The sequence below is a fragment of the Methylothermus subterraneus genome (genome assembly GCF_054656915.1).
Genome location: NZ_BAAHXK010000003.1, coordinates 53670 through 163767 on the forward strand (window position 1 = coordinate 53670; position 110098 = coordinate 163767).

General features: G+C 59.7%; 111 protein-coding genes, 3 tRNA genes and 1 pseudogene (2 of these 115 only partly in view). 54 read left to right on the top strand and 61 right to left on the bottom strand.

The annotated features are described in order from the left end of the window. Positions 1 to 392, bottom strand: partial view of a 5-(carboxyamino)imidazole ribonucleotide synthase gene (locus ACYQ3M_RS03650; protein WP_460034698.1) — the beginning only. Its footprint begins 691 nt before the window's first position; 392 of the gene's 1083 nt are visible here — the first part of the coding sequence; the start codon lies at positions 390 to 392; the stop codon falls past the left edge of the window. Beyond that, positions 389 to 895 carry a 5-(carboxyamino)imidazole ribonucleotide mutase gene (gene purE / locus ACYQ3M_RS03655; RefSeq protein WP_460034699.1) on the bottom strand — a complete coding sequence of 169 codons (507 nt, stop codon included), beginning with the start codon at positions 893 to 895 and terminating at the stop codon, positions 389 to 391. The genes ACYQ3M_RS03650 and purE overlap by 4 nt, the downstream gene beginning before the upstream one ends. Before the next feature lie 191 nt (positions 896 to 1086). Here purE and ACYQ3M_RS03660 point away from each other — a divergent pair, with 191 nt between their 5' ends. From ACYQ3M_RS03660 to ACYQ3M_RS03725, 14 genes are all read left to right on the top strand, one after another. Next, positions 1087 to 2637 carry an OpgD/OpgG family glucan biosynthesis protein gene (locus ACYQ3M_RS03660; protein WP_460034700.1) on the top strand — a complete coding sequence of 517 codons (1551 nt, stop codon included), beginning with the start codon at positions 1087 to 1089 and terminating at the stop codon, positions 2635 to 2637. Then, positions 2637 to 3089 (top strand): hypothetical protein, encoded by a 453-nt coding sequence (locus tag ACYQ3M_RS03665; protein WP_460034701.1) that lies wholly within the window; start codon positions 2637 to 2639, stop codon positions 3087 to 3089. The genes ACYQ3M_RS03660 and ACYQ3M_RS03665 overlap by 1 nt, the downstream gene beginning before the upstream one ends. After that, on the top strand, positions 3086 to 5140 hold the full coding sequence (mdoH, locus tag ACYQ3M_RS03670; protein WP_460034702.1) for a glucans biosynthesis glucosyltransferase MdoH: 2055 nt from the start codon (positions 3086 to 3088) through the stop codon (positions 5138 to 5140). Before ACYQ3M_RS03665 ends, mdoH begins: the two co-directional genes overlap by 4 nt. 12 nt (positions 5141 to 5152) lie before the next feature. Beyond that, on the top strand, positions 5153 to 5785 hold the full coding sequence (locus tag ACYQ3M_RS03675) for a MotA/TolQ/ExbB proton channel family protein (protein WP_460034703.1): 633 nt from the start codon (positions 5153 to 5155) through the stop codon (positions 5783 to 5785). After that, positions 5782 to 6201 (top strand): ExbD/TolR family protein, encoded by a 420-nt coding sequence (locus ACYQ3M_RS03680; RefSeq protein ID WP_460034704.1) that lies wholly within the window; start codon positions 5782 to 5784, stop codon positions 6199 to 6201. Before ACYQ3M_RS03675 ends, ACYQ3M_RS03680 begins: the two co-directional genes overlap by 4 nt. 3 nt (positions 6202 to 6204) lie before the next feature. Next, positions 6205 to 6393 (top strand): Trm112 family protein, encoded by a 189-nt coding sequence (locus tag ACYQ3M_RS03685; protein WP_460034705.1) that lies wholly within the window; start codon positions 6205 to 6207, stop codon positions 6391 to 6393. Continuing rightward, positions 6390 to 7178: a 3-deoxy-manno-octulosonate cytidylyltransferase gene (gene kdsB, locus ACYQ3M_RS03690; RefSeq protein WP_460034706.1), complete on the top strand. Its 789-nt coding sequence runs from the start codon at positions 6390 to 6392 to the stop codon at positions 7176 to 7178. The genes ACYQ3M_RS03685 and kdsB overlap by 4 nt, the downstream gene beginning before the upstream one ends. Then, positions 7175 to 7663: a low molecular weight protein-tyrosine-phosphatase gene (locus tag ACYQ3M_RS03695; RefSeq protein ID WP_460034707.1), complete on the top strand. Its 489-nt coding sequence runs from the start codon at positions 7175 to 7177 to the stop codon at positions 7661 to 7663. The genes kdsB and ACYQ3M_RS03695 overlap by 4 nt, the downstream gene beginning before the upstream one ends. Then, positions 7660 to 8031, top strand: a complete 372-nt coding sequence (locus tag ACYQ3M_RS03700; RefSeq protein ID WP_460034708.1) for a Dabb family protein — start codon at positions 7660 to 7662, stop codon at positions 8029 to 8031. The genes ACYQ3M_RS03695 and ACYQ3M_RS03700 overlap by 4 nt, the downstream gene beginning before the upstream one ends. Before the next feature lie 11 nt (positions 8032 to 8042). After that, positions 8043 to 8762 (top strand): dienelactone hydrolase family protein, encoded by a 720-nt coding sequence (locus ACYQ3M_RS03705; protein WP_460034709.1) that lies wholly within the window; start codon positions 8043 to 8045, stop codon positions 8760 to 8762. Continuing rightward, complete coding sequence (accA, locus tag ACYQ3M_RS03710) at positions 8759 to 9724, top strand: acetyl-CoA carboxylase carboxyl transferase subunit alpha (RefSeq protein ID WP_460034710.1); 966 nt, start codon at positions 8759 to 8761, stop codon at positions 9722 to 9724. The genes ACYQ3M_RS03705 and accA overlap by 4 nt, the downstream gene beginning before the upstream one ends. Then, positions 9721 to 11049: a tRNA lysidine(34) synthetase TilS gene (gene tilS / locus ACYQ3M_RS03715; RefSeq protein WP_460034711.1), complete on the top strand. Its 1329-nt coding sequence runs from the start codon at positions 9721 to 9723 to the stop codon at positions 11047 to 11049. Before accA ends, tilS begins: the two co-directional genes overlap by 4 nt. Before the next feature lie 105 nt (positions 11050 to 11154). After that, entirely contained in the window at positions 11155 to 11532 is a 378-nt protein-coding gene (locus ACYQ3M_RS03720; protein ID WP_460034712.1) for a hypothetical protein, read from the top strand. Between the two features lie 160 nt (positions 11533 to 11692). Next, positions 11693 to 12730, top strand: coding sequence for a cytochrome-c peroxidase (locus ACYQ3M_RS03725; protein WP_460034713.1), 1038 nt, complete (start codon positions 11693 to 11695; stop codon positions 12728 to 12730). Between the two features lie 36 nt (positions 12731 to 12766). Here the strand turns inward: ACYQ3M_RS03725 and ACYQ3M_RS03730 are convergent, their stop codons facing one another. After that, positions 12767 to 13432 (bottom strand): class I SAM-dependent methyltransferase, encoded by a 666-nt coding sequence (locus tag ACYQ3M_RS03730; protein ID WP_460034714.1) that lies wholly within the window; start codon positions 13430 to 13432, stop codon positions 12767 to 12769. A gap of 81 nt (positions 13433 to 13513) precedes the next feature. Between ACYQ3M_RS03730 and miaB the strand changes: the two genes are divergently transcribed. From miaB to lnt, 5 genes are read left to right on the top strand one after another with little or no spacing between them, the layout of a single operon-like run. Beyond that, positions 13514 to 14836: a tRNA (N6-isopentenyl adenosine(37)-C2)-methylthiotransferase MiaB gene (miaB, locus tag ACYQ3M_RS03735; protein WP_460034715.1), complete on the top strand. Its 1323-nt coding sequence runs from the start codon at positions 13514 to 13516 to the stop codon at positions 14834 to 14836. 60 nt (positions 14837 to 14896) lie between these two features. Then, a complete protein-coding gene (locus ACYQ3M_RS03740; RefSeq protein WP_460034716.1) occupies positions 14897 to 15877 on the top strand; it encodes a PhoH family protein in 981 nt (326 codons plus the stop codon). Then, entirely contained in the window at positions 15849 to 16316 is a 468-nt protein-coding gene (gene ybeY, locus ACYQ3M_RS03745) for an rRNA maturation RNase YbeY (protein WP_460034717.1), read from the top strand. Before ACYQ3M_RS03740 ends, ybeY begins: the two co-directional genes overlap by 29 nt. A 2-nt stretch (positions 16317 to 16318) precedes the next feature. Then, positions 16319 to 17176 carry a CorC family transporter gene (locus ACYQ3M_RS03750; RefSeq protein WP_460034718.1) on the top strand — a complete coding sequence of 286 codons (858 nt, stop codon included), beginning with the start codon at positions 16319 to 16321 and terminating at the stop codon, positions 17174 to 17176. Beyond that, complete coding sequence (gene lnt / locus ACYQ3M_RS03755; protein ID WP_460034719.1) at positions 17166 to 18683, top strand: apolipoprotein N-acyltransferase; 1518 nt, start codon at positions 17166 to 17168, stop codon at positions 18681 to 18683. The genes ACYQ3M_RS03750 and lnt overlap by 11 nt, the downstream gene beginning before the upstream one ends. Here lnt and ACYQ3M_RS03760 read toward each other — a convergent pair. Further along, on the bottom strand, positions 18635 to 19540 hold the full coding sequence (locus ACYQ3M_RS03760; protein WP_460034720.1) for an NAD(P)-dependent methylenetetrahydromethanopterin dehydrogenase: 906 nt from the start codon (positions 19538 to 19540) through the stop codon (positions 18635 to 18637). The genes lnt and ACYQ3M_RS03760 overlap by 49 nt on opposite strands. Positions 19541 to 19551: 11 nt before the next feature. After that, positions 19552 to 20457, bottom strand: coding sequence for an NAD(P)-dependent methylenetetrahydromethanopterin dehydrogenase (locus ACYQ3M_RS03765; protein WP_460034721.1), 906 nt, complete (start codon positions 20455 to 20457; stop codon positions 19552 to 19554). 53 nt (positions 20458 to 20510) lie between these two features. Between ACYQ3M_RS03765 and ACYQ3M_RS03770 the strand changes: the two genes are divergently transcribed. Beyond that, positions 20511 to 21341 (top strand): RibD family protein, encoded by an 831-nt coding sequence (locus ACYQ3M_RS03770; protein ID WP_460034722.1) that lies wholly within the window; start codon positions 20511 to 20513, stop codon positions 21339 to 21341. Here ACYQ3M_RS03770 and ACYQ3M_RS03775 read toward each other — a convergent pair. Both ACYQ3M_RS03775 and ACYQ3M_RS03780 read right to left on the bottom strand, forming a co-directional pair. Next, entirely contained in the window at positions 21335 to 21874 is a 540-nt protein-coding gene (locus ACYQ3M_RS03775) for a tetratricopeptide repeat protein (protein ID WP_460034723.1), read from the bottom strand. The two genes, ACYQ3M_RS03770 and ACYQ3M_RS03775, sit on opposite strands and share 7 nt — an antisense overlap. Next, entirely contained in the window at positions 21871 to 22311 is a 441-nt protein-coding gene (locus ACYQ3M_RS03780; RefSeq protein ID WP_460034724.1) for a hypothetical protein, read from the bottom strand. The genes ACYQ3M_RS03775 and ACYQ3M_RS03780 overlap by 4 nt, the downstream gene beginning before the upstream one ends. 134 nt (positions 22312 to 22445) lie before the next feature. Between ACYQ3M_RS03780 and ACYQ3M_RS03785 the strand changes: the two genes are divergently transcribed. Beyond that, entirely contained in the window at positions 22446 to 23903 is a 1458-nt protein-coding gene (locus ACYQ3M_RS03785) for an NAD-dependent succinate-semialdehyde dehydrogenase (RefSeq protein ID WP_460034725.1), read from the top strand. A 21-nt stretch (positions 23904 to 23924) separates the two neighbouring features. On the opposite strand, the gene rdgB is transcribed toward ACYQ3M_RS03785, so the two are convergent. The 6 genes from rdgB to ACYQ3M_RS03815 are packed head-to-tail and all read right to left on the bottom strand — an operon-like array spanning position 23925 to position 31119. Beyond that, positions 23925 to 24512, bottom strand: a complete 588-nt coding sequence (gene rdgB, locus ACYQ3M_RS03790) for an RdgB/HAM1 family non-canonical purine NTP pyrophosphatase (RefSeq protein ID WP_460034726.1) — start codon at positions 24510 to 24512, stop codon at positions 23925 to 23927. Positions 24513 to 24516: 4 nt separating this feature from the next. Further along, entirely contained in the window at positions 24517 to 25242 is a 726-nt protein-coding gene (rph, locus tag ACYQ3M_RS03795; RefSeq protein ID WP_460034727.1) for a ribonuclease PH, read from the bottom strand. A gap of 25 nt (positions 25243 to 25267) precedes the next feature. Next, positions 25268 to 26011 carry an endonuclease/exonuclease/phosphatase family protein gene (locus ACYQ3M_RS03800; protein ID WP_460034728.1) on the bottom strand — a complete coding sequence of 248 codons (744 nt, stop codon included), beginning with the start codon at positions 26009 to 26011 and terminating at the stop codon, positions 25268 to 25270. Beyond that, positions 26004 to 27614 carry an alkaline phosphatase family protein gene (locus ACYQ3M_RS03805; RefSeq protein ID WP_460034729.1) on the bottom strand — a complete coding sequence of 537 codons (1611 nt, stop codon included), beginning with the start codon at positions 27612 to 27614 and terminating at the stop codon, positions 26004 to 26006. Before ACYQ3M_RS03805 ends, ACYQ3M_RS03800 begins: the two co-directional genes overlap by 8 nt. After that, entirely contained in the window at positions 27614 to 28906 is a 1293-nt protein-coding gene (locus ACYQ3M_RS03810; protein ID WP_460034730.1) for a glycosyltransferase, read from the bottom strand. The genes ACYQ3M_RS03805 and ACYQ3M_RS03810 overlap by 1 nt, the downstream gene beginning before the upstream one ends. Beyond that, positions 28894 to 31119: a hypothetical protein gene (locus ACYQ3M_RS03815; protein WP_460034731.1), complete on the bottom strand. Its 2226-nt coding sequence runs from the start codon at positions 31117 to 31119 to the stop codon at positions 28894 to 28896. Before ACYQ3M_RS03815 ends, ACYQ3M_RS03810 begins: the two co-directional genes overlap by 13 nt. Positions 31120 to 31208: 89 nt before the next feature. On the opposite strand from ACYQ3M_RS03815, the gene ACYQ3M_RS03820 reads away from it, so the two are divergent. Continuing rightward, positions 31209 to 31463: a hypothetical protein gene (locus ACYQ3M_RS03820; RefSeq protein ID WP_460034732.1), complete on the top strand. Its 255-nt coding sequence runs from the start codon at positions 31209 to 31211 to the stop codon at positions 31461 to 31463. On the opposite strand, the gene ACYQ3M_RS03825 is transcribed toward ACYQ3M_RS03820, so the two are convergent. Next, positions 31426 to 33357 carry a DCC1-like thiol-disulfide oxidoreductase family protein gene (locus ACYQ3M_RS03825; RefSeq protein ID WP_460034733.1) on the bottom strand — a complete coding sequence of 644 codons (1932 nt, stop codon included), beginning with the start codon at positions 33355 to 33357 and terminating at the stop codon, positions 31426 to 31428. The two genes, ACYQ3M_RS03820 and ACYQ3M_RS03825, sit on opposite strands and share 38 nt — an antisense overlap. Positions 33358 to 33521: 164 nt before the next feature. Between ACYQ3M_RS03825 and ACYQ3M_RS03830 the strand changes: the two genes are divergently transcribed. Next, positions 33522 to 33917: a bacteriohemerythrin gene (locus ACYQ3M_RS03830; protein ID WP_460034734.1), complete on the top strand. Its 396-nt coding sequence runs from the start codon at positions 33522 to 33524 to the stop codon at positions 33915 to 33917. A gap of 10 nt (positions 33918 to 33927) precedes the next feature. On the opposite strand, the gene ACYQ3M_RS03835 is transcribed toward ACYQ3M_RS03830, so the two are convergent. Next, positions 33928 to 34416 carry a GreA/GreB family elongation factor gene (locus ACYQ3M_RS03835; protein WP_460034735.1) on the bottom strand — a complete coding sequence of 163 codons (489 nt, stop codon included), beginning with the start codon at positions 34414 to 34416 and terminating at the stop codon, positions 33928 to 33930. A 70-nt stretch (positions 34417 to 34486) separates the two neighbouring features. On the opposite strand from ACYQ3M_RS03835, the gene ACYQ3M_RS03840 reads away from it, so the two are divergent. Beyond that, positions 34487 to 34939, top strand: a complete 453-nt coding sequence (locus ACYQ3M_RS03840) for an NfeD family protein (protein WP_460034736.1) — start codon at positions 34487 to 34489, stop codon at positions 34937 to 34939. On the opposite strand, the gene ACYQ3M_RS03845 is transcribed toward ACYQ3M_RS03840, so the two are convergent. The 7 genes from ACYQ3M_RS03845 to ACYQ3M_RS03875 all read right to left on the bottom strand — a co-directional run bounded on the left by ACYQ3M_RS03845 (position 34926) and on the right by ACYQ3M_RS03875 (position 41922). Beyond that, entirely contained in the window at positions 34926 to 35375 is a 450-nt protein-coding gene (locus ACYQ3M_RS03845) for an Hsp20/alpha crystallin family protein (protein ID WP_460034737.1), read from the bottom strand. The two genes, ACYQ3M_RS03840 and ACYQ3M_RS03845, sit on opposite strands and share 14 nt — an antisense overlap. Positions 35376 to 35443: 68 nt before the next feature. After that, positions 35444 to 35824 (bottom strand): lactoylglutathione lyase, encoded by a 381-nt coding sequence (gloA, locus tag ACYQ3M_RS03850; RefSeq protein WP_460034738.1) that lies wholly within the window; start codon positions 35822 to 35824, stop codon positions 35444 to 35446. A gap of 11 nt (positions 35825 to 35835) precedes the next feature. After that, positions 35836 to 36249 (bottom strand): hypothetical protein, encoded by a 414-nt coding sequence (locus ACYQ3M_RS03855; protein ID WP_460034739.1) that lies wholly within the window; start codon positions 36247 to 36249, stop codon positions 35836 to 35838. Between the two features lie 35 nt (positions 36250 to 36284). Next, positions 36285 to 37085, bottom strand: a complete 801-nt coding sequence (gene rsmA / locus ACYQ3M_RS03860; RefSeq protein WP_460034740.1) for a 16S rRNA (adenine(1518)-N(6)/adenine(1519)-N(6))-dimethyltransferase RsmA — start codon at positions 37083 to 37085, stop codon at positions 36285 to 36287. Then, the gene (pdxA, locus tag ACYQ3M_RS03865; RefSeq protein WP_460034741.1) at positions 37078 to 38085 is read right to left on the bottom strand and encodes a 4-hydroxythreonine-4-phosphate dehydrogenase PdxA; all 1008 of its coding nucleotides are present in this window, start codon (positions 38083 to 38085) and stop codon (positions 37078 to 37080) included. The genes rsmA and pdxA overlap by 8 nt, the downstream gene beginning before the upstream one ends. Beyond that, complete coding sequence (locus tag ACYQ3M_RS03870; protein WP_460034742.1) at positions 38060 to 39322, bottom strand: peptidylprolyl isomerase; 1263 nt, start codon at positions 39320 to 39322, stop codon at positions 38060 to 38062. The genes pdxA and ACYQ3M_RS03870 overlap by 26 nt, the downstream gene beginning before the upstream one ends. 20 nt (positions 39323 to 39342) lie before the next feature. Then, the gene (locus ACYQ3M_RS03875) at positions 39343 to 41922 is read right to left on the bottom strand and encodes an LPS-assembly protein LptD (protein WP_460034743.1); all 2580 of its coding nucleotides are present in this window, start codon (positions 41920 to 41922) and stop codon (positions 39343 to 39345) included. An 84-nt stretch (positions 41923 to 42006) separates the two neighbouring features. On the opposite strand from ACYQ3M_RS03875, the gene ACYQ3M_RS03880 reads away from it, so the two are divergent. The 3 genes from ACYQ3M_RS03880 to ACYQ3M_RS03890 are packed head-to-tail and all read left to right on the top strand — an operon-like array spanning position 42007 to position 44044. Further along, the gene (locus tag ACYQ3M_RS03880) at positions 42007 to 43017 is read left to right on the top strand and encodes an aminoglycoside phosphotransferase family protein (protein WP_460034744.1); all 1011 of its coding nucleotides are present in this window, start codon (positions 42007 to 42009) and stop codon (positions 43015 to 43017) included. Further along, a complete protein-coding gene (gene murU, locus ACYQ3M_RS03885; RefSeq protein ID WP_460034745.1) occupies positions 43014 to 43694 on the top strand; it encodes an N-acetylmuramate alpha-1-phosphate uridylyltransferase MurU in 681 nt (226 codons plus the stop codon). Before ACYQ3M_RS03880 ends, murU begins: the two co-directional genes overlap by 4 nt. Further along, a complete protein-coding gene (locus tag ACYQ3M_RS03890; protein WP_460034746.1) occupies positions 43679 to 44044 on the top strand; it encodes a DUF4870 family protein in 366 nt (121 codons plus the stop codon). The genes murU and ACYQ3M_RS03890 overlap by 16 nt, the downstream gene beginning before the upstream one ends. Positions 44045 to 44053: 9 nt before the next feature. On the opposite strand, the gene can is transcribed toward ACYQ3M_RS03890, so the two are convergent. From can to ACYQ3M_RS03920, 6 genes are all read right to left on the bottom strand, one after another. Continuing rightward, entirely contained in the window at positions 44054 to 44683 is a 630-nt protein-coding gene (can, locus tag ACYQ3M_RS03895) for a carbonate dehydratase (RefSeq protein WP_460034747.1), read from the bottom strand. Further along, entirely contained in the window at positions 44680 to 46311 is a 1632-nt protein-coding gene (locus tag ACYQ3M_RS03900) for a SulP family inorganic anion transporter (protein WP_460034748.1), read from the bottom strand. The genes can and ACYQ3M_RS03900 overlap by 4 nt, the downstream gene beginning before the upstream one ends. Before the next feature lie 56 nt (positions 46312 to 46367). Next, positions 46368 to 47009 carry a response regulator gene (locus ACYQ3M_RS03905; protein WP_460034749.1) on the bottom strand — a complete coding sequence of 214 codons (642 nt, stop codon included), beginning with the start codon at positions 47007 to 47009 and terminating at the stop codon, positions 46368 to 46370. Beyond that, positions 46984 to 48303 carry an ATP-binding protein gene (locus ACYQ3M_RS03910; protein WP_460034750.1) on the bottom strand — a complete coding sequence of 440 codons (1320 nt, stop codon included), beginning with the start codon at positions 48301 to 48303 and terminating at the stop codon, positions 46984 to 46986. The genes ACYQ3M_RS03905 and ACYQ3M_RS03910 overlap by 26 nt, the downstream gene beginning before the upstream one ends. Positions 48304 to 48411: 108 nt before the next feature. Continuing rightward, a complete protein-coding gene (gene oadA / locus ACYQ3M_RS03915; RefSeq protein ID WP_460034751.1) occupies positions 48412 to 50226 on the bottom strand; it encodes a sodium-extruding oxaloacetate decarboxylase subunit alpha in 1815 nt (604 codons plus the stop codon). A 9-nt stretch (positions 50227 to 50235) separates the two neighbouring features. Further along, positions 50236 to 51654 carry an acetyl-CoA carboxylase biotin carboxylase subunit gene (locus tag ACYQ3M_RS03920; protein ID WP_460034752.1) on the bottom strand — a complete coding sequence of 473 codons (1419 nt, stop codon included), beginning with the start codon at positions 51652 to 51654 and terminating at the stop codon, positions 50236 to 50238. Between the two features lie 108 nt (positions 51655 to 51762). Between ACYQ3M_RS03920 and ACYQ3M_RS03925 the strand changes: the two genes are divergently transcribed. After that, positions 51763 to 52575, top strand: coding sequence for an outer membrane protein assembly factor BamD (locus ACYQ3M_RS03925; protein ID WP_460034753.1), 813 nt, complete (start codon positions 51763 to 51765; stop codon positions 52573 to 52575). Positions 52576 to 52579: 4 nt separating this feature from the next. Beyond that, on the top strand, positions 52580 to 53476 hold the full coding sequence (locus tag ACYQ3M_RS03930; protein ID WP_460034754.1) for a carbohydrate kinase family protein: 897 nt from the start codon (positions 52580 to 52582) through the stop codon (positions 53474 to 53476). Here ACYQ3M_RS03930 and ACYQ3M_RS03935 read toward each other — a convergent pair. Then, the gene (locus ACYQ3M_RS03935) at positions 53468 to 55663 is read right to left on the bottom strand and encodes a primosomal protein N' (RefSeq protein WP_460034755.1); all 2196 of its coding nucleotides are present in this window, start codon (positions 55661 to 55663) and stop codon (positions 53468 to 53470) included. The genes ACYQ3M_RS03930 and ACYQ3M_RS03935 overlap by 9 nt on opposite strands. A gap of 297 nt (positions 55664 to 55960) precedes the next feature. Between ACYQ3M_RS03935 and ACYQ3M_RS03940 the strand changes: the two genes are divergently transcribed. Next, complete coding sequence (locus tag ACYQ3M_RS03940) at positions 55961 to 56560, top strand: HNH endonuclease (protein WP_460034756.1); 600 nt, start codon at positions 55961 to 55963, stop codon at positions 56558 to 56560. A 3-nt stretch (positions 56561 to 56563) separates the two neighbouring features. Here ACYQ3M_RS03940 and ACYQ3M_RS03945 read toward each other — a convergent pair whose 3' ends face one another. Continuing rightward, positions 56564 to 57079, bottom strand: a complete 516-nt coding sequence (locus ACYQ3M_RS03945; RefSeq protein ID WP_460034757.1) for a disulfide bond formation protein B — start codon at positions 57077 to 57079, stop codon at positions 56564 to 56566. 1 nt (position 57080) lies between these two features. Further along, a complete protein-coding gene (hemJ, locus tag ACYQ3M_RS03950) occupies positions 57081 to 57503 on the bottom strand; it encodes a protoporphyrinogen oxidase HemJ (RefSeq protein ID WP_460034758.1) in 423 nt (140 codons plus the stop codon). Between the two features lie 104 nt (positions 57504 to 57607). Between hemJ and rpsU the strand changes: the two genes are divergently transcribed. From rpsU to ACYQ3M_RS03975, 5 genes are all read left to right on the top strand, one after another. Beyond that, positions 57608 to 57841: a 30S ribosomal protein S21 gene (rpsU, locus tag ACYQ3M_RS03955; RefSeq protein ID WP_460034759.1), complete on the top strand. Its 234-nt coding sequence runs from the start codon at positions 57608 to 57610 to the stop codon at positions 57839 to 57841. Position 57842: 1 nt separating this feature from the next. Then, positions 57843 to 58289, top strand: a complete 447-nt coding sequence (locus tag ACYQ3M_RS03960; RefSeq protein ID WP_460034760.1) for a GatB/YqeY domain-containing protein — start codon at positions 57843 to 57845, stop codon at positions 58287 to 58289. A gap of 27 nt (positions 58290 to 58316) precedes the next feature. Next, positions 58317 to 60026 (top strand): DNA primase, encoded by a 1710-nt coding sequence (gene dnaG, locus ACYQ3M_RS03965; protein WP_460034761.1) that lies wholly within the window; start codon positions 58317 to 58319, stop codon positions 60024 to 60026. Positions 60027 to 60101: 75 nt separating this feature from the next. Continuing rightward, positions 60102 to 61904: an RNA polymerase sigma factor RpoD gene (gene rpoD, locus ACYQ3M_RS03970; RefSeq protein WP_460034762.1), complete on the top strand. Its 1803-nt coding sequence runs from the start codon at positions 60102 to 60104 to the stop codon at positions 61902 to 61904. A gap of 9 nt (positions 61905 to 61913) precedes the next feature. After that, a tRNA-Ile gene (locus ACYQ3M_RS03975) sits at positions 61914 to 61990 on the top strand. A gap of 170 nt (positions 61991 to 62160) precedes the next feature. Here ACYQ3M_RS03975 and ACYQ3M_RS03980 read toward each other — a convergent pair. From ACYQ3M_RS03980 to groL, 7 genes and pseudogenes are all read right to left on the bottom strand, one after another. After that, positions 62161 to 62343 carry a hypothetical protein gene (locus tag ACYQ3M_RS03980; RefSeq protein ID WP_460034763.1) on the bottom strand — a complete coding sequence of 61 codons (183 nt, stop codon included), beginning with the start codon at positions 62341 to 62343 and terminating at the stop codon, positions 62161 to 62163. Positions 62344 to 62477: 134 nt separating this feature from the next. Beyond that, entirely contained in the window at positions 62478 to 62849 is a 372-nt protein-coding gene (locus ACYQ3M_RS03985; RefSeq protein WP_460034764.1) for a DUF488 domain-containing protein, read from the bottom strand. A gap of 211 nt (positions 62850 to 63060) precedes the next feature. After that, positions 63061 to 63744: a Dph6-related ATP pyrophosphatase gene (locus ACYQ3M_RS03990; RefSeq protein ID WP_460034765.1), complete on the bottom strand. Its 684-nt coding sequence runs from the start codon at positions 63742 to 63744 to the stop codon at positions 63061 to 63063. Beyond that, on the bottom strand, positions 63744 to 64694 hold the full coding sequence (locus ACYQ3M_RS03995; protein ID WP_460034766.1) for a cobalamin-binding protein: 951 nt from the start codon (positions 64692 to 64694) through the stop codon (positions 63744 to 63746). The genes ACYQ3M_RS03990 and ACYQ3M_RS03995 overlap by 1 nt, the downstream gene beginning before the upstream one ends. A 64-nt stretch (positions 64695 to 64758) precedes the next feature. Beyond that, positions 64759 to 65256, bottom strand: a complete 498-nt coding sequence (locus ACYQ3M_RS04000) for a DUF6580 family putative transport protein (protein WP_460034870.1) — start codon at positions 65254 to 65256, stop codon at positions 64759 to 64761. Positions 65257 to 65289: 33 nt separating this feature from the next. Beyond that, a pseudogene (locus ACYQ3M_RS04005) lies at positions 65290 to 65400 on the bottom strand (DUF5131 family protein); the annotation flags it as partial. 175 nt (positions 65401 to 65575) lie between these two features. Next, entirely contained in the window at positions 65576 to 67204 is a 1629-nt protein-coding gene (gene groL, locus ACYQ3M_RS04010; protein ID WP_460034767.1) for a chaperonin GroEL, read from the bottom strand. A gap of 175 nt (positions 67205 to 67379) precedes the next feature. Between groL and ACYQ3M_RS04015 the strand changes: the two genes are divergently transcribed. Next, positions 67380 to 68000 carry a DUF502 domain-containing protein gene (locus ACYQ3M_RS04015; RefSeq protein ID WP_460034768.1) on the top strand — a complete coding sequence of 207 codons (621 nt, stop codon included), beginning with the start codon at positions 67380 to 67382 and terminating at the stop codon, positions 67998 to 68000. Here ACYQ3M_RS04015 and ACYQ3M_RS04020 read toward each other — a convergent pair. The 6 genes from ACYQ3M_RS04020 to ACYQ3M_RS04045 all read right to left on the bottom strand — a co-directional run bounded on the left by ACYQ3M_RS04020 (position 67972) and on the right by ACYQ3M_RS04045 (position 75342). Beyond that, positions 67972 to 70224, bottom strand: coding sequence for a heavy metal translocating P-type ATPase (locus tag ACYQ3M_RS04020; protein ID WP_460034769.1), 2253 nt, complete (start codon positions 70222 to 70224; stop codon positions 67972 to 67974). The genes ACYQ3M_RS04015 and ACYQ3M_RS04020 overlap by 29 nt on opposite strands. A gap of 71 nt (positions 70225 to 70295) precedes the next feature. Next, positions 70296 to 71732: an urease accessory protein UreH domain-containing protein gene (locus ACYQ3M_RS04025; RefSeq protein ID WP_460034770.1), complete on the bottom strand. Its 1437-nt coding sequence runs from the start codon at positions 71730 to 71732 to the stop codon at positions 70296 to 70298. A gap of 132 nt (positions 71733 to 71864) precedes the next feature. Beyond that, positions 71865 to 72143, bottom strand: coding sequence for a heavy-metal-associated domain-containing protein (locus tag ACYQ3M_RS04030; RefSeq protein ID WP_460034771.1), 279 nt, complete (start codon positions 72141 to 72143; stop codon positions 71865 to 71867). Between the two features lie 162 nt (positions 72144 to 72305). Continuing rightward, the gene (locus ACYQ3M_RS04035; protein WP_460034772.1) at positions 72306 to 72791 is read right to left on the bottom strand and encodes a flavin reductase family protein; all 486 of its coding nucleotides are present in this window, start codon (positions 72789 to 72791) and stop codon (positions 72306 to 72308) included. Continuing rightward, positions 72788 to 74395 carry a MutS-related protein gene (locus ACYQ3M_RS04040; protein ID WP_460034773.1) on the bottom strand — a complete coding sequence of 536 codons (1608 nt, stop codon included), beginning with the start codon at positions 74393 to 74395 and terminating at the stop codon, positions 72788 to 72790. The genes ACYQ3M_RS04035 and ACYQ3M_RS04040 overlap by 4 nt, the downstream gene beginning before the upstream one ends. Then, positions 74377 to 75342 (bottom strand): nucleotidyltransferase domain-containing protein, encoded by a 966-nt coding sequence (locus tag ACYQ3M_RS04045; RefSeq protein WP_460034774.1) that lies wholly within the window; start codon positions 75340 to 75342, stop codon positions 74377 to 74379. Before ACYQ3M_RS04045 ends, ACYQ3M_RS04040 begins: the two co-directional genes overlap by 19 nt. Before the next feature lie 214 nt (positions 75343 to 75556). On the opposite strand from ACYQ3M_RS04045, the gene ACYQ3M_RS04050 reads away from it, so the two are divergent. After that, positions 75557 to 75736: a hypothetical protein gene (locus ACYQ3M_RS04050; RefSeq protein WP_460034775.1), complete on the top strand. Its 180-nt coding sequence runs from the start codon at positions 75557 to 75559 to the stop codon at positions 75734 to 75736. Positions 75737 to 75775: 39 nt separating this feature from the next. On the opposite strand, the gene ACYQ3M_RS04055 is transcribed toward ACYQ3M_RS04050, so the two are convergent. From ACYQ3M_RS04055 to fae, 3 genes are read right to left on the bottom strand one after another with little or no spacing between them, the layout of a single operon-like run. Continuing rightward, positions 75776 to 76588, bottom strand: a complete 813-nt coding sequence (locus ACYQ3M_RS04055; RefSeq protein ID WP_460034776.1) for a lipase family protein — start codon at positions 76586 to 76588, stop codon at positions 75776 to 75778. An 18-nt stretch (positions 76589 to 76606) separates the two neighbouring features. After that, a complete protein-coding gene (locus ACYQ3M_RS04060) occupies positions 76607 to 77629 on the bottom strand; it encodes an isocitrate/isopropylmalate dehydrogenase family protein (RefSeq protein ID WP_460034777.1) in 1023 nt (340 codons plus the stop codon). Positions 77630 to 77680: 51 nt separating this feature from the next. After that, positions 77681 to 78241 carry a formaldehyde-activating enzyme gene (gene fae, locus ACYQ3M_RS04065; protein WP_460034778.1) on the bottom strand — a complete coding sequence of 187 codons (561 nt, stop codon included), beginning with the start codon at positions 78239 to 78241 and terminating at the stop codon, positions 77681 to 77683. Between the two features lie 84 nt (positions 78242 to 78325). Between fae and ACYQ3M_RS04070 the strand changes: the two genes are divergently transcribed. Next, positions 78326 to 79105 carry a TIGR01458 family HAD-type hydrolase gene (locus ACYQ3M_RS04070; protein ID WP_460034779.1) on the top strand — a complete coding sequence of 260 codons (780 nt, stop codon included), beginning with the start codon at positions 78326 to 78328 and terminating at the stop codon, positions 79103 to 79105. A 7-nt stretch (positions 79106 to 79112) separates the two neighbouring features. Here the strand turns inward: ACYQ3M_RS04070 and glgA are convergent, their stop codons facing one another. Then, positions 79113 to 80603: a glycogen synthase GlgA gene (gene glgA, locus ACYQ3M_RS04075; protein WP_460034780.1), complete on the bottom strand. Its 1491-nt coding sequence runs from the start codon at positions 80601 to 80603 to the stop codon at positions 79113 to 79115. Continuing rightward, positions 80600 to 82789: a 1,4-alpha-glucan branching protein GlgB gene (gene glgB, locus ACYQ3M_RS04080; RefSeq protein ID WP_460034781.1), complete on the bottom strand. Its 2190-nt coding sequence runs from the start codon at positions 82787 to 82789 to the stop codon at positions 80600 to 80602. Before glgB ends, glgA begins: the two co-directional genes overlap by 4 nt. A 111-nt stretch (positions 82790 to 82900) precedes the next feature. Here glgB and glgC point away from each other — a divergent pair, with 111 nt between their 5' ends. Continuing rightward, positions 82901 to 84178: a glucose-1-phosphate adenylyltransferase gene (gene glgC, locus ACYQ3M_RS04085; protein ID WP_460034782.1), complete on the top strand. Its 1278-nt coding sequence runs from the start codon at positions 82901 to 82903 to the stop codon at positions 84176 to 84178. Between the two features lie 6 nt (positions 84179 to 84184). After that, entirely contained in the window at positions 84185 to 85651 is a 1467-nt protein-coding gene (gene malQ / locus ACYQ3M_RS04090; RefSeq protein ID WP_460034783.1) for a 4-alpha-glucanotransferase, read from the top strand. Here the strand turns inward: malQ and amrA are convergent. Then, positions 85614 to 86213: an AmmeMemoRadiSam system protein A gene (gene amrA / locus ACYQ3M_RS04095; protein ID WP_460034784.1), complete on the bottom strand. Its 600-nt coding sequence runs from the start codon at positions 86211 to 86213 to the stop codon at positions 85614 to 85616. The genes malQ and amrA overlap by 38 nt on opposite strands. Then, the gene (gene amrB / locus ACYQ3M_RS04100; protein WP_460034785.1) at positions 86200 to 86988 is read right to left on the bottom strand and encodes an AmmeMemoRadiSam system protein B; all 789 of its coding nucleotides are present in this window, start codon (positions 86986 to 86988) and stop codon (positions 86200 to 86202) included. The genes amrA and amrB overlap by 14 nt, the downstream gene beginning before the upstream one ends. A gap of 75 nt (positions 86989 to 87063) precedes the next feature. On the opposite strand from amrB, the gene amrS reads away from it, so the two are divergent. Continuing rightward, positions 87064 to 88167: an AmmeMemoRadiSam system radical SAM enzyme gene (gene amrS, locus ACYQ3M_RS04105; protein ID WP_460034786.1), complete on the top strand. Its 1104-nt coding sequence runs from the start codon at positions 87064 to 87066 to the stop codon at positions 88165 to 88167. Here the strand turns inward: amrS and nadB are convergent. Then, positions 88164 to 89771, bottom strand: a complete 1608-nt coding sequence (gene nadB, locus ACYQ3M_RS04110) for an L-aspartate oxidase (RefSeq protein ID WP_460034787.1) — start codon at positions 89769 to 89771, stop codon at positions 88164 to 88166. The genes amrS and nadB overlap by 4 nt on opposite strands. A 164-nt stretch (positions 89772 to 89935) precedes the next feature. Here nadB and rpoE point away from each other — a divergent pair, with 164 nt between their 5' ends. The 12 genes from rpoE to ACYQ3M_RS04170 all read left to right on the top strand — a co-directional run bounded on the left by rpoE (position 89936) and on the right by ACYQ3M_RS04170 (position 100306). Beyond that, positions 89936 to 90574, top strand: a complete 639-nt coding sequence (rpoE, locus tag ACYQ3M_RS04115) for an RNA polymerase sigma factor RpoE (protein ID WP_460034788.1) — start codon at positions 89936 to 89938, stop codon at positions 90572 to 90574. Further along, positions 90552 to 91139 (top strand): sigma-E factor negative regulatory protein, encoded by a 588-nt coding sequence (locus ACYQ3M_RS04120; RefSeq protein ID WP_460034789.1) that lies wholly within the window; start codon positions 90552 to 90554, stop codon positions 91137 to 91139. Before rpoE ends, ACYQ3M_RS04120 begins: the two co-directional genes overlap by 23 nt. Position 91140: 1 nt before the next feature. Next, positions 91141 to 92124, top strand: a complete 984-nt coding sequence (locus ACYQ3M_RS04125) for a MucB/RseB C-terminal domain-containing protein (RefSeq protein ID WP_460034790.1) — start codon at positions 91141 to 91143, stop codon at positions 92122 to 92124. A gap of 117 nt (positions 92125 to 92241) precedes the next feature. Further along, a complete protein-coding gene (locus ACYQ3M_RS04130; RefSeq protein WP_460034791.1) occupies positions 92242 to 93615 on the top strand; it encodes a DegQ family serine endoprotease in 1374 nt (457 codons plus the stop codon). Positions 93616 to 93640: 25 nt separating this feature from the next. Then, complete coding sequence (gene lepA, locus ACYQ3M_RS04135) at positions 93641 to 95449, top strand: translation elongation factor 4 (RefSeq protein WP_460034871.1); 1809 nt, start codon at positions 93641 to 93643, stop codon at positions 95447 to 95449. 13 nt (positions 95450 to 95462) lie between these two features. After that, positions 95463 to 96227 (top strand): signal peptidase I, encoded by a 765-nt coding sequence (gene lepB, locus ACYQ3M_RS04140; protein ID WP_460034792.1) that lies wholly within the window; start codon positions 95463 to 95465, stop codon positions 96225 to 96227. Between the two features lie 8 nt (positions 96228 to 96235). Next, positions 96236 to 96607 (top strand): DUF4845 domain-containing protein, encoded by a 372-nt coding sequence (locus tag ACYQ3M_RS04145; RefSeq protein WP_460034793.1) that lies wholly within the window; start codon positions 96236 to 96238, stop codon positions 96605 to 96607. Continuing rightward, positions 96579 to 97292: a ribonuclease III gene (gene rnc, locus ACYQ3M_RS04150; RefSeq protein WP_460034794.1), complete on the top strand. Its 714-nt coding sequence runs from the start codon at positions 96579 to 96581 to the stop codon at positions 97290 to 97292. Before ACYQ3M_RS04145 ends, rnc begins: the two co-directional genes overlap by 29 nt. Then, positions 97289 to 98170, top strand: coding sequence for a GTPase Era (gene era / locus ACYQ3M_RS04155; protein ID WP_460034795.1), 882 nt, complete (start codon positions 97289 to 97291; stop codon positions 98168 to 98170). Before rnc ends, era begins: the two co-directional genes overlap by 4 nt. 3 nt (positions 98171 to 98173) lie before the next feature. Further along, the gene (gene recO / locus ACYQ3M_RS04160) at positions 98174 to 98884 is read left to right on the top strand and encodes a DNA repair protein RecO (protein WP_460034796.1); all 711 of its coding nucleotides are present in this window, start codon (positions 98174 to 98176) and stop codon (positions 98882 to 98884) included. Next, positions 98863 to 99594: a pyridoxine 5'-phosphate synthase gene (pdxJ, locus tag ACYQ3M_RS04165; RefSeq protein ID WP_460034797.1), complete on the top strand. Its 732-nt coding sequence runs from the start codon at positions 98863 to 98865 to the stop codon at positions 99592 to 99594. The genes recO and pdxJ overlap by 22 nt, the downstream gene beginning before the upstream one ends. A gap of 34 nt (positions 99595 to 99628) precedes the next feature. After that, the gene (locus ACYQ3M_RS04170; RefSeq protein ID WP_460034798.1) at positions 99629 to 100306 is read left to right on the top strand and encodes a hypothetical protein; all 678 of its coding nucleotides are present in this window, start codon (positions 99629 to 99631) and stop codon (positions 100304 to 100306) included. Here ACYQ3M_RS04170 and ACYQ3M_RS04175 read toward each other — a convergent pair. Then, positions 100303 to 101466, bottom strand: a complete 1164-nt coding sequence (locus ACYQ3M_RS04175; protein ID WP_460034799.1) for a GGDEF domain-containing protein — start codon at positions 101464 to 101466, stop codon at positions 100303 to 100305. The genes ACYQ3M_RS04170 and ACYQ3M_RS04175 overlap by 4 nt on opposite strands. A 53-nt stretch (positions 101467 to 101519) precedes the next feature. Between ACYQ3M_RS04175 and dusA the strand changes: the two genes are divergently transcribed. Then, entirely contained in the window at positions 101520 to 102470 is a 951-nt protein-coding gene (dusA, locus tag ACYQ3M_RS04180) for a tRNA dihydrouridine(20/20a) synthase DusA (RefSeq protein ID WP_460034800.1), read from the top strand. A 3-nt stretch (positions 102471 to 102473) separates the two neighbouring features. Here dusA and ACYQ3M_RS04185 read toward each other — a convergent pair whose 3' ends face one another. The 8 genes from ACYQ3M_RS04185 to tig form a co-directional block, all read right to left on the bottom strand. Further along, entirely contained in the window at positions 102474 to 104366 is a 1893-nt protein-coding gene (locus ACYQ3M_RS04185) for a SurA N-terminal domain-containing protein (protein WP_460034801.1), read from the bottom strand. Between the two features lie 66 nt (positions 104367 to 104432). Next, a tRNA-Asp gene (locus ACYQ3M_RS04190) sits at positions 104433 to 104509 on the bottom strand. A 7-nt stretch (positions 104510 to 104516) separates the two neighbouring features. Continuing rightward, positions 104517 to 104592, bottom strand: a tRNA-Val gene (locus tag ACYQ3M_RS04195). Positions 104593 to 104609: 17 nt separating this feature from the next. Then, positions 104610 to 104957 (bottom strand): HU family DNA-binding protein, encoded by a 348-nt coding sequence (locus tag ACYQ3M_RS04200; protein ID WP_460034802.1) that lies wholly within the window; start codon positions 104955 to 104957, stop codon positions 104610 to 104612. A gap of 68 nt (positions 104958 to 105025) precedes the next feature. Beyond that, positions 105026 to 107413, bottom strand: a complete 2388-nt coding sequence (lon, locus tag ACYQ3M_RS04205; RefSeq protein WP_460034803.1) for an endopeptidase La — start codon at positions 107411 to 107413, stop codon at positions 105026 to 105028. Between the two features lie 113 nt (positions 107414 to 107526). Beyond that, positions 107527 to 108798 (bottom strand): ATP-dependent Clp protease ATP-binding subunit ClpX, encoded by a 1272-nt coding sequence (clpX, locus tag ACYQ3M_RS04210; RefSeq protein WP_460034804.1) that lies wholly within the window; start codon positions 108796 to 108798, stop codon positions 107527 to 107529. Positions 108799 to 108907: 109 nt separating this feature from the next. Then, positions 108908 to 109534 carry an ATP-dependent Clp endopeptidase proteolytic subunit ClpP gene (gene clpP / locus ACYQ3M_RS04215; RefSeq protein ID WP_460034805.1) on the bottom strand — a complete coding sequence of 209 codons (627 nt, stop codon included), beginning with the start codon at positions 109532 to 109534 and terminating at the stop codon, positions 108908 to 108910. Beyond that, positions 109531 to 110098 carry the 3' end of a trigger factor gene (tig, locus tag ACYQ3M_RS04220; RefSeq protein WP_460034806.1) on the bottom strand. Its footprint extends 740 nt past the window's final position, so the window shows 568 of its 1308 coding nt (coding positions 741–1308); its start codon lies off the right edge, out of view; its stop codon occupies positions 109531 to 109533. Before tig ends, clpP begins: the two co-directional genes overlap by 4 nt.

Here is a 110098-nt window from a genome sequence, read left to right on the forward strand (position 1 = left end):
ATTTTGGAGGCCTGCTTTAGGTCGTCGAAGCTGTCGATGGGAATAAATTTGGGCGTGGGGATGCCCAAAGATTGAAACAAGTTTTTTTCGCTAAGCCGGTCGCAGCTGGCGGCCAAGGCAGACGGCGGCGGATAGATAGGTACTTTGGCCGCCAAAGCTTGAATTGCCTCCAACGAGACGTTTTCGAATTCATAGGTGATCACCTGACAACGCTGCGCCAATTGCTCGAGCGCCTGCGGATCGGCGTAAGGCGCCTTAAGGTGCTCACAGAGCCCGGCGGCGCAGGTGTCCGGGGCCGGATCCAAGACTAAGAACCGCAAGCCCAACGGATAGCCGGCCAGAGCGAGCATGCGCGCGAGCTGGCCGCCGCCAACGATGCCGACGGTGGTCATGGCGCTTCCTCCCTAGGATCGGGGTGCGCCAGCACCGCTTCGGTCTGGCGTTGGCGGAAAGACGCCAAAGCGGCCGCAATCTGCGGATATTTATTGCCCAAAATGGCTGCCGCCAAGAGCGCGGCGTTGGCAGCTCCTGCCTCGCCGATGGCGAGCGTGCCGACCGCGATCCCAGCCGGCATTTGGACGATGGAAAGCAGCGAGTCCAGGCCGTTCAAGGCGCGGGAGGGAATCGGCACGCCCAGGACGGGCAAGGGGGTTTTGGCCGCGACCATCCCAGGCAGATGGGCTGCCCCTCCGGCGCCGGCGATGATTACCTCCAGCCCCCGCGCTTTGGCCGAGGCAGCGTACTCGAACAAAAGATCTGGGGTTCGATGCGCCGAGACGATCCGAACTTCATAGGGGATTTCCAGTTGCTCTAGGGTCTTTGCGGCATGGCGCATGGTTTCCCAGTCGGACTTAGAGCCCATGATCACGCCCACCAAGGGGTTAGGTAGAGTCATAGCGCCTAACGGATAAGTAAATTGACGTAAACGATTATTATGCCAAATCCTAGGTGTTTCTATCGGAAGGTTGGCGCTTGCTTTTTCTTAGGCGGATTCCGTATGGAGCAAGATATAATGATTAGTTGTGTCCTTTCCTACCTAACTTACATACCCAAATATTTTTGGCGTCACGTTCTGCAAAGCGGTGTATGCGAGTCGTCGCAATCGGCTGTTGTTTTTGGATTTGGCTCGGCCTGCTTGGGGTCGAAGCGGTGGAAGGGCAGCCCGTGGAAGCCGTGCCGGCGGTTTCGGATGCGGGCCGGTTCGGCTTTGAAACCGTGCAAAGGTTAGCCCGCGATCTGGCGAGCCGACCTTACGCGCGCGATGAGGCAGACCTGCCAGAGGCGCTCGCCAAGCTCGATTACGATCAGTATCGGGACATCCGCTTCAAGCCTGAATTCGCTTTGTGGCGGGAAGAAGGGCTGCCGTTTCAGGTCCAGTTTTTTCACCGAGGCTTTCTGTATCGGGACCGAGTGATCATCCACGTGGTGGAGGACGGCAAGCCCAGGCGTTTGGACTACGTTGCGGATTGGTTTGATTTCGGCAAAAACGCGCTCGGGCCGTTTGACCCGAACCTCGGGTTTGCCGGGTTTCGCCTGCATTTTCCGCTCAAGCGCAACGGCTATTACGATGAGGTCGCCCTGTTCCAGGGCGCCAGTTATTTTCGGGCAGTGGGTTTGGATCAGGCGTATGGCCTGTCGGCGCGCGGCTTGGCGATCGATACGGGCCTGTTGCGGGCCGAGGAGTTTCCGGTGTTCCGGGAGTTCTGGATCGAAAAACCGCAGCCGGACGCGAACGCCATCGTCGTTTACGCCTTGCTCGACAGTCCGGCGGTGGCCGGCGCCTATCGCTTTGTCATCCGCCCCGGTTTGGAATCGGTCATGGACGTTGAAAGCCGCCTGTATTTTCGCCATGGGGTGGAGCGCTTGGGGATCGCCCCTTTGACCTCGATGTTTTTCCGAGGGGAAAACACCGAATACCCCGTCGATGACTTCCGCCCCGAGATCCACGACTCCGACGGCCTGGCGATCGCCCGCGGCAACGGGGAATGGTTGTGGCGGCCCTTAAACAACCCTCGCCAGCTGCGGATCAGCGTGTTCCACGACGAGCACCCTAAAGGATTTGGCCTGATCCAGCGGGACCGCAACTTCGATCACTACCAGGACCTGGAGGCCATTTATCAACGCCGACCTAGCGCTTGGGTGGAGCCTTTGGGAGACTGGGGGTCGGGGGCGATCTATTTGATCGAGATTCCGAGCGACCACGAAAAATACGACAACATCGTTGCGTTCTGGATGCCCGATGAGGCAAGCGCTGAAGGCCAGGAAATGGCATTTGCTTACCGCTTGTATTTCACCTTGGACGAACGTTTGCCTAAGCATTTGGGTTGGGCCGAGGCGACCCGGATCGGCGCCGCCGGCGTCGATCCACCCGAGCCGAAGCGGCGTAGGTTTGTAATCGATTTTTCCGGCCAGGCGTTAAGGCGCTACCCGGAGAGCGCCAAGCTCGAAGCTCAGGTGGATGCCTCGGCGGGGGCCGTGGACTATGTGGTGGTACAGAAAAATTTCGAGACCGGCGCGTGGCGTTTGAGTTTCGAGCTCGACCCAGGAGAGGCCGAGCCGCCGATCGAACTTCGCGCTTGGCTGCGTTCGGGCAAGGAGGCGTTAACCGAGACTTGGTTATATCAGTGGGGCCGATAATGGTTAAGACCGCGCAGATAGTGCCTTTGGAGCAGCCGGTCGAGCCGGAAAGCGAAAGGCTTAAACGCGCTGTGGAGGCTTATCTGAAGCGGCTGCGGTTTCAAGACCCTGTGTTGATCGCCCAGTTGGCCTCAGAGTGCCTGGATCGGGCGTCAAGGCACGGTCGGTGGGACCTAGAAGGGGTGCTCTGGCGTGCGCTGGAAGAGGCTCAACATCGTTTGGATCGGGCGCTGGCGCAAGCGATGGGGGTGCGCCTACCCGAGGACGCGGCAGCGGTAAGCGCGGTCAAAGCCGCCCTGCTTTTGACGCAGGAGCCGGTCTGCGCCGACGACTTAGTCCGATTACCCGAGCGGCCGGATTGGCTTGCTAAGCTGCAGGAACGCCGGCCGCAAGCTACGCCCCCGGAGGCGCCTGGTGTTATGCCGGCTCAGGATTTGGAGTTTTGGCTGTGAACCCGATCGCTTTGGCTCCCGCGTGGCGGCGCACCGCTCGGGTTCGGCGGGCGGGGTTCTTTTTGCTGGTGAGCCTGACCGCCTGCATGGCGCTATTTATGCTGCAAAGCGCCTTTCAGCAAAACGGCCTGACGCCGTTGGAGCTTGGGCTGCTGGTTTTGTACGCTTTGCTTATGGTTTGGATCAGCCTGTCTTTCTGGACGGCGACGTTGGGATTTTTGACCTTACTGTTTGGAGGGGACGCCAAAGCGCTTGCCCGCAGGCTACCCCAAGCTCCGGCAACCGAGCGCGCGCCTTGGCGGACTGCGGTGATCGTGCCGATTTACCAGGAAGATCCCAAACGGGTGTTTGCCGGGCTCCGGGCGGTTTGGCAATCGCTGCAGGAGACTGGGAACGCCGAGGGATTTGAGCTGTTTATCCTCTCCGACACGCGCGATCCGGCGCTGTGGATGGAAGAGGAGCAGCGCTGGTACCGCCTATGTGAAGACTTTGCCGCGCATGGACGGATCTTTTACCGCAACCGCGAATTCAACCTTGGTCGCAAGAGCGGCAACATTGCCGAATTCTGTCGGCGTTGGGGAAGCCGTTACCGCTATATGGTGGTGCTCGACGCCGACAGCCTCATCGGCGGTCGGACCTTGGTGCGGATGGTCGAGTTGATGGAGGCCAACCCCCAGGTAGCGCTGATCCAGTCCCTGCCGGTTCCGGTCAATCAATCCTCGCTGTTTGCCCGGATTTTGCAGTTTGCCAGCCATCTCTACGGTGGGGTGTTCGCCGCCGGCGCCGCCTGGTGGCAGCTGGGCGAGGCCAATTACTTTGGCCACAACGCCATCCTCCGGGTGGACCCTTTTATGCGCCATTGCGGCCTGCCCAAACTCAAAGGCCGCGAGCCCTTCGGCGGGGAGATCTTGAGCCACGATTTCGTCGAGGCGGCTTTGCTGCGCCGCGCCGGCTGGGAAGTCTGGCTGGTGCCGGAGCTTGGCGAGAGCTACGAGGAGCTGCCGCCCACCTTGATCGACTACGCCAAGCGCGATCGCCGCTGGTGTCAGGGCAACCTCCAACACCTCAAAGTGATCTTCGCGCGCGGCTTGGCCGGGATCAGCCGCTTGCACCTGGCGATGGGCATTATGTCGTATTTGTCCTCGCCGTTGTGGTTGTTGTTCTTGCTTCTGACCGCCTTGGAAGCCTACGTGCAGAGCCAGACCCAGCCGGTCTACTTCTTCGGCGACAATATTTTTCCGGTATGGCCTAGGTCTTATGCAGTAGAGATGACCACGATCCTGGTGGTTACCTTGGCCATGTTGTTTTTACCTAAACTGCTGAGCTTGATCTTGCTGTTTACCCGTTGGCGCGCGCGTGTGCGGGCGTTTGGCGGGGTGGTGCGGGTTTTAGCCAGCGTGGTTTTGGAGACGGCGTTTTCGGCTTTGATCGCGCCGGTACTGATGCTCTATCAGAGCAAATTCGTCGTTTCGATTTTGCTGCGCAAAAGCGTGGGCTGGCCTCCCCAGCAGCGCGATGCGCGCCGACTTCGCTTTAAGGAAGCGCTCCTTGCGCACGGCGGGCAAACTTTGATCGGAATCGCAAGCGGCGTGTTGAGTTACGTTTATATTCCTGATTTTTTCTGGTGGTTTACGCCGGTGCTTGCGGGTTTGGTGTTGGTGATTCCCCTCTCCATGCTGTCGAGCAGCGCCGGTCTTGGGCTGGCGGCCCGCAGGCTGGGGTTATTTTTAATTCCTGAAGAATCCAATCCCCCGCCGCTGATCCAGTCGTTCCAAAAGCACCTGCGGCAGCAACCTGAGGTGCGCGAGGAAGAGGAGCTGATTCGGGATCCTGGGGTGTGCGCATTGCACGCGGCTTTGTTGCTCCATCAGCCGTTGCCGAAAAAACAACGCTTGGTGCTCCAGGCAATTTTCTATCACTTTCTTGAAGAAGGGTTAAAGCCGCTTACTTTGGGAGAAAAACGCAGCTTGCTCGCGCACGCCAAAACCCTTTTTAGGCTGCATTATTGGCTTACGAGCCGGTTTGCGCTCGGGAACGAGCCGGCAAAATAAAGGGGCAAAGCGATGTTGGAGATCATTCGAGCCGGCGGCTGGGTGATGTGGCCGATTCTGGCGTGCTCGGTGCTGGCGATGGCGATCGTGTGCGAACGCTGGTGGAGCTTAAGACCCAAGCGCGTGATCCCGCCGCACCTCGTCGCCCAGGTCTGGAGCCTGTACCGCAAGAACCAGCTGGACGCTGCCGCTCTGCGGCGGTTGCAGACTTCTTCGCCTTTGGGAGCGGTATTGGCGGCGGGGTTGGCTAATTACCGCTACGGTCGGGAGGTGATGAAAGAAGCCATCGAAGACGCCGGTCGCCAGGCCACGCACGAGCTGGAGCGCTTTCTCAATTCTTTGGGAACGATCGCTTCGATCGCGCCTCTGTTGGGGTTATTGGGGACGGTGCTGGGAATGATCAAGGTGTTTGCTACGATCACCTCCGTCGGGGTCGGGGATCCTAAAGTGTTGGCGGGAGGAATCGCCGAAGCCCTGATTACGACCGCCGCGGGCTTGGTGGTGGCGATTCCGGCGTTGATCTTCCACCGGTATTTTGAGGCGCGGGTGGATGAGCTGGTGCTCAAGATGGAGAACGAGGCGCTGCGCTTTGTCGAGATCATGCACAGCGAAGCTCCCGCGCAAGCCTCGGAGGAGGGGCCGTGAACTTTCGCCGCCAGCGTCGGCAGCGGATCGAACTCAACCTGGCGCCGATGATCGACGTGGTCTTTTTGCTGCTGATCTTTTTTACCGTGACCACCACCTTCGAACGCGAGGCGGCGCTCAAAATCCAACTCCCTGAGGCTAAAGGCCAAAAGCAAAACGAGCCCAAGGTGATAGAAATTGCCATCGACGCGGAGGGGCGTTACTATCTTGAACGGCGCGAACTGACCGATACGCGGCTTGAGGCCTTAAAGCGCGCCATTGCCGAAGCGCTAAAGCCAGGTGCCCAGCCGGTGGTGGTAATCGCGGCGGATCGGAGAACCCCCCACCAAGCGGTGATCAAAGTGCTGGAGGCGGCGCGCCAGTTGAACCTGAGGCATATCTCGTTCGCCACGCGTCCCGTGGGCGGTGAGGAATAATCCATGGACAAAAAATTGCTTGAAATCCTAGTCTGCCCCCTTTGCAAAGGGAAATTGCTTTACGCGGCCGAGGCGCAGGAGCTGATCTGTAAAGCCTGCCGGCTCGCTTACCCGATCCGCGACGAGATCCCGGTGATGCTTGAGGAAGAGGCGCGCAAGCTCAGTCTGGAAGAATACGACCGCCTGCCATGACCGCGTTCAGGATCGTCATCCCCGCCCGATATGCGGCCTCGCGCCTGCCGGGCAAGCCGTTGCGGCAGCTCGCGGGCCGGCCTATGATCGCGCACGTGTGCGAACAGGCGCTCAAGGCAGGGGCGCAGGAAGTGGTGGTGGCCACCGACGACGAGCGCATCCAGGCGGCGGCGGAAGCGGCAGGAGTGCGCGCGCTTCTGACCGATCCCGGCCATCCCAGCGGGACCTCGCGCATCTACGAGGTAGCCCGGCGCCTAGGGTGGGGAGAGGAGGAGATCGTCGTCAACTGGCAAGGGGACGAGCCGCTGCTCGAGCCGCAGTTGATCGACCGTCTGGCTCGTTCTCTGGCCGCCCATCAAGCTGCCCAGGTGGCGACTTTGGCGACCCCGGCGGAGGCAGAGGAGGTATTCAATCCAAACGCCGTCAAAGTGGTGCTGGATCAGAAAGGCTATGCCCTTTACTTCAGCCGGGCGCCGATTCCCTGGCTGCGCGATGGGTTTGCGCAAACGCCCGCGCGCGTACCGTCCGGTCTCCACTGGCGCCATATCGGCGTATACGCTTACCGGGTCGGATGGTTGCACCGCTATGTGAGCTGGTCGCCGGCGCCGCTGGAGCAGGCCGAATCCCTAGAACAGCTGCGGGTGTTGTGGTATGGAGAAAAGATTTTGGTGGTAACTGTGACCGAGCCCCCCGAGCCGGGGGTGGATACACTTGAGGACTTGCTGCGGGTCGAGAGCCGGCTGCAAGAGCGTAAATCCAAGCACTGCAAGCGAGGTGCGGCATGACTCGGGTCTTATTTGTGTGCATGGGCAATATCTGCCGCTCGCCGATGGCGGAAGGGGTGTTTCGGCACCTGCTCGAACGACACGGGCTGACCGCCCGGGTGCAAGTCGATTCGGCCGGAACCCACGCCTATCATCTGGGAAAATCCCCCGATCCGCGCGCCGTTCTCATCGCCAAAGCGCGCGGCATCGACATCGGCGGGCGGCGCGCCCGGCAATTCGAAGTCCCTTCCGATTTCGAAGCCTTCGATCTGATTCTGGCGATGGACGAGCACAATTACGATACCCTTTTGTTTACCGGCGGCAAACGCTACCAGGGCAAGCTGGGTTTTCTGCTCGATTACGCCCCCCACCTTAAAACCCGCAATCTGCCCGATCCCTATTACGGCGGGGAGGCGGGTTTTGAGCGGGTCATGGATATGATCGAAGACGCCTGCGAAGGGCTGCTTAGTCATTTGCAGGATCGGTTGTTGCGGAGGGCCCCATGATACGGCGCGCCTGGTTGCTAATTTGGCTGCTTGGCGGGATCGGGCTAGGGAGCGCGTGGGCTGGCGAGATCGCCAAACCCGGTAAAATCAAGCACGTGGTTGTGGTATGGTTGAAGCAGGCCGAAGAGGCTGGGCGCTTCATGGCTTTGAGCAAGCAGCTGGTGGACTTGCCCGGGGTAGTGGACTACAGCATCGGGCCGGCTTTACCGGACAAGTCGGGGAGCGATTTTCACCTTGGGATAGTAGTAACTCTCGAGAATCGCCAGAGCCTGTACGAATATCTAAACCACCCAAAACATCGTGACCTTATCGCCAAGATGCGCCCCTTGGTGGAGCGCGTGGTGACTTACGATTTTATCACCCGCTAGGGAGGCAGAAGATGAGCGTGCAAAGCCGAGAGGTGGAATACTTTGACGGCGCGGTCCGAATGGTGGGTTTTGTGGCTTTTCCAGAGGCGCCTGCGCCGCGGCCGGCGGTCTTGGTCGCCCACATGTGGGGGGGGCGCGAGGCTTTTGTGTGCGACAAGGCCAAAGCCTTGGCAGAGCTTGGGTATGTGGGATTTGCCTTGGATCTGTATGGCGAGGCCCGGGTGGGTTCGGGGCCGGAGGAGAACGCGCGCTTGATGCAGCCGTTTTTGGAAGACCGGGCCTTGCTGCAGCGGCGCATGCAGCTGGCGCTGGCTGCGGTGCGGCGACTGGAGATGGTGGATAAGGAGCGCGTGGCGGCGATCGGCTTTTGTTTTGGCGGCCTGTGCGTGCTCGATCTGGCCCGGACGGGCGCGGACGTGCGCGGAGTGGTCAGTTTCCACGGCTTGCTCAAGCCGCCCGGAAACACCCAGGGCAACAGGATTTCCGCCAAGGTATTGGTGCTGCACGGCCACGACGACCCCATGGTCCCGGTGGAGGACGTGGTGGCGCTGGAGCGGGAGCTGACCGAAGCCGGCGCCGACTGGCAAGTGCACGTCTACGGGCATACCATGCACGCTTTTACCAACCCGAGGGCAAACGATCCAAGCTTAGGGACGGTCTATCATCCGGTGGCCGAACGCCGTTCGTGGTTGGCGATGCGGAATTTTCTGGAAGAGATTTTCAGTTCATGAACCTGAATTATCTGGATTTCGAGCAGCCGATCGCCGAGCTGGAAGCCAAGATCGAGGAACTTCGGCGCGTTGGTTTTGACCACGAAATCAATATTTCCGAGGAGATCGCGCGGCTGGAGGAAAAATGCCGCAAGCTCACCGCTTCGGTGTTTTCCTCGCTCTCGGCGTGGCAGATTTCGCAACTCTCGCGGCACCCTTTACGGCCGTACACGCTCGATTACATCCAATTGATCTTTACCGATTTTCACGAATTGCACGGCGATCGCCATTTTGCCGACGATCCGGCGATCGTCGGTGGGCTGGCGCGGCTGGAGGGCCGGCCGGTGATGGTGATCGGCCATCAAAAGGGGCGCGATACCAAGGAAAAGCTGCGCCGCAACTTTGGCATGCCGCGCCCGGAGGGCTACCGCAAGGCTCTGCGATTGATGCAGCTGGCCGAGCGCTTCAAACTGCCGCTGTTTACCTTTATCGATACCCCGGGCGCTTATCCAGGTATAGACGCCGAAGAACGCAATCAGAGCGAAGCCATCGCTCGCAATCTGTTTGCGATGGCCCAGCTCAAGACCCCCATCGTGTGCACGGTGATCGGCGAGGGGGGGTCCGGCGGCGCTTTGGCCATCGGCGTGGGCGATCGGTTGTTGATGCTCGAATACAGTACCTATTCGGTAATTTCCCCGGAAGGTTGCGCCTCCATTTTATGGAAGAGCGCCGACAAGGCCGAACTGGCGGCTGAGGCGATGGGCATTACTTCGCGGCGCTTGGAAGAGCTCGGGCTGATCGACGAAATCGTTCCCGAACCTTTGGGGGGCGCCCACCGCGACAAAAAGCAAGCGGCGGCCAACATCAAAGAAGCGCTGCTCAAACACCTCGAGCAATTGGAGCGCATCCCGCTGCCGCGCCTGCTGGATGAACGCTACCAACGCCTGATGAGCTACGGCATCTATATCGAAGAATCGGCATGAGGGATCTGGCCGGCGAATTTAGCCGGTTTCTCGAGCGGCACCCGGCGGATTTTTATTGGATCGGCTACAGCGGAGGGATCGATTCCCACGTCCTGCTGCATCTGTGCGCGCAGCTGCAAGCCACCTTAGGACCGGTGTTTGGCGCGGTCCACGTCAACCACGGCCTGCATCCGGAGGCCGACGCCCATGCCGAGCATTGCCTGAAGACCTGCGCTGGGTTGGGCCTTCCGTGTCGGATCCTGGCGGTCGATGCTCGCCCCCGGCCGGGCGAGAGCCCGGAAGAGGCGGCGCGCAATGCCCGTTACCGCGCTTGGGCCGAATGGCTAGAACCAAACGCGGCGCTACTTGTAGCCCAACATCAAGACGATCAAGCCGAGACGGTGTTGCTGCAAATGCTGCGCGGGGCAGGCCCGGCGGGAATGGCGGGAATGGCGCCGGCAGCCAGGTTAGGCCGCGGGCGCTTGCTGCGCCCTTTGCTCGAGGTGCCCAAGGAAGAGCTACGCGACTATGCGCGGCGGGCCGGGCTGGTCTGGGTAGACGATCCCAGCAACGCCGACGAGTCCCTGGACCGCAACTACCTGCGCCGCCGAATTCTGCCGTTGCTCAAGGCGCGCTGGCCGGCCTGCGTGCGTACCATTGCCCGCAGCGCTAAGCATTGTGCTGAAGCGCAGAGATTAGTGGAAGAGATTACCGCACCGCACCTTGAGGCGGCGGTCGATCCCGAGGGGGGCTTGGATCTTAAGGCGCTCGCCGTGCTGGATCGCTCCCGCCAGCGTTGGTTGGTGCGGGCATGGTTGAAACGGCAAGGATTTCGCAGCCCGCCGGCCGTTTTGCTCGACCGGGTCTTGGACGAAGCCGTAGCGGCGGCGCCGGATCGCCAACCCCGGATCGAATGGGCGGAAGGAATCGTATGCCGCTATCGGGGCAAGCTCTACGCCTTGCGCCCGGCGCCGCTCCCGGACCCGGCATGGCAGACCTCGTGGGACGGGCAGACGCCTTTGCTGCTTCCAGATCGGAGCGTGCTTGAACCCAAACCGGCTGAAGGGAAGGGGGTGGCCGTTCGGTTCTGGCGCCAGGGAGAGATTGAGGTTTGCTATCGCCGCGGCGGTGAGCGCTGCCGCTTGCCTGGCCGAAAGAGCCGGCCGCTGAAGAAGCTGCTGCAAGAACAAGGCGTGCCGTTGTGGGTGCGGCCTAGGTTGCCGCTGGTCTATCTGCACGGCCGGCTGGCTTTGGTGGCTGACCTGTGGGCGTGCGAGCCGTTCGCCGCAGGACCAAACGAGGTGGGGGTGACTTTGAGCTGGAGGCCGGGGCTTGGCAGAGAGTGAGGGTGTGGTAAAATTGCGAGTGGTGTTGACGTGTCTTTGTAATTTAGCGCCGATTAAACTTATCGGTTTTAACCAATAACATTTGCACAAGAGGGGTTGCGAACCATGAAAACGATCAAAAACGTTCTGACTGCCGCCATGATTGCCGTATCGGCCGGAGCGATGGTGGGAGGACCCACGGTGGCGATCGCGGCGGAGAGCGCTGAGGGGGTGAACAAGGCGATTGCCGAGGTCAAAAAGGCGCTAACCGAAGCCATCCAGATTGCGGCCGAGGGAACCAACCAGAAAGGGTTGATCGATAAGATCGCCGAGGCCAAACAGTACTACAAGGAGATCACGGGGGATCAGTACGGCGCCAAGCTGCAGCGTTTGTCCGGTTCCTTGAGCAAAGCCCGCGGTATGGCCAGACGCGGGGATTTGGCGGGCGCCGAGGAGGAATTAAAAAGAGCGCTGGAAATCATCAACCAGTTCCAACCTTCCTGATCGACCGGTAAGGTTTGTTCTTTACGACCCGCCCTGGATCCGGGCGGGTTTTTTATTCCCGCTTGCGCGTTGCAGGGCGGCAAAGCCCTGTGCTTGAATATAAAAGCAAAGAACGAAAGTTCTTAAAGACCCCAGAACCCACCCAAAGAGGAGGCTCAAGATGCTCAAAATCAAATCGTTATTGTCTGTTGCGGTGTTGATGGGGGCGGCGCAGCTCGCCGGGGCGATCGAGTGGCAGGCGCTGCCGGAAGCCGCTCCGGCGCCGGCCGATAACCCGGTCACCCCGGCTAAAGTCAAGCTCGGCCAAATGCTGTTCTTTGATCCGCGGCTCTCGTCTACGGGTACGGTCTCGTGCAACTCGTGCCACAACGTCATGGCGGGGGGCGAGGACAACCGTCCGGTAGCCGCCGGAGTGCACGGCAAGACGGGAGATCGCAGCGCGCCAACGGTTTGGAATGCAGCTTTCCACGCCACGCAGTTTTGGGACGGACGCGCCGCCAGCCTGGAAGATCAAGCCCGAGGCCCGGTGACCAATCCCATCGAGATGGGCATGAAGAGCTGGGACGAGGTGGTGGCGCGCCTTAAGCAAATTCCGGAGTATCCGAAGCTGTTTGAAGAAGCCTTTGGCCCCGGCGCCACGATCAGCGAGGACAACGTGGTCAAAGCGATCGCCTCCTACGAGCGCACTTTGATTACCCCCGACAGCCCCTACGATCGCTACGTCAAGGGCGATAAATCGGCGCTGACCGAACAGCAAGTGCGCGGTATGCAGACCTTTGCCGCCGTCGGGTGCGATACCTGCCACTCCGGCCCTGCCTTCAGCGGACAGACCGGCCAGGGGGTAGGGGTGTTCCGCAAGTTCCCGATGTTCGACAATCCCTTCTTTGAAAGCAAATACGGCTTTAAGAAGGACCTTGGGCGTTACAACGTCACCAAGAAGGAGGAAGACAAGCATTTCTTCAAGGTGCCGACCTTACGCAACGTGGCCCTGACTGCCCCGTATTTCCACAACGGCGCGGTTCAGACTTTGGAGGAAGCGGTGCGGGTCATGGCCAAGCTGCAGCTCAACCGCGATCTGAGCGATCAGGAGGTGGCCGACTTGGTAGCGTTCTTGAACGCCTTGACCGGCACCTTCCCTAAGCAAGACTTGCCGCGCTTGCCGGCGACCCCAGGCAAAACCTTCGCTTACGTCAAGTAAAGCGAGCGCATCGGCGGGCGCCCTCAGGCGCCCGTCTCATTTCAAGAGCCGGCCATAAACTGCCAAGTGCCGGTCGCTGACCTTTTCGACCTGAAAGCCGGTAAGGCCGGCTGCGGTCAATTGCGCTTGGACTTCGCTTAGGCGGAAGGCGGCGCACAGGGAGTTATAGAAATCCCGGCGTAGGATTTCCGGCTCTTCCGCGGCATAGCGTTCGACCAAAGCTCGAGCCGCACGCCGAGACGCTGGCCTTTCCAGATCCATTACCAGCACCGCCGCGCCTGGCTGGCCAAAGCGCTGGATTTCATGCCAAAGCCGCTTAGGATCAGGCAAATGGTGGAGGAGGCTGTTGCTGAGGATCGTGTTGTAACGCCGGCTTGGGCGCTTGGCGGGGATGCGGAGCTTGCGAAAACTTATCCGACCTTTGAGCTCCGGTTGGCGTTCAAGATTGCGTCGGGCAAAGGCCAGCATTGCCTCGGCGCCGTCGATGCCGGTGATGTGACAAGCTGGGTAGCGTTTTGCAAACAGTAAGGGAATCTCCCCTGGGCCGCAGCCTAGATCCAATACCTGCCTGGGTTCGTGATCGGGAAAATAACGCTCGAAGAGTTCTAAAAACAAGCGGTTGGCCGAGCTGAAGTCGGCCTGCGCGTAAGCTTGGGCTTGTACGGGATCGTTCATCAGCTCGGGTTCGCAGGTTCTATCCATAGGCGTTTGAGGTTGGCCGGGGAAGGCTTGCGGTTTGTTATATAATTTCTGCTCTGTTTTTCAACCATTTAGGCGGTTGGCATGGCCCAAAAACTTTACATCCACACCTTCGGCTGTCAAATGAACGAGTACGATTCGAGCAAGATCGGCGAGGTGCTGCGCCGGTCGCACGGACTGGAGCTGACCGCCGATCCCGAAGAGGCGGATGTTTTGCTTCTCAATACCTGTTCGGTGCGCGAGAAAGCCCAGGAAAAGGTGTTCTCGCAATTGGGGCGCTGGCGGCCGCTGAAAAACAAACGACCCGAGGTGATCATCGGCGTCGGCGGATGCGTCGCGAGCCAGGAAGGAGAGACGATCCAACGCCGGGCTCCTTATGTCGATATCGTTTTTGGTCCCCAGACCCTGCACCGCCTGCCGGAACTTTTGGAACGGGTGCGAAAGGAAAAACGCCCGGTGGTGGACATCTCCTTCCCGGAACTGGAAAAATTCGACGCTTTGCCGCCTCCCCGCGCCGAAGGTCCCAAGGCCTTTGTTTCGGTGATGGAAGGGTGCAGCAAATACTGCACTTACTGCGTGGTGCCCTATACGCGGGGAGCCGAGATCAGCCGGCCGGTGCGGGAGGTGATTGAAGAGATAAAGGCTTTGGCGGCGCAGGGGGTCAAGGAGGTCAATTTGTTAGGCCAGAACGTCAATGCCTATCGGGGCGAGACCGAGGACGGCGACGAGGCCGATCTGGCGCTCTTATTGTTTGAAGTAGCCGCCATCGACGGCATCGAGCGGATTCGCTTTACCACCTCCCATCCTGCCGAGTTCGACGAAAATCTGATTGAGGCTTTTGCCTCCCTCCCTAAGCTTGCCGATCACCTGCACCTTCCCGTGCAATCGGGCAGCGACCGGATCCTGGCGCGGATGAAGCGTGGCTACACTCGGCAGGAGTATTTGGAAAAAATCGAAAAGCTGCGCCAGGTGCGACCCAATTTGTCGTTGTCTTCGGATTTTATCGTCGGCTTTCCCGGCGAAACCGAGGAAGATTTTAACCAGACCTTGGATCTAATCGACCAAGTCGGCTTTGATGTTTCCTACAGTTTTATCTACAGTCCTCGTCCCGGCACCCCGGCGGCGGAGATGGCCGACGACGTCCCGCCGGCGGTCAAGCGCGAGCGCCTTAGCCGCTTACAACGCAAGCTCCAAGAGAAAGCAGCGGAGATTTCCCGCAAGCTGATCGGCACCTGCCAAAGGGTTTTGGTGGAAGGCGCTTCCCGCAAGAATCCGCGAGAATTGTGCGGCCGGACTTCCGGCAACCGAGTGGTGAATTTCCAGGGTCCGCCTGCGCTGGTTGGGCGCTTTGTCGACGTGGTCATCGCCGAGGCCCTGCCGAACTCCTTGCGAGGGCGCTTAGTCTAAGCTAAGCTGAAATGACTTATAGGTGTTGGACTAGCCTGTTAAGGCTTAAACTTTTAGCCGTTGACCGACGAATCGACCACGCTGCAAATTACTTTGGAACCTGCTGACAATCAGCGTTTGGCTAATCTGTGTGGGCAATATGACGAAAACTTAAGACAAATCGAAAAGCGTCTAGGAGTTGAAATCGCTAATCGAGGCAATTGCTTTCGTATCGTCGGTTCCAGCCAGCCGGTAGAAGCGGCCTCGCGAGTTCTCCTCCATCTGTTTCAGGCAAGTTCTTCGGAAATCATCACGCCGCAACGCGTGCACTTGTCGCTCCAGAGTGCCACCATCAACGCCTTGCTGGAAGGGGAATCCGACGAAGATTATAAGACCATCCGCACCCGCAAGGTGTTGGTCAAGGCGCGCGGCCCCAATCAGCAGCGTTACCTCAAAAACATCCTTTCCCACGACATCAACTTTGGCATTGGCCCCGCCGGCACTGGCAAAACGTATCTGGCGGTGGCGTGTGCGGTGGCGGCGCTCGAGGAAGAGAAGGTCAGGCGCCTGATCCTGACGCGGCCGGCGGTGGAAGCTGGGGAACGGCTGGGCTTTCTGCCCGGCGACATGGTGCAGAAGGTCGATCCGTACCTGCGCCCCCTGTACGACGCGCTGTATGAGATGCTGGGTTTCGATCGGGTGCTGAAATTGATCGAACGCAACGTGATCGAGGTGGCGCCTTTGGCCTTCATGCGCGGGCGTACTTTGAACGACGCGTTCATCATCCTCGATGAAGCTCAGAACACCACCGTCGAGCAGATCAAAATGTTCCTCACGCGGGTGGGATTTGGCTCCACGGTGGTGATCACGGGGGATGTAACCCAAGTGGACCTGCCCAAAGATCGGCCTTCCGGCCTCAAGCATGTGCTGGAAGTGTTAAAAGGGGTCGAGGGAATCAGCTTTACCTATTTCACCGCGGCCGACGTAGTCCGACATCCCTTGGTGCAACGGATTGTCGCCGCCTACGAAGCCTATGAACGGCGCCAGCAGCCGCAAACGTAGCCGGGTCGAGATTCAAATCGCCTGTGACCATCCTTGCCCACCTCGCCCTAAGCTGCGTCAATGGGCGATTGCGGCTTTGGAAGGAGAGATAGCCGAGATTTCGTTGGCGATTGTGGGGGAGGAAGAAATGGCCGCGCTTAATTGGCGTTTTCGCCGGCGCGAGGGGCCCACGAACGTGCTCAGTTTTCCGTTTGCAGCGCCGTCCGACCTTCCTTTGGCCTTCTTGGGCGATGTGGTGATCTGCGCTCCCGTAGTGGCGCGCGAAGCGGCGGCTTACGGCAAAGCGGAGAGCGCGCATTTTGCCCATATGGTGGTGCATGGAGTTTTGCATCTGCGCGGCTTCGACCACCTGACTGAAGAACAGGCCGAAGCGATGGAGGGTCGGGAACGGGAAATCCTCGCCCGCTTAGGGTTTCAAGATCCTTATTCCAGCCAATGATTATGAACGATGAATCTGCCGACGAAATTGCCGACTCTAGGAACTGGGCTTGGCGTTTGAGCCATCTTTTTGCCGCCGAACCCAAAACTCGCGAAGAGTTGGTGGCGATGCTGCACGAGGCGTATAAGCGCCATCTCTTGGATCGCGACGCGCTGTCCATGATCGAAGGGGTGCTTAAGGTTTCGGAAGCGCGCGTGAGAGATATCATGGTGCCGCGAGCGCAGATGGATGTCGTCCCCCAGGATGCCGCGCTCGAAGACGTGCTGCCGCAGGTTGTCGAGACCGCCCACTCGCGCTTCCCGGTGATCGGCGAAGACCGCAGTCAGGTGGTAGGAATTTTGTTGGCTAAAGATTTGTTGCCTTACGTGTGGCGGCAAAACCTCAAGGTCCCGGTCAAAAAACTGATGCGCCAGGCCTTGTTCGTGCCGGAGAGCAAACGCCTTAACGTGATGCTGCGCGAGTTTCGCCAGCGTTGCCAGCACATGGCGATCGTCATCGACGAATACGGAGCCGCGGCGGGTTTAGTGACCATCGAAGACATCCTCGAACAGATCGTGGGCGAGATCGCCGACGAGCACGATTTGGAAGAAGAGTACATCTTCCGCCGCAGCAACCGGGTCTATACGGTCAAGGCGATCACGCCGATCGAGGAGTTCAATGACTATTTCCACGCCGATTTTAAACCGGAAGACTTCGATACGATAGGCGGCTTGATCGTCTCCACCTTAGGGCACGTTCCCAAGCGGGGGGAGCAAGTTCGGCTCGGTCGCTTCCTGTTTGAAGTGCTGCGTGCCGACAACCGCCGCGTGCATTTGCTCAAGGTAAAACTGCTCGAGCCTGAGCCTACTCGTGCCGACTAAGTCGCTTGCGGCGCTGGCTTTGGGGGCCTTGTTGCCGCTCGCCTTTGACCCCTACGATCAGGCTTGGCTGGCACCGCTGGCATTGGCCGGATTGTTTTACCTCTGGCAACGGGCCACGTCCCCACGGCGCGCGTTTGGGTACGGCTATCTGTTCGGTTTGACCCAGTTTGGGTGGGGGGTCTGGTGGGTGTTTGTCAGCATGCATCGCTACAGCGGGGCAGGGGTGCTCGAGGCGGCCCTCTTGACGGCCTTGTTCATTGCCTTTCTGGCCTTGTACCCGGCGCTGGCCGGGTGGGCCGCGGTGCGCCTGCGCCGACCGGCTCTTTTAAGTTGGCCGGCGCTGGGGTTGCCTACGGTCTGGGTTGCGGTGGAATGGCTGCGCGGGTGGCTGTTTACGGGATTTCCTTGGCTTGAAGTAGGTTACAGCCAAGTCGATAGCCCCTTGGCCGGGTTTGCCCCGCTGCTTGGAGGATACGGGGTAGGATGGTTGACCGCTCTGACCGCTTCCGTGCTGCTTATAGCTTGGGAAAAACGCCTGCGGGCCGGCCCCTGGGTCCTGGTGGTGGGGTCGATTTGGTTGGCGGGAATGGGATTGCGGTCGGTCGCTTGGACGCAGCCGGCCGGCGAGCCGTTTCGGGTGGCGCTGCTCCAAGGCAACATCGCGCAGGATCTAAAGTGGCAACCTGAGACCCAAGCGCACATCCTGGCCGCGTATCTGCGCCTGACCCGCCGCCACTTGGACGCCGATCTGATCGTCTGGCCGGAGACGGCCGTTCCGGCGTTCTATCATGAGGTCCTGGACCGCCTGATTGTTCCCTTAGATCAACAGGCCAAGGCCCACGGCGTGGACATGCTGATCGGCATTCCGGTACTCGATCTCGATACGGGGCGTTACTACAACGCCTTGCTCAGTCTGGGCAGGTCCCCGGGAAGGTACGACAAGCGGCATCTTGTGCCGTTTGGAGAGTTTTTGCCTTGGCGGTCGGTGTTGGGATGGGTTCTGGAAGTGCTCGAAATCCCCCTGTCTGATTTTACGCCTGGAAGCCGGGATCAGAAACCGCTTAAGGCCGCCGGTTTTGCGCTGGCGGCGACCATCTGTTACGAAGACGCCTTTGCCCGCGATGCCCTGGTGGGGTTGCCGCAGGCGGCCTATATGGTCAACGTCAGCAACGACGCTTGGTTCGGGGACACGATCGCGCCCTATCAGCACCTGCAGATGGCGAGGATGCGCGCGCTGGAAGCTGGGCGTTATCTGCTGCGCGCCACCAACACCGGCATCACCGCAGTGATCGGTCCGACCGGCAAGGTGGTCGCCGAGGCGCCCGCCTTCGTCCAGACTGCTTTGACCGCGTCCGTGGTGCCCTTGGCCGGCGCTACCCCTTATGTGATCTTGGGCGATTGGCCGCTTGGCTTAGGCGTTTTGGGAGTGCTGGCGTGGGCGCTGGGTCCACGCCTCGGCTACACCAGCTTGCGGGCGCGCTTGAAAGCCTCGTGGAAGTCGAAATAGACCGGTTGTTCGGTCTGCAGCAAGTCGCGCAGCATCGCGTTCTGGAGTTGGTATTTGATGTTGCCTACCGCCAGCGGACCAACGCTCACGGCTCCCGGACTATTGGGCGCGGTGGGCAGAGGCGCGCCCATGTCTTTAGGTCGCACCCCCTCGATGCCGGCCGGCGGGACCGCGTTGACGTCGCCGACGACTTTAAGGCGCTTGGCGTCTTCTAGAATTTCCCGATCCAGTACCTGAATGCCGGCTTTGGTGGTGTTGAAGAGGATATCGGCGCGATTGACCAGCCACGCTTTGCTGGCGCCGGAGCTCGCAAACGTCCCTTTGAGCCTGCAACCACAGCGGCGACCGTACTCTTCGGCGGTTCGCATGGCGGTGTCCAAGCTCAAGTGGTCTACCAAAGTCACATCCGCCCCGGCGAGAGCGGCGATCACCGCGGTGGAGATGCCTACCGGGCCGGTGCCGCCAAAGACGATGGCGCGGCAGTCTTTTAATTCCAAGCGGTGTTTTTCCCTAAGTTGCTTTTCCACCGCCGCAACCAGCGCGGTGGCGGTAGTGAAAGCCCCGGAAGGGTCGGCCAGCACCGAGACCGCAAACGGCGGAACCATCGCCTTTTTGATGGTTTCCATCATATCCAAAGCCACGCCGATGTCGCGCCCGCCGATGAAAATGGCGGTTCTTTTCACCCCCTTCGGCCCGCGCGAGAAAATGATATCTTGGGTTAAGGCGTAAACCCGATCCAAGGTGACGTTGGCGTGGGGGAAGACGATATCGAAGCCGGCGTCCACCGCCATGTTGAGGTCAAACGGGCTGACCTGGGGGTGGGGGCTGAGCATGTGCAGCACGGTGCGCGTAGTCATGAGTTGTGGGTTTAGGATCGGGGTTGGACGAGTTCGCGGGCGACGGCAAAAGCCTGGTCGAAATGCAAATACAGCGGCCTCTCGGCCTCGCGCATTTGGCGCAACAGCCGTTGATGGGTGCGGTATTTAATGTTGCCTATGGCGAGGGCGCCGATGCCGACTGCCCCGCCTGGCGCGCCCGGGAGGGGCGAGCCGTCCGCCAGCGGCTCGATGCCGGCGATTCCCGGAGGAGGAACCGCATTGACGTCGGCGGCGACTTTCAGCGCCGAGGCCGATTTTATCTGCTCGGCGTTCAGCAGCTGAATGCCTGCGGCGCCGGTGGCGAGGATCACCTCGGCGGTGGGCAAAAGCTCGGGCAGCCGGTCGTTAGCCAAACCTCGGATGGCGGTGGTGCCGGCGCCGAAAAACGCGTTGCAGACTTTGGCGACGCGCTCGGATTTCTCTTGCTGCCGCCCAAACAGGGCGACTTGGCATCCCGCCTTGGCGCAGAGCACCGCGGCGATCTGCCCGACCGGGCCGGTGCCGGCCAGGATCAGCACCTTTTTGCCCGCGAGTTCCGTGCCGAATTTATTAAGCTCCCGCTCAACCGCGGCGACCATGGCGGCGGCGGTGGTGAAGGCGCCGGAAGGATCGGCCAGGACCGAAATCTGAAACGGCGGCACCATGGCGGCTTTGGCGATCTCGAGCATTTTGATCGCGGTTTCCGGATCGCGGCCGCCGATGAAACAGGCCGTGCGCTTGACCCCGCCCGGCCCGCGCGAGAAGATCGCGTCCTGGATCAACCCTTGGACCTCGCTTTCGGCCACGTTCAGGTAGGGCATGGTCACTTGCCAGCCGGCGTCTTGAGCCATGTTGACGTCAAAAGGGCTCAAGTTTTTTTCGGTCGTGAGCATGTGGAGGATATAAGGTTTTTCCATTTCGGTCGCGCTTGTTTTCTTGCTTGCCGGCGTTAAATTATGGCCTAGGACGTATGCAAAAACAAATTTTCCGCCTTTATCCGCCCCCTTTTGCCGAGGTGCCGCTTAAGGGTTTGTATCTTAGCGAGCGCTTGTTCGCGCTGGGAACGCCAAAGCGCCCGTTCGTGTACGCCAATTTCCTTGCCAGCTTGGACGGCCGCATTGCCTTGGAAGACTTGCAGACGGGTCAGACCTACCTGCCCAAAAGCCTCACCAGCCCGGCGGATTTTCGCTTGTTTCTCGAGCTCGAGGCGCAGGCCGACTGCCTGATCACCCACGGCGGATATTTGCGCGCTCTGGCCGAGGGCAAGTTGGGCAACATCCTGCAACTGGACGCCCATCCTGCCGGCGAGGACCTGGTGGCGTGGCGAAAGTCGGTGGGGCTTGCCCCGCAGCCGGCGATCGCGATCGCCAGCGCCAGCCTAAATTTTACTATTCCCGATTCGGTTCGCATCCATCGCCAGCCGGTCTACATTTTTACCGGCGAGGAGGCCGATCCAGAGCGAGTCGAAGCCTGGCGCAAGGCGGGTTACCCGGTGGTTTTTGCCGGCTCTGGGAAAATGGTGCAGGCTCGGTACCTGATTCCGGCGCTCGGGCGGCTCGGGTACCGCAGCATCTACCTGATCGCCGGTCCGGCGATGCTCGATACGGTGGTTCGGGAAGGATATCTCAACCGGCTGTACCAAACCATTACCCATCAGCTCATGGGGGGGGAGGCGTTTCGGACCTTGCTGCCCGGGCCGGAGTTGGGACCGATCGGCCACTTGCGCCTGCGCGCCCTCTACTATGATCCGGACGGCCCAGGCGGGGTCGGGCAGTGGTTTGCCCAGTTCGACAGTCAATAGCGGCCCGCTTCTTGTTCGGCCAAGCGCGCGCCAGGAAGATCCCCGCTTATCCTCCGGGCTTCAGCGATCAGCTGCCAGTTGCGGCGCAGGATTTCCCGCGCCCCGCCGGCCAAGCTGATGGATTTTTTGGCCAATTCCTCGGCCAGCCGCGGCTGATGCTGTTCGAGGCGGATTTGGGCCAAGCTGTGCCAAAGCTCGGCGTTTTGCGGTTGGATTCTTAAAGCGCGCTCGAGGCGGGCAGCCGCCTGGTCTAAATTCCCCTGCCGACGGTCGAGTTCCGCTTGGCGGGTCAGCGCGATCACCGCCGGCGGCGGTGAGGCAACCGCCGCCGGCGGGGGGGAGGGCGGCGGAGGCGGTGAATAAGGGCGGGCCGGCGGGGGGGAGGGCGGCTCAGGAAGGGGGTAGGATTTGGCCACCGGCGGCGTGCGTTTCGTTGGCGCCGGCAGGGCGGGCCGGCGCGCCACTTGAGGTGGCGGAGCGAGGGTGCAGGCGCTTTGGAGCAAAACCAGGAAGGCGAGAATGAGTTTTTTCATTGGGATTGGGCCGGCGGCGTGGGTTGAGCTTCGCTAGGCAGCGGGTGAACCCGCTTGGCCTTGGGGCCGTAGTACATGCCTTGCAGGGTCATAAATCCCATAAACAGGGCCAAGGCGATCGCCATTACCCAGAGTCGGTCGAGCTTAGGCGTGCCAAACACCCAACTGGGGTTGATCAGCCCAAGCACGAACAGCAAGATCGCAAACAAGATCCCTGCGTGCAGGGCCGCGATAGGCAGCGGCGAGCCGACTTTGAGGCTGTAGCCGAAGTAACTGCCCATAAACAGCAAGGAACCTAGGGCGAACATATAAAACGGCTTGGGTTCCTCGATCCAGAACAGAAACCATTTGGGTCGGAGGACCCCGGCGATCACCACCAGCAAGGACAGAACCACGGCCGATTGCCATAAAGTCAGGGCGAGGTTGATCGTTTCCATAGACCGTAAGTTAAAGGTTGAGCGGTGTGCACCAAGTTTAGCTATGATACCTAGCTTTAAGGGGTTTCGCCTAGTCGTTCGCCGGATATTCGAAAATTCCTTCGCGATGGCGTCTTGGTGGCTTGGAGGAAAGCATGAACTTGAACGATCCGTCTTTGCTGCGCAGCCGCTGCTATGTAGGCGGCCATTGGGTTAGCGCCGCCAGTGGAAAGTTCTTCCCGGTCGTGAACCCGGCCTCGGGGGAGGAAATCGCCCGCGTGCCCGCGCTGGCGGCCGACGAAGCCCGACAGGCTATTGAGGCGGCCGCTTCGGCTTTGCCGGTGTGGCAAAAACGCACCGCCGAGGAGCGCGCTGAATTCCTCAAGCGCTGGCATCGGCAGATCTTAGAAAACCGCGAAGATCTGGCCCGGATCGTCACTTTAGAGAACGGCAAACCGTTCGCCGAGGCCCTTGGGGAGGTCGATTACGGGGCGGGATTTGTGGATTGGTTCGCGGGGGAAGCGCTGCGCGCTTACGGTGAGACGATCCCTTCGCCTTGGCCTGGACGGCGCATTTTGACTTTCAAGCAACCGGTTGGGGTGTGTGCGGCCATCACTCCGTGGAACTTTCCGCTCGCGATGCTTACGCGCAAGTGCGCTGCGGCGCTGGCGGCCGGTTGCACGGCGGTGGCCAAGCCTGCCGCGGAGACTCCGCTCACCGCCTTGGCGCTGGCCGAATTGGCCGAGCGTGCCGGGATCCCCGCCGGCGTGGTCAACGTCATCACCGGCCCGGCAGAGGTTCTCGGAACCGAGCTTGCCACCCACCCAAAGGTCCGCAAGCTGAGCTTCACCGGCTCGACGCGCGTGGGCCGGCTGCTGATGGCGCAAGCCGCGCCCACCTTGAAGCGCCTGTCTTTGGAGCTGGGGGGGAATGCGCCTTTCCTCGTATTCGCCGATGCCGATCTTAAGGCGGCGCTCTCCGGGGCGATGCTGGCCAAATTCCGCAACGGCGGTCAAAGCTGCGTGGCGGCCAATCGCTTCTTGGTCCAAAAGGAGGTGTATGAAGAGTTCGCGGCCGAGCTGGCGCAGCGCATCGCCGCTTTGAAAGTCGGCCCCGGATTCGAGGCAGGGGTGCAGGTCGGGCCGCTGATCCACGCCAAGGCGGTGGCAAAGATTGAAGCCTTGATCGCCGAGGCGGTGGCGCAGGGGGCGCAAGTGGTTACCGGCGGGGGGCGTCACCTTCTAGGAGGCAACTTCTTCCAGCCGACCTTGCTCAAGGACGTAAGTCCAAGGATGCGGATTTTTGCCGAGGAGATCTTTGGGCCGGTAGCGATCTTGACGGCATTTACCGACGACGAGGAGGCGATCGCGCTGGCCAACGCCAGCGAATACGGGTTGGCGGCCTATTTTTACACCCAAGATTTAAAACGCGCTTTGCGCGTGGCGGAGGCGCTCGAGTGCGGCATGGTCGGGGTCAACGTCGGGCGCGTGTCCACGCCGGTGGCGCCGTTCGGCGGGATCAAACAGTCCGGATTTGGGCGCGAGGGATCGAAGTACGGCCTGGAGGAATACCTGGAGATCAAGTACCTGTGCCTTGGCGTCGGCGAAGAGTAGGGATCTACCGCGGTAGAACCCTTACTTTGGCCAGCGCGCGAGCAGCTGGCGCAAAGCCTGGCCGCGGTGGCTTAAAGCGTTTTTCTCTTGGGGCGCAAGTTCGGCGGCGGTGCGGCCCAGCTCGGGAAGATAAAACACCGGATCGTAGCCAAACCCGCCTTCCCCGCGCGGCTCTTTGGCGATCACTCCCTCCCAGGTGCCTTCGGCGATGATGGGACTTGGGTCGGCGGCGTGGCGCAAGAACACCAGCACGCAGCGGAAGCGGGCGCGCCGCTCCTCCTCGCCGCAGTCGGCCAAGGCTTCCAGCAGCTTGGCGAGGTTGGCGGCATCGTCCGCATCCGGTCCGGCGTAACGCGCCGAGTGCACGCCGGGCGCGCCGCCCAAAGCTTCGACCTCCAGCCCGGAATCGTCGGCCAGCGCCGGAAGGCCGGTAAAGCGGGCGGCGTTTCTGGCCTTGAGCAGGGCGTTTTCGACAAAAGTGGGGCAGGTTTCCTCGACTTCGGGCACGGCCAACGCGGTCTGAGGCAGAATGCGCACTCTGTGGGGGGCGAGCAGCGCTCTGAGTTCGCGCAGTTTGCCGCGGTTACCGCTGGCCAGGACCACCCGCATGCGGCTACACCCCGGCGAGCGCCAAGGCTTGGCGTTGATGCTCCAGCAGTTCGGCGATCCCTCGACCGGCCAGATCCAGCATGGCGTTGAGTTCTTCGCGGCGGAAGGGATGCCCCTCGGCGGTTCCTTGAATCTCGACGTAAGCGCCTTGGGCGTTCATGACCACGTTCATGTCGGTTTCGGCTTCGCAGTCTTCTTGGTAATCCAGGTCCAGGATCGGAACGCCGCGGTAGATCCCTACCGAGACCGAAGCGATCTGGTCGCGCAAGGGGTTTTGTTGCAGCTTGCGCTCTTCAAGGAGCTTGGCCACCGCCAGCGCCAAAGCGACGAAGCCGCCGGTGATCGAGGCGGTGCGCGTGCCGCCGTCGGCTTGCAGGACGTCGCAGTCGATGACGATCGAACGTTCACCCAGCGCTTTGAGGTCCACGGCCGCGCGCAGCGAGCGGCCGATCAGCCGTTGGATTTCCAGGGTCCTGCCGCCCTGGCGGCCGGAGGCCGCTTCGCGGCTGGTGCGCTCGTGGGTGGCGCGCGGCAGCATTCCGTATTCGGCGGTGACCCAGCCTTGGCCTTGGCCGCGCAGAAAGTTCGGCACCCGCTCGTCTACGCTGGCGGTGCACAGCACGCGCGTGTCGCCAAACTCCACGAGCACCGAGCCTTCGGCGTGCTTGGTGTAGTGGCAGGTGAAACGGATCGCTCGCAGTTCGTCGGGTCGTCGGCCGCTAGGACGCATGACAGATATTCCTAAAAAAACCAAATTATATCGCGAAAACGCCAAGTTCCACCAGCATGGGTAGATGATCGGAAGCGCGCCGGCAGAGCGTCCCTGAGGCGACTTCGGCTCGGATCGCCTGAATCCCGGGACCGACGAAGATGTGGTCTAGGCGCACCAGAGGAAAGCGACTCGGGAAGGTGCCGCGCAGGCGGCGGTGATGGGCGGCGGCAGCGGCATCGGTCAGGTGCGCCCCAAGGCGCCGGCATAGGCCCGATCGAGGCGGGGCGTTGAGATCCCCACACAGGATCACTGGCCCCTGACACGCGGGATGGCCGAGCCAATCCGGCCCGAGCAGCGCTTTGAGCTGTAGCCATCGTTCGGCGGGAGACAGGCCAAGGTGGGTGTTGAATACCTGAAGCCTTAGCGCTTGCCAGTCCACCTCGGTCCACAGCACGCCCCGCGGTTCGAGGCGTTCGTGGCCGGGCAAGGGCCCGGCTTTGACCAGGCGCAGCGGCAGGCGGCTCAAGACGGCGTTGCCGTATTGCTCTTCGGCGACTTGGAAAGCGGGGTGAAACAAGCAGGCCATCTCCAGATGGCGGGCGATCTCATGAGCTTGGTCGAGATGACCGCTGCGCGCTCGATTCACGTCCACTTCCTGCAGGGCGACGATGTGCGGTTGGAGAGCAGCGATGACCTGAGCGATGCGCTCGGGCAGGCGTTTGCCATCGCTTCCCAAGCAGCTGTGGATGTTATAGGTGACGACGCGCAAGCGGGCCGGATCAGCCATGGCCGAGAAGGTCTAGGGCAGCGGCGCGCAGGTCGAAGGTGGTCAAATACCGGCGGTGGGCAAACGGCAAGGGAGCCTGATCGGGCAATAGGGCAAAGGCCGAAGTCTCATTGGGGCCTGCTCCGGCGTGGGCGCCGTTTTCTATGGCAAAGCTCAAAGGCAAAGCCCCTTTGCACCAACCGACGAGTACCAGGTCGCCCGCCTCGGGATGGCGGCACAGCCTGACCCAGTCCTCGCCTAAGCGGTCGAGGAAGGGATGGTCGGCGCCAAACACTTCGGCCGCCTGTTCCGGGAGCTGAAATTTTCCCGCTGCGGTCCAGGCGCACACTTTATCGCCTGCCGCGTCCGCGCGCGCCAGCACCAGAGGAACCTGGGCGCGTTCCACCAGGCCGCGCGCGACTTGGGTTTTAAGGCAAACGTCGGCAAGGCCGTTTAGGTACAAGTGACCTACTGGCCCTAAAGCCGCAAGCACGGGCGGCTCTCCCTCTTCCGCGGTGGAATCGTTCCAGACCGGAAACAGGCGCCGGATCAGACGACCGCCGAACCAAAGGATGCGCTGCGTCTGGATCCCCCGACCGACGTCGGCCTGCAATTGGCCTTTGATCCCAAGTTCGGCCAGAAGTTCGGCGACCGCTTGGTCGAGGTGGCGGCCGTGACGGTCGAAATAGGATTGGACGTGCTCCTGGCCGTGGTCCGAATAGATCCAGACCTGATAGCGGCGCCGCTTAACAAGGCGGGCAGCGCGCCAGATCCGCGCGATGGCGGCGTCTATCCCCTTCAAGGTCCAATGCGCGAACCGGGAATCGGGGCCGCGGCGGTGCGCCTGTTCGTCGTAACCTAAAAAATTGAGGTAAATCACCGGCAGTCCCCGCGCGACGTCAAGTTGCGTGCCGATGACCGCGAGCTCGCGCAGCAGGATGGTGATTCCGACCCGGGTGGGGATGAATTTTAATTCTTTGAAAAAATCCTGGCCTTCGGTGATGCCGCGTAGGAAATCGGTCACCGCCAGCCCTAGCTCGACCAGCAAGAGGGCGGTCAGACGGATAAAACTCGGCAGGTGCAGCAGGATAAACAGCGCCAGCACCCAAGACGGCGCCCCGCGCAGCGGTTTGCCCCAGCCTGAGGCGGCCGGGCAGAAATGCGCCTCCCCGGCCCCGCCGGTGAAGTTGCTCGCATACGCACTGCCTCCCAAAAGCAAGGGCCGTTGACCGCTTTCGGCCAGGCGCTTTTCCACCGCGCTGGCGGCTTGCGGTTGGTACATTCGCACCAGCTCCCCAAAGGCGCGGAAGCTAAACGCCGGCACCGCCGGATGGACGCCGTAGAACAACGCTCCCTGACACGCCGGGGTCGTGGCGGGCAGGCCCGGATAATGGCAGTGAAGGCAGTAGCGGCCGCGGCGGATGAGGCGCTGGAGGAAAGGCATGCGCTTTTGCTCTAGCGCGCGTTGAAGTTGCGGCAGCGAGAGGCCGTCGATCTGGATCAGGATCAATCCGGGAGCGGTGGGCGGCCCCTCAAAGCAAGGCAGGCCCAGCCAGCGGATGAACCACGCGCTGCGCGTGCCCAAGCGCCAGCGGGGGAAAAAACGGATCCAGCCGGCCCGCATCAAGAGCTGCCTTCGAGCAAAGGTTCGCCGCCGATTAGAGCGATCCCGGCGGCCTCCGCCATCTGGCGGACGATTTCCCATTCGATCCGAATCCGGCGCAGCAGCTGTTCCCAGGCTTCGTCTTCTGCCTGCGGATGGGGCAGGCGCTGGGAGGCCAGGAGCCTGCGGTAACACGCCAAGGCGCGAGCGGCGGTGCGGGGCAAGGAAAACCGCTCTGCCGTGCGGCGGGCGGCTTCCTTGAGCGCTTGGCGCTGCGGTGGCGGCAGGGCGAAGACCCACTCGAGGGCGGCGCTGAAGGCGGCGGTGTCTTCGCCGGCCAGCAGGCGGCCGTTCGCTCGATCTTCCACGACCTCGCGCACGCCGGGGGCATCCAAGGCCACCACCGGCACGCCGGCGGCCATCGCCTCGACCAGGACCAGCCCTTGGGTCTCGCTGTGGGAGGCAAACGCGAACACGTCCATGGCGTGGTAAGCATCGGTCAGAGCCTGATCGACCAACACCCCGACCGAATGCAGGCGGTCGGCGACTTGCCGGGCCGCAAACAGGCCCTGGATTTCTTGAGCGCACGGGCCGCGCCCGGCGATTAGAAAATGGGCGTTGGGGTGACGGACGAGAAAGGCAGCCACCGCCTCGGCCAGAAATTTAAGGTTTTTCTCCGGCGCCAGCCGGCCGACGTGGCCGACCACGAACGCCTCTTGCGGAATCGCCAGAGCCTGGCGCACGCCCGGACCGTCGCCGTGGGCGAAGCGCTCGGTCCGAACGCCGGTGGGAACCACCTCGATGGGCGTTGTGACCCCGCGTTGGGAAAGGAGCTTGGCGATGCTCTCGCTGGGGGCAAAAACCAGATCGCACAGGTTGGCGTAGCGGGTCGCAAGCTCCACGACGAAGCGCTTGAGCGCCGGCGAGTCCATGGGCGCATAGTGGGTGTAATACTCGTAGCGGGTATGGTGAGTAAATACCAAAGGCAGCTTGCGGGTGCGCGCCTCTTTGAGCGCGGTCATGCCCAACAGATAAGGATGGTGGGCGTGGATCAGGTCGGGGCGGAAAGCGTCCAGGACGGCGGCTAGGTCGCTGAAAAACGGCAACACGACGGCGAAATCGCTGCCGTTGAAGTTTTGGATCGCTGGGACCCGGACCACGTCCGGCTCAGCTTTGGGGGCGCCGGCAAATTCCGGCGCCACCACCAGCACTCGATGGCCCAAAGCGCGAAACTCTTCGGTAAAAGACGCCACCGAGCGCGCCACTCCGCCTACGTGCGGCAGGTAGGTGTTGGTCATCATCACGATGCGCATACCATCGCCTCGTTTTGGTCCGGGGCCACCGGCAGCGGCGGGTGGCCGGATAAGTGGATGAACATTGCAGGCCGTTGCCGCCACTGGCCGTGCCAGCGCAAGGAAACGCGTCCCTCGGCCGCTTCCAGAGTGAGCCAGACGGTGCCGAAACGGGTCGGCGCAGGCCCAAGGCTAAGCCGCCGGCCCGGGAGCAACCAGGTTTTGGGGATGCCGCCGGCCAGGATCAAGCTCTCGCCCTCCTCGCGGAGGAAACAATTGCGCATCATCAGCAGCCATTCGGCCGCCGCCCACACGTGTTGCCCGTCGCCCATGCAACCTCCCAAGGTGTGGGGGTGGATGGCCTCCGGCCACTGGCCGGTGGGGGAGGCCAAGGCGGCGACCGCCTCCACCAGTTCTAGATACCGGCCGTCGCCTGCCCGCAGCAGCACCTGGGCGAGGTGCAAGCTCAGATAGGGGTTGATGCCGGAGTGGACCATGTCTTGGAAAAACCCGCCTTTGACCAGGCAACGCTCGAGCAAAAACTCGGCGGTGTCGAGCAGGCGCGGATCGCGCGGCGGGTAAAGCTGCAGCGGATAACCCGCGGCCAGGGAGCCGATGGCGCCGGCGTCCAGACGCCGGGTAGGGGCGGCCGGCATGGCGGGGCGCCCCAGGCGCGAGGCGGCGCGGGCTAAGCTCGCTTCGACCGCGCGCCGCAGGTCCTTGGCGCCTGTGAAAAAGGCCTGCGCCGCGTCCGGGGCAAAGGACGCAAGCAGGCCGGCGGCGGCTTCCAGGCCGGCGATGCTCCAGAAGTCGTCCCAGTAGTAGTAATCGTTGGGTCCTAGGTGCTCGGCGCTGAATCCGGCCGGAAGCAGCCCGGCGTGTTCGGAGCCGTCTTCGGGCAAGCGTTTGGCCAAAATCCAACGGCCGCCGCGCGCGATCGCCTCCAGCCATCGGCGTTTGGGCGGGCGGCCGCTCAGTTCGCAGAACCTGGCAAAAATCCACAGCGCCTCGCCGTTGGCGTCCCACTCGCCCTCTTGGGAATGGAAATAACCGCCTAAAGTCTGGCGGTCGGGGAAGCGATCCAGCGCGCGCTCTGCCCGGTCGATCAGGCCGGCGCACAGCAAGGCGTGGAGAATGAAAGCGGCGTCCCGAAACCAGAACCGGCGGTAAGTGTAAGGGCCGGGATACACGTCCTCGGGGGCGTGCAGGATCAAGGTGGCCAGGGCGGCTTCGTAGAGGAATTGCAGGCGCGGATCCGGCACCTCGATCCGGCAAGCCTGGCGGCGCTCCCGTTCCCAGGCGTCGGGTTGCAGCGAAAGCCGGGAGGGACGCGGCAATTCGAGCTTGGCTTCGATCCGGCGGCTTTGGCCGGCCTTAAGCCGAAACAGCGCGGCGGCGGTGACCATGCCCAACTCGCATTGTCCCCGGCTCTGTTCCTCGCGCTGCAGCAGGTTCAAGGCGACGTCGCCGCGGTGATAGTCGGAGACGGCGTGGCGCTCGACCGGGGTGTCGAACTCGATCACCGCGGTTTCCTCCACCCGCCAGCGGCGCCGGTCGGCGGCCAGTTCGACGCTGTGGACGAAGCTGATGCCTTCGGGGTTGTAAGGGCGCAGGGCCAACACCGCCCAAGCAGGACGATCGGCGCGCGCGGTCAAAGCCAAGCGGAGGAGCGGCCGGCCGTCCTCCAAAGTGACGCGGGCAGAGGTGGAAAGCGCAAAGCCGGCGTTTTGGGTGGTGGTGACGATCTGCGGGACCGGCTCCAACTCCAGGCGCTGTTCGCTCGTGAGGCTTTGCGAGGGCAAGAGGCGGTCGGTCTCCGAGACGATCCAAGCGTCCAGCGACCAGCCGTCGTAGAAGGGGGTGAGCAGGCCGCGCGGATCGACGAGCGGATACTCGCCCAGGTCGGGCCAGCCCAACGCGGTCCAGTTGCGGTGGGTCAGGTTGATGTGGGTGAGGGAAAAAGCGCGCGGAATGAAAGCGGGGTCGTACGGGTCGAACTGGCGTTCGATCCAATAGGGCCAGACCCAGTCCAGGTTGTGCTGGATGACCCGGCTGTTGATCAGGCCGCGGGCGTGGAACACCATTCCGGCGCGCAAGAGCTCCATCGGTTCGGCGACTTCCGACGGCTTGGCAAAGCGGCGCACGCGCGCGAGCAAGGCCACAGGATCGATAAAGCCGTGGCTGCGGGCCAGATAGCGGATGATGAAGCGCCACGGGAACCACTTCAGTTTCATGGCGCCTCGGCGGGGGAGTTTCTTGGCATAAACTAGATTATTGCAAATTCATGAATGTTATCGCATCATCGCTTGCCGGAGGGGTTGGCTTGAGCCCGATAAAGACCATAGCGACAAGAATCGGTCGGGCGGTTTGGCGGCTGGGCAAGGTCGTGATCGGCGGCCCGCTGGGCGCCTTGGCTTGGAGCTTAGGCGGGGCCGGCGTGGTCGCGGTTTTGATCTGGGGATTTAAGACCGTCGCCATGCCTTTGCTCATCCTCAAAACCACCTCGTGGGGGCTGTGGGGGGCAAGCGTGCTGCGCCAGTTCAGCGGGCGCCGGCGGGCCAGGGGTCCGAATACTTGAGCCGAGAGACCGGCGTTTCTTTCAGGCTTAAGTGCATAAGCCCATGGCGCCAGACGATCTCGCCGAAGTTCCGCCACGGTTGGGCAAGGTTGAAGTGCCGCAGCTTAGGTTCCCAATCGGCCGGCATGCGGATCGATTTGGCTTTGAGGAAAAAACGGGCGTCGTTGAGATCCAGCCCCAGGCGGGTGCCGTAAAACGCCGTCACCTTCTCTAGGAATTTGGCCAGCCGCCGCTCTTCTAGCTTTGGGGTGACGGCGATGTTGGCCCACATGGAGTGCACCCGTCCCCAGTTCGGCGCGATCAGTCTTCCCTCCTCGTTGACGAAAGGCAGCCAGCGTTCGTTTCCCTCCCGATCCAAGTAAGTGATGGCAAAAATCAGTTCGTAGCCTTTGAAGTGGTCGTCCAGGTACAGCGCGTGAGGCGTGATCCCGAGGAAAGCGTGGGACACCGACACCAGCAGGTTGCTCGCCGCCTGCAGCGGCCCTAGGCCATCGGCCAGTCCCAGGCGGTAGAGCAGGCCGTAGTGGAAGGTGCTGTTGAGCTGCAGGAGCGACAGGGCGACCAAGGCCTTGGCCAAGCGCAGGGCCCGCCGGCGGGGCGAACCCAGCCAGGCTTCCCAAGCTTCTTGGAGAAAGAAGGCGCGGCGCGGCTCAGGCAGGCAGCCTGCATCGCAGGCAAGCCTTTGGCGATTGTCGGCGATGCGGCGATAGATGCGGCCCGCCAAAGGGTAAATTCCCGGCAGGCGCAGCAGCCACGCCAAGGGTTTGGGATAGCCCAGGCTCTCTAAGATCTGCAAATAGGTGTCGAGGCCAAAGTAGCGGCGCCCTTGCGCGTCCACCGCGTACAAATCTTTAAGGAGTTCGGCCTCGCCCAGGCCGGCCAGGCCGGTTTCCCCGGCCGCGTGGGTTTGCAGGTCCAAAAAGACCACCCCCCGGCGCACGTCGAAATGCTCCAGCGCCAACACCGTGCGCCAGCACAGGGGACAGCGCCCGTCGTAGTACACCTTAAGGCGCGGTCGGTCCAAGCGCAGGCTTTGGCCGATTCTTCGCCACCAACCGAACGGCACCAACAAGGCGTAGTGGATAAGCATCCCTAAGCCAAAAGGGTAAATGTTGAAAGACAAGGTGATGCCGCCGTGGAGCAAGGCTCCCAGGATCAAAAACGGCACCCGGAACCGCCTATGCCAGAACAGCACCGGGAACAGGAATTGGAAGACGATGATGGTGTAGCCTATCGCCTGCTCTAGCCATTCCCGCTCGAGCAGCCAGCTCATGTCTATGGCCGAGATGTAATAGGGGTGCGAGGAAGGCAGCCAAGCGCCCATGCCGTTGCGCCAGTGGGGGGCAAACAACTTGTGGATCGCCGAATCGAAATACAGCAGCCCGAGCGAGATCAACAGCGGTAGGCGATAGGCCAGCACCGAGACCGTGCGGGGCGGCTGGTACCGCCGGTTAAGCGGCGAGCGATTGAGTTTCAGGCGCAGGTTGTCCAGCGACAAGGCCCGCCAGGAAGGCAAGAAGACGAGCAGCAGGCCGGAAGAGATCATCAACTGGTCGAAACCGCCGTCGAAGTCCCGCCACATGGGCGTAAAGTTGGTAAACACCACCCAGAACAGGTAGTTGATTAAAGCGCACAGGCGGGTGTGCAGCCCTACGGTCAGGCCTAAGGCCGCGATTGCCCACACGGTCAAAAACAACGGGATCAGCGCCGGACCGGGGTCGAGATAAGGGGTCTGATCGAAGATCAGGTGGCGGAAGTAATAGAGGAAGACGATTTCCTGCAAGGCCACCAGGCCGTAGCCGATGCGGAAGATTCCAAGCCCGGTGGCGGGGACCTGGCGGCTTAAGTTTTGCTCCAACCAGGAAGATAAGGCGCGCAGAAGCGATGTCCTCATGTGTGGGAAAATGCTTGAAAAACAAAAAAATTGTACCACTTGAAGACTTAAGCCCGGGTGTTGGAAAGCCTAGATTTCTTTGATCTGGATCAATACCTGCAGGCAGGGAATCTGTAGCATTAAGCCTCCGTCGATTGAAAACTTCGGATTTGGAGGAGACTTCCATGGCGTTAATGACTTGGACCAAAGAAGAATTTGGTACCGACGTCCCTGTGTGCGACGAGCAGCACCAAAAGATCTTCGCGATGGTCAACCAGCTGTACGAAACCGCCGCCGGGGGCGACCGGAACGCGATCGGTAAGCTCCTAGACGAGCTGATCGACTACGTGGTGATGCACTTTCAGACCGAAGAGAAGCTGATGCAGGAGAAAGGCTATTCCGGCTATGCGGCCCACAAGGCCGAACACGACAAGTTGGTCGCCACCTGCGCCGACCTCCAGCAAAAATTCCACGCCGGCCAGGCCGAAGTCACCCAGGACACCGCAAGGTTCGTATGTGACTGGCTGCTTCATCACGTCCCCAAGGTCGACCGGCCTTACGGTCCCGCCTTAAGCGCTTAAAAACGATCCCTTATCGGCGGATGGCGACGATTTCCAGTTCCACCTCGCCGGCTGGTCGGCGCCAGCAGACGACGTCGCCGACGCGGGCATCGAGCAAGGCCTGGGCCAAGGGCGAGACCCAGCTGATGTAGCCTTTGCCCGCGTCGGCCTCGTCCTCGCCGACGAGGCGGTAAGCGTGGTGCTTGCCTTGCGCGTCTACGACTTCTACCCAGGCGCCAAAGTGCACGCGATCGGCCTGAGGGGGCGGTTCGACCACGATCGCAGAGCGAAGGCGCTGTTCCAGATAACGCAGCTCGCGCCGGATCAACATCAGTTCTTGACGCGCCTCCAGATCTTCGCGGCGGCTGAGCTGCGCTTGCCGGGCTTGGTAATCGGCAAAGCGTTGGCGCAAGCTCTTGAGCCCTTCGGGAGTGACATAGTTGGGATGCGGGCTGATTGGCTTGTCAGGCAATTCCTGAATGGCCTCGAAGGTTTCCTCTTTGACGAATGCGCGGCTCATAATTTGTTGAACTTAGGTAAGTTGAACGGCGATCATACCATTTTTTAGGCTATGCTTTGGGCAAGAGCCCATGCAAGCCAAGATGAAGGCGCTTTTGAGCTTGCTCGCTTTGGCATCGGCCTTGGCCGCCGCCCTCATGGGAGCGATTTTCCTGGTGACCGAGGATTGGCGGTTTCAGTTCGTCGCGTTTGCGGCGCTGGCGGCCACGGCTGGGGGCGTCAGCACCTGGCGTTGGCTGCAGCAAGTCCGCCGCAAGCGGCAGCTGCGCCAAGGCCTGATCGGGAAGACGGCCGAAGTCCGCCAGACCATTGCGCTCGGTCAGCGCGGGGACGTCCTGGCCGACGGGGCCTTGTGGGTGGCGATCGCCCCGGCGGCTCGGCGCGAGCTAAAGCGCGGGGATCGGGTGAGGATCGTGGGGGTGGAAGGGGTTTTGCTTTTCGTTGAGGCGGTCGAGGACGAAGCGCAAAAACCCCAGCGCCAGGCGGCGCTGGGGGAAAGAAGCAAGTGCCTTAGGCGACTTTGACGCTGATCTTTTTGGGCTGCACTTCCGGCTTCTTGGGAATGCTGACGGTTAGCACGCCCTTGTCGTAGTTGGCCTCGATCTTTTCTTCGTCCACCGATTCCGGTAGGGTGAAACGGCGGAAGAAGCTGCCGTAGAAACGCTCGACGCGGCGGTAGTTTTCCTTCTCTTCCTTCGCCTCGGTCTGGCGCTCGCCCTTGATGGTCAAAACGCCGTTCTGCAGGGTCACCTCGATGTCTTCCGGTTTGACCCCGGGCAGGTCCGCCTGGACCACGTAGCGATTGGCTTCTTCCTTGATGTCCACCGCAGGCGCCCACACCGCCGCGGCGGTCTCTTCCTCAGGCCGGAACAGCCGGCGCATGGATTCGAGCGAGCGCTCCATATCCCGCTCTAAGCGCTCTATCAGCGACCAGGGTTCGTAAGGCGTCAAGAGTGCCATGGTTTACCTCCATTCAGGTTGGTTGATACACGCCCTGAATATGGAGGCAAGGAACAAAAATTCAACCCTTAAGGGCTCAAGAGTTCGATCTTGTAGCCGTCGGGGTCTTCGACGAAGGCCAAGACGGTTTGGCCGTACTTCATCGGGCCCGGCTCGCGCACGATTTTGCCGCCTTTGGCGCGGATTTTTTCCACCGCCGCATAGACGTCGTCGACTTCGATGGCGATGTGGCCAAAGCCGTTGCCAAGGTCGTAGGCGTGGGTGTCCCAGTTGTAGGTAAGCTCTAGGACGGTGTTTGTGCGCTCGTCCCCGTAGCCGACGAAGGCCAAGGTGAACCGGCCTTCCGGATAGTCCTGGCGGCGCAGTAGCTTCATTCCCAAGACCTCGGTGTAGAACTTGAGCGACCGCTCCAGATCGCCAACGCGCAGCATGGTGTGCAAGATGCGCATAGGTCTCTCCTTTATTCCTGGGTTTTAGGCGCAGGATGGGCGGTTTCGATCAGATTGCCCATGCAGTTCATGATGTGTTCGGTGATTCCCAAAGCGGCGGCGCTTGCTTTTTGCTCCGAGCCGAACACGTCCTTGTAGCGCTTGATGGTCGTTAAGGCTTCTTCCGTGGTGCGCGCGCTCTCGAAGGCGGCATAGGCCTCCCAGTACGGCTTGCGCGCCGGCGAGCCCCGCAACCCCGGCAGGGTCTTGGCGATCTCCGCGGTGACGCATTCGGCCACTTCCTTAGGATCGAGATTGTAATCTTTAAGGTCCGGGTCGGTGGCCAGGCGCGCTGCCAATCTTTCTTCAAAGACGCTGCGTTCCTTGCTGTCGGCGCAGGCAGTAAGCAAGCTCGCCATCAAAGCGAGGAGGAGAATCTGTCGCATAGCAAGCAATACCTCGTTGAAAGAATAAATATTACTTAGCCGGCCGGGGAATGTACAGGATGGGCAGCCAGCGTCCGGCTCAAGGCGGCAAAGGCCGAGAGCGGCAGATTTTCCGCCCGCGCGCTAGGGTCTATGCCGCAGGCGCGGATGGTCTCCTCGGCCAGGAGCGATTTTAAGGCGTTGCGCAAGGTTTTGCGGCGCTGACCAAAGGCGGCGGCGACCACGGCCTGAAAGCACGCGTAGTCGCCAACTTCCACCGGCGGGCTAGGATGCGGCGTCAGTTCGACCAAGGCGGAGACTACCTTAGGGGGGGGATAAAAGCTCGCCGGCGCGACGGTAAAACGTTTTACAATGCGGCAGTGGTACTGCGCCATTACGCTCAGCCGGCCGTATTGGCGGCTGCCGGGGGGGGCGGCTAAGCGTTCGACGACTTCTTTTTGGAGCATAAACAACATATCGCGTATCGCTTGTTTTTGCTCAAACAAGTGAAACAACAGCGGGGTGGAAATGTTGTAGGGCAAGTTGCCGACGATGCGAAGCGCTTTTGTATCTTCGGCAAGCTGGGTGAAGTCAAAATTCAAGGCGTCGGCGCGGTGGATGTGGAGATTTTGGGCCGCGGCGAATTGGGCCTGCAGCTCCTCGACCAAGTCGTAGTCGATCTCGATCGCGTCCAGGCGCCGGCAGTGAGGGAGCAGATAGCGGGTCAGAGCGCCTTGGCCGGGCCCGATCTCGACGAGATGATCGCCTGCCTGGGGCGCAAGGAGCGCCACGATACGCGCGAGTACCGAGTTATCGCGCAGGAAGTGCTGGCCGAAGCGCTTTTTCGGTTTAGGCACGGCTAAGTTTTGCGGCGAGGCGGACGGCGGCCAACAAGCTCTTGGGGTCGGCGCGGCCGGTGCCGGCCAACTCCAGGGCGGTGCCGTGATCCACCGAGGTGCGCACGATCGGCAGCCCCAAGGTGAGGTTGACTGCCCGCCCGAACCCGGCGTATTTGAGTACGGCAAGACCTTGGTCGTGATACATCGCCAGGAAGGCGTCGGTGGTTTCTATCCGCTCGGCCAAGAACGCGGTATCGGCGGGCACCGGGCCTGAAAGCCGCATCCCTTCCCGGCGCAGGGCAGCCAATACCGGTTCGATGACTTCGATCTCTTCGCGCCCTAGGTGCCCGCCCTCGCCGGCGTGGGGATTGAGGCCGAGCACGGTGATGCGCGGGCAGGCGAGCTTGAAACGCCGCTTGAGATCGCGGTGGAGCACGGTAAGGACGGTTCTTAGGCGCTCTTGGGTCAGGGCCGCGGGTACCTCGCGCAAGGGCAGATGGGTCGTCGCCAGCGCCACGCGCAGGTCCACCGCCGGTTTTTCCAGGGGCGTCACCAGCAGCATCACCGGCTCGCCGGAAGTGATGGCGGCGATGAATTCGGTGTGGCCGGAGAAAGGGATGCCGGCGGTGTTGATGATCCCTTTGTGAACCGGCGCGGTGACTAAGGCGTCGAAACGCCCCGCCAGGCAGCCGTAGGTGGCGGTCTCGATCAAATCCAGCACGTGCCGGGCGTTGGCCGGGTCCAATCGGCCCGGGGTGACCGGAGCCGCTGCCGGTCTGGGCAAGACCCAAAGCGCGCCGGCGCGCTGGGGGTGGGCGGCAAGTCCTAGGTGGAAGGCAAGCGCAAAGCCAAGTTGCTCGGCGCGCGCCTTTAATACGTGCGGATCGCCCACGACGGTCAGACGGCAAGGCAATTCCTCAAGCGCCAGGCGTAGGCAAAGGTCGGGCCCGATCCCCGCCGGCTCGCCGTAGGTCAAGGCCAGATGGGGGAGGTCATTCGTCCAGGTGGACTTCCACATAGGATTCGGCGCGCAGCTTTTGCAGCCAGAGTTCGGTTTCCTCTTCGAACTTGCGCTGGGTGAGGATGTCTTTGGCGCGTTTTCGGCGGTATTCGGCGGTGTCGTTGCGGGTTTTGCGTCCCAAGACCTGGATCAGGTGCCAGCCGAACGGCGTCTGGACCGGCTCCGAGATCTCGCCTTCCTTGAGCCGATCCATGGCCTCGCGAAAGGCGGGCACCACCGCCTCGGGGGTGATCCAGCCCAGATCCCCACCTTTGACCGAGGAGGCTTTGTCGTCGGAGTAGTTTTGCGCCAGGGTAGCGAAATCTTCGCCTTGGGCCAGCCGTTGTTTGAGCAAGCGCAAACGCCGCTTCGCCTCGGCGTCGTCGATGACTTCGTTGGGTTGGATGAGGATGTGGCGCACGTGGGTTTCGGTCACCTGGTGCGAATCGTCCTTGCCTTTGACGTCGAGCAGCTTGATGATGTGGAAGCCGCTGGGGCTGCGGATCGGGCCTTGGATCTCGCCTTTCTGCATGCGGGGCACCAAGTCCGCAAACAGGCTGGGGATGGCCTCGAGTTTGCGCCAGCCTAGATCTCCCCCTTGCATGGCCTGGGCGCCGTCCGACAGAGTCACGGCGGCCTGGTGGAAGTCCAAGCCCTGTCTCAATTCGGCCACGAGCCGTTCGGCCTTTTGCTGGGCCTGCTGGATTCTCTGAGGAGAAGCGGCTTCCGGCGTGGCGATGAGGATGTGGCCTAAGCGGTATTCGGTCGCTGCCGAATCGGTTTGGGCTTCGGTTTCCAAGAAATGCTCGACTTCGCGCTCGCTGACCTGAATGCGCGCGTTCACTTGGCTGGCGCGCAGGCGGCCGAGCATGAGCTCCTCGCGCAAGTTTTCCACGAACTGGGCGTAGTCCATGCCTTCGTTTTCCACCGCCCGGCGGAAGGTCTCCAAGTCCATGCCGTTGCGCTGGGCTAAGTCGAGCAGAGCTTGGCGCAGGGTCTCATCGTCCACTTGGATTCCCTGCTGTTTGGCCAGCTGCAGCTGCAAGCTGCGCAGGATCATCCGTTCGAGTACTTGGCGGCGCAGGGCTCGGCGCTCCGGCAGGGGCGAGTTGCCTGCCTGAAGTTGGCGTTCGATCGCCTCGAGCTGTTGTTCCAGCTCGCTTGCCAAAATCACATCGTCTTCGACCACGGCGACGATACGGTCTAAGAGCTCGGCCGCCGGCAGCGGCCCTCCCAGAACCAGTAAGACGCACATTACCCATCTTTGCAGCATATTCAATACAACCAGTCTTCGGTGCCATAACCCCGCACGGTGCGCTCTAGGAACTGATCTACGTCTTTGCCTAAACTGACTAGACCTTTGAGCTCCAACTGAGCGAACACCGCCGTGTCTTCGGTGCGGTTCACGTCGCGGATGAACCGGCGCCCGATCAGCCGCAGGCGCCAGCAGCACGACTCGATCTCTACCCCCAGCAGGCTGTCTAGGGTGATGTCGTCGCGCAGCGAGTACTGCCAGCGACCAATGGCGTGCAGGCCCGGATACACCAACCAGCGGAACGAGCCGTCTAAAATTTTGAGCTGATCGCCCGCCAGATTGAAAGGCACCCCAGGAAGCAGCGGAGCGAAGCGCCGGAAACGATAGCCGAAATTGGCGATGCGATCGTCGGTGTCTTTGTATCCGAGCAGAACCTCGCCGCGGTCCAGGTCTTTCCGGTTAGGATTCCATTGGACGGCAGAAAGCACGGAGAGTTTGTCCGCCGGCAGCCAGTTAACTTCGGCCACCGAATTAGACCAATGCTCGGTTTCTACGGCTTGCCCGGGCAAAGTCACGCGCCGATCTTTAAAGTAATAAATCTGACCCACGCTGGCGCGCAAACGTTCCTCGCCGCTCTCTTCGAGCAAGCGCGAGGTCAAGGCGAGAGAAAGCTGATTGGCGTCGGTGATCCGGTCGTAACCGGCAAAGCGGTTTTCCCGGAACAGCTGGTTGAAATTAAAATCGAACAAGGCGCTGTCGAACACCGGAATGTCGTCCTGGCGTTTGCGCGGGATGTACAGGTAAAAGACCCGAGGCTCTAGGGTCTGGAAGAACCCTTGCCAGTCTTTCTCGAGAAACAGTCCGGCGTCTACCGAAGCGAGCGGCAACGCGCGCGAAATTTGGCTGTCCTGGCCGAATGTCGTGCCTTGCAAGAAGTATTGGGTGTAGTCGAAGCTGAGCTTAGGAACCAAAAAGCTCGCCGCCGTGCGCCAGGGGAAGGACAGGCTTGGGCGAAGGTGCAGGCGCTGGGCGTCGACGCGTTTGTCCTGCTGGAAATAGACGAATTCGCTGTCGAAATGGCCCAAAGCCCAGGGAGCAAGGCCCTGATCGATGGCGAAGAAGAGCTGCGGCAGACGGCGGTAGGGCTTGCTTGCGTCGGGGATGGTGGGATCCACGGTCTGCCAGTTCTCCAGTCGCCCGAGCAAGTACCAATTGTCGCGTCGGTACTCGGTGCGCGCTTCGCTGTGGACCTGCCGCCGGTTGGCCAGCGATAAGTTGTTGCCCAGCTCGTTGAGGTAGTGGCTGTCGGAGACGTAGTTGAGGTCCGCCAGCGCGCTCCAGTAAGGGTCGATCTGGGTCTGATTAAAAAAGCTGGCCTGACCGCGGGTGGTTCCGCGCTGGCTGTCGTGGGGCAAGATCTCGCCGGCGAGGTGGCCTTTGGAATTGGGCAACAGGTAGCGGAACTCCATGCCGGCCATGAAGCCGCGCTGGGCCATCACTCTAGGGATCAGGGTAAGATCGTAGTTGGGCGCGAGATTGAGGTAAAAGGGAAGGGTTACGTCGAACCCGCGGGTGCTGGAACGCCCCAAGGACGGGCTCAAAAACCCCGTGATCCGGCGGTCGTCTATGGGATGCGAAAAATAAGGCGTATAAAACACCGGAAGATGCATGAATTCCAGCCACACGTGATGGCCGGAGGCCAGGCCGCTTGCGCGGTTGATTTTGAGATCCTTGGCGTGCAGCACCCAGTCTTCCGAACCGATCGGACAGGTGGTGTAGACCACCTGCTGGTGGCGCGACAGCTGTTCGCTCTCGAAGCGGCTGCGGGCGGCGCTGCCGCGCGCCGGGGTATTGGCCAGGATGAAGCGGGGGTGGGTGAGGCGCGCTTGGTCTTGCTCAAGGTCCAGCCAGACGCTGTCGCTGACGAACAGGTAACCGGCGTCTTCGTAGATGACGTTGCCAAACGCGTTCAAGATATGCAAGTCGGTGTCGTAAGTTAAGGCGTCGGCCGCGAGCTTTTGCGGTCCCCGCTCGATCTTGACGTTGCCGGAGAAGAACGTTAGGCCTTCCCCCAGTGACTGGCTGTAGTCGGCTTCCAGGTTTAACGGCAGGCCGGCGCGGCTTGGGACAGGTTGGGCTTTGATCTTTTGGCCTTGGCAGTAGGCCCGCCACGGATCTTCCGGCAGCAGCTGGACTAGGCGAAAGAAATCTTGCTCGTTTTCAGGTGAAAAGACCTGGGGCCGTTCAAACCAAGCGCGCTTGTGGGCCTCAACCAAGCGCGGCTTCCCTTGCGGGTCGGGGCCGATGAGCTTGCACCGCCAGCTCGCTTGGGTGGGGTCCGGCGTGCAGGTCCAACCTTCCAGAGGGACGTTGGAGGTCGATCTTAAGCGAGTTTCCCGATCGGGTTGCTTTTGCTCGGGCGCCCCTTCGGCGTGCGCCTCCGGCGCCGGCTCGGCGGCTGTCTCCGCCTCGGCAAGCGTGTTCTGCGGGGGAGCGCCACAGACCCATTCTGCGCCCTCCAGACGGCAATCCCACGCAGGCGCATTTGCGCCAAGCGCAATCTGCGGCACAATGATCAGGGCAGCAAAGCAAATCCGCACGAGCGTGAGTCTCTAACGTGTGGTCTTCAAGTGGGCTTAGGCGTGACCCGGCAGGGCGAATTTTAACACGGGGAAAACCGTCGCATGGCTGAGAATGCAGAAGCGATGCAAATGGTCCGGCAGCCGCTGGATTTATCGGCTTGGATCGAACAAGAACTGAACCTCAAAGTGGACGGCTGGCAGAATCTGGCGGGCGATGCCAGCGGTCGCCGTTACTTTAGGCTGTGGACCCAGGATCGATCTTGGATCGCCATGCTGGCCCCGCCGCCGGAAAATCCGAAGGCTTTCGTGGCGGTGGCGGAATTGCTGCGCGGAGCAGGAGTCCGGGTGCCTGCCGTTTACGCGCGGAACTTGGAACGAGGGTGGTTGCTGCTCGAGGATTTTGGCGACTTGACTTGTTTTCAAGCGCTGCGAGCCGGCTGGCGTGAGGAATTGTATCGGGCGGCGCTGGCGCAGCTTACCCGGCTTCAGAGCCTCGACCCGCAAACTGTCGAGCTGCCGCGCTACGACGAGGGTCTGCTTAGGCGCGAGCTGGAAATTTTCCGTACGTGGCTGGCAGAAGCGTGGTTGGAGTTGGCCGTTCCGGAAGCCGTTTGGGGCGAAGCGGTCGAAGTCCTGGTGGACTCGGCCCTGGCGCAGCCTGTGGTGGCGGTGCACCGCGATTTCCACAGCCGCAACCTGATGGTGTTGGCCGAAGGCGGTGTGGGGGTGTTGGACTTCCAGGACGCGGTGGTGGGGCCGGCGACTTATGACCTGGTGTCTCTGCTGCGCGATTGCTATCTTGCCTGGCCCAAGGAGACCGTCTCCCGATGGTGTGAAGGCTATCGCCTGCAGCTGGCAAAGCAAGGGATCGATGTCTCGCCCCAAACCTGGCGAAAGTGGTTCGACCGGATGGGCGCGCAGCGCCACCTCAAGGCGGCCGGCATCTTCGCGCGCCTGTGGTTGCGCGACGGCAAGGGAGGGTATCTTAAGGACATCCCGCGGACCTTGGGCTACGTCGTCGAGGTCGCCGGCCAAGACGCGGAGCTTAAAGCGTTGGGAGAGTTTCTCGCCGATCGGGTGCTGCCGCAAGTGCTGAGGAGGCTTGCGCGATGAAAGCGATGCTGTTGGCGGCCGGCCGCGGCGAGCGCTTAAGACCCCTGACCGATACGCTGCCCAAACCGCTCCTAGAAGCGGGGGGCAAGCCCTTGATCGTACACGCGATCGAGCGTTTAAAGCGCGCCGGGTTTACCGAACTGGTGATCAATCTGGGTTACTTGGGCGAGAGGATCGAGGCGGCGTTGGGGGAGGGCAGGGCTTGGGGCGTGCGCATCGTGTATTCGCGCGAACCGCAAGAGGCGCTCGAGACCGGAGGAGGGATTTTCCAAGCCCTGCCGCAGCTGAGCGATCCTTTTTTGGCGGTCAATGCCGACATCGCCACCGACTTTCCGTTTGCCACGCTGCCGCCAGCGGATTTCGGTCTGGCGCACTTGGTGTTGGTGCCCAATCCTCCTTACCATCCGCAAGGCGATTTTGCGCTGGCGCAAGGCCGGCTGTGCTTAGAAGGGGAAAAATACACCTTCAGCGGCATCGGCGTGTACCGCAAGGCCTTGTTTGGCGGGTGCCGACCTGGAAGGTTCCCGCTGGCGCCGCTCCTTCGCCAGGCGATCGCCCAAGGTCAGGTGACCGGCCAATTGTATCTGGGGTATTGGAGCGATCTTGGCACTTTGGAGAGACTTCAAGCGTTCGACGCCAAACTCAGACGAGGAGGAAAACCATGCAAAACCCTATAGAACTCGGCGAAACTGGGCGCATCGAGGCGGCCAAGAAGTGGGCGACGATCGGCTACGCGCTGCAAGCGGCGTCTTTCATCGTCGGCGTCAGTTACCTGGCGGCGGTGATCCTTGCCTACCTGAAGCGGCCCGAGGCGCGCGGCACCTGGGTGGAATCCCATTATCTTTGGCAGATCCGCACGTTTTGGTACAGCCTCCTTTGGGGGGTGCTGGCGGGAATCGCCTGGATGTGGATGGCAGGCGTCCTGATCCTCACGGCGACCCTGATTTGGATGGTCTACCGGATCGTGGTGGGCTGGGTCCGGCTGAGCGAAAACCGCCCTGCGTACGCCGAGGGTCCGGTGATTTGAGCGTTCGGTTCAGCCCCCAAGCTGGTAGATGTCGGGCACTTGTTCGGGGGCGCTGATGCATACGTTCAAGTCCCGCAGCAGGCCGTTTTGGATCGCGTAGATCCAGCCGTGGACCGCAAGCTTTTGGCCGCGCCGCCAGGCGTCCTGGACGATGGTGGTATGGCAGACGTTGGCCACCTGTTGGATCACGTTCAATTCACACAGCCGATCGGCGCGCTGCTCCTCTGGCAGACGCTCGAGGAGCGCGGCGTGCTGGTGGTAGAGGTCTTTGATGAATCTGAGCCAGTTGTCGATCAGCCCTAAGGAATCTTGGCGCAGCGCCGCTTGTACCCCGCCGCACCCGTAATGGCCGCACACGATCACGTGTTCGATCTTGAGCACTTCCACCGCGTACTGCAGCACCGACAGCAGGTTCATGTCGGTGTGGATCACGAGGTTGGCGACGTTGCGGTGAACGAACACCTCCCCGGGCAGCAGGCCGATGACTTCGTTGGCCGGAATGCGGCTGTCAGAGCAGCCGATCCACAGGTACTTGGGGGCCTGCCCTTGGGCCAGGCGCTGGAAGATCCCCGGGTTGCTGCGCTCCATCGCTTCGGCCCAGCGGCGGTTGTTTTCAAACAGGTGTTGCAGCAGCTTCACGGCAAGGCCCTCCGGTTGGGTTTTGGGTGCATCCCAAGGATCGTCGGCGTGTGCGCCGGCAGGCTGCCCTGCAGGGGCAGGCCGATGAAGGTCAGGCGGATGCCTTTGAATTCGGCCTCGCTTTTGAAGTTGTCGAGGATTTCGAGCACGTCGTGGTCGATATAGCGGCTGCGCGAGCCGTCGATGACCACCTCAGAGCCGGGCGGGAGGGTATCTAGAGTGCGCAGCAGGTTGGCCTTGTTGAGGAAGCTGACTTGTTCGGACAGCTCGAGCAAGTAGCGGTTATCCTCGTGTTGTTCGTGAAGGTAGCCCCCGCACTTGTAGTTTTCCAACAGGATAAAGAAGATCGCCGCCACCATGCCTATTCCTACCCCGGTCAGGAGGTCGGTGAATACTAAGCCGAAAATGGTCAGGCCAAAGGGAAGGAACTGATACCAACCGCTGCGCCACATGCGCCGAAACAAGTCCGGTTTGGCAAGTTTATAACCGACCAGAAACAACACCGCCGCCACGCTGGCTAAGGGAACCCGGTTGAGATGCGGGGCGAATAGAAACGTGGAGACAAAAAGCAGCGCGCCGTGGATCATGGCGGCGAGGCGGGTTTTGCCGCCGGCCTGGACGTTGGCCGAGGAACGCACGATCACCTGGGTGATGGGGAGGCCGCCGATAAGGCCCGAGACGATGTTTCCTACCCCTTGCGCGAACAGCTCCCGGTCGGTGGGAGTGATGCGCTTGTAGGGGTCCAATTTGTCCACCGCCTCGACCGACAGCAGGGTCTCTAAGCTCGCCACCACCGCCAGGACCAGCGCGAGCTTCCAAACCTCAAAGTTGCCCAACGCCGACAGGTCGGGCAAGGCGAAAAACCCACGCCACCCCTCCAAGCCTTCCAGCACCGGCAGCTGCACCAAGTGCTTTTGCGAGACCGCAAGGTCTGGAAAGTAGCGGGCCAGAGCTTGATTGACGAGCGCGCCGGCGACCACCGCCACCAGCGGCCCAGGCAGCCACTGCAAGAGAGCCAAGCGCTTCCATCTTGGCCGCTCCCACAAGAGCAACAGCATTAGGCTGACCGCGCCGATCAGCACCGCCCCTCCGTGCAGCGCCCCCAGCATGTGGGCCAAAGCCGCCAAGGTCGTCTCCCCGCCCGGCTCCAGATAATCGATGTCGCCTTCCCAGTCCACGTCATAGCCGACAAGATGCGGGATCTGTTTGAGCGCGATGATGATGCCGATGCCGGCGAGCATGCCGGTGATCACCGCCGACGGGAAGTAATAGCCGATGATTCCAGCGCGCAGCAGGCCAAACGCGAGCTGCACGAGCCCCGCCAGGATCGTGGCGGCCAAGAACGCCTCAAAGCCCACCTGCCCGATCGCTTCGGCGACGATCACCGCCAAACCCGCCGCCGGCCCCGACACCCCAAGCGCCGAGCGGCTAATGAGCGGGACGATCAGGCCGCCTACGCAACCTGCGATCAGCCCAGAGCTCAAAGGGGCGTTGGAAGCCAAGGCGATACCCAGACACAAGGGCAAGGCCACCAGAAACACCACGATTCCGGCAGGGAGATCAAAGCGCAGGCTGCGCCAGAAAGCCAGGTCTTCTTCGGGGTAAGAGAGCGATCTACCGGCTGGCATAGGAGCTTCTCCTTGTCACTTTGGGGGGTTAGTGTAGCCAACGTTCCCTGAGCGGGTCAAATGACGGTATCGAAGAGCTTGTGTACATAAGCCAGGTGGGTCAACTCGGCGAGGGTGGCGACGTTTAGCTTGTGCTTGATCTGGGTAAGATAATTAGCGGCGGTCTTGTAGCTGATGTGGAGGTTGGTGGCGATTTGTTTGAGCGTTAGGCCGCGGGCCGCTAGGCAGAAGATTTCGAACTCGCGCGGTGAAAGGCGCGCGAGCATTCCTTCGGGGTGGCCTGAGGCGTACTGGGCGAGGAGGGCTTGGGCGATGGGCTCGGCGACATAGGTTTGGCCGCGCGCCACTTTCTCGATCGCCTTCGGCAACAAGTCGGGATCGGCGCTTTTGGGAAGATAGCCTTTGGCGCCTGCTTCGAGCGCGCGCTTGGCGTACAGGGCTTCTTCGTGCATGGTCACGACCAAAACCTTGGCTTTGGGATCGCGCCCCAGGATGCGGCGGAGCACGCTCAGGCCCCCACTTCCCGGCAAAGCCAGGTCGAGAATCAAAACCTGCGGGTGGTATTGGAAATACTTGTGGTAGGTGCCGTCGCTGTCTGCGCTTTCGGCGACGATCCTGAACCTGGGAAATTGGGACAGCAAAAAGCGGTAGCCGGCGCGCACCACCGCGTGGTCATCGGCGAGCAGGATCGAGATCATCGGTCTTCTCCGGTAGCCATACGCGTACGCTCAACCCTTGTCCCGGTTGGCTGCAAAGCTCAAGGCGGCCGCCTAGGCTTTCGGCGCGCTCGCGCAGCAGCCTCAATCCGCACCCGGACACCTGTTCCAAGTTGGCTCCTTGGCCGTCGTCGGCCACTTCTAAAAACCAGGCCGGTTCGAGTATTTGGCTTGTCTGTCGGCGCAAGGCGACTTTGACGGTTTGCGGCTGGGCGTGTTTGAAGGCGTTGGTCAAAGCTTCTTGCACGATGCGGTAAAGGTGAATCCAGTTTTCCTTAGGGAGGAAATGGTCTGCGGTCTCGTCCAAGTCGAGCGCGATCTGGACCGCGGGTTGTTTGCTTTGCCAATCGGCGACAAGGTGGGCGATCGCCGCCGTCAGCCCCAAGTCGTCGAGCATCAAAGGCCTTAAGTTTTGGATCCTAGCGCGCACGATTTGAAACAGCTGATCGACGCTCCTCAAGATGGTTTGGGCGGCTTGTTCTTTGGCCTGGCCTTGAGCTTTTGGGATCGAGCGCGCCATGAGTTTGATCGCGCTCAACCTCTGCCCCAGCTCGTCGTGGAGTTCGCGCGCCAGCAGGTGGCGTTCGTCCTCTTCGATTTTGAGCAAGCGGCGCGTCAACCGCGCGTTTTCAGCGTGCACGCGCGCGAGCGTCTCGGCCAAATGATTGAAGCCGGAGGCGATGCGCGCAAACTCAAGCGGAGCAAAACGCGGCAGGCGCCACGAATACTCCCCGCGCTCTAAGGCCAAAAAGCCTTCAAGAATCGCCTCGACCGGGCGGAAAGCCCAGCTCACGAGCGCCACGCTCGCCCCAAAAAAGCCCAGCGCCAATGCCCCGATCAAGCTCAAAAAAACTTTAGTTTCTTGCCAGGCTTCGGCGATCTCGTCCTTGGGATCGGCGATCAAGGCCAAGTGCAGCGTCCCTCTGGCCAAAGGCAAGGCGTAATCTTCGCGCATCGCCTCTGGCGCCACCCAGCGCGCAAACCACGCCGGCGCCGCCGGCGGCAGGTTTGGGGCGATGCCCGCCTCGTCCACGACTAGGCGCACGTGGCGCAGGCTGCGAAACTCCGCAAGCACCCGCTTGGCCTCTTCCGGCGACGCCGGCGCTTTCAGGCGCGCCTCCACCCACTCGCGCGCAAGCTGCATGGCCGATTCCATCTCCTCGGCCACCGACTGGCGCACGTGGCCGACGACCCACAGGCTTCCTAAAAGCCCGATCGCTGCCAGCAAAGCGGCCAAGCTTAAGATCAGGCGGGTTTTGAGGTTCCAAGGGCGCATGCCGTTATTTTCGCCAAACGCCGAAACTTAAGCGAAAGGCAGGATGTGGCTGCGCAACAGCCGATCTTAAAAAAGCGCTGGTGTTTACAAGTCTCTACGTCGCTGGCTTTAAGGCTCAATGTGCAGCAAGGTCTCCTGAGGGGTGACCGAGTCGCCTTTGCGCACGTAGATTTGGGTGACGGTGCCGGCGATGGGGGCCTGGACTTCGGTTTCCATCTTCATGGTTTCAACCACCAGCAAGGGATCGCCGGCATTTACCTTGTGGCCTTCGCCGACCAAGACTTCGACGATGTTGCCCGGCATGGCCAAAGTCACATCCCCTTCGCTTTGCGCCTTGGGACGGCGGCTGGAGAGCCTGCGCGGTACCGCCCCTTCGGCCCCGCCGCTTAAGACCACCTCGTCCAAGGTCTCGATGACGGCTTCCTCGGGTACGCCGTCGACCACGAGGTAAAAATGCCTTTCGGCTTGGTGTTTGGGGCCGGCGCCGGTGATGCGCACGTGGTAGGTTTCCCCGTGCAGGTGGATGTTAAATTCGGTCGGGGCGACTTGAGGCGCGTAGGTCTCGGGCGGTTCGATGGGTTCGGGCTGCAGAGCGCCGGCGGCGCGCTGCTCCAAGAATTGGCGGCCGATATCGGGGAACATGGCGTAGATCAAAACGTCTTCTTCGGACTTGGCCAGCTCGCCGATTTGTTCCCTTAAGGCCTCCATCTCCGGCGGCAGAAGGTCGGCCGGGCGGCAATCGATGAGGTCTTCTTGCCCGATAGCTTGGGATTTGAGCGCCTCGTTGACTGGTGCCGGCGGTTTGCCGTAGCCGCCTTGGAGGTAGTGCTTGACCTCGTTGGTGATGGTCTGGTAGCGCTTTCCGCTCAATACGTTGATGACCGCCTGGGTGCCGACGATCTGCGAGGTCGGGGTGACCAGCGGCGGATAGCCTAGATCGGCGCGCACTTTGGGGATCTCGGCCAGCACTTCCTCGAGCCGATGAAGCGCGCCTTGCTCTTTGAGCTGATGGTACAAGTTGGAAATCATCCCGCCGGGAATCTGGTGGAAGTGAACGCGCGGGTCGGGTCCGGTGTACTCCGGCTCGAAGCGATGATATTTGCGCCGCACTTCCCAAAAATAGGCAGCAAGCTCTTCGAGGAGCGGAAAGTCGAGTTCGACTTCGTAGCCTAGGTCTTTGAGGGCAAAGGCTAGGCTTTCGGTGGGCGGATGGCTGGGGCCGCCGGCGAATGAGGAGATGGCCGTGTCGAGGTGCTCGCACCCGGCTTCGACCGCTTTCAGATGGCACATTTCCGCCAAGCCCGAAGTGGCGTGGCAATGCAGATGCAAAGGGAGCTTGACCGCTTGTTTGATCGCGCGCACCAGCTCGTAAGTCACCTTCGGCGTCAGCAGCCCGGCCATGTCCTTGATCGCGATCGAATCGCAGTCCATCCTGGCCAGTTCCTTGGCCAGCTCGACGAAGCCTTCGACGCTGTGCACCGGGCTGATGGTGTAGCAGAGGGTGCCTTGGGCGTGCTTGCCGGCGCGCTTGACGGCGGCGATGGCGGTTTTAAGATTTCTTAAGTCGTTTAAGGCGTCGAAGACGCGAAACACGTCTATGCCGTTTCGCGCCGCGCAGGCGACAAAAGCCTCGACCACATCGTCGGCGTAGTGACGGTAACCCAAAAGGTTCTGCCCGCGCAGCAACATCTGCAGGCGCGTGTTGGGCAAAGCGCGGCGCAGCGCGCGCAGCCGTTCCCACGGGTCCTCTTTGAGGAACCTCAGGCACGCATCGAAGGTGGCTCCGCCCCAGCATTCCAGCGACCAGTAGCCCACGCGGTCGAGTTTGGCGCACGCCGGCAACATGTCTTCGGTGCGCATGCGCGTGGCGATCAGGCACTGGTGGGCGTCGCGCAGGATGAGGTCGGTGAGGTGGATTTTCATGGCTCCTCCTTACAGTCCAGCGTGCGCGGCGATCGCGGCCGCGAGCGCGGTGGCGATGTGGCTCTTGCTGCGTTTTTCCGAATAGCGGGTAAGCTCCGGATGCCGCTCGACGAAGCCGGTGTCAAAACGGCCCGAGCGGAAATCGGCGGTTTTTAGAATTTGCTGGTAATACGCCCTTGTGGTCTTGATCCCGCTGATCTCCATGTCGTCCAGGGCGCGGCGGCCGCGGTTGATCGCGTCTTCGTAGGTAGGGGCCCAGACGATGAGTTTAGCGATCATCGAGTCGTAGAAGGGGGGAATTTCGTAGCCGGTATAGATCGCCGTGTCGGTGCGCACTCCAGGGCCGCCCGGAGCGTAGTAGCGGGTGATCCGCCCGAAGCTGGGGAGGAAATCGTTGCGCGGGTCTTCGGCGTTGATCCGGAACTGGATGGCAAACCCGCGCTTTTGCACCTGGTCTTGGGAGTAGCGCAGCGGCAGATTGGAAGCGATGCGGATTTGTTCCTCGACGATGTCGACGCCGGTGATTGCCTCGGTGACGGTGTGCTCGACCTGGATGCGGGTGTTCATCTCCATGAAGTAAAAATTGCCTTCTTGGTCGCATAGAAACTCGACCGTGCCGGCGTTCCGATAGCCCACGGCGCGCGCGGCCTTCACCGCCAGGGCGCAGACGCGCTCGGCTTCAGCCTCGGTAAGACCCGGCGAAGGGGCGATCTCGATCAATTTTTGGTTGCGGCGTTGGATCGAGCAGTCGCGCTCGAATAGATGGATGACATGGCCGTAGTGGTCGGCCAAAATCTGCACCTCGATGTGGCGCGGCTTCTCAATGCATTTTTCCAAGAAAATTTCGGCAGAACCGAAGGCTTTGACGGCTTCAGAGACTACGCGCTCGTAGTAGTGCTTAAGCTCTGCGGGCGAGTTGCAACGCCGAATCCCCCGCCCGCCGCCGCCGGAAGTGGCCTTGAGCATCACCGGGTAGCCGAGACGAGAGGCTTCTTCTAAGGCTTCCTCAACGCTCGAGAGGCTGCCTTCGCTGCCTGGAAGGATGGGAATTCCGGCCTGCTGCATGGTCCTTCGCGCTTGGGTTTTGTCGCCCATGCGGCGGATGATCTCGGCGCTCGGACCGATGAAACAAATCCCGCGGCGCGCGCAGATTTCGGCAAACTGAGCGTTCTCCGCCAGAAAGCCGTAGCCAGGGTGGATGGCATCGCAGCCGGTCTCCAAAGCGAGGTTGACCAGCTTGTGCGGGTTGAGATAGCCGGCCAGCGGGTCCTCGCCTAAGCTGTGGGCTTCGTCGGCTTTTTTGACGTGCAGGGCGTGGCGATCGGCCTCGCTGTAGACGGCCACCGACAAAATGCCCATTTCGGCGCAGGCGCGGATGATGCGGACGGCGATCTCGCCGCGGTTGGCGATAAGAATTTTGCGCAGCATAAAGCCCCTGTTAAGCTGTAGCTTTCCGATCGTGCAGGGCCGAGCGGAAGGCGGCTTAATATTTTGGCATATACTCTCTCGATTTTCGACGCTTCTTGCAGGAAAACCATGCGGGTACTATTGATCGCGGGGATATGTGGGTGGCTTTGCGCTTGCTCTGCCGTCCAGGGATGGTTCGAACACCGGCCCAAACCGGTGGAGGTCGTGCCGGAAGAGGACTTGTACCGCCAGGCTAAGGAGAAATTGGATCAAGGCAGCTACAGCCGGGCGATCGAATTGTATCAAACGCTGGAATCGCGCTATCCGTTCGGCCGTTACGGAGCGCAGGTGCTTTTGGATCTGGCCTACGCCCAGTACAAGCAAGGCGATGCCGAATCGGCTTTGGCGACCATCGACCGCTTTTTCAAGCTTTACCCGGCCCACCAGCGCCTCGATTACGCTTATTATCTGCGCGGGCTTATCCACACCAGCCAGAGGATGGGGTTTGTGGAGCGCTATTTCCCCATCGACCTGACCAGCCGCGACGTCAGTCCCTTGGCCGAGGCCTATCAGGATTTTTCGACCTTGCTGGAAAAATTTCCAAACAGCGAATACCGCCAAGACGCCGAGCAGCGCAAGCTGGCCTTGTTCCACTGGATGGCCAGGCACGAATTGCACGTGGCGCGCTTTTATTTTCAGCGACAAGCGTATCTGGCCGCGGCCAATCGCGCCGCCTACATCGTCGAAAATTATCCGGGCACTGGGGCGGTGCCCTGGGCATTAAAAATCATGGCGGACGCTTACCGCCAATTAGGAATGACCGAACTCGCCGAGCGGGCAGAGAAGATTTACGCGCTCAATTTCGGCGCGGCCGAACCGCCTGCGGAGGAGTCGCCTAAAACGCTTTTGGGCTGGGTGTTTTGGTTGTTTCGTTGGGACTGATGCCATGCGCGTGGATGTCGTTTGTATCGGCCAGGCCAGCTACGATCTGGTGTTCAAAGTCGACCATCACCCGGAGGCGGACGAAAAATGCGTCGCTTCCGAATTTATAGGCTGCGGCGGCGGGCCTGCCGCCAACGCCGCGGTCACGGTGGCAAGACTTGGGCGCCGGGCGGCTTTTGTAGGCTACTTGGGACGCGATCTTGGCGGTCAGGCGCACTTTCAGGAGTTGGTTCAGGAGGGGGTGGAGACCGCATTTGTGTACCGCGGCGATGCGCCTACGCCGGTGTCGGTGGTGCTGGTCAAACCGGATGGCCGGCGGGCCTTGGTCAATTACCGCGGCGCTACTTTGCCTTTGGCTGCCGAGGCGGTCGATCTTGAGGGGCTTGCGGCCAAGGTCGCGCTGTTCGACGGCCACGAGTTGGAGCTTTCCTGCCGGTTTCTGCCGTATTTTCAGCGGTCTGGCGCGGCTACGGTCCTGGATGCGGGTTCCCTCCACGCCGGAACCGAAAAGCTGATGTTTGAGGTCGACTACCTCATCGCCTCGCGCAAGTTCGCCGCGCAGTGGCTGGGACGGGACGATCCGCCGGAGGCGCTGGCGAAGCTCGCGGTCAAGGCCAAAACCTGCGTCATCACTTTGGGCGAGGAGGGCTTGATTTGGCAGCGCGGCGCAAGCCGCGGGGCGCTGCCGGCCTTCCCGGTCCAGGCGGTGGATACGACCGGGGCGGGCGACATCTTCCACGGCGCGTTTGCGGTGGCTCTTGCCGATGGGCTGAGTTGGCTTGAGTCCTTGCGCTTTGCCTCAGCCGCCGCAGCTTTGGGCTGCACCAAACTGGGCGCGCGCCCCGGCATTCCCTCCCGCGCCCAGGTGGAGGCGTTTTTGGCCGCGTCCGGATCAATCTAAGCTCACCGGATCCACGTCCAGCGACCAGCGGACCTTGCGCCGATCCGGTAAGGTGGCAAGATACGGGAGCAGCCGATCGAGCAGGTGATGCAGGGGGGGGCGCCTTTCCGCCTGGAGGAGCAGTTGGGCGCGGTAATAGCCGGCCCGTCTTGGCATCGGGGCAGGCGCCGGTCCGAGCACTTGGACCGCTTCGGCGGCCAAGCTTCTGGCGTGCGCTGCGGCTTGGTCGAGAAAGCGTTCCGGCCATTCGGGTTGGTGGGCTTCGGCCCGCAGCAGGGCCTGGTAACTGTAAGGGGGAAGGCCGGCGGTTCGGCGTTCTGCCAGCGCGTGCTTGGCAAATTCCGGATACCCCCCGCGGAGCAAGGCAGTCAACAGGGGGTGGTCGGGGTGGCGGGTTTGGATCAGCACTTGCCCGGGTTTTTCGGATCTTCCGGCGCGGCCTGCCACTTGCAAGACCTGCTGCGCCAACCGTTCGGACGCGCGGAAGTCGGTGCTGTAGAGGCCGGCGTCGGCATCGACGATGACTGCCAAGGTGACGTTGGGGAAATGGTGCCCTTTGGAGAGCATTTGCGTGCCGAGCAGCAGATCGACGTGACCTCGATGGACGGCGGCGATTGTTTTGTCCAGGCTGCCTTTGCGGCGGGTGGCGTCGCGGTCGAGGCGGGCGATGCGGGCGCTGGGAAATAAGGCGGACAGTTCGGTTTCGAGGCGTTCGGTGCCCTGTCCCAGGGCGCGCAGGTCTTTGGCTCTGCAGTTTGGGCAATGCGTGGGCAAAGATCGGGTATGGCCGCAATGGTGGCAGCAGAGGCGAAGTTCGCGGCGGTGCAGGCACAAGCGGGCGGCGCAGCGCGCGCAGTCGGCGACCCAGCCACAGGCGTGACAAATCAGAACGGGGGCAAAGCCGCGGCGGTTCAAGAACAGCAGCGCCTGCTCCGTTCGGCTTAAAGTGGCTTCGATCGCCGCCAGCACGGGCGGGGCGAGTCCCGCTTTGAGCGGGCGGTTGCGGATGTCTATCAATTTGAGGAGGGGCGCTTTAGCCTGGCCTGCGCGCTCGGGTAGGTACAGCAGACGATAGCGGCCTTGCTGAGCGTTGTGCAGGCTTTCCAAGGCGGGGGTGGCCGATCCCAACACGATCGGGATGCCCAGCTGGCGCGCCCGAGCCACGGCCACGTCGCGGGCGGAGAAGCGAAAGCCGTCCTGTTGTTTAAAGGAAGGGTCGTGTTCCTCATCGACCACGATCAGGCCGGGTCTGGCCATGGGGGCAAACACTGCCGATCGCGTGCCCAAGAGAATCGGCAGCTCACCGCGCTGAAAGCCGAGCCAATTACTCAGCCGCTCACCGGGACTGAGCCCGGAGTGATAGACCCCAATCGGGCAGGGAAGCCGATTTTGAAAGCGGGCTTTGAGCTGAGGGGTGAGGGCGATTTCTGGGAGCAAGACCAAGGCTTGACGCCCAAGCGCTAGGAGCTCGTGGATGATTTCCAGATAAACCTCGGTTTTGCCGCTGCCGGTCACTCCCTCCAGCAGGTAGGCGTGGAAGCGGTCCAGATTGGCGGCGACCGCCGCGACGGCCTGCCGTTGGGCGGCGTTGAGCTCAAAGCGCGCCTGGGTTTTCTGCCCGCTTAAGGTGGGCGGAGGTGCTTGTTCGATCTGCACCCAGCCCTTGGCGGCCAAAGCCTTGGCCGGGGAACGCCAGTCCCAATCTAGGCGGCTTAAAACCTCGGCCGTCAAGATTCCTTCATGTTGGCGCAGTAAACTCAGCAAAGCGGCTTGTTTGGCGGCGCGCGCCGGGGGTGTGGCGGTCTGACCAGACGGAGTCAGGCGCAGATGAATCCCGGCTTGAACCCGCGCCGGCCTCCCCTGGCGCAGCAGGGTAGGCAGCGCGCTGGCCAGGACCTCGCCGATGGGGTGATGATAGTAGCGCGCGGCCCAGCGCGCCAACGCCAGATCGGCAGCCCCGAGGAGAGGTTCATGGTCTAAATAGGCTATCGCTTGCCGCAGCCGGCTCTCGTCAACGGCGCTTATAGTGTCTACGCCCAAGACAATCCCTACTTGGAGCTTGCGTCCAAAGGGAACGGTCACGCGCACGCCAAGGCTGGGGGAAGGGTCAGGCTCGGAGGCTGGCGGTAAATAATCGAAGATCTTGGGAATGGGAGCCAAAACGGCGACTTTAAGAATGATCGGCATGCAGTCTAAGCGCCTTGGGAATGGTCGAACTTTGCAGTATTATCGCGCCATCTGCGAGGTCTTGAGGTTATTCACAAAATCTGTGGATAAGTTTGTGGAAAACTCGCGAAAATTCCTTCCGAAATCTCATGAATGCTTGGGTTCAATCAAGTTGGAAGATTTCTGGACAGCTAGTAAATAGCTAGCAAAAACAATAACTTAAAATAAAAGAGGGAACCGAAGGGAGGCGGCAGCGTAGGCGGAGATAGAGTTTGCGCTTTGGTTCTTGGCTGGTGGCTCACTAAAATGGAGGCTTGGATGGACTCTTTGTCGTTGCAGGTACTGCGCACTGACGCTTCCGGTCTGCCGTTGGAGTGGATCGGGTATCAGGAGGCGGTCAAGCTGTATTGCCTAGGGCAGGTGGCATACACCTGCGGTACACGCTTATATCGGATCCGCGGCGGGATCAACGCCCGCAGCGGGCGGCGCAGCGTGATCGAGATTCACTCCATCATCGCTACTTACGGCTATAGCCTGCAGCACAAGCATCATCGTCCCAATTATACGCCGCCTTTGAGCAACCGGACGCTGTTCCGGCGCGACGATTACCTGTGCCTGTATTGTGGGGGGCGGTTTCGGCATCGGGATCTGTCGCGCGATCACGTCACGCCTTTGAGTCGGGGCGGTACCGACACTTGGAACAACGTGGTAACCGCCTGCAAGCGCTGCAACAATTACAAGGCCGGCCGGACGCCAGAGGAGGCGGGAATGGAACTCATCGCCATTCCTTTTACGCCCACGCACGCCGAATACATCTACCTGCAGGGTCGCAGGATTTTGAGCGATCAGATGGAATTTCTTAGGGCCCATTTCCCCCGGCGCAGTCCACTCCATGCAAGGCTCAAAGCGCGGGATTAAGGCTTATCGCCAGCCGTTCCACAAGGACCAGCCGGCCAACAGCAAGAACGCGATCAAAGTCCAGCCTGGGATGCTCAGCCCTAGGAAAACCCAGTCTATTTTGCTGCACTCGCCGGTACCGCTGACTAAGAGCTTCAAGGTTTCGGTCAGCGGCAAGTGTTCAAACACGTAACTCAAGCCTGGGCCGCAGGCCGGCACTTCTTCCTCGGGCAGGTGCTGCAACCAAACGTGGCGCGCGGATACCGTAGCGCCGCCGAGCGCCAACGCCGCGGCGAAGGTGGCGTAGATCCTGCGGCCTAGACGCTGGGGATTGTGCCAGGCTGCAGCGCATAACACCAACCCGGCGAGAAGCACGAATACCCGTTGGGTGATGCACAAGGGACAGGGTTCTAGCCCCTGGACGAATTGAAGCCAAGCCGCCACCGCAAGCAGCCCGACGCAAAACAAAAAGCCCAGCAGAAAGCCAAGGCGGGGGGTAAGTCTCGTCCTCCATTCCCAATGCGGCCGTGCGTCTACCATATCAGAACGGTTTGATCGTCGCTAAAATCACGATGGCGAACAAAAACAGCACCGGGATCTCGTTGACCCAACGAAAAAACACGTGTCCGTGGCGGTTGCGGTCGCGGGCAAAATCGAGCAGCCACTTCCCGCAAGCCACGTGGTAAGCCACCAGCCCGCCAAGAAGAGCCAGTTTGGCGTGCAGCCAGCCCTGATTTCCATACAACGCCCAGGCATAATCGGCCAGCATCCAAAATCCAAAAACGAAAGTCAAAATCATCCCCGGCGTCATGATCCCGAAATACAGCTTGCGTTCCATGATCTTGAAGCGTTCGCGGCCGATCTCGTCCTCGGCGAGCGCGTGATAGACGAACAGGCGGGGCAAGTAGAACAGCCCGGCAAACCAGGTTACCATGAAAATCAGATGGAAAGCTTTAAGCCACATGCTTAAATTCTCCACGTTTGGGTAAACCCTGTCGAGAGTAAGTGGATGAAAAGCGAAGTTGCGCTTATAATTTGGCATTTGACTAACACTTTGAAGGAGATTGGATGCCTGCTATTCGCGTAAAAGAGAACGAACCGTTCGACGTTGCCTTGCGGCGCTTTAAACGCGCCTGTGAGAAAGCCGGTGTGCTGTCGGAGGTGCGCCGGCGAGAATATTACGAAAAGCCCTGCGAAGAGCGCAAACGCAGAGCGGCGGCTGCGGTTAAACGCCACTTGAAACGTTTGGCGCGGGAGCGCTTTGCGTTGGAAAACCTGCGTCGGGGCCGAGCGGTTGCCTGAAATGAGTCTCAAACACCGCATCCAAGAGGACATGAAAGCCGCGCTTAAGGGCGGCGACAAGTCCAGGCTTGCGGCGATTCGGCTGATTCTGGCGGCAATCAAGCAACGTGAAGTGGACGAGCGGATCGAGCTCGATGACGCCCAAGTGCTGGCGGTGCTGGATAAAATGGCCAAGCAACGGCGGGAATCCATCGCCCAGTTCGCCGCCGCCGGGCGCGCCGATCTGGCGGAGAAAGAGCAAGCCGAACTGGAAGTGATCCAGTCTTATTTGCCGCAGGCTTTGACCGAGGCTGAAATCGATGCTTTGATCCAAAGCGCCATCGCCGAGATCGGGGCGAAGGGGATACAAGACATGGGTAAAGTCATGGCCAAGCTCAAGCCCCAGGTCCAAGGGCGCGCCGACTTAAGCCAGGTGAGCGCCAAGGTCAAAGCGGCGCTCGCCCGGTGAGCGCGATGGCCCCGTTGGCCGGTAGCGATGGCGGGGCGTATCCCTGAGTCGTTTATAACCGAATTGTTGGCGCGGGCGGACATCGTCGAGGTGATCAACGCCCGCGTGCCGCTTAAAAAAACGGGCCGCAATTATGTGGCCCGTTGCCCTTTTCACGAGGAGAGAACCCCGAGTTTCACCGTCAGCCCGAGCAAGCAGCTTTACCACTGCTTTGGCTGTGGGGCTTCCGGCTCGGTTATCCGCTTTTTGATGGAGTACGATCGCCTGAGCTTCCCGGAGGCGGTCGAGACTCTCGCCGCCCAGTATGGCTTAAAAGTTCCACACGAATGGGAGCCCAATCAGGCAGCCGAAGAAGCGAGGCGGCAACGCTTACAAGCGCTTTACCAGATCAATCAAGAAGTCGCGGTTTTTTATGCTCACCAGCTCAAAACTCCAAGCGGAAAAGCGGCGGTCGATTATTTGCGCCAGCGCGGGGTGGACGGCAAGACGGCTCGACGCTACGGCCTAGGTTATGCGCCACCGGCCTTTGAAACCTTAAGCCGGCGGTTCGACGTGACTCTGTTAAAAGAAGTGGGTCTGGTCGTTGCCAAGGAAGATGGGGAGCATTACGACCGCTTCCGCCATCGCCTCATCTTTCCTATTCGCAACCGCCGCGGTCAGGTCGTCGGTTTTGGCGGGCGCGCCTTAGATAGCCGTGGCCCTAAGTACCTCAACTCCCCGGAAAGCCAAATTTTCACCAAGGGCCGCGAAGTCTATGGGCTGTACGAGTTGTGGCGTACAGGCGGTCGACCCGCGCGGATCGTGGTGGTGGAGGGCTACCTCGACGTTCTCGCTTTGGCGCAACACGGGATTCCCAATGCGGTCGCGATTTTGGGTACGGCCGTCACCTCCGAACACATCCAGTTGCTCTTCCAACACACGGAGGAGTTGGTGTTTTGCTTTGATGGCGACGCGGCTGGCGCGAAGGCGGCCTGGCGTGCGCTCGAGGCGGCTTTGCCGCACCTGCAGCCGGGGCGCAAAGTGCGCTTTCTGTGGTTGCCGCCAGGGGAAGACCCGGATTCCTTGGTTCGTAGCCAGGGGGTTGAGGAATTTACGCGCCGGCTGCATCAGGCCGAACCGCTGTCGGCCTACTTCTTTCGGGCGGTAAGCGAGGGCTTGGATCTTTCCCAACTGGAGGATCGCCTCGCTCTGCGGGAGCGGGCTAGGCCGCTGTTGCGGCGCCTTCAGGACGGGGAGTTTCGCCGCATGATGGAGGATCGCCTGGTGGAACTTGCCGGCACTCCGATCGTCGAAAGAAATGTTCAGGCCAAGCCACAGGAGTTGGGTTTGCGTGGGCCGCGCCTGGAGGAACGGGTAGCGGCTCTCTTGCTTCATCACCCTCGGGCGTTTGAACGGTTGCCGGCTGAATTCTTGGAGGCGGCGCGGGCAGGTCAACATGGAGAATTGCTGGCGCACTTGGTATCGGCTTGGGACGCGCAGACGCTTAACTCTGAACTTTTGCGGGATAAATTGCAAAATAGCCCTTATGAAGCCAAGTTGCGGGAATTGTTGGCGCAGAAAGAGCTCCAAGCCATACGCGAGCCGGAAAAAGAGCTTTTGGACGCGGCTTTTGTCCTGCAGCGAAAGGCGCGCAGGTTACGCCTTAAGGCCTTGACCCAAAAAGCAGACACGGAAGGGTTAAGCGCGCAGGAAAAAGCCGAACTGCGTCGGCTGATGGGAGAAGATCTCTGCTTTTAAGTTGTGCAGTGGTTATTGCTATAATTTAAAGCTTTCTTCTGCCGCAGGGTGCAATATTGACAGGTTAAATCGATTATGAACCGAGAGCAGCAACAGTCGCAGATCAAAGAACTCATTGCGCGGGGGAAAATGCAAGGGTATTTGACGTACTCTGAGGTCAACGATCACTTGCCCAGCGATATTATCGATCCCGACCAAGTGGAAGATATTATCGCCATGATCAACGACATGGGCATCGAAGTGGTGGAAGAGGCCCCAGACGATGGCCAGTTGCTGCCCGATGTAGTCGTGAGCGACGAAGAGGAAGCGGCTGAGGTGGCTGCTGCTTTGGTGGCAGACGACAGCGAGTTTGGTCGGACGACCGACCCGGTGCGGATGTATATGCGCGAGATGGGGACGGTTGAGCTCTTAACTCGCGAAGGGGAGCTCGAGCTGGCCAAGCGGATCGAGGAAGGTCAAAATCAAGTGGCTGAGGCTTTATCCCGCTTTCCCAAGGTGGTCGAGCATTTCATTCATTGCTTCGAGCAAGTCGTCAACGGCCAAGCCAAGGTGACCGACTTCATTTCGGATTTTATCGAAGCCGGCGGGCTGGACGAAGACGAGATCGAAGAAGACGACTTGCTGGTTGTTAATGAGGACGATGCGGAAATAATCGCAGAGTCTAAGGGGCCCGACCTGGAAGAGGTCAAGGCTAAGTTGGAGCTCGTAAAGACCCGTTACCAGGAAGTCCTCAATTGCCTAAAGCAATACGGCTACGAGGACAAGCGCACGCAAGAGGCCTACGCGGGGCTGGCCGAAATCTTCATGGAGTTTCGGCGCACGCCGCAGTTTTTCAAAGAGTTGACCGAGATCTTGGCGGCAGTGGTGGCGGAGATCCGGCAAGAAGAAAAGCGGATTCTCGACCTGTGCGTGAAACAGGCGCAGATGCCGCGCAAGCTGTTCATCGAGACGTTTGTCGGGCACGAAACCGATCCTCAGTGGTTAGAATCGCACCTAAATTCCGGCGAACCCTACGCGGAGGCTTTGAAAGCGTGTGCGGACGAGATTCGGCGGGCCCAAAGCCGGCTTTTGGCTATTGAACAAGCCAATTACCTAAGCATCGACCAAATCAAGGACATCAACCGCCGCGTCTCCATCGGCGAGGCCAAGGCGCGCCGCGCCAAGAAGGAAATGATCGAGGCCAATCTAAGGCTGGTCATCTCCATCGCTAAGAAATACACAAATCGCGGTCTGCAGTTTTTGGATTTGATCCAGGAAGGCAATATCGGCCTGATGAAGGCGGTGGATAAATTTGAATACCGGCGCGGATATAAGTTTTCTACCTATGCCACTTGGTGGATTCGTCAGGCGATTACCCGCTCGATCGCCGATCAAGCGCGCACCATCCGCATCCCGGTGCACATGATCGAGACCATCAACAAGCTCAATCGGGTATCGCGCCAGATGCTCCAGGAAATGGGGCGCGAGCCTACGCCCGAGGAATTGGCCCGGCGCATGGATATGCCGGAGGACAAGGTGCGCAAGGTGCTCAAGATCGCCAAAGAACCGATTTCTATGGAGACGCCGATCGGCGACGATGAGGACTCGCACTTGGGCGATTTCATCGAAGACTCCAAAGCGATGTCTCCGGTCGAGGCGGCCACGATCGAAGGGTTGCGCGAGGCGATGCAGAACGTGCTGTCCAGTCTCACCGCTCGGGAAGCCAAGGTGCTCAGGATGCGGTTTGGGATCGACATGAATACGGACCATACGCTGGAGGAAGTCGGCAAGCAGTTCGACGTGACCCGCGAGCGGATCCGTCAGATCGAAGCCAAAGCGCTGCGCAAGCTGCGCCATCCTTCGCGTTCGGAGGTGTTGCGCAGCTTCCTCGAGGATTGATTGCTTGCAGGGCCCTTAGCTCAGTCGGTTAGAGCAGGGGACTCATAATCCCTGGGTCGTAGGTTCGAGTCCTACAGGGCCCACCAATTAGCCACCCGACCAGCAAAGCACCTGCTTAGTTGAAGAACGTCGGCCAAGTTGCCCCAAGCGAGAGCGCCATCGCCAGGTTCACGCTGCCGGCCGAGAGGCCTTTGATTGCCGCCATCTAGCTTGCGTCCGCGAGCGACACCTTGCGGGTCAGGTTGTTGTCTATATCCTACGCAAGACACGCGCCGGAAAGTCGGAACCCTTTTGGCCAGCTGAGCACGCCCGCTCCTAAGGCGATGGCGAGCATCCCCAAGGCGGATCCGCCGATCGAAGTTTTCCCGGAATCGAACCACGCCAGCAGCGCAGTGAACACGCTCTTAGTGTTGAGCAGCGACGCGCTGGACGCTGGCATACGGGTCAGCCCAAACATCAACAATACTGGGCCCACTATGCCTCTGGCGACGATCGTTCGTAATAGAAGAACTGCTTCGTGCGCGGGGCGCTCAAGGCTCTGGGCTGCGCGGCGCCGGGCGCAAGAAGGGCACCCTAGCCGGCCATGCTTTCAAAGCGGGTGAGCAGGTATTCTCGCAACGCCACGGCTTGATTGTGTTCTGGGTCGTGGGCCGAATACAACAGGGTCACGGTGCGTTTAGCTGCGATTTGAACAAGCATTCGGACGCTCTCAAGATTCCGGTCAAGTTCTGCAAAGTAGCGGTTCTTAAATTCGTCCCACTTTGAGGGGTCATGAGCGAACCACCTTCTCAAAGCGGTGCTCGGCGCTACCTCCCGTAGCCACAAATTGGCCCGAACCTGTTCCTTTTTCAGTCGACGAGGCCACACCCGATCTACAAGCACGCGAAAGCCGTCCTGGTCCTCAGGCGGTTCATAAACTCGTTTTGTACGTATGGTCGGTGTCATGGCATCCTCCAGCTTATAGCTTGCGCTTTAGCCGCCTTCTCCTTGAATCTCTCCAACCCAAAGATAAACGACCCCTTAAGGTTTTCGCCACCTGTATCCCTTGGGACGCGCGCACCCGCCGCGACGGGAGCATAAGACCGAAAAGGGTACGAAGCTGCGGAGCCTTTCGAACCATGACCGGGTCCTACGGCGGGACGCACCGCGAGCTGGCTTAAAGATTGTCCATTGCCGGATCGAGCCTGAGGTCGGCAAAATAGAACCCGTCGCGTTCCACGACCTCACCCACCGTTGCCCGCAGCGGCTCGCGGAACATGGGCCCGGCAAGGACGCAGGTGTGAAACTCCCCGTTTTCGCCGCAAGGATCGACCCCTTCTGGCAGTTCGTCGAGGAAGGCATGATCGAACCTACGGCCGGCGAACGACGGCGAGAGCTTCTTTGGATCCACACACGTGACGACCGCCTCGACGCCGGCATCAACCATTTGACGCGCGAGCAGCTCAGTCGGCTCGTGCCAGATCGGAAACAGCGGCTTAAGGCCGGAGCCCTCGAGTTGCTTGATCCGGTAGGCGCGGATGTCCTCCAGGAACAAGTCTCCGAAAGCCACGTGCGTTGCTCCTATCTTGATCCCGTCTTGGATCGCCCTGCGCATGGCGCGCTCATACTCTTCATTGGAACAGGGCCACGGCAAGGGGACGACTTGGAGCGGAAGCCCGACCGCGCGCGCCTGCGCCTCGAGGATCGTCAGGCGAGTCGAGTGCATGGCGACTCGCCCGTGGGTGGTGTTGACGGTGGTCAGGAGGCCGACCACTTCGACGTTCGGGTCGTTCCGAAGCACGTGCAAGGTCCAGGCGCTGTCCTTGCCCGAACTCCAGGAAAGCAGCACGCGGTGCGACATCAGCCGAACACCCCGGAAGCGCGATTGACCACCGCTGGATTGTTCACACATACAGGCGGCGGCAGCCCAGCCGGTAGGGGATGCACGTCAGGGTGCAGGGTATGCGCGAGGATTTCCAAACTATCCACCAATCTAGGCCCCGGACGGCTGAAGTAGTGCGAACCGTCCGTTACATACACCCGACCGGAGCGGACCGCGGGCAGGTCCTGCCATGCAGGAACGGATCGCAAAAGTGCCAGATCGCGCAATGTCCGCTCCGCGCTGAAGCCGCAGCAGGCGATGAAGACGACCTCCGGCTGCCAGACCCGCACCTCTTCCCAGCCAAGCGTGCGCGACGGCTGGCCCTCCTTCCCCAGCCCTTCGATCCCTCCCGCCAAACGCACCAATTCGGGATTCCAATGGCCGCAGGAGAACGGCGGGTCGAGCCATTCCAGCAAGGCCACGCGCGGTCGCTGGTGCAACGTGGCCGAACGTGCGACGACGGCCTCGATGCGAGCCGTGAGCCTGGTGATGACTTCCTCTGCAGACCGCTCCACACCCACTGCCGTCGCCACCTGCCGGATGGAGGTGAAGATGTCCGAAAGGGTTTGCGGTTCCAAGTGGATCACCCGTGGGCTGCCAGGAAGGGTGCAGACTGCGGCTTGCACCTCCTCTGCGGCCACCGCGCAGACGTCGCAAAGCGCCTGGGTGACGATCAGGTCAGGCCGCAGTGCCTTCAGCACGGGCAGGTCGAGTGTGTACAACGCGTGCTGTGTCTGCAATCTCCGACGCACCAAGCGGTCGATCTCGCCGCTGGATGCATCGGTGGGAATCAGCGTGCGCGTGACCTTCGGCAGTCGCCGGACGAACGGCGGATAGTCGCACTCATGGGTGACTCCCACCAGTTGATCTTGCAGACCCAGTGCACAAATGATCTCCGTCGCACTGGGGAGCAGCGAAACGATTCTCACGAGCCGCCTTCCGAGAAGACCATTGCTGGTTCGCGCAGCGCGGGAAACCCCTTTTCAGCCAGCGCTAGGCCACTGAAGAGCACAGCGCGTACACCGCGTCGCCCAGCAGGGTGTTGGGAAAGAACGGGATGGCTGCCGTATAACAGGCGACCAATCCCTCCCAGGTCTTGGGATAAAAGGACCCCAGCGCCCAGACGCCAAAGTTGGTCAGGATGAAAAACAGGACTGAGCCGGCCAAGGTGGCTCTCGCAATCGGTAAGACGGTGCGGCGACTTCGAAGCCAAAACCCCAGACAGACGATCAAGGCAAAACTGCCGTAAACCACAGGGATGAGCCTGTGCAAGCCTAAAGACAGGTCGCCGCTCATCAGGCCGATTGCCAGATCGCTCAGGAACATCGCCGCCATCGGCACGGCAAAAGCCGCGCGCCGATCGGCAAAGCAGGCTCCGCCAAAAAGGGCCATCGCGCCCACGGGTGTAAAGTTGGGCGGATGCGGAAGCAGCCTAAAGGCGGCCGCCGTTAGGATCATAGCCACAAGCATGAGGAAACGAAGTCGGTACATACCTCTGTTCCTATAGGTAATCGGCATTTCATCGTAGGTACGCCCATCCAGATCGCGCCCGGTCAAATCCTTGCGGGCGCTGCCCCACTGTTTGAAGAAGAACGGCACGTTCCGCTTTTTGCATTGCTCGTGGATCGAACGCACCCGATCGATGGCACCGGTCGCGCGCCGGGGCCCGATTCGCCGCCTACCATTGAACGTTGTCGTAAATCTGCGGCATCGGTATCATTTTAACGTTCGCCGTTTTCCAGATCGCCGGCACAAACCAACGGGGCATAAAAAAGCCCCGCGTATCGCGGGGCTTTGCGGTTGGGGCAGCTTAGAATTCCTCTTCTTCTGAAGGCGAGGGGACAGGGGGGGTTTTTTCCTTCTTTGGAAGTTCTGCCACCATCGCCTCGGTGGTCAGCATCAAACCCGCCACCGAAGCGGCGTTTTGCAGAGCCGTGCGGGTGACTTTGGTGGGATCGAGGATGCCCATTGCGATCATGTCGCCAAATTCGCCGGTCGCTGCGTTGTAGCCGAAGTTTCCGCTGTTTTCCTGCACCTTACGCAGGATCACGGAAGGCTCCTCGCCAGCGTTTTTGGCGATTTGGCGCAGCGGCTCTTCGATCGCCCGGCGCAGGATCGCGATCCCCGTCGTTTGGTCGTGATTTTTGCCTTTGAGGTTTTGCAAGGCCGCTTGGGCTCGGATCAGCGCCACTCCGCCGCCCGGCACGATACCCTCTTCAACTGCGGCTCGGGTGGCGTGGAGGGCGTCTTCCACGCGCGCCTTTTTCTCCTTCATCTCCACTTCGGTGGCCGCACCGACCCGGATCACCGCCACCCCGCCGGCCAACTTCGCCAGGCGTTCTTGGAGCTTTTCCCGATCGTAGTCGGACGTGGCCTCTTCGATTTCCGCCCGAATCTGCTTGATTCGACCCTCGATTTCGGCTTTGCTGCCGGCGCCGTCGACGATGGTGGTGTTCTCTTTCTCTACCCGGACTTTACGCGCCCGGCCCAAATCCTGAAGTTCGGTCTTTTCCAAAGCCAATCCGACTTCTTCGGAGATGACTTTGCCTCCGGTGAGGATGGCGATGTCTTGCAGCATGGCTTTACGCCGATCGCCAAATCCTGGGGCTTTTACCGCACACGTTTTGAGGATGCCGCGTAGGTTGTTCACGACCAAGGTGGCTAAGGCTTCGCCTTCCACGTCCTCGGCAATCACCAAGAGCGGCTTACCGGCCTTAGCGACTTTTTCCAGAATTGGCAGGAGATCGCGGATGCTGGAGATCTTTTTGTCGTGGATCAGGATGTAAGGGTCTTCGAGCTCGGCGCTCATAGTCTCCTGATTGGTGATGAAGTAAGGCGACAGGTAGCCGCGGTCAAATTGCATGCCTTCCACGACTTCCAGCTCGTTCTCTAGCCCCGAGCCTTCCTCGACCGTGATCACGCCTTCCTTGCCCACTTTTTCCATGGCGTCGGCGATGAGTTTGCCGATGGCCTCGTCGTTATTAGCAGAAATCGTACCGACCTGGGCAATGGCTTTGCTGTCGGTGCAGGGACGGGAGAGTTTTTTGAGCTCCTCGACGCAGACGTGGACCGCCTGGTCGATGCCGCGCTTGATGTCCATGGGGTTGGCGCCGGCGGCGACCGATTTGATTCCTTCCCGCAGGATCGCTTGCGCCAGCACGGTGGCGGTAGTCGTGCCGTCGCCGGCCACGTCGGCGGTCTTGGAGGCGACTTCCTTGACCATCTTAGCGCCCATGTCCATGAATTTGTCCTTGAGCTCGATCTCCTTGGCCACGGTGACGCCGTCTTTGGTCACGGTCGGGGCGCCGAAGCTTTTCTCCAATACGACGTTGCGGCCTTTGGGGCCTAAAGTCTGCTTGACCGCCTCGGCCAAGATGTTGACGCCCGCAAGCAGGCGATGCCGAGCGTCTTCGGAAAACAGGATCTCTTTTGCTGCCATAGCACCTCCTTCCAAACCAGCTTAAGCCGAAAGCTGTTAGCACTCATTTATCAAGGCTGCTAATAATATAATAATCTCACTTTATTTTTCAAGCCTTCCGCGAAACGCGCTTTCTGGTTCCAGCCGGATTTCTTACAATGTGCCGGGATTAATTAGAGGCCGACCTATGTGGAGGATGATCAAACAGCTTTTCAAATACTTTCTGCTCGGGGTGGTGGCGGTCATCCCGATTCTGGTGACGATCCAAATCGTGCTTTTCACCAAGCAGATTCTGACCGACATCATCGTCAGTCTTTACGGTTATTCCGCCAGCTATTCGTTTACCACCACCTTGCTGGCATCGAGCGTTGCCTTGCTCACTTACATCGGCTACTCGCTGGCAAGATACCGCCGTTCGCTCATCATTTCCGCCTTCGATGCCGTCATCGGCAAGATCCCTTTGCTCAATACCATTTATCGGGTCACCCAGAAGGTGTTGGCGATGTTTGCGACCGAGGAAAAAACCGCCAAACGCGAAGTGGTGTACGTGGAATATCCCAAGGAAGGAGTTTGGATGCTGGCTTACGTGACGAATCAAATAGGGGAGGTATATGTCTTGTTTATCCCCACCTCCCCTAACCCCACCTCCGGCTTTACGGTGATGGTCCATCAATCCAAGGTGGTCAAGTCGAGAATGAGCATCGAGCAGGCGGCAGGCTTTGTGATCAGCGTCGGCGCCGATTATCCTATACCGGAGGAAGCGGCAAAAATCCCTTCCTTCCAGGCCGTCAGAGCCTTAGGTAGCGCAGGCGATTAGCGTTGCTTACCACCGTTACCGAAGACATCGCCATGGCGGCCCCGGCGATCATCGGATTGAGCAAAATGCCAAAGAAGGGATAGAGCAACCCCGCCGCGACCGGGATGGCCAAGACGTTATAGACGAACGCGCCAAGCAGGTTCTGTTTGATGTTGCGCACCGTCGCCCGCGAGAGTTTCATGGTTTCCGGCACCTTGCGCAGCGACCCTTGCATGATCACCACGTCTCCGGTCTCGATGGCGATGTCGGTTCCGGTGCCGATAGCAAAGCCGACGTTTGCCTGAGCGAGCGCCGGAGCGTCGTTGATGCCGTCGCCCACCATGCCCACGATTTCACCGCGTCCTTGCAGTTCGCGTACTACCTTGGCCTTGTCTTCCGGCAGCACCTGGGCGCGCACCTCATCGACGCCGGCTTCGCGGGCGATGGCGCGGGCGGTTTTCTCGTTGTCGCCGGTCACCATCCAGACCTTCACCCCCATGGCCTTGAGCTCAGAGATCGCCTGTTTGGAGTCGGGTTTGATCGTATCGGCCACGACCACGATCCCAGCCACCTGCTTGGCCACCGCCAGGACCACGGGCGTTTGGCCCTGCTCTGCATAAGCGTCCAAGCGTGGAGCAACAGATCCTAAGTCGATCCCTGCTTCTTTAAGAAGCGCCAGATTGCCAAACAGGACTTGCTGGCCGTTGAGTTTGGCGCGCACGCCTTTGCCGGCCACGGCGGCAAAACCGCTCGCGGCCAGCAAGGCTTGCCCACGGGCTTGGGCCTCGCTCAAAATGGCTCCCGCCAGGGGATGTTCGGAACCGGCCTCGACGCTCGCGGCCAGTTGCAGCACTTGCTCCTCGGTCCAGCCAGGCATGGCTTCGATCGCCGTCACTTTCGGTTTGCCCGCGGTCACCGTTCCGGTTTTGTCCAGCACCACCGTGGTCAAGCGGCCAGCGCTCTGCAGCGCCTCGCCGTTGCGGATCAAAATCCCGCTTTGCGCCGCCCGACCGACCGCCACCATGATCGAGATCGGCGTCGCCAAGCCCAAAGCGCACGGGCAGGCGATGACCAGCACCGTCATCGAGGTCACGAAGGCATAGCCTAAGGCAGGTTCGGGGCCCACCGCCCACCAGACCAGAAAGCTAAAAGCGGCGATTCCCACGACCGCCGGTACGAATACCGCCGCCACCTGATCCACTAGGCGGCCGATTTCAGGCTTGCTGCTTTGGGCGCGGCGTACCGACTCGATGATGTGCGCCAGCACGGTGTCCCGGCCGATGCGGGTCGCCTTCATCAGGAAGCTGCCCATCAGGTTCACCGTGCCGCCGATCACCTCGTCGCCCTCGGCTTTCTCGACCGGAATGGATTCCCCGGTGAGCATGGATTCGTCGACGCTGGAGTGACCTTCGACGAGGACCCCATCGACCGGAATCTTTTCCCCCGGGCGCACGCGCAGGATTTCCCCTACCCCTACTTGCTCGATCGGCACGTCGAGCTCTTTGCCGTCGCGTACTACGCGGGCGGTTCTGGGTTGTAACCCGATCAGGGCGCGGATCGCCGCCGAAGCGCGGCCGCGCGCGCGGGTCTCCAGGGCCCCGCCTAGAGTCACGAAGGCGATGATGATGACCGCCGCCTCAAAGTAAGGATGGGTCGCCTCGCGCGGCAGGACCTCGGCGAAATCGATCACGAGGGTGGAGTACAACCAGGCCGAACCGGTGCCCAGGGCGATCAGGGTGTCCATGTTGGCCGCCCCACCGCGCAGCGATTTGAGCGCGCCGCTGAAGAAATGGCCGCCGGCGTAGTACATCACCAAAAACGTGATCAAGGCGATCACAGACCAAACGTTGCTGCCTTCGGGCGTGCCGATCTTGGGCCAAATCTCCAGCCATTCGCCGACCATCAGCGGAACGCCCCAGGCCGCCGCCAACGCGGACTTGGTCAGTAAACTCCGGTACCGTTCTTCTTCAAGCCGCTCCTGGACTTCCAGGTCTTCCAGGCTCTCCATCACCGCGGCGTCGTAACCGACTTCCTGGAGCGCCGCCCGCAGTTGTTCGGGGCTGGCGGTGCCTTCGACGATAGCGGAATGATCGGCGAAGTTGACGTGGACCGCCTTGACTCCCCGCACCCCTTTGAGCGCGTTTTCTACCGTCTTGACGCAACCTGCACACCGCATGCCGATGATGGACAGACGGATGCTGGGCTCGCTCTCTACACGCCCGGGTTGATCGATTGCGACTGCCATGGGAATCCTCTTCTGCTTTCACACCACAAATCCAAATTCTCACGCAAACTGCCGGCGAAAGCAAACGGCGATTAGTTTGCCTGCAAGCAGCGCGGGCACTGCTCGAGCAACGCCGCCGAGCTTCGCGTCCTGCCGCGGCGGATCCAGGAGGAATGGGGAGGGTTCGCTGCCGGCGCGTCTACGATCTCGAACGTTCCGTGCAGCATTCCCATCCAGCAGCTCCAGGGAATAGAACCGGTTTCTTGGGGAGTAAATTCGACCACCTGCGCGCCGGGCTTGAGCTCGATTTCCAGGTTCAGCTTGGGTACCAGAATCACCCGATTGCAGCCGGTCAATTCTTTGCCTTCGATAATCCATTTAACCGGCACCCCGCGCTTGAGCACGAACCGATTGGGTCGGTAGCCGCTGGCCACCGCTTCCATCCGAATGATCTGGACATCTTCCGTTGCCTGTGGAGCGGCCGTCTGGGCAGGTAGCGCTTCGTTCCGCTGAAACAGAGTATGGAAATCGTAACCGCTGCCGGTCATGGCCAGGCCGCGATTGAGCATGATCAGCCCGAGGCTGATGACGAGCACCCCGGAAGCGTTGAGGATCTTGTGGGTGATACGGTGGGAGACGAGGCTGGCGAGGAATCCGAACCCAAACATCAACGGCAAAGTTCCAATGCCGAAAATGAACAGCAGTTTGGCTCCTTCCAGCGCCTCGCCGGTGCCGGCCGCCATCACGTACATCGCTTGCAAGGGGCCGCACGCGATCATCAGGCCGTTGAGCAGGCCGATGACGAAGGGCTGGGCGGTGCGGTGGGTCTCCTTGCGCACGAATCGGGACAAAAAGCGCGGCATGGTCAAACCGACGCGGACTGCGGAAAACACGTGCAGCATGTTGAGGCCGTAGAGGATCAGGAAGCCCCCGGCGAGGATCGCGGCGATGCCTTTCAAAGTCGGAGTGAAGCTGACGATGGCCCCGAGCAAGCCAAAAGCCGCCCCAAGCAAGGTATAAGACAAAAGTTTTCCTAACGCGTATTGGAGATGGAGCCAGTAGGTCTGGATGCCTTGCTGGGCGCCTTTGGCGGTATAGCTCAAGACAAAGCCGCCACACATCCCTACGCAGTGAAACCCGGTGATCAAGCCGACGATCAACACCGCCCAATAGCTGAGTTGAACGTTGAGATCGGGCAGCGGCAAGCTGTGGCCAAAGCGGGAGCCGCCGTAAAAAATGAGCAGGATTCCGGCGATTCCGAGCAGCACCCCCAAGCCCCGATTGAACAGCTCTTTGCGCCGGGAGGCGCGATCGAGCAAAGCGCAGCGGTACCCCTTGCTTTCTACCGTGGCGAAGATCTCTGCGAGCGGCGCGCGCGCGGGATCGAAAGTAACTTGAACGGTCTGCGAGGCAAAGTTGGAGCGGACTTTTTTGACTCCAGGGAGCTTGCTCAACGCCAGTTCGATGACTTTCTCACAACTGGTGCAGTGCATGCCCTCGGCGCGAAAGGTCACGTGACGCATAGGCATAGGGGGATCTTTTCTATTTTTAATTAGACGACCGGCGCCGCCATAAAGTCCCTCTGAGCCTTAAAGTATATTTTAAGGTGCAGGAAACCGCCGATGCGGCATATTGCCGCATCGGAAACGGACCCAAATAGCTTAACTTTTGAAGAATTTAAGCAGGCTCTCCAAGAACGCTTTGATTTGCTCGAGGAGGGTTTGCTTGCCGAAGCCCTCTACCTTAAATCCTTGATCCGCGATGGTTTGTTTTAGGGTCTCAAGATCGACCTTGCTTTCGTCGTAGTCGATTTCGACGCATTTGGCCTCATGATCCGCTTTGGCCGCAATCACTCCCTCTTTTGCCAACAAGGCGTCGTGGATCAGGTTTTCACAGGCATCGCACTTCATGCCGTTGACCGATAACCGCACTTTCGCCATAAGACTCCTCCTGTCGCTGGAAGATGCTTTTTATTTTGCCAACCACCGGCCTTAAACTAGCAATACTATCAAACTTTGGCGGTCGGTAAAAACCTGCGAGGAAAATCGCTTGGTGCAGTCTAGTGCGTAATGGGTCTGCCGGTCGAGATTGAGTTGGTCGCTTCAAAATTGCGTGGGAAACAGCCGGCTTGCTCCGTCCATATCGTCGGTGTCGCGATACAGCAGAGGCTCGCCCGGACGCAGTAGAGCGCCTCCTACCGCGCGTCCCAAGATGAGTCGGTGGTCGCCGGCCGGATAGTTCTCTTCCAGCCGGCATTCCAAGTAGGCGAGCGCTTGCGACAGGATCGGGGCGCCGGTTTTGCCCGGACGCCAAGGAAACTTGGCGAGGCGATCGGCGATGGGAGAAGCGAAATGGCGGGCCAGTTCCCGTTGTTCCTCGCCGAGAACGTTGACGGTGAAGTTCTCCCCGGCTTTGAGCATGGCGTACGAGCGGTGGTGGGGGTTGATGCTCAAAGCCACCAGCAAGGGGGTAAAGGAAACCTGCATTACCCAGGCGGCGGTGAACGCGTTGTACTGCGTCCCGTCGGTGACGCCGATGACGTAGACGCCGCAGCTCAACAGCCGAAACAGCTCGATCGGAGGGGTCATGGCTGGTTCTCCTGCAGATAACGTTCGATGTCTTCTTTGGCGAAGCCCACCTCCCGCGCCACCCGGTCGGCGTGGCTGATCCGGGAGATGCCGTCGATAAGGCGGTAGGTCGGCCGCTCGCCGACGAACTCTACCTGTTTGGCCTGTCCCACGCGTTCTTCGATGAACTTGTCCACCAGCTCGTGATTGTGGGTGACGAGCACGGTGGTGCAGCCCTTCTTGTGAAAGCCTTGCAAGATATCGTAGGAAATCTTCAGGCGCTCCTCATGGGTCGTGCCCTCGGCGAGCTCGTCGAGGATCACCAAGCTCTTGGGCGTGGCCGCCAGGAAAATGCGTTTGGTGTGCTTGAGTTCGGTGGCGAACCGTCCTTCCCGGTCGCTCAGGTGGCTGACTTCCGGGACTTGGTAGAAAATCCGATCGGCCACCGTCAGGCGCGCTTCCCGGGCCGGCACGCAGCTGCCGATTTGGGCCAATAGCTGCACTTGGGCTAAGGTTTTGCAGAAGGCGGTCTTGCCGCCGCTGTTGGGTCCGGTGATGAAGGTGAGGCGCTGCGCATCGAGCTCGATGCGATTGGGCACGTAGTCGGGGTTGGCTTGGCCTAAAATCGGGTTGCGCAGGTCTTGGGCGATGAAGCGGTGGCGATCCGAGGTCTTAATTTCTGGCAGGCAGGTGGGGTGACCAAACCCTTCGGCAAAGCGCACGAAACTTAACAGTTCGTCCAAGTAGCCGAGCGCTTCCAAGGCGTGCTGGACCTCGCCGGCTTCCCGGAAGAGCTTGCGCAAGGGATAGATGAAGCGGTCGCGATCGAAGCTGCCTACCAAGGGAGGGTAGGCGACTCCTAAAGGAAGCAAAAACAGCCACAGCAAGCCTATGGCCGGACGCGTCATATTCAAAAGCGACGGCAGAGCCGCCCACGCCAGCATCAACCCCCCGATCCCGCCGGCGATCAAGCCGGGTTTAAGCAGCGAGGGGCGGAATCGGATCGCCGGCAAAAACCCTTTCTCCTGGCGGGTAAGCAGGCGTTTTTCGGTACGGTAGACCGGCCCGTGCATCAGCGCAAAGCTGCGCGTGGCGGCAAATCCAGTCAAAGTTTCGATCAGGCTTTTAAGATAAGGGCTCTGCGGCGGGGGTAATTTTTGGGCCTGCTCGACCGTCTCCAGCACGAACGCGGTGCCGTTGAGATAAGCCTCGTAACCGAAGCCCTTGACTTCCCTAGGGCTGACCGGCGCGCCTACCGTCCCCAAGAAGAAGCAGTAAAGGAGTTTGTAGAATTCGGCCTCGCGGTCGGGGCGGGCGGCGTTGGCGATCAGTTGCTCCAAACCGTCCCGTAACGCGCGGTTGGCGTAAAGTTCGCGCACCGCCGCCTGTTTGGCGCAAATCAGCTCAGCGTCGGTGAGCGGGCGTTGCAAGGAGCGGTACAGCGTCGCCTGCCCGATCACGGTGCGGGTGCCGTCGATGGCACGAAACAGCGCTTCCAGCTCGATCGCCTCGGCGGTCGCAGGATCGATGACGCCTTCGGTTTGCGGCCGGACTGCCTTGACTTCGGGACCGTCTTGCCAGACTTTAAGAAACGGCGGGTATAGGTTTAACAGCTTGGCGAGCATGATAGGTACCTCTGCGGCTGAATCACTTTGATGTATTCCAAAGGCGCCTCGCGGCTGGAGCCGACGACGATGCGCTGCTCTCCATCTGCGGCCTGCTCCAGGAATCCGGCGATTTCCACCCATTCTCCGGCCTCGGCTTGTCCGACGTAGGTGGCGGAAAAGCTCAAAGCCCAGGCGATGCGAGGATGATCGAGGAGGTAGCAGGCCGGCGTGGAGAAGGCGCGCGTGGCGTCTAGGACTTTGGCGCGCACCACGGTGCGGCCAAGTTTGCGCCAGCTTCTGGAATCGGGCTCCTCGTTTTCCTCCTCGACCAAGATCAAATCAAACTTGGTTCCAAGGATCGCGCCTTTGGTGTGTTTGCGTCGTTCGTGCCATAAGTATTCTGCAAAGCTCAGCGCACAACCGCGGCGCGCATAACTCTCCTGCCATAAAGCCGGATCTAATTCTTGCAGGTAGCCCAAAGCGATGGCCTGGCGCAGCGCCTGCCGCGCTTGGGAAAACGCTTCGCGCCCGTACACCACAAGGTCTAAGTCGGAGCGTTCGGTATATTGCCCGAGCAGCAAAGAGCCGGTGATTCCTAGCAGCAAGCGGCTAAGGCCCAAGGTTTCAAAACACGCGACCAAAGATTGCAGGCGGGCGATGAGGGGGGCGGGGGAAGCTTGCCGGATCAGCTCTTGCAGGCGCCGGCGAGGTTTTAGGTGGACGGCGATAGCTTCCACGGGCACCGCCTGCAGCACCACATCGCGCCGCGATGCGTAATGCAGATAGTGTGGATAGCGGCGGCGGAGGAGCGCTTCGGCTCGTTCTGTATTGACTTTGTGCCAGGTTCCTTGCGCGTCTTGGGTATAACGCAGGCACGCGATGACGCGTCCGTCTTCGATGCCGTTCAAGGTGACGGCAAAGCCAAGCCCTTCGTGGGTGAGGACAAAATCGCGCGCCTTAAACATAGCCGAGATTATAACGGCATCGGGGTACGTCTTATTCAATGAGAAAGAAATTTTCGGTGTTGAAAATTGTCACCTTTTTTGACAAAAATAGTCGTTTCTGTGCAACGGTCGTGAGTGAGATTATTCAACTTGTTGATCTGACGAATTTTTCATTGAGTGGCACGAATAATGCTCAATAACAATTAAACCCATTACTAAAGAGGAGGATTGGAGCATGAACCGCCGCATTCAAGATTTGATCCGCTCTTTTCAAGGTTATGCTTACGAAGTCGCCGGCATGATCACGGCCTATTTCGACGACCCCGAACAGGCGCGCGCGTGCGCCGAGCGCATCGCCGCCGAGTGGCGCAAGCCGGTGGAAGTTTCCGGGACCAGTTTGATCGTGGTGCTTTGAACCGGAGCTTTTGTCAAATTTTTTGACAAGGCTTCCGCCTTAATTTTCAGGCATGGCGTCCTGATTGCGTTCCAAGTTTCGCAGGTAGGCGGCGATGGCATGGTCTTTCATACCATCGCTGCCAGGTTGACCAAGATCTTCGAGTCGACCGCGGAAACGGTCTAAGCACTGCTCTAAAAAAGTCATCTTAAACCGCAAGGCACCGGTGGCGTTGAAATAAGCAAGCTGGCCGATGTGGCGATAGCGCAGCCAAAATACCCCAGGCAGCGGCACGCGGGTGACCACGTCGTTGTTATTGCGGAAGCGAAAAGTCCGCTGCAAGCAAACCCGGTCAAAGGCCTTGGCGAAGACATCGTCGCCTGCCCGAGGAGAGCCGTAGGTGTAAAGCCCTTGGACCGGTAGGCGCTCCTCAAAGACCAGCCGGGCAGTGGCTAGGGTCGCCAACGCAGCACCGAGGCTATGACCGGTGAGCCACACCGCTTGGCTTTGATACAGTTCATGAATTGCGCCCTTAAGGTCCTTCCATACCTTCTCGAGTGCTCGGGCAAAGCCGGTATGCACCTGGCCGACCGGGCCTTTGCTGAGAGCGAGGTTGAGGTCGGTAAGGATGTCGCGCAACTGTTCTGGTTCGGTGCCCCGGAATGCGATGAGCAGCATCTTTTCGTTTTGGGCGAGAAAACCCTGCGTTCCATCCCGGTCTAAAAATCGGGCGGCGTTAAACCCCCACCGCGCCAAAGTCGCAAGGACCTCTTCCTTGCCGGCATACGCTAATTTCGAAGCTTGACCTAAGGCGAGGGCGTTGCGCCCATCGTAAGCGCTGGCCTGAGGGTTAAAGCACGCAAAGGTCTCCATGCTCGTTTCTCCGTTTGCCTAAAGAGACGTCAGTTTAGCGGCGATCGCCTCGGCCATCTGCAAAGTGGTGCAAGTCGATCCCGGCTTGAGATCGGGGGTGACCCAGGCTCCTTCCTCGATCACCGCGCGCACCGCCTGTTCGATGCGGCGGGCGGCTTGAGTCTCACCCAAATAGTCGAGCAGCATGACTCCGGCTAGGATCATCGCCGTGGGGTTGGCTCGGTTTTGGCCGGCAAGGTCTGGGGCGCTGCCGTGCACCGGTTCGAAGATGGCGGCCTCCTGGCCGATGTTGGCCCCCGCCGTCAGGCCCAAACCTCCCACGAGGCCGGCGGCCAGGTCCGAGAGGATGTCGCCGAATAGATTGGTGGTGACGAGGACGTCGAATTGCTGCGGATTCATCACCAGCTGCATAGCGCAGGCGTCGACGATGCGTTCCTCGCATTGGATGTGGGGATACCTTTGCGCCACCTCGCGCCCGATTTCCAGGAACAAGCCCGAAGTGCATTTCAGGATGTTGGCCTTGTGCACGATGGTGACTTTCCGGCGCCGGTTCTGCTCGGCGTAGCGGAAGGCGTAGTCGATGATGCGCTCGCAGCCTGCGCGGGTGACGATGGCGGTGCTCTCGGCGGCGATCGTCTGCCCTTGCGCTTTGATGAAGTGCTCCACCCCGGCGTATAAGCCTTCGGTGTTCTCGCGCACGATCACCAAATCGACGTTTTGGAACGGGCTTTGCGTGCCGGCCAAAGAGCAAGCCGGACGGACGTTGGCGAACAGGTCGAACTCTTGCCGCAAGGCGACGTTGACGCTGCGGTAGCCGCCGCCGACCGGGGTGGTGAGCGGCCCTTTTAGGGCGAGGCGGGTGCGGCGCAGCGAGGCGAGGGTGGATTCGGGCAAGGGCGTGCCGTCGGCCTCGACCGCCGCCATGCCGGCCAGTTGCCGGTCCCAGGCGATGGCCACGCCGGAGGCTTCGATCACGCGCACCGCTGCCTGGGTAATTTCCGGGCCGATACCGTCGCCGGGGATCAAGGTAACGTGATGCATTGCAGTTTCCTCATACGCGCTGAGTAAAAGGGCCGCAGGCGCGGCCCAGGCTCATTCCCATTTAGATTTTCCGGTGACCGGATCGTACATCTCGTGGTGGATCTTGTGGCGGTTGGCGATCAGCTCCTCGATCGAGGGCTCGTCGTTTAGGGCGCGCTTGATCGCTAGTTTGGTCGCCTCGTAGTTGGTACGGTAGAGGTCTTTTTTGTCCGGATTGTCTTGCGCAGCGCACGAGGGGTCCAGCCATACGTTGACGATCAAGCAGATGTCGTTGACCCATTCTTTGGGGATTATGCCCTCGATCACGCTGTCGAGCACCGCATCGGCTACCGCCGATTGGACAACGCCGAAAAACAGCGAGATGTATTTGCCGCTTTTCATCGTTACCTTCGGCACCATCAAGGTGGCCGGCTTGACTTGCTGGTTGCAAGCGCGGATGGCGAACAGGCGGGTGTGCCCTTCGGTTTGCCCCATGAGGGTGGCAAACGCCGTCCCTACCGGCCCGTTGACCGCTCCGAGCACCACTTCCGGCATGGCGTCGGTGCCTTGATCTTGGCTGGCAAAGACCGTAGCTTCCCCGGTTTTGAAAATCGGAATCGCGCGATTGGTCATGTCGTTCCTCCTGGTTGGTAAAACAGCTATTATACAAGCCCATCGCACCGAAATCGTTTCCAAGCGTGCTAGACTGCGCGGACTATGACTGGGCTCAAGCGTATTCGGGGGCTTTTGTTGGATCTGGAGGGGGTCCTGTACGTGGGAAGTCAAGTCATTCCAGGCGCTGAGGAGGCGTTAGACGCGCTCCGCCGCCGTTGCGTCTGCCGCTTTATCACCAATACCAGCACGCTTTCCTTGGCTTCTCTCCACGCTAAGCTAAATGCCTTAGGCTTGGCGATTCCCAAGCAGGAGATCTTCAGCGCTCCCCAAGCGGTGCTGAACTATCTCAAACGGCAAGGCGATCCGGTTTGCCACTTGCTTCTTGCCGAGGACGTCAAACGCGATTTTGCTAGCTTGCGTCAGTCTGATACCTACGCCGATTACGTGGTCGCAGGCGACATCGGCGAGGGCTGGAATTACGCGGTGCTCAATCGCGCTTTCCGGTTGCTGTTTTCGGGGGCGGAGCTGATCGCGGTGCATAAGAACCGGTTTTGGCAAACCGAGGAAGGGCTCAAGATGGACCTTGGGGGATTTGTCGCCGCTTTGGAGTACGCCAGCGCCAAGCAGGCCCGGATCATCGGCAAACCAGCGCCCGAGTTCTTTCGTTTGGCCCTTGCAGACATGCAGCTTGCGCCTGAACAGGTGGCCGTCGTCGGCGACGATATCGATACCGATATAAGCGGCGGCCAGGCCGTGGGGCTATTGACCATCCTGGTCAAGACCGGCAAATATCGCGAGAGTTACGTTCGCGCCTCGCCCATCCGGCCCGATTGGGTCATCGCCTCGATCCGGGAATTGCCAAAAGCGCTAGGGATTGCGTGAGCGCGGCTCAATAAGGAGGCAGGCTTTGGCGAAAAGTGGGGGGATGGCCGGCCTTGCGCTCGGCCAGGGCTTGCTGGTAGAGCCAGCAGTATTCGGCGGCGCTGCGGCGCCAGGAGAAGTCTCGCATCATGCCGGCTCGTTGCAGCCGCTGCCAGATCGACGGCTGGCTGTACAAGAGCCAAGCCCGCTTGACCGCTTCTTGGAAAGCGCCTACGACCGGGTGGTCAAAGCTGACGCCGGTCGCCGCCTGGTTGGCGAGTTGGTCGGGGGTGGCGTCCACCACCGTGTCCGCCAGCCCGCCGGTGCGATGGACGACCGGCACGGTGCCGTAACGCTGGCTGTACATTTGGTTCAGCCCGCAGGGTTCAAACCGCGAAGGCATTAGGAAAATATCGGCGCCGGCCTCGACCCAATGCGCTAAAGGTTCATCGTAACCGAGATGCACCGCCACCCGCTTGGGGTAGCGGCGCGACCAGTACAATAGCCCCTGTTCGAAGCCGTCCTCGCCGGAGCCGAGGAAGATGAATTGGAGCGGGTAACGGATCAGGTTGGGCATGGCTTGGAGGATCAAATCGACCCCTTTTTGCGCGACCAGCCGGCCGATGAAAACCAGCAAAGGAGTTTCAGCCCCGGCAGGAAGCTCGAAGCGGCGCTGGAGGGCGAGTTTGTTGGCCTGCTTGCGGGATAGCGATTGCAAATCGTAGGTCTGGGGAATCCACGGATCGGCGGCGGGGTTCCATTTGTCCGTGTCGATCCCGTTTAGGATCCCAGACAACTGGTGGCTGCGCCGTTTGAGTACGCCTTCCAGGCCGCAACCGAAAGTCGGGGTCTGGATTTCCTTGGCGTACGTGGGGCTGACCGTGTTGATCCGGTCGGCGTACATCAACCCGCCTTTGATGAACGACAGCTGGCCGTGAAACTCTAGCCCTTCTACGTGCCACAGGGCTTTGGGAAGCTGCAGTTGGGAGAAAGTCGCCGCCGGGAAAACGCCTTGATAGGCCAGGTTGTGGATGGTGAAGACGGTGGCGGGGCAGGCCGCTTCCAGCGACAGGAGCGCCGGCACCAGACCGGTCTGCCAATCGTTGCAGTGGACGATATCCGGCTGCCAGCCGAGGCCCAAGCGATTCAAAGCAAGGTGGAAACCGGCCCAGCAGAAGGCGCCGAAGCGTTCGGCGTTGTCCGGCCAGGGAGCGCCGTCCGGGCTGGAATAGGGGTCGCCGGGGCGATCGTACCAATGGGGGGCGTCGAGCAGCCACAACGGGATGTCGGTGTCGGGCAGGGTGGTTTGCAGCAAGGTGGCGGGGCGGTTTAGCAGCTTAAGTTCCGCCACCGGCGTTAAGCTTTGGCAGCGTTCTTTGGCCTCGGGATAAGCGGGCAAAAGGACGCGTACGTCTTGGTCTAATTCGCGCAAAGCCCGCGGCAGGCTGCCGGCGACGTCGGCGAGCCCCCCGGTTTTGACGAGCGGATACAGCTCGCTGGCGAGGAACAGAATGTTCACAGGCTAAGTTGTTCCGGTGGTTGTTCTAGAGATTGGGGTTGGTTCAGGGGGTGGCGGCAGAAGATCACTCCTGCTAAGGGCGGCAGCGTGATGCGGATGGAATAGGGGCGCCCCATCCAAGGCGTAGCTTCGGCCTCGATCCAGCCGTTGCCGACGTTGCTGCCGCCGTAAAACTCCGAGTCGGAGTTGAAGATTTCTTGATAGCTGCCCGCCTCCGGCACGCCCAAACGATAGTCGTGGCGCGGCACCGGCGTGAAATTGAGGGCGACGACCAAAAAATCGTCCTCGCTCTTGCGCAGATAGCTTAACGTCGATTGCAGGGAATCGTGGCAGTCGATCCATTCAAAGCCTTGCGGCTGAAAATCGTATTGGTGAAGCTCGGGGCGACGCACATACAGCCGGTTCAGGTCCGCCACCAAGCTCTGCACACCCCGATGATAGGGGTATTGGAGGACGAACCATTCCAGTTCCTTGGCGTAATCCCATTCCGGCACTTGGCCGAACTCGTTGCCCATGAACAAAAGCTTCTTGCCGGGGTAGGTGAACATATATGTGTAAAGCAGGCGCAGGTTGGCAAATCTTTGCCATTCGTCTCCCGGCATTTTGCCGAGCATCGAGCCTTTGCCGTGGACCACCTCGTCGTGGGAAAAGGGCAAGACGAAGTTTTCGGAAAACAGGTAAAGCAGGCCGAAGGTGAGTTGGTCGTGGTGATACTTGCGGAACACTGGATCCTTGGAAAAGTAAAACAGGGTGTCGTGCATCCAGCCCATGTTCCACTTCATCGCAAACCCCAGCCCCCCCACCCAAGGCGGGCGAGTGACTTGCGGCCAGGCGGTGGATTCTTCGGCGATGATAACGCTGCCCGGATGTTGCTGTTGGGTGATGCTGTTGAGTTCGCGCAAAAAGTCGATGGCCTCGAGGTTTTCGTTGCCCCCGTATTTGTTGGGCACCCAATCCCCAGGCTGGCGCGAGTAGTCTAAGTACAACATGGACGCGACCGCATCCACGCGCAGCCCGTCGATATGGAACTCCTCCAGCCAGTACATGGCGCTGCCCAAGAGAAAGTTTTTGACCTCGTTGCGGCCATAATCGTAGATCAAAGTGCCCCAGTCGCGGTGTTCGCCCCGGCGCGGATCGGCGTGCTCGTAGAGCGGCACGCCGTCGAACCAGGCCAGCGCCCAGGCGTCTTTGGGAAAGTGCGCCGGCACCCAGTCGAGGATCACGCCGATGCCGTTTTGGTGGCAGTGATCCACGAACCAGCGAAAGTCGTCGGGAGTGCCGAAGCGGCTGGTGGGGGCGTAGTAGCCGGTGGTCTGATAGCCCCAGGAGGCGTCCAAAGGGTGTTCGGTGACGGGCAAAAGCTCAATATGGGTAAATCCCTGCTCTTTGGCGTAAGCCACCAGCTGTTCGGCCAGTTCCCGATAATTCAAAAAGCTCCCGTCCGGTCGGCGGCGCCAGGAGCCAAGGTGCACCTCGTAGATCGAGATCGGACGATGCTGCCAGTCCCACTTTTGACGGCGCTTCATCCACTCCTGATCGCCCCAGGGATACTTGCCGTCGTCGACGACGATCGCGGCGGTGTTGGGCCGAAGCTCAAAATACCGCCCGTAGGGGTCGGTCTTGACGAACACGGTGCCGTGCTGGCGGTTGCGGATCTCGAATTTGTACAGGGTGCCTTCACCCAGTCCGGGAATGAACAACTCCCAGACGCCCGAGCCATAACGGCAGCGCATGGGATGACAGCGCCCATCCCAGCGGTTGAAGTCGCCGACCACGCTCACCCGCTCGGCGTTTGGCGCCCACACCGCAAACAGGGTGCCGGCGATGCCGTCCACGACGCGCAGGTGGGCGCCGAGGATCCGGTAAATATGCCAGTGCTTGCCGGTGCCAAACAGATACAAATCGAAGTCGGGGATCTGGGGGGGGAAGGTGTAAGGATCGATGGTGCGGTGCTGCTTTCCTTCGGTATCGGTCCAGAGTAGGGCATAGTGAAGAGGAAGGTCCAAGCCCTTGATCGAGCCTTGAAACAAGTCCGTCCCTTCGATGCGGAAGAGTTCTGGACCGTTTTCGATCCGGACTCTCTGGGCGCCGGGCAAAAACACGCGTACGATGTCGTCGCCTCCCTCGTGATGACGCCCTAAGACCTCGAAGGGGTCGTGGTGGCGCGCCTCGACGATCCTCGCCAACTTCGGTTCCAAAGTGGGTGCAGAAGAAATGCTTGAGTTCACTGGGGCAAGCCTTAATAATGAGTTTGGTTAAATATTAACAGATTGGGCCAGGCCGTGGAGACCTAAGTTATGCCTGCAAATCCTTCTCACCAACGTTTCGTCAGCCTCCTGACCCGCCAGACCGTGGCGTTGATCCTCGCCGGGGGACGCGGGACTAGGCTGCGCAAACTCACCGAGTGGCGCGCCAAACCTGCGGTGCACTTCGGCGGCAAATACCGAATCATCGATTTTACCCTTTCTAACTGTTTGAACTCTGGAATTCGCCGCATTGGCGTCCTCACCCAGTACAAGGCCGATTCTTTGATCCGCCACATCTATAAGGGATGGGGGTTTCTGCGCGGCGAACTGGGCGAATTCATCGACCTTCTGCCGGCCCAGCAGCGGCTCAACGATTCCTGGTATTTGGGCACGGCCGATGCGGTCTATCAAAATTTAGACATCCTGCGCTTTTACGAACCAGAATACGTTTTGATCCTCGCGGGCGACCATATTTATAAGATGGACTACGGCGCCTTGCTGGCCTACCACGTGGACAACCAGGCCGATTTGACTATCGCCTGCGTCGAAGTGCCGATCCAAGATGCGAGCGCGTTCGGGGTGATGCGCGTGGACAGCGACAATCGAGTCAGCGATTTTGTCGAAAAGTCTCCCAATCCGCCCAGCATCCCGGGTCGGCCCGAGGTGGCCCTGGCTTCCATGGGCATCTACGTGTTCAACGCCAAGTTCCTGTATGAACAACTGATCAAGGACGCCGACAATCCCAAATCGACCCACGATTTCGGCAAGGACGTGATCCCTGAGGTAATCAAACGCTACCGGGTTTTCGCTTATCCGTTCCTCAACATGCAGACGGGGGTGCAAAGCTATTGGCGCGACGTGGGGACCATCGACGCTTATTGGGCCGCCAACATGGAGCTGATCGGAGTCGATCCGGAGCTCAATCTGTACGATCAGGACTGGCCGATCTGGACCTACCAAAGGCACCTGCCGCCCGCCAAGTTCGTGTTCGAGGACAAAGCCCACGAGCGCGTGGGGCAGGCGTTCGATTCCATGATCTGCGATGGGGTGATCATTTCCGGCGCCACCGTGCGCCATTCCATTCTGTCTACCAACGTCCGGGTCAACTCCTGGGCGCTGGTGGAAGATTCGGTAATCTTGCCCGACGTCAACATCGGCCGCTACGCCAAGATTCGGCGCGCGATCATCGACCGCGGCTGCGAGATTCCGCAGGGCATGCAGATCGGTTACGACTTGGAGGAAGACAAAAAACGCTTTGACGTCAGCCCCGGTGGCATCGTCACCGTCACCCCGGACATGCTGGGTCAGAAGATCCACTTCGCCCGCTAAACTGTTATGACCCAGACCAAAGACACCAGCGTCTTGCAAAGGCGCCGCGCGGGGATCTTGTTGCATCCGACTTCGTTGCCGAGCGCGAGCTTAGGGCGGGACGCCTGGCGGTGGGTGGAATTTTTGGCCGCCTGCGGCCTGTCGGTCTGGCAAGTGCTGCCGCTGGGGCCGACCCACGTCGACGCTTCGCCTTATCAGAGCCTTTCGGCGCACGCCGGCAACCCCGCGCTGATCGATTGGCGCTGGGTGGTCGAACGCGGGTGGCTGAGTTTAGCGCAGCTTGAGGGCAATCCCCCCCTGCGGCGGGCTCTGCTTGCCGGCGCGTACGCGGCGTTTCGGGCAAACGAAAAAGGAAAGCTGGCGGAGGAGTTTGACAAGTTTGTTCGTTTCCACGCCTATTGGCTGGAAGACTATGCTTTGTTTACGGCGCTTAGGGGCTGCTTCGACAGCCAGCCGTGGTGGGAGTGGCCGCTCAAGTACCGCCACCGCGATGAAGCCAGCCTCGCGCGAATTCGGAATCGGCTGGAACGGGAAATCGACCAGATTCGGTTTGAGCAATTTTTGTTTTTCCAGCAGTGGCAAGAGCTTCGCCGGCACGCCCACCAACATGGCGTGCTGCTGTTTGGCGACATGCCTATTTTCGTGGCTGCCGACAGCGCCGACGTTTGGGCCAAGCGCGAGTATTTCCGCCTCGACCGCGAGGGGCTGCCGACGGTGGTGACCGGGGTGCCGCCGGATTATTTTTCGTCCACCGGCCAGCGCTGGGGCAATCCGCACTATAACTGGGAAGCGCTGCAGGCGGACGGATTCTCCTGGTGGATCGAGCGCGTGCACACCCAGCTGGAGCTGTTTGACTGGATCCGCATCGATCATTTTCGCGGTTTTGAAGCCTGCTGGGAAATCCCGGCAGAGTGTGAGACGGCTGTGCGCGGCCGGTGGGTCGAAGTGCCGGGGCAGGCCCTGTTGGAAGCAATCCAAACCAGGTTCGGCAAACTTCCTTTAGTGGCTGAGAACTTGGGCGTCATCACTCCAGAGGTGGAGGCGTTGCGGAAAAGATTTGGCCTTCCCGGCATGCTGGTGCTGCAGTTTGCTTTCGACGGCGGGGCGGACAATCCTTATCTGCCGCACAACCACGAGGCCGACAACGTCGTCTACACCGGCACCCACGACAACGACACGACGTTGGCCTGGTTTCAATCTCTAGACAGCCGCCGTCAAGCCTACGTTTACGAGTACCTGGGTTGGCCGCGCGAAGCGATGCCGTGGGCGCTGATCCGCGCGGCGTTCGCCTCCATTGCCGCGGTGGCGGTGGTGCCGCTGCAGGACGTGCTTGGCCTTGGACGCGGCCACAGGATGAACACCCCGGGAACCCTCTCCGGCAACTGGCGCTGGCGTTTTTCTTGGGAGCAGCTTAAACCTGAGCACGAAGATCGAATCAGGCGCTTGGTTGAGCTGTACGATCGGAGCGGATGACTTCGACCGTGTAGCGGTACGCTTTGATCTCAGGCGACCAATAATCGGCAGGTAGCCCCGCTTTCATTTTTAGCTGGGCGAGGAAATCCCGCGGTTCCGGCAGCGCATCCCACACGGCCGGCAAAAAGGTAGCGCGGCGGTGGCGCTCTTCCAGCACTAAGCCGTCGATCCTAGGGCAAAGTTGCGCGATGAGTTCCGCTTCCGAAGCGCAGGGGATGAATTCGAGCGGGCTTAGGATCGAAATATGGATACTCAAGTCGGCTATTTCCTCCAGACGGACGGGCGGAAAGCGCGGGTCGGAAAAAGCGGCAGCGAAGGCGTTGGCGACGACGTCTTCGGCCAGCGGTCGGCGGGGGATTAAAGAGCCGATGCAGCCCCGCAGCCGCTCCTGTTGTTCTAAGGTGACGAAGCTGGCGCGCGGCCTGTGGAGAGCAGGCGGCAGATGGGCCAGATCGATCGCAAGCACGCGCCCGTGTTGACTCCCATAAAAAAGAGTCTCCTGGGCCAGGTCTAGAAGCAAGCGACGTTCCTTGGAAGTTAATTTGAGATCAGAAGAAGGCATACGCACCGTATCCTACGACTTGGTCTTTCGAGCCGGCGGTGTCGCCGGAGTTGCGCAGATCTAAGGTCTTGGCTTTTAAGCCGTGCTTGCGCGCCACCAACAGCAGACCTGCCACCGGGATGCGGCCGCAGGCCGACTCCTCGTTCAGGCGAGAAGGATCGAGATCTTCAATCGCTTGGGAAGTAGCGCGATCCAAGCAGCGGGCGGTGTGGTAGTCGTGGTAGTGGCTTAAATCCGAGCTCACCACGATCAAGGTCTCTGGGCCGCCCCACAGGCGTTCTAAAACCTCTGCAACCGTCTCGGGTTCGGTCAGGCCGACTACGATAGGCACCAGCTTGAATTCCGTCAGGACTTCCTGCAGGAACGGCAGTTGCACTTCTAGGCTGTGCTCCGGTTCGTGGGCGGCGTCAAATCGCAGCACATAGGGCAGGTCGGCGAGCTTAGCGATCGCTTGCCGGTCCGCCGCCACCCTACCTAAAGGCGTGACGAAGGCGTCCACGCTGGGCAGAGCCAATCCAGCAAACGCCACCCGATGCGCCGGCCCGAGCAGAACCACGCGCTCGATTTGGTCCTTGGCCGGAAGGAGCAGGCGGTAAGCACTGGCGGCGATCGGCCCGGAATAGACGTAGCCGGCGTGGGGAGCAATAAGCGCTTTGGGGATGAGATCCGCAGGGGCTTCGGCGGCGGCTAGGAATTGACGCACCATCTCCTCAAGTTCCACCGCGTCGTCCGGATAGAACAGGCCGGCGACGGCGGGATAGCGGACAGCAGTCATGGCAAGCCTCCTTGAAATCGGTCGCTTTTGGCTATATATGGGCTAAAAGTCGTCAACTCAATAGGAACTTAGGCCATGGTTTCCCTTGCCCCGGCTGCCTCCGTCGTACCCACCAAATATTGGCATAAGCTCCCCGACGGCCGCGTCCAATGCGATCTGTGCCCTAGGTTTTGCAAGCTGCGCGAAGGTCAACGCGGTTTGTGTTTTGTGCGCGCTTGCCAGGACGGCCAGATCGTGCTGACCACCTACGGGCGGGCAAGCGGCTTTTGCATCGATCCGATTGAAAAGAAGCCTTTGTATCATTTCCTGCCAGGGACGCCGGTGCTTTCCTTCGGCACCGCCGGCTGCAATCTAGCTTGTAAGTTTTGCCAGAATTGGGACATCAGCAAGTCGCGGCAGTTCGACACCTTGACCGCGCAAGCGACGCCAGAAACGATCGCGCGCGCGGCCAAAGCGTTGGGTTGCCGGAGCGTGGCTTACACCTACAACGATCCGGTGATCTTTCACGAATACGCCATCGATACCGCCAAAGAATGCCGCAAACTCGGCCTCAAATCGGTGGCGGTCACCGCTGGTTACGTCACTGAAGAGCCGCGCTGCGAATTTTATCGGTACATGGACGCGGCCAATGTGGACCTTAAGGCTTTTACCGAAGACTTTTATCGTAAGATCTGCGGCGGGCAGCTGCAGCCGGTGCTCGAGACTCTTAAATACATTAAACACGAGACCGACTGCTGGCTGGAGATTACTACCTTGCTGATTCCAGGCGAGAACGACTCCGACCAGGAGATCGACGCCATGACCCGTTGGGTAGTGGACCAGCTCGGTCCCGACGTTCCCCACCACTTCAGCGCTTTCCATCCCGACTGGAAGATGCTCGACAAGCCGCCCACATCCTTGGCTACTCTGATCCGGGCGCGGAAAATCGCTTTAAAAAACGGCTTGCGCTACGTCTATGTAGGCAACGTGCACTGTCCCGAAGCCGACAGCACCTTTTGCCACCGGTGCGGCCATCTTCTGATCGGCCGCGACTGGTACGTGCTGACGGCCTGGAATCTGAGCGCAGACGGCGCGTGCCGGAAGTGTGGAACGCCGCTTCCTGGGGTATTTGAAAGCGCGCCTGGGGATTGGGGAGCCAAAAGGCACCCGGTGGATATAGCGCGCTTTGCCACGCGCTAGCGGGTAGGTCGATTAGGGTCTAGAATCGTGTTCTGCGCCACGGGGTGGGTCTGGGGATAGTCTAAGGTATAATGCAGACCCCGGCTTTCCTTGCGCTGCATGGCGCTTTTGACGATGAGCTCGGCGACGAGGATGAGGTTTCTCAGCTCCAAGAGGTCGCTGGTCACGCGGAAGTTGCCGTAATACTCGGCGATTTCTTGTTTGAGCAGCTCAATCCGCCGCAAGGCGCGTTTGAGGCGCTTGTCGGTGCGCACGATCCCCACGTAGTCCCACATAAAACGGCGGATCTCGTCCCAGTTGTGGCTGACCACCACCTCCTCGTCGGAGTCGGTGACCTGCGACTCGTCCCAAGCCGGAAGAGGCGGGGGAGGCGGGAATTCGGCCAGCCTTTGGCTTAAGTCCTCGGCGGCTTGCTTGGCGAATACGAGACATTCGAGCAAGGAATTGCTCGCCATGCGGTTGGCCCCGTGCAATCCGGTGCAGGCGGTCTCTCCTATCGCGTACAATCCGGGCAGGTCGGTTCGTCCGTGCCGATCGGTCAAGATTCCCCCGCAGGTGTAGTGGGCGGCAGGGACCACAGGAATCGGCTGGCGCGTGAGGTCGAAGCCAAATTCCAAACACTTGGCATAGATGGTGGGGAAATGGCTGCGGATGAAATCGGCGCTTTGGTGGGAAATGTCTAGGTAAACGCAGTCTATCCCCAAGCGCTTCATTTCGTGGTCGATGGCGCGCGCGACGATGTCGCGGGGAGCAAGTTCCGCGCGCGGATCGAAGCGGTGCATAAACGGCTCGCCATTAGGGAGCAAGAGCTTAGCGCCTTCTCCACGCAGCGCCTCGGAGATGAGGAACGAGCGCGCCTTGGGGTGGTAAAGGCAGGTCGGATGGAACTGCATGAATTCCATGTTGGCGATTCGACAACCGGCGCGCCAGGCCATAGCGATGCCGTCGCCGGTCGCGGTGTCGGGGTTGCTGGTGTAAAGATAAGCCTTAGCCGCGCCGCCGGTGGCCAAAATCACCGCACGGGCGCCAAACACTTTGACTTTGCCGGCCGCGCGGTCAAGCACATAGGCGCCGAGCACCCGCTGGGGGGAGCGCTTGAGCTTGGCGGCGGTGATCAGGTCGATGGCGTTGTGAAATTCGTACAGATCGATGTTTGGGTGGGCGCGGGCGTGGTGCAAAAGCGAGGTTTCTACCGCTTTGCCGGTGGCATCGGCTGCGTGCACAACCCGCCGGTGGCTGTGGCCGCCTTCGCGGGTAAGGTGCAGCTTGGTGCCGCCGTCTTCCGCTTCCACTTCCGTGAAGGCCACGCCTTTGTCGAGCAGCCATTGAATGCATTCTTTGCCTTGGGAGACCACGAGCCGAACGATGTCGGGATCGCACAGTCCGGCTCCGGCGTTTAAGGTGTCCTGGATATGCGATTCGATCGAGTCGCGGGCGTCGAGCACCGCCGAGATCCCGCCCTGCGCGTAGAAGGTGCTGCATTCGGCAAGCTCGGTTTTGGAGAGTACCGCTACTTTGGCAAATTCGGCCAGGCGCAGCGCTACTCCTAAACCCGAGGCGCCGCTGCCGATGACTAAGGCGTCGTAATAAAGCGAATCTTGCATGGCCGCTTTATAGCAAAAGGAAAGGGTTTGTGCCAAGCGGCGTGCATTGAATGCGGTTAAGGAAACAGAGATAATGCAAACATTGGACCGCCTATCTTGGACGGTTCGGCGGGGCGTTTGTCAGGGTAGGTAAGGCGCAATCGTCTTTAGATGGAGACGTGGGGTTGAAAGGAAAAAGCCAGTCGGCGATTCAGGTCGATCAGGAACTCATCGAGCGGGTAAAGAAAGGCGACAAAAAGGCGTTTGACCTCTTGGTGCTTAAATATCAGGCGAAGATCATCCAGTTGATTACCCGCTATATCAAAGACCCGGCGGAAGCCTTAGACGTCGCCCAGGAGGTGTTTATCAAGGCCTATCGCGCCTTGCCGAATTTTCGTGGGGAGAGCGCTTTCTACACCTGGCTCTATCGGATCGCCATCAATACGGCTAAAAACCACCTTGCTGCGCGAGCGCGGCGTCCGTCCGACTCGGAAATTGAATTGGAAACGGCGGAACAATTCGAGACGGCGATTCGTCTAAAAGATCAAGAGACGCCCGAAGGCATCTTGTTGAGCGAGGAAGTTGCCGAAGCCGTGCGCCAAGCCATTGAAGAGCTCCCCGAAGAACTGCGTACTGCCATTACCTTGCGCGAGTTTGAAGGGCTAAGCTACGAGGAAATCGCGGAAGCCATGAATTGCCCGGTCGGTACGGTAAGGTCTAGGATTTTTCGGGCGCGCGAGGCGATCGATAAGAGACTGAGGACCTTGCGCGCCGGGATGCGCACTAAAAAGGCCAAGAAACTTGAACCGTCGGCAGAAAAATGACGAGAGGCAAAAGCTCATGCAGGACGATATAAACTGGAAATTGTCTTCGCTCGTGGATGACGAATTGGATCCGAGCGAAGCGATCCGTTTGTTGGAACAGATCTATCAGGATTCCAACTTGCTTGATAAATGGTATGGTTATCAGACCATCCGGCAAGCTTTGCGAGAAGGAGGAGGAATTCGGCCGCAGCCGGATTTTCTCGAACGGGTTCGCGTTGCTCTTGCCGACGAGGCGATAACGTCTGCCGATTGGTCTCGGCAAGAGCGCTGGGCAATCGATTTAAGGCGGTTTAATTTTGGGCGGTGGACTGTGCCCCTGACTTTGGCTGCGGTCGTTGCGGTATTTGTCGTCATAGCCGGCAAGCGGGTAAACCCGCCTGCTTTTACGCCTCAGCTTGCGGACGCAGGTTCTGCGCTGCGATTTGGCGAGAAAAGGCCGAACCGTCCCGCGGGCTCTTCCTTGGAAGATTATTATCTGCTGGTTCACAGCGAAGACAGCCTTTATTTGACCGGACCCCAACATGTGCTTGGCTATGCTCGCATCGTCAGCCATGGCGGGCAGTAGCATGGGGTCTAAAGCGCGTTTGGCGTTAGTCTGGTTGTTTGCCTGCTGGGGCGGGTGGGCGTTGGCGGTGGAAGCCGAACGCCAAGATCCTGCCGAGTGGTTGCGCGCCATGGTCGAGTCTATGCAGCGTCTTGACTACCGTGCCACGCTCGCTTACAGCCGGGACAATCGGATCCAAACCCTGCGGCTGGTGCATAACGTCAAAGACGGCGTCGTGCGCGAGCGTCTGCAGGCTCTTAACGATCCGCTACGGGAGGTCGTGCGGGAGGCGAACAAGGTAACCTGTTACTTCCCGGAACGGCGTACCGTAGTGGTTGAATCGCAAGATTTCTCCCCGGCTTCTTTGCTCGGGGAGTGGTCTACGCAGTGGCTGGGGGAGGCTAAATTCTACCGCCTCGCGCTGGGACGCAAAGGGCAGGTGGCGGAGCGCTCCGCGCGAGAAATCCTCATTGAGCCCGTGGATGCTTACCGCTATGGCCGTCGCGTCTGGATCGATGAGGAAAGCAAGCTGCCGCTTCAGCTCGAGGTCGTGGACGCGGAAGATAACGTGCTCGAGGCGTTTGTCGTCACCGAGCTGGTCTTGGGCTACGTCGACAAACAGGCAAGGAAAGAATCCAAGTCGCATACCGGGACCGAATCCTGGAAAGTGCTCGACCGTATGGACGTTCCGGCCGATCGGCATTGGCAGCTGAGCCAGCTGCCGCAAGGGTTCGTCGAAGTCAAACGCAGCCGCCATCAAGACCCTGCGAGTTCATCTCCTGTAGACCATATCCTCATTACCGATGGGCTGGCTTCGGTGTCGGTCTACATCAAACGCCAAGATGAAAATTCGCAATTAGAATCGGCCCATCGGCGGGTGGGCGCCGTCAACGTCTATAATCGCCTTATCGATGGCTATTTGGTGACGGTGTTGGGGGATGTGCCGCCTGAAACCGTTCGCTTGATCGGCGATGGGGTGCGTCAGGCCGATCCTAAACTCCCATAAGATTCATTTGAGATACTGCTAAAGATTTTCGAGATGAGCGGCGGGCTGCGGCCCGCTTTGGTTTGCTTGTAATTGAACTTAAGACGCGGACCGATGAGACGCAATGGTTATAGATTAATGGGATGGCTCTGGCTGTGGCTGCTAAGCGGGTGCGCGCTTGCCGAGGGCTTGCCGGATTTTACCGGCCTGGTGGAGCAAACAAGCCAAGCGGTAGTCAACATCAGCACCGCCAAGAAGCTCGAGCCGGAAGACATGCCCCAGCTTCCGGAAGGGATGGAGATTCCTGAGGGTTCGCCGCTGGAGGATTTGCTCAAGCACTTTTTCGGTCAGCAGGGCGTGCCCCAGGAAACGCGTTCGTTGGGGTCTGGCTTTATCGTTTCTGCAGACGGTTATATCGTCACCAATCATCATGTAGTAAAAAACGCGGCCGAGATCATCGTGCGGCTGCAGGATCGGCGTGAGTTTGTTGCCAAGCTCGTGGGTTCAGACGCCAAAAGCGATTTGGCGCTGTTGAAGGTAGAAGCGCAAGATTTGCCGGCAGTCCGAATCGGATCGGCGAATAACTTGAAAGTAGGCGAGTGGGTGGTGGCGATTGGCTCGCCGTTTGGATTTGACCATTCGGTCACCGCAGGTATCGTCAGCGCCAAGGGCAGGAGCCTTCCGGGCGACAACTACGTGCCGTTCATCCAGACCGACGTGGCGATCAATCCGGGCAATTCTGGGGGGCCCTTGTTTAACCTAGCGGGCGAGGTGGTTGGGGTCAATTCTCAGATCTACAGCCGCACCGGGGGATTTATGGGGCTGTCGTTTGCGATCCCAATCGATATCGCCCTGGAGGTGATCAATCAGCTCAAGACCCAAGGCAAAGTGATTCGCGGTTGGCTTGGGGTGCAGATTCAAGACCTGACCCGCGAGCTGGCCGAATCCTTTAAGATGAGCCGCCCGTATGGGGCCTTGATCGCACAAGTGTTGCCAAACAGTCCGGCGGCGCAAGCGGGCCTGCAGGTAGGCGATGTCATCGTGGAATACGACGGTCAGCCGATCGAGACCTCCGCGATGCTGCCGCCTTTGGTGGGCGTCACCCCGGTAAGCAAATCGGTGCCGATTAAAGTGCTGCGGGAGGGGCGCACGTTGCCGCTGCTGGTGAAGATCGGTGAGCTTCCAGAAAAAACCGAGGAATCGGCGGTCGCGCAGGTGGAAGAGGATGCGGTCAAAATCCAAGCTTTGGGTTTGCTGGTCGCCAACCCTTCTGCAGAAGAGCGCGCCCGCTTTCAGGTCGAGCAAGGCGTGGTCGTGCGCCGGGTCTTGGCGGGACCTGCAAGCGAGGCCGGAATACGTGCGGGCGATCTGCTGTTGCGCTTAGGCACCGTGCCGATTCGGGATGCGGCAGACCTTGAGCGGCAATTAGCCCGCTTGCCCAAAGACAAACCGGTGGCGGTCTTAGTCAAACGGGGAGAAGATTCTTTATATTTGGCTTTTAAAGCTCGATAGGTCTTAGGACGAAATCGAAGTGACCGTGACGCCTTTAAGCCGTATTCGCAACTTTTCCATCATCGCCCACATCGACCATGGCAAATCGACCTTGGCCGACCGGTTCATCCAACTGTGCGGCGGTCTTGAGGATCGGGAGATGAGCGAGCAGGTGCTCGATTCGATGGAGATCGAGCGCGAGCGGGGAATCACCATCAAAGCCCAGAGCGTGACGCTGAACTATGTGGCTGAGGACGGGGAAACCTATCAGCTCAATTTCATCGATACCCCAGGCCATGTGGATTTCTCTTATGAAGTCTCGCGCTCCTTGGCCGCGTGCGAAGGGGCGCTTTTGGTGGTGGACGCCGCCCAGGGGGTAGAGGCCCAGACCGTCGCCAACTGCTATACCGCGATCGAGCAAGGGTTAGAGGTGGTGCCGGTGCTGAATAAAATCGATTTGCCTGCCGCCAATCCGCAGCGGGTCAAGCGCGAGATCGAGGAGATCATCGGCATCCCGGCCGACGAAGCCCTAGAGATCAGCGCCAAGACCGGCTTTGGGGTAAAGCAGGTGCTGGAGCAGATCATCGCTAAGATCCCGCCGCCGACCGGGGATGTGGACGCTCCCCTGCAGGCCCTGATCATCGATTCCTGGTTTGACAACTATCTGGGCGTGGTTTCGCTGGTGCGCGTGGTCAATGGCACCTTGTCTAAACGCCAGCGCATCGCTGTGATGTCTACCGGCAAGATTTATCAAGTCGATGAGGTCGGCGTGTTTACTCCCAAACGCCAGACGAGGGAGGCGCTGCGCGCTGGGGAAGTCGGATTCGTGGTGGCTGGAATCAAGGACATCTTCGGGGCCCCGGTGGGCGATACCATCACTTCCGCCGATCGTCCCTGCGCTCGACCCTTGCCGGGGTTCCAGAAAGTCCAGCCCAAGGTGTTTGCCGGTCTTTATCCGGTCAGTTCTGAGGATTACGAAAATCTACGCGAGGCCTTGTACAAACTGCGCTTAAACGATGCGGCGTTGCAGTTCGAACCGGAAACCTCCAAGGCGTTAGGGTTTGGTTTTCGCTGTGGCTTCCTCGGGATGCTCCACATGGAGATCGTGCAGGAACGGCTCGAGCGCGAGTACGAATTGAATTTGATCTCCACCGCTCCGACCGTAGTGTACGAGGTCGTGACGACCAAAGGAGAAACGCTTGCAGTGGACAATCCCGCCAAGCTGCCGCCGCCCAATCAGATCGAGGAGATCCGCGAACCGATCATCGAAGCCAATATTTTGGTCCCGCAGGAATACTTAGGCGCGGTCATTGGCTTGTGCATAGAAAAGCGGGGAGTACAGAAAAACCTGCAATTTTTGGGCAGTCAGGCCGCTTTGACTTTTGAATTGCCGCTTAGCGAAGTGGTGCTCGATTTCTTCGATCGGCTTAAATCGGTTAGCCGTGGCTTTGCCTCCTTTGACTACGAATTCAAGCGTTTCCAGGCAGCCCCCATGGTCAAACTCGACATCCTCATCAACGGCGAGCGGGTGGATGCCCTGTCGTTGATCGTGCACAAAGACCGGCTTGAAACGCGTGGCCGGGAGTTGGTGGAAAAAATGCGGGAGTTGATTCCCAGGCAGATGTTCGAGGTGGCGATTCAAGCGGCGGTCGGAGCTAAGATCATCGCTCGTTCCACGGTCAAAGCGCTGCGTAAGAACGTGACTGCCAAGTGTTACGGTGGGGACGTTACCCGCAAAAAGAAATTGCTGGAGAAACAGAAGGCGGGTAAAAAGCGCATGAAACAGATCGGCAAGGTGGAAATTCCCCAGGAGGCTTTCCTGGCTGTGCTCAGGGTGGGTCAGGAATCGGGATAAGAAGGATCACCGTATGGATTTTGACTTTGAGTTTGTGCTTTTGCTCGGTACTTTGCTATCAGGGGGGATTTGGGGCGGTTGGCGGCTGTGGTCCCGCAAGGCTGGAGCGGTAAAAGAGCCGCTGGTGGTCGAATACGCCCATTCTTTTTTTCCTATCTTATTTATCGTGCTCTTGTTGCGCTCATTTTTGGTGGAGCCGTTTCGAATCCCTTCTGGGTCGATGATGCCGTCTTTATTGGTAGGGGACTTCATCCTGGTCAACAAATTTCTCTACGGCATTCGCCTACCGGTCATCCACACTAAAATACTGGACGTTCGCGAACCGAAACGGGGGGACATCGTCGTCTTTCGCTATCCGAACGATCCGTCGGTGGACTATATCAAACGCATCGTCGGCCTGCCGGGAGATCGCATCGCTTATTATCATAAAAGGCTGTACATCAACGGCGATCCGGTACCGCTTAAGCCTTTGGGTCCCTATTTGGGGGTCGGCCAGAACCAGCGCTATAACGGCGCGATGATGTACGAAGAAGAACTGGGAAAGGTCCGGCATCGGATTTTGATCATGGAAGGCCAACCTTCGGTGGAAGGCGAGTTTATCGTCCCCAAAGGGCATTATTTTGTCATGGGCGACAACCGTGACAACAGCAACGACAGCCGCTACTGGGGGCCGGTTCCGGAAGGCAATCTGGTGGGCAAGGCGTTTTTGATCTGGATGCACTGGGAGCCTAGCCATCCAGGCGTTGTGTTCGAGCGCGTTGGAACCTTGCTGGAATGAGGCGACTTATGGGGCTTAAGCGGCAAGGCGGGATGACTTTATTAGGGACGCTGCTGGTCCTCGGCCTGATCGGTTTTTTTGCTTTGTTGACGTTGAAAATTTTGCCGATCTATCTGGAACATTTCAAAGTCCTAAGCTCTTTGGAGTCGCTTAAAAGGACCCCGGAGTTGGCCGGACAGTCCGCGCACGAAATTCGCAATCTTCTGCTCAAGCGTTTGGATATTAATATGGTCGAGAACGTGCGTCCGGAACACATCCGGGTGGTCAAACAAGGGGGGATTACCCGCGTAGAAGTGAACTACGCGGTGGAAAAGCCGCTTTTTGGCAACTTGAACGTGATCGTTTATTTCGATGACAAAATCGAAGCGCGCGGGGAGTGAGAAAAATTTACAATTGCTGTGCGTTCAGCTCGGGTTTGAGTTGCGCCGCCTGGAGTTACTCAAGGAGGCGCTCACCCACCGCAGCGCCGGCGGGCGCAACAACGAGCGACTGGAATTCTTAGGGGACGCAGCGCTTGGATTTATTATCGCCCAGGAGTTGTTTCGCCGTTTCCCTCGCGCCCGAGAGGGGGAATTGAGCCGGATGCGCGCCATGCTGGTCAATCAGACGGCTCTGGCTGAGATCGCGCAAAAATTGCAGCTTGGAGACTGGCTCATTTTAGGACCCGGGGAGTTAAAAAGCGGCGGGTTTCGCCGAGATTCCATTTTGTCCGATGCGTTCGAGGCGATCGTCGGTGCCTTGTTCGAGGACCAAGGAATGGAAACGTGCCGGCGGTGGGTCTTGGACCTATTTGAGGCTAGGTTGGCGGCGTTGGATGCAGGGGTTTGTAAGGATCCCAAAACCCGTCTGCAAGAGTTCGTCCAAGCGCGTAGCCGTTCCTTACCGCGGTACGAGTTGATCGCCCAACACGGTGCGCCGCACGCGCAGACGTTTGAAGTGGCGTGTTATGTGGATCTTTTGCCTGAGGCCAGCCTAGGTAAAGGTCCATCGCGCAAGCGCGCCGAACAGGAAGCGGCGGAAGCGGCGTTGGCGAAGTTGTCTTTGACCTTTGGCAAGAGCTTGTGAAAACCGGTTACGTCGCTCTGATTGGCCGCCCCAACGTGGGCAAGTCGACGTTGCTCAACCGGCTGCTTGGGCAGAAGCTCAGCATCGTTTCGCGCCGCCCTCAGACCACGCGGCACAATATTTTGGGAATCAAAACCACCGATCAAGCGCAGATTCTTTATCTAGATACCCCAGGTATCCATCAGGCGGCTTCGCGCGCTTTGAACCGATATTTAAACAAGGCTGCCGGCAGCGCTTTAACAGGCGTGGACGTGGCGGTGTGGTTGATCGACGGCAAAGGCTTTCGCAGCGACGATTGCTTGGTCGCGGAGAAACTCAAGGCCGCCGAAGTTCCAACGATCTTGGCGATCAACAAAGTCGATCGGGTTCAAGACAAGAAGCTTTTGTTGCCTTTAATCGCCGAGGCCAGCGCGCGCTATCCGTTTGCCGCCATCGTTCCCATTTCAGGCCTTGAAGGTATTAACCTGGACCGCTTGGAGCAAGCCATCTTCGAGCATCTTCCCGAAGGGCCGCCGCTCTTTCCTGCGGATCAACTCACCGATAAGCCGCAGCGGTTTTTCGCTGCGGAGATCGTGCGCGAGAAGTTGTTTTATTATCTGGGCGATGAAGTTCCCTATCAGCTGACGGTGGAGATCGAGGCCTTCCAAGAAGCGCCGGATCTTGTCCGCATCTACGCCGTCATTTGGGTGGAACGCGAAGGGCAAAAGCGGATCGTTATCGGCAGGCAAGGGGAAGTGCTCAAAAAAGCCGGGCAAAAGGCGCGTCTGGAGCTGGAGGAATGGCTCGGTCGCCGGGTCTATTTAAATCTTTGGGTCAAAGTCAAACCGGGCTGGTCGGACGACGAGCGCTTGCTCAAACAATTGGGCTATGCCGATTGATCCATGCCCTGGCACGAAGGTTTGATCCTGCACCGCCGCCCCTGGCGCGAAACCAGCCTGTGGCTGGAAGCCTTCACTTTGGACCTGGGGAAGGTTGCCTTGCTCGCCAAAGGGATGCGGCGCGCCAAGGGGGGGAAAGACGGCATGCTGCGGCCCTTTCAGCCGCTTTTGCTCGACTGGCGCGGCAACGGCGATCTTAAAACCCTGACTGCGGTCGAGGCCCATCAGCCTGCGTTTTCATTGACCGGCACGGCTCTTTACTGTGGGTTTTACCTCAACGAATTGCTTTGCCGCTTGCTGCAGCGGCAAGATCCTCACCCAAAGCTGTATTTTGAATATCTTCGCACTTTATCCGAACTGGCGCGCTTGGGTGATCTGGAGGGAAGTCTGAGGCGCTTTGAGGTCCGTTTCCTGGCAGAGATCGGTTACGGCTTGATTTTGGATCATGAGGTAGAATATGGAACGGCGATCGATCCGCAGGCCCGTTACCGTTATGACCCTGAGCGCGGCCCAGTTTTGGACCCGCACGGGTGGTTACACGGCCAGACTTTGCTTGCCCTCCAGCAAGAACGTCTGGATTCGCCGCTTAAGCGGCGGGAAGCCAAGCGGCTTTTGCGTCAGCTGCTCGATTATCGACTGGAGGGGAAGGTTTTAGCAAGCCGCAGGCTGTTTCGTAGGAGTGACAAAGACCCATGGCTAGACCGATCTTGTTAGGCGTTAACATCGACCACATCGCGACGCTGCGCCAAGTGCGCAGGACTTCTTTCCCGGAGCCAGTGCAGGCGGCTTTATTAGCCGAACAGGCGGGCGCCGACGGTATTACCGCGCATCTGCGCGAGGACCGCCGTCACATCCAGGACCGCGACGTCCGCTTGCTGCGGCAGTTGATTCACACGCGCCTGAATTTAGAAATGGCGATCACTGAGGAAATGCTCGCCTTGGCCGCCGAGATTCGCCCGCACGCGTGCTGCTTGGTTCCAGAAGAGCGCGAGGAGTTGACTACCGAAGGGGGGCTCGACGTAATCGGCCGGTTCGAACGGGTACGCGATGCGTGTCGAAGGCTGAGCGCCTTGGGCATTCAAGTGTCGCTGTTTATCGATCCAGAAGAGGCCCAAGTCGAAGCCGCGCATCGCGCCGGGGCGCCGGTGATCGAACTGCACACCGGGCGCTACGCCGAGGCCGGCGGCAGCGAGCAGCAGAGGGAGCTGGCCAAGCTTCAGGCAGCGGCGGCCTTAGGAGCGCGTTTGGGGCTGCAGGTTCATGCCGGTCATGGGATCCACTATCACAACGTGCAAGCTATCGCCCGCATACCCGAAATCACCGAGCTCAATATCGGCCATGCGATCGTCGCCCGCGCGGTGTTCACCGGCTTGACCGAGGCGGTGCGGGAGATGAAGCGCTTGATGGTGCAAGCCCGGGGCTGAAGTAGAGGGGCAAGTCTGACGAAACGGTGCTGAGATGGAGCAGCTACTTGTAAAGCCTACTGGCCAAGCCGAACCTGCCAAGCAGCCGGACGCTTTATTCCTCGCGCGCTTGGAAATTGAGGCGCAACACCGGTTCGTCCGGCGCGTGCTGGCGGGATTGACAGTGTTTTTGCTGTTGTGGTTGGTAGGGCTTTGGTATTTTAACAAATCGTTTTGGGCTCAAGAGTGGCGATCTAAAGGCCAGGTCCCACAAAGCCAAGCTCAAGCCGGTAGCGGTGTCGAAGGCGCTCAAGTCGAGCAGCTCAGCCAGGAGCTCGTCCGCCTGCAGCAGCATCTGAGCAGGACCCTAGGAGACTCTTTGGCCTTGAAACTGGAGACGTTGGAGGAACGGATCCGGACGGGACAAGCCGGAGGGTTTAAGGATCTGGAGTTGATTCAATCGATTAAGGAAGACATCGGCTGGCTGCTCGCCCAAGGCAGCTCAAGTCCTGCGCCTCCAGTTGGCCAAACGGGAATAGCTAAAGGCCCCGATCTTCTCCTCTTGGAACGTTTTAGCCGCTTGGAGACTTTAGTTTATTTGTCTTTTGGGGCATTGGCCGCGATCCTCGTGGCTGTCGGCGGTTATTTTTTCCGCTACAGCATCCAACTTAAACGTCTGCGCGCGGACGTGACTCAGCTTTCGAGCCAACTCCCATCGCCCCGCCGGCCTTAATCGAGCGTTTCGATCCGATTGCGCCCGGCCTGTTTGGCGCGATAGAGCGCTTGGTCGGCGCGTTGGATGAAGTCGGCGAGCGATTCTTGCGCGCGATAGCTTGTGACCCCAGCCGAAAAGGTAGGCAAAGACACCGGGCTGGATTCGGTTTGGATAGATTGGCCGGCAATTCGCTGGCAGATTTTGGCCAGTGCTTGAATTGCTCCGCTCGTGTCCGTACCGGGGAGCAGGAGGATGAATTCTTCGCCCCCGAAACGGGCCACGTAATCGTGGCGGCGGAACACCGCCTGGAGGTGCCCTGCGTAGGCGCGTAGCACGGCATCGCCGATAGGATGGCCATAACGGTCGTTGATCTGTTTGAAATGGTCGAGATCGAGGATCGCCAAAGTCAAAGGGGAGGGATGGCGTTGTACCCGGCCGATTTCCTCTTCTGCGCGCTGCAAAAATGCGCGCCGGTTAGGTAGGCCGGTCAGTTCGTCGGTCAGGCTTAAAGCGCGGGCGCGTTGCAATTCTTGCGTTAAGCGAGCGTTTTGCGCCTGAGCGCTGGCTAGCTGTTGTTGGAGTTGCGCCAGTTGCAGCGCCAATAGGCGCTGTCTGTGCCGCAACTGTTGGGCCTGCTCTTGCAGATCCCGCTGGATTAAGTCCAGCTCTGTGCCCGACTTGAGCTGTTCGATTATCTCCAGGATTTTTTCCACCGCTTTGGCAAAGTGCTCGTTGTTTCGCTGAATGGTTTGGATCTTGTCGCAAGCGGCCTCAGTAAGGCTCGATTTTAGCTGCGGTGGAAGGTGGGGACCTACAGGCAGGTCGCCAATGATTTGCGCGGGCGGTGTAAGGGGCAGCGGACTGAGCAGACCCTGCAGTTCGAGAAGCCCCTGGTGTAGGGTTTCCAGATCGCTCAAGGTCGGTGAGTGGGCGAGCAATTTTTCCAAAAACGCCACGCGCTTTTGGATCGTCTCGTGGCGAAATGCAGGGAGCATTGCCAATTGTTGAAGCAGCGTCTGGATGATGGCCAAATAATGACGCTGATAAGACTGCTGCAATTCGTCTAAAGCGTTGAGGTTTTTTTGCAGATGCTCGATGACTAGGCGCTCCACATCATAGTCGTCGAGCACTTCGAGTTTTTTAAGCAGCTTTTTAATATCGCATGACAGAGTGTTCATCTTATGGCTGCAGTCGTACGTAGAAAGACTTATTTTATCCTAGGTCTTAGGGGATGGCGCTTTCCATAGCTCCAATGCTGGATCGGACCGATCGGCATTTTCGTTTTTTGCTGCGCCTACTTTCTCATCGGGTCGAGCTTTATACCGAAATGGTCGTCTGCGATGCGCTGTTGAGTCGTAATGGGAATCGAATTGTGGACTTTGATCCGCGCGAAAAACCGCTGATCCTTCAGTTGGCGGGCAGCGATCCCGGGAAGCTGGGGCGCTGCGCAGAACTCGCCGAAGCTCGAGGTTATGATGGGATCAATCTCAATGTCGGTTGCCCCAGCGACCGGGTGCAGCGGGGGCGCTTTGGCGCTTGTTTAATGAAAACCCCAGAACTCGTCGCCGAGTGCGTTTCGGCCATGCAGGCGCGCACTCGTTTGCCGGTGAGCGTCAAGTGTCGAATTGGAGTCGATGAGTTGGATCGGTATCAGGATCTGGCTAGGTTTGTGGCGATTGTCGCCGAAGGCGGGTGTCGCATTTTTATTATCCACGCTCGCAAAGCCTGGCTCAAAGGCTTGTCAGCCAAAGAAAACCGGGTGGTTCCACCGCTGCGTTACGATTATGTGTATCGCTTAAAGCGCGACTTTCCTCAGTACACGGTGATTCTCAACGGCGGTATTGCCGACTTGGAACAAGCCCGGCTGCAGTTGCAATGGGTCGATGGGGTGATGATTGGCCGGGCGGTGTACCAAAATCCCTATTTATTGGCCCATGCCGACGCCTGGTTTTATCAGGACGCGCATCCCATCCCCAGTCGGGAGCAAGTGCTTGCAGCCTATGTGCCTTACGTGGCAGCGCAGCTTCAACAAGGCGTGCGTTGGTCGCTGGTGGCAAGACACCTTATGGGGCTGTACCATGGCCAACCGGTCGCGCGCAAGTGGCGCCGCTATCTAACGGAAGCGTCTGGCGTTGCCGCGCTTGAATCCTGGTTGGCCCAAGCGCCTTTTGCTCGCCCCTGAAGGCTATTCGGACTCGGCTAGCGGCCAGTTGATTTTTACCTTGGCTTTGGCGCGTAGCTGGGCCAGGTATTCTTTAAAAGTCATCAAGCCAAACAGGTGCGCCAAGTTGGCCTTGAAGCGCTGTTTTTCCTCTGCGGGCAAGCCGGAATAATCGCCGTCGCTCACCGTCAGGATTTGGCACAGAACCTGACGATCGTCGGTCAGCGGTATGCGCAAGGGTACCGGTTTGTCGGCTTGAGGACGCGGCGCTTGGAAGATGGCCTCGGTGCTGGTTTCGAGCTCTGCGATCGGCGCATTGCGGGAAAGCTCGGCCGTTTTGACCGTCGCCTTGACCTGCTTGGCGATTTCTTCCAGTTTGGTGCCGCTTTTTAATTTGGCCAGCCACTCTTTGGCTTGAATTTCCGCGATTTGGCGCGCCTTCTGCTTGCGAAGCAAAGCGGCGATCTCCGTGCTGACTTCAGCAAGAGGGCGTTGCTGCGCCGGCAGATGCTGGCGTATGCGTAAGGCGACCAAAGCGCCATCGCCTGTCTCGATGGGCTCGCTGTTGTTTCCTGCCAGAACCTCTTCACTGAAGGCGGCAGCGCGGACTTTAGGGTCGGCGGCAACGCCTTCCCCTTTATCTCGCGTGAACAGGCCGGTGGATTGGATGGTGAGCCCTAAAGCGCTGGCAGCCGGCTCTAGACTGTGGGGATTCTCATAGACCAATTGGGCTAATTTTTCTGCCAACTCATACAGGCGCGCTTCTGCCTCCTGACGCTGAAGCTCTTGGCGGATTTGCGCTTTTACGGCCGCAAACGGTTGCGGGGTGGCGGGTTTGATTTCGACGACTTGGATAAGGTGATAGCCAAACGGGGTCAATACGGGCTCGGAAATTTCGCCTTTGGGCAAGGCAAAAGCCGCCTCTTCAAAGTTTTTTTCTAAGAACCCTTTTGTGACAAAACCTAAGTCGCCGCCTTGCGCCTTCGATCCGGGATCGTCGGAAAATTGTTTGGCCAGTTCGGCAAAATCCTCACCCTGTTCCAAACGCTTCTTGATTTCCTGAGCCTTAGCTAAAGCTTGAGATTTTTCTTCCGCAGAAGCATTTTGCGCAACAGCTACCAAGATATGTCGTAAATGGCGTTGTTCTGGCGTGGTAAATGCCTGTTGTTGCTCTGCGTAATAGCGACGCAGCTCCTCTTCGGTGGGTTCGATGCTTTGGGCGAGGGTATCTCGGGACAGAATTAGGTACTCGACTGCAACTTGTTCTTGGGTTTTAAACCGGTCTTGGTGCTGGTCGTAATAAGCTTGGATTTCTTCGTTGCTTACAGGAATTTTCTCGAGTTCAGGAAAGGGAAGGATCAAATACTCGATTTTGCGGCGTTGGTTCTGAAGCTTGTAAAACGTTTCAGCTTCGCGCTCGCTGACGAAACTGGAATCGACAACCGCTTGCGCGAGCTGATTTAATAGCAGAGATCTCTGGACTTGGGCGATGAACTGGTCCGCGCTTAAGCCTTCGGCGGCAAGAAAGCGCTGATATTTTGCTTCATCGAAGCGGCCGTCGGTCTGGAGAAAGGGAAGGCTGCGGATGAATTGCGCCACTTGGCTGTCACTGACCACTAAGTTTTTAGCGATGGCCGCCTGAAGCAATAATTCTTCATCGATCAATTGGTTTAAAGCTTGTTGCTTTAATTCTTTTTCGGAGTAAGAATCCTGACCAAGAAGACGGGCGTATTGTTGCTCGTAGAGGCGAAGCAGATCGCGCTCGAAAAACTCGCGCTTGCCGACGGTGGCGATGGGCTTTTCTCTGCCGGTATCGAAATAGTTTCCTATCCCCCATAAGGCAAAAGGGACGGTGATCAGGATCAAGATGATCCAGGCCAAGATTCCTTGGGCGCGGTCGCGAATCGTTTGCAGCATAACTTAAGTTTCCAATGCCAATGGGACAGGCATGAAAAACCCCGCCACGGCGGGGTTCTAAAGCATTGGCGGAGTGGACGGGACTCGAACCCGCGACCCCCGGCGTGACAGGCCGGTATTCTGACCGACTGAACTACCACTCCGTTTAACTGGTGGGTGCTGCAGGGATTGAACCTGCGACCTTCGCCTTGTAAGGGCGACGCTCTCCCACCTGAGCTAAGCACCCCCGTTCGAAGGGTTAGATTATTGTACGGTATCTCGAAGCGTTTTGCCAGGTTTGAATGCAGGAATTTTTGCCGCCTTGATCGTCATCGGCTCACCTGTGCGCGGGTTGCGACCTTGCCGCTCCTGCCGCGTCTTGACGGTGAAAGTGCCAAAACCGATCAAAGTCACGTTTTTACCCTCGCCTAGAGCCTGGGTTACGGTGTCGATGAAGGCATCGAGCGCTCGGGCTGCGTCGGCCTTGGTCAAGTTCGCTTTGTCGGCGATGGCGTCGATTAGTTCCGCTTTATTCATGCAATTCCCCCTTAAGATTTTTGTTAAAACCCCAATTTGTACGTGCGCTCGGTGCGCTGTGCAAATCTGCCGCATTTATAGCAGCCCCGTGAAACCGCTGTCAAGCCGCGTGGCGCCTAGACTTCTCTGGATTTTTACGGCAGTCAATGGGCAGTGAGCGGTTTTCCTTCCACCGTGGATATGGGCTTTGAAGGTTTCACCTGCAGGGTAGGACAAGGCTGATATTCCAAGGCCTGCTGGAACACCTGGTCGATCCAGCGTACCGGGATGATCTCCAGGTTTTGCTTAACGTTTGCTGGGATTTCTAATAGATCTTTTTCGTTTTCCGCGGGGATGATCACCGTGCGAATGCTGCCGCGCAGGGCCGCCAAAAGTTTCTCTTTTAACCCCCCGATAGGCAGCACCTCTCCACGCAGCGTGATCTCCCCGGTCATAGCCACGTCGCAACGTACCGGAATTCCGGTCAGGGCCGAGACCAAAGCGGTACACATGCCGATGCCGGCGCTGGGTCCATCTTTGGGCGTGGCGCCTTCCGGAACGTGGATGTGCACGTCTTTGGTGTGATAGAAATCTGGGTCGATCCCTAAAACCTCCGCCCGGCTGCGCACCACCGTCAACGCGGCCTGAATGGACTCTTGCATAACTTCGCCCAGTTTTCCGGTGTAAATGTGTTTGCCCTTGCCTTCGACGACCACCGCTTCGATAGTGAGCAGTTCACCGCCGACTTCGGTCCAGGCAAGCCCGGTGACCTGTCCGATCCGGTTGGTTTCTTCAGCGCGGCCATAGCGAAAGCGCGGAACCCCAAGATAGTTCAGGAGGCTGCGTGAGGTGATTTGGACCGCTTTGGCGCTTGGTTTGCTCTGGAGGCGCTTGACGGTCTTTCTACACAGGCTGGCGATTTCCCGTTCTAGGTTGCGCACGCCGGCCTCACGGGTATAGCGCCGGATGATTTCCCGAATCGCGCCTTCGCTGATGCGGATTTCAGTATCCTTTAACCCGTTGTTTTTTATCTGTTTGGGGATCAGATAGCGTTTGGCGATGCTGACCTTTTCTTCTTCGGTGTAGCCCGGCAGCCGGATCACCTCCATTCGGTCGAGCAAGGCCGGAGGGATGTTTAAGGTGTTGGCGGTGGCGATGAACATCACATCGGACAGATCAAAATCGACTTCTAGGTAGTGATCGTTAAAAGCCTTGTTTTGCTCGGGGTCGAGGACTTCCAACAAAGCGGAAGCAGGATCGCCCCGAAAATCCATCGCCATCTTGTCGATTTCGTCCAACATGAAGACCGGATTGCGGGATTTGACCTTGACCAGACTCTGGATGATTTTACCGGGCATGGAGCCGATATAGGTGCGGCGATGGCCGCGGATTTCCGCCTCATCGCGGATTCCTCCCAAAGCCATGCGCACGTATTTGCGGTTGGTGGCTTTGGCGATGGACTGGCCCAGCGACGTCTTACCGACTCCCGGCGGACCTACCAAGCACAAGATCGGACCTTTTATTTTCTGCACCCGTTGTTGCACTGCTAAGTATTCTAAGATCCGCTCTTTGACCCGTTCGAGACCGTAATGGTCGGCGTCCAGGATTTCCTGAGCCACCCGTAAATCGTGGCGCAGTTTGGTCTGCTTCTTCCAGGGCAGGTTGACCAGCCAGTCGAGGTAGTTTCGCACGACCGTAGCTTCAGCCGACATAGGCGGCATCATTTTCAGTTTGTTGAGCTCGGCCTGCGCTTTGTCCCGGGCCTCCTTGGGCAGGCCGGCTTTAGCGATCTTTTGCGCGAGTTCTTCGATTTCATTGGGCGCGTCTTCCAGTTCCCCCAGCTCCTTCTGGATCGCTTTCATTTGCTCGTTGAGATAATACTCCCTTTGATTTTTTTCCATCTGCTGCTTGACCCGAGCACGGATCCGCTTTTCTAGCTCGAGGATGTCCACCTCCCCCTCCATCAGCAGGATCAGCTTTTCTAGCCGAGCTGCGATGTCTGTCATTTCCAGCACGGCCTGCTTTTCTTCCAGCTTGAGGGTCATGTGGGCGGCGATGGTATCGGCCAGGCGTCCGGGATCGTCGATGCCGCTCAAAGAATTTAGGACTTCCGGGGGAATGCGCTTGTTGAGTTTGACGTACTGATCGAAAGTGCTAAGCGCCGTGCGCATCAACACTTCGAGTTCTTGGTCGCTGCAGCTGCGCTGCTCGGGTAAAAGGATGGCACGGGCGATTAGGCTGCCGTTTGCTTCTTTAAGCTCTTCGATCCGACTGCGTTGATTGCCTTCGACCAAAACTTTGACCGTGCCGTCGGGCAACTTGAGCAACTGCAAGATAGTGGCTAGAGTCCCTATGCGGTAAATGTCGTTAAAGCCGGGGTCGTCTTGTTCGGCGTCCTTTTGGGCGACGAGCACGATCTGTTTGTTGTCGCGCATCGCGGCATCGAGCGCTTCGATGGACTTTTTCCGGCCCACGAACAGGGGGATAACCATGTGTGGATAGACCACAACATCGCGCAACGGCAAGACTGGGACGAATTTTTCTAGGGCCATAGCTTTTCCTACAAGGATGGATGGAAGGCGGCTTGTTAAATATGGGCGATTTAGAAAGGAATTCAAGCTTTTTGGAAGAAAAGCCAGGCAAGGGTTGCCTGGCTTAGACAAGCTTAATCTGCCAAAAGACGTTGTTTGTCGCTAGTTGCGTAGATCAAATAAGGTTTTGCCTCACCGGTGACGACGCTCTCGTCGATCACCACTTTCACGATATTGCCGGCCGAAGGAAGTTCATACATCACGTCGAGTAAGATATGTTCGAGGATGGTCCTTAACCCCCGCGCTCCGGTTTTGCGCTCCATCGCTTTCTTTGCGATCGCGCGCAGAGCGTCCTCGCGGATTTCCAATTCGCAACCTTCCATCTCGAACAAGCGCTTGTATTGTTTGACCAAGGCGTTTTTGGGCTCGGTCAGGATCCGGATCAGGGCTTGTTCGTCCAGCTCCTCGAGCGTGGCGATTACCGGCAGCCGGCCAACAAACTCGGGGATCAAGCCGTAACGGATCAAGTCTTCCGCTTCCACCTCCGCCAGAATTTCACCCACGTTGCGCGCCTCTTCTTTGCTTTTGACTTCGGCGGCAAAACCGATTCCCCCTTTCTCCAAGCGTTGGCGAATGATTTTCTCCAACCCGGCAAACGCGCCGCCGCAAATGAACAAGATATTGGCGGTGTTTACCTGCAGAAACTCCTGTTGGGGGTGTTTGCGCCCGCCCTGCGGCGGAACCGAGGCGATGGTGCCTTCGATCAGCTTTAACAGCGCCTGTTGCACCCCTTCGCCGGATACGTCGCGAGTGATCGAAGGATTCTCGGATTTGCGCGAGATTTTGTCGATTTCATCGATGTAGACGATTCCCGTCTCGGCTTTTTCGACGTCGTAATCGCACTTTTGCAGCAGCTTCTGGATGATGTTTTCGACGTCTTCTCCTACGTATCCGGCCTCGGTCAAGGTGGTGGCGTCGGCGATCGTGAAAGGGACGTCGAGCAGGCGCGCCAGCGTCTCGGCCAAGAGGGTTTTGCCAGAGCCGGTCGGGCCGATGAGCAGAATGTTGCTCTTGGCCAGCTCCACGTCGTTTTTTTTGTATTGCGAGCGGATGCGCTTGTAATGGTTGTATACCGCAACCGCGAGGATCTTTTTCGCTTCTTCTTGACCGATGACGTATTCGTCCAGAACCTCCTTGATCTCTTTAGGCTTGGGCAAGCGATCCTCGCCACTGGTCTGGTTGTCTTGGAGTTCCTCGCGGATGATGTCGTTGCAGAGGTCCACGCACTCGTCGCAAATGAACACCGAAGGGCCGGCGATCAGTTTTTTGACCTCGTGCTGGCTCTTGCCGCAAAAAGAGCAGTACAGCAACTTCCCCTCTCTATCTTTACCGCGCCTGTCGCTCATAAGCTACCTCAGCCATTGAATGAAAAACTTAAAACGCACTGTCAACCAGCCGGGGGCCTTTTTCTACAGCATAAACCTTGAAACCAGAAATTGCCAAATTTCCAAGGAACTAGCTTTCAGCTTGCGATTTGGCTCGAGTTGTGAGCACCTTGTCGATAATGCCGTATTCCAAGGCTTCATTGCTGCTCATGAAAAAATCCCGGTCGGTGTCCTGTTGGATCTTTTCCAGCGGCTGACCGGTGTGTTTGGCTAAAATCCGGTTGAGACGGTCGCGGGTTTGCAAGATTTCCCGGGCATGAATATCGATGTCGCTCGCCTGACCCTGGAATCCTCCTAAAGGCTGGTGGATCATCACCCGCGAGTGCGGCAGGGCGTAGCGTTTGCCGGGCGCGCCGCCGGCCAGTAATAGGGCTCCCATGCTGGCGGCTTGGCCGATGCACACGGTGCTGACATCGGGTTTGATGAATTGCATGGTGTCGTAGATGGCCAACCCTGCGGTTACGATCCCACCTGGAGAATTGATATACAGGTGAATATCTTTATCGGGGTTTTCCGATTCTAAAAACAGCAGCTGGGCCACAATCAGGTTAGCCGTGTGGTCTTCGACCGGTCCTACCAGGAAGATGACTCGTTCCTTGAGCAGGCGCGAATAGATGTCAAAAGCGCGCTCGCCGCGCGGGGTCTGCTCGATGACGATGGGGACCAGCTGATTGTAGATCTCAAACGATTTGTTCATGCTCCTGTCCGGCGCTGTTGCTTATTCATCAGTTCTCCGAAAGCCACGGGCTCTTCGGTAACTTTCGCTTGCGTCAAGATCCAATCCACAACCTGATCTTCTAACACCAGGTTTTCGATTTGAGCCAACTGTTCGGGATGAGCGTAATACCAGCGGACGACTTTTTCAGGCTCTTCATAGTTTTCGGCCAACTCTTCGATTGCCTGGCGGACGCGGTCAGGATCCGGTTTAAACTGGTTAACCTTAACGATTTCTGCTAAGAGTAGGCTCAAACTAACCCGTTTCCTCGCACTTTCTTTGATGCCGTCCAAAGGCAATTGGTTCAAAAGCTTAGGCTCTTGTTTCAACGCCTTAGCAAAAGGCGCGAGCATACGCTGAATTTCCTGTTTGAGCAGGGCTTCAGGCACCGGGATCGAATGGCGCTCGCTCAGGGCAGCGAACACGCGCGTTTTGATCTCCTCTTTGAGCGCGCTTTTCAGCTGACGCTCCATATTGGCTAAGACTTCGCGGCGGAATTCTTCCACGTCGCCGCTCTCTATCCCGTACCCTTTGACGAACTCCGCA

Coding starts and splice junctions, on each gene's coding strand:
- purE (WP_460034699.1), bottom strand. CDS start 895: ATGACTCTACCTAACCCCTTGGTGGGCGTGATCATGGGCTCTAAGTCC.
- ACYQ3M_RS03660 (WP_460034700.1), top strand. CDS start 1,087: ATGCGAGTCGTCGCAATCGGCTGTTGTTTTTGGATTTGGCTCGGCCTG.
- ACYQ3M_RS03665 (WP_460034701.1), top strand. CDS start 2,637: ATGGTTAAGACCGCGCAGATAGTGCCTTTGGAGCAGCCGGTCGAGCCG.
- ACYQ3M_RS03675 (WP_460034703.1), top strand. CDS start 5,153: ATGTTGGAGATCATTCGAGCCGGCGGCTGGGTGATGTGGCCGATTCTG.
- ACYQ3M_RS03685 (WP_460034705.1), top strand. CDS start 6,205: ATGGACAAAAAATTGCTTGAAATCCTAGTCTGCCCCCTTTGCAAAGGG.
- kdsB (WP_460034706.1), top strand. CDS start 6,390: ATGACCGCGTTCAGGATCGTCATCCCCGCCCGATATGCGGCCTCGCGC.
- ACYQ3M_RS03695 (WP_460034707.1), top strand. CDS start 7,175: ATGACTCGGGTCTTATTTGTGTGCATGGGCAATATCTGCCGCTCGCCG.
- ACYQ3M_RS03700 (WP_460034708.1), top strand. CDS start 7,660: ATGATACGGCGCGCCTGGTTGCTAATTTGGCTGCTTGGCGGGATCGGG.
- ACYQ3M_RS03705 (WP_460034709.1), top strand. CDS start 8,043: ATGAGCGTGCAAAGCCGAGAGGTGGAATACTTTGACGGCGCGGTCCGA.
- accA (WP_460034710.1), top strand. CDS start 8,759: ATGAACCTGAATTATCTGGATTTCGAGCAGCCGATCGCCGAGCTGGAA.
- tilS (WP_460034711.1), top strand. CDS start 9,721: ATGAGGGATCTGGCCGGCGAATTTAGCCGGTTTCTCGAGCGGCACCCG.
- ACYQ3M_RS03720 (WP_460034712.1), top strand. CDS start 11,155: ATGAAAACGATCAAAAACGTTCTGACTGCCGCCATGATTGCCGTATCG.
- ACYQ3M_RS03725 (WP_460034713.1), top strand. CDS start 11,693: ATGCTCAAAATCAAATCGTTATTGTCTGTTGCGGTGTTGATGGGGGCG.
- ACYQ3M_RS03730 (WP_460034714.1), bottom strand. CDS start 13,432: ATGGATAGAACCTGCGAACCCGAGCTGATGAACGATCCCGTACAAGCC.
- miaB (WP_460034715.1), top strand. CDS start 13,514: ATGGCCCAAAAACTTTACATCCACACCTTCGGCTGTCAAATGAACGAG.
- ybeY (WP_460034717.1), top strand. CDS start 15,849: ATGAACGGCGCCAGCAGCCGCAAACGTAGCCGGGTCGAGATTCAAATC.
- ACYQ3M_RS03750 (WP_460034718.1), top strand. CDS start 16,319: ATGAACGATGAATCTGCCGACGAAATTGCCGACTCTAGGAACTGGGCT.
- ACYQ3M_RS03760 (WP_460034720.1), bottom strand. CDS start 19,540: ATGACTACGCGCACCGTGCTGCACATGCTCAGCCCCCACCCCCAGGTC.
- ACYQ3M_RS03765 (WP_460034721.1), bottom strand. CDS start 20,457: ATGGAAAAACCTTATATCCTCCACATGCTCACGACCGAAAAAAACTTG.
- ACYQ3M_RS03770 (WP_460034722.1), top strand. CDS start 20,511: ATGCAAAAACAAATTTTCCGCCTTTATCCGCCCCCTTTTGCCGAGGTG.
- ACYQ3M_RS03775 (WP_460034723.1), bottom strand. CDS start 21,874: ATGAAAAAACTCATTCTCGCCTTCCTGGTTTTGCTCCAAAGCGCCTGC.
- ACYQ3M_RS03780 (WP_460034724.1), bottom strand. CDS start 22,311: ATGGAAACGATCAACCTCGCCCTGACTTTATGGCAATCGGCCGTGGTT.
- ACYQ3M_RS03785 (WP_460034725.1), top strand. CDS start 22,446: ATGAACTTGAACGATCCGTCTTTGCTGCGCAGCCGCTGCTATGTAGGC.
- rdgB (WP_460034726.1), bottom strand. CDS start 24,512: ATGCGGGTGGTCCTGGCCAGCGGTAACCGCGGCAAACTGCGCGAACTC.
- rph (WP_460034727.1), bottom strand. CDS start 25,242: ATGCGTCCTAGCGGCCGACGACCCGACGAACTGCGAGCGATCCGTTTC.
- ACYQ3M_RS03800 (WP_460034728.1), bottom strand. CDS start 26,011: ATGGCTGATCCGGCCCGCTTGCGCGTCGTCACCTATAACATCCACAGC.
- ACYQ3M_RS03805 (WP_460034729.1), bottom strand. CDS start 27,614: ATGCGGGCCGGCTGGATCCGTTTTTTCCCCCGCTGGCGCTTGGGCACG.
- ACYQ3M_RS03810 (WP_460034730.1), bottom strand. CDS start 28,906: ATGCGCATCGTGATGATGACCAACACCTACCTGCCGCACGTAGGCGGA.
- ACYQ3M_RS03815 (WP_460034731.1), bottom strand. CDS start 31,119: ATGAAACTGAAGTGGTTCCCGTGGCGCTTCATCATCCGCTATCTGGCC.
- ACYQ3M_RS03825 (WP_460034733.1), bottom strand. CDS start 33,357: ATGAGGACATCGCTTCTGCGCGCCTTATCTTCCTGGTTGGAGCAAAAC.
- ACYQ3M_RS03830 (WP_460034734.1), top strand. CDS start 33,522: ATGGCGTTAATGACTTGGACCAAAGAAGAATTTGGTACCGACGTCCCT.
- ACYQ3M_RS03835 (WP_460034735.1), bottom strand. CDS start 34,416: ATGAGCCGCGCATTCGTCAAAGAGGAAACCTTCGAGGCCATTCAGGAA.
- ACYQ3M_RS03840 (WP_460034736.1), top strand. CDS start 34,487: ATGCAAGCCAAGATGAAGGCGCTTTTGAGCTTGCTCGCTTTGGCATCG.
- ACYQ3M_RS03845 (WP_460034737.1), bottom strand. CDS start 35,375: ATGGCACTCTTGACGCCTTACGAACCCTGGTCGCTGATAGAGCGCTTA.
- gloA (WP_460034738.1), bottom strand. CDS start 35,824: ATGCGCATCTTGCACACCATGCTGCGCGTTGGCGATCTGGAGCGGTCG.
- ACYQ3M_RS03855 (WP_460034739.1), bottom strand. CDS start 36,249: ATGCGACAGATTCTCCTCCTCGCTTTGATGGCGAGCTTGCTTACTGCC.
- pdxA (WP_460034741.1), bottom strand. CDS start 38,085: ATGTGGAAGTCCACCTGGACGAATGACCTCCCCCATCTGGCCTTGACC.
- ACYQ3M_RS03870 (WP_460034742.1), bottom strand. CDS start 39,322: ATGTGCGTCTTACTGGTTCTGGGAGGGCCGCTGCCGGCGGCCGAGCTC.
- ACYQ3M_RS03880 (WP_460034744.1), top strand. CDS start 42,007: ATGGCTGAGAATGCAGAAGCGATGCAAATGGTCCGGCAGCCGCTGGAT.
- murU (WP_460034745.1), top strand. CDS start 43,014: ATGAAAGCGATGCTGTTGGCGGCCGGCCGCGGCGAGCGCTTAAGACCC.
- ACYQ3M_RS03890 (WP_460034746.1), top strand. CDS start 43,679: ATGCAAAACCCTATAGAACTCGGCGAAACTGGGCGCATCGAGGCGGCC.
- ACYQ3M_RS03900 (WP_460034748.1), bottom strand. CDS start 46,311: ATGCCAGCCGGTAGATCGCTCTCTTACCCCGAAGAAGACCTGGCTTTC.
- ACYQ3M_RS03905 (WP_460034749.1), bottom strand. CDS start 47,009: ATGATCTCGATCCTGCTCGCCGATGACCACGCGGTGGTGCGCGCCGGC.
- ACYQ3M_RS03910 (WP_460034750.1), bottom strand. CDS start 48,303: ATGCGCCCTTGGAACCTCAAAACCCGCCTGATCTTAAGCTTGGCCGCT.
- oadA (WP_460034751.1), bottom strand. CDS start 50,226: ATGAAAATCCACCTCACCGACCTCATCCTGCGCGACGCCCACCAGTGC.
- ACYQ3M_RS03920 (WP_460034752.1), bottom strand. CDS start 51,654: ATGCTGCGCAAAATTCTTATCGCCAACCGCGGCGAGATCGCCGTCCGC.
- ACYQ3M_RS03925 (WP_460034753.1), top strand. CDS start 51,763: ATGCGGGTACTATTGATCGCGGGGATATGTGGGTGGCTTTGCGCTTGC.
- ACYQ3M_RS03930 (WP_460034754.1), top strand. CDS start 52,580: ATGCGCGTGGATGTCGTTTGTATCGGCCAGGCCAGCTACGATCTGGTG.
- ACYQ3M_RS03935 (WP_460034755.1), bottom strand. CDS start 55,663: ATGCCGATCATTCTTAAAGTCGCCGTTTTGGCTCCCATTCCCAAGATC.
- ACYQ3M_RS03940 (WP_460034756.1), top strand. CDS start 55,961: ATGGACTCTTTGTCGTTGCAGGTACTGCGCACTGACGCTTCCGGTCTG.
- ACYQ3M_RS03945 (WP_460034757.1), bottom strand. CDS start 57,079: ATGGTAGACGCACGGCCGCATTGGGAATGGAGGACGAGACTTACCCCC.
- hemJ (WP_460034758.1), bottom strand. CDS start 57,503: ATGTGGCTTAAAGCTTTCCATCTGATTTTCATGGTAACCTGGTTTGCC.
- rpsU (WP_460034759.1), top strand. CDS start 57,608: ATGCCTGCTATTCGCGTAAAAGAGAACGAACCGTTCGACGTTGCCTTG.
- ACYQ3M_RS03960 (WP_460034760.1), top strand. CDS start 57,843: ATGAGTCTCAAACACCGCATCCAAGAGGACATGAAAGCCGCGCTTAAG.
- dnaG (WP_460034761.1), top strand. CDS start 58,317: ATGGCGGGGCGTATCCCTGAGTCGTTTATAACCGAATTGTTGGCGCGG.
- rpoD (WP_460034762.1), top strand. CDS start 60,102: ATGAACCGAGAGCAGCAACAGTCGCAGATCAAAGAACTCATTGCGCGG.
- ACYQ3M_RS03980 (WP_460034763.1), bottom strand. CDS start 62,343: ATGCCAGCGTCCAGCGCGTCGCTGCTCAACACTAAGAGCGTGTTCACT.
- ACYQ3M_RS03985 (WP_460034764.1), bottom strand. CDS start 62,849: ATGACACCGACCATACGTACAAAACGAGTTTATGAACCGCCTGAGGAC.
- ACYQ3M_RS03990 (WP_460034765.1), bottom strand. CDS start 63,744: ATGTCGCACCGCGTGCTGCTTTCCTGGAGTTCGGGCAAGGACAGCGCC.
- ACYQ3M_RS04000 (WP_460034870.1), bottom strand. CDS start 65,256: ATGTACCGACTTCGTTTCCTCATGCTTGTGGCTATGATCCTAACGGCG.
- groL (WP_460034767.1), bottom strand. CDS start 67,204: ATGGCAGCAAAAGAGATCCTGTTTTCCGAAGACGCTCGGCATCGCCTG.
- ACYQ3M_RS04015 (WP_460034768.1), top strand. CDS start 67,380: ATGATCAAACAGCTTTTCAAATACTTTCTGCTCGGGGTGGTGGCGGTC.
- ACYQ3M_RS04020 (WP_460034769.1), bottom strand. CDS start 70,224: ATGGCAGTCGCAATCGATCAACCCGGGCGTGTAGAGAGCGAGCCCAGC.
- ACYQ3M_RS04025 (WP_460034770.1), bottom strand. CDS start 71,732: ATGCCTATGCGTCACGTGACCTTTCGCGCCGAGGGCATGCACTGCACC.
- ACYQ3M_RS04030 (WP_460034771.1), bottom strand. CDS start 72,143: ATGGCGAAAGTGCGGTTATCGGTCAACGGCATGAAGTGCGATGCCTGT.
- ACYQ3M_RS04035 (WP_460034772.1), bottom strand. CDS start 72,791: ATGACCCCTCCGATCGAGCTGTTTCGGCTGTTGAGCTGCGGCGTCTAC.
- ACYQ3M_RS04040 (WP_460034773.1), bottom strand. CDS start 74,395: ATGCTCGCCAAGCTGTTAAACCTATACCCGCCGTTTCTTAAAGTCTGG.
- ACYQ3M_RS04045 (WP_460034774.1), bottom strand. CDS start 75,342: ATGTTTAAGGCGCGCGATTTTGTCCTCACCCACGAAGGGCTTGGCTTT.
- ACYQ3M_RS04050 (WP_460034775.1), top strand. CDS start 75,557: ATGAACCGCCGCATTCAAGATTTGATCCGCTCTTTTCAAGGTTATGCT.
- ACYQ3M_RS04055 (WP_460034776.1), bottom strand. CDS start 76,588: ATGGAGACCTTTGCGTGCTTTAACCCTCAGGCCAGCGCTTACGATGGG.
- ACYQ3M_RS04060 (WP_460034777.1), bottom strand. CDS start 77,629: ATGCATCACGTTACCTTGATCCCCGGCGACGGTATCGGCCCGGAAATT.
- fae (WP_460034778.1), bottom strand. CDS start 78,241: ATGACCAATCGCGCGATTCCGATTTTCAAAACCGGGGAAGCTACGGTC.
- ACYQ3M_RS04070 (WP_460034779.1), top strand. CDS start 78,326: ATGACTGGGCTCAAGCGTATTCGGGGGCTTTTGTTGGATCTGGAGGGG.
- glgC (WP_460034782.1), top strand. CDS start 82,901: ATGCCTGCAAATCCTTCTCACCAACGTTTCGTCAGCCTCCTGACCCGC.
- malQ (WP_460034783.1), top strand. CDS start 84,185: ATGACCCAGACCAAAGACACCAGCGTCTTGCAAAGGCGCCGCGCGGGG.
- amrA (WP_460034784.1), bottom strand. CDS start 86,213: ATGCCTTCTTCTGATCTCAAATTAACTTCCAAGGAACGTCGCTTGCTT.
- amrB (WP_460034785.1), bottom strand. CDS start 86,988: ATGACTGCTGTCCGCTATCCCGCCGTCGCCGGCCTGTTCTATCCGGAC.
- amrS (WP_460034786.1), top strand. CDS start 87,064: ATGGTTTCCCTTGCCCCGGCTGCCTCCGTCGTACCCACCAAATATTGG.
- nadB (WP_460034787.1), bottom strand. CDS start 89,771: ATGCAAGATTCGCTTTATTACGACGCCTTAGTCATCGGCAGCGGCGCC.
- ACYQ3M_RS04125 (WP_460034790.1), top strand. CDS start 91,141: ATGGGGTCTAAAGCGCGTTTGGCGTTAGTCTGGTTGTTTGCCTGCTGG.
- ACYQ3M_RS04130 (WP_460034791.1), top strand. CDS start 92,242: ATGGGATGGCTCTGGCTGTGGCTGCTAAGCGGGTGCGCGCTTGCCGAG.
- lepB (WP_460034792.1), top strand. CDS start 95,463: ATGGATTTTGACTTTGAGTTTGTGCTTTTGCTCGGTACTTTGCTATCA.
- ACYQ3M_RS04145 (WP_460034793.1), top strand. CDS start 96,236: ATGGGGCTTAAGCGGCAAGGCGGGATGACTTTATTAGGGACGCTGCTG.
- rnc (WP_460034794.1), top strand. CDS start 96,579: ATGACAAAATCGAAGCGCGCGGGGAGTGAGAAAAATTTACAATTGCTG.
- recO (WP_460034796.1), top strand. CDS start 98,174: ATGCCCTGGCACGAAGGTTTGATCCTGCACCGCCGCCCCTGGCGCGAA.
- pdxJ (WP_460034797.1), top strand. CDS start 98,863: ATGGCTAGACCGATCTTGTTAGGCGTTAACATCGACCACATCGCGACG.
- ACYQ3M_RS04170 (WP_460034798.1), top strand. CDS start 99,629: ATGGAGCAGCTACTTGTAAAGCCTACTGGCCAAGCCGAACCTGCCAAG.
- ACYQ3M_RS04175 (WP_460034799.1), bottom strand. CDS start 101,466: ATGAACACTCTGTCATGCGATATTAAAAAGCTGCTTAAAAAACTCGAA.
- dusA (WP_460034800.1), top strand. CDS start 101,520: ATGGCGCTTTCCATAGCTCCAATGCTGGATCGGACCGATCGGCATTTT.
- ACYQ3M_RS04185 (WP_460034801.1), bottom strand. CDS start 104,366: ATGCTGCAAACGATTCGCGACCGCGCCCAAGGAATCTTGGCCTGGATC.
- ACYQ3M_RS04200 (WP_460034802.1), bottom strand. CDS start 104,957: ATGCGGCAGATTTGCACAGCGCACCGAGCGCACGTACAAATTGGGGTT.
- lon (WP_460034803.1), bottom strand. CDS start 107,413: ATGGCCCTAGAAAAATTCGTCCCAGTCTTGCCGTTGCGCGATGTTGTG.
- clpX (WP_460034804.1), bottom strand. CDS start 108,798: ATGAGCGACAGGCGCGGTAAAGATAGAGAGGGGAAGTTGCTGTACTGC.
- clpP (WP_460034805.1), bottom strand. CDS start 109,534: ATGAACAAATCGTTTGAGATCTACAATCAGCTGGTCCCCATCGTCATC.